At 39.1% G+C, this 115,343-nt stretch carries 118 protein-coding genes and 1 riboswitch (2 of these 119 running past the window's edge); of the genes, 95 read left to right on the top strand and 23 right to left on the bottom strand.

Features of this window, described 5'->3' with window-relative positions:
• From RCG21_RS20340 to RCG21_RS20250, 19 genes are all read left to right on the top strand, one after another.
• Positions 1-273 carry the final stretch of a protein adenylyltransferase SelO gene (locus tag RCG21_RS20340; protein WP_133334953.1) on the top strand. 1,194 nt of this gene lie to the left of the window's left edge, so the window shows 273 of its 1,467 coding nt (coding positions 1,195-1,467); the start codon falls outside the window, past its left edge; it ends in the stop codon at positions 271-273.
• A gap of 737 nt (positions 274-1,010) precedes the next feature.
• Positions 1,011-1,604: a class I SAM-dependent methyltransferase gene (locus RCG21_RS20335; RefSeq protein ID WP_165976267.1), complete on the top strand. Its 594-nt coding sequence runs from the start codon at positions 1,011-1,013 to the stop codon at positions 1,602-1,604.
• Between the two features lie 68 nt (positions 1,605-1,672).
• Entirely contained in the window at positions 1,673-2,416 is a 744-nt protein-coding gene (locus RCG21_RS20330) for a hypothetical protein (RefSeq protein WP_133334957.1), read from the top strand.
• Between the two features lie 261 nt (positions 2,417-2,677).
• Positions 2,678-2,859, top strand: a riboswitch (cobalamin riboswitch).
• Positions 2,860-2,989: 130 nt separating this feature from the next.
• Positions 2,990-3,376, top strand: a complete 387-nt coding sequence (locus RCG21_RS20325; RefSeq protein ID WP_133334960.1) for a (2Fe-2S) ferredoxin domain-containing protein — start codon at positions 2,990-2,992, stop codon at positions 3,374-3,376.
• Positions 3,377-3,428: 52 nt separating this feature from the next.
• Entirely contained in the window at positions 3,429-5,045 is a 1,617-nt protein-coding gene (gene cobJ, locus RCG21_RS20320) for a precorrin-3B C(17)-methyltransferase (RefSeq protein WP_133334962.1), read from the top strand.
• A 48-nt stretch (positions 5,046-5,093) separates the two neighbouring features.
• A complete protein-coding gene (locus RCG21_RS20315) occupies positions 5,094-5,999 on the top strand; it encodes a sirohydrochlorin chelatase (protein ID WP_133334964.1) in 906 nt (301 codons plus the stop codon).
• A complete protein-coding gene (gene cobK, locus RCG21_RS20310) occupies positions 5,996-6,775 on the top strand; it encodes a precorrin-6A reductase (protein ID WP_133334966.1) in 780 nt (259 codons plus the stop codon). Before RCG21_RS20315 ends, cobK begins: the two co-directional genes overlap by 4 nt.
• Positions 6,776-6,801: 26 nt before the next feature.
• Positions 6,802-7,449, top strand: coding sequence for a precorrin-8X methylmutase (locus RCG21_RS20305; RefSeq protein WP_133334968.1), 648 nt, complete (start codon positions 6,802-6,804; stop codon positions 7,447-7,449).
• Between the two features lie 3 nt (positions 7,450-7,452).
• Positions 7,453-8,556 (top strand): cobalt-precorrin-5B (C(1))-methyltransferase, encoded by a 1,104-nt coding sequence (locus RCG21_RS20300; protein WP_133334970.1) that lies wholly within the window; start codon positions 7,453-7,455, stop codon positions 8,554-8,556.
• Entirely contained in the window at positions 8,543-9,748 is a 1,206-nt protein-coding gene (gene cbiE, locus RCG21_RS20295) for a precorrin-6y C5,15-methyltransferase (decarboxylating) subunit CbiE (protein WP_133334972.1), read from the top strand. The genes RCG21_RS20300 and cbiE overlap by 14 nt, the downstream gene beginning before the upstream one ends.
• Positions 9,749-9,750: 2 nt before the next feature.
• Positions 9,751-10,452: a precorrin-2 C(20)-methyltransferase gene (cobI, locus tag RCG21_RS20290; protein ID WP_133334974.1), complete on the top strand. Its 702-nt coding sequence runs from the start codon at positions 9,751-9,753 to the stop codon at positions 10,450-10,452.
• Positions 10,449-11,222: a precorrin-4 C(11)-methyltransferase gene (cobM, locus tag RCG21_RS20285; protein WP_308913714.1), complete on the top strand. Its 774-nt coding sequence runs from the start codon at positions 10,449-10,451 to the stop codon at positions 11,220-11,222. The genes cobI and cobM overlap by 4 nt, the downstream gene beginning before the upstream one ends.
• A complete protein-coding gene (locus RCG21_RS20280; protein ID WP_133334978.1) occupies positions 11,219-12,340 on the top strand; it encodes a cobalt-precorrin 5A hydrolase in 1,122 nt (373 codons plus the stop codon). The genes cobM and RCG21_RS20280 overlap by 4 nt, the downstream gene beginning before the upstream one ends.
• A gap of 17 nt (positions 12,341-12,357) precedes the next feature.
• Positions 12,358-13,737, top strand: coding sequence for a cobyrinic acid a,c-diamide synthase CobB (locus RCG21_RS20275; RefSeq protein WP_133334980.1), 1,380 nt, complete (start codon positions 12,358-12,360; stop codon positions 13,735-13,737).
• Positions 13,734-14,774 carry a nicotinate-nucleotide--dimethylbenzimidazole phosphoribosyltransferase gene (gene cobT / locus RCG21_RS20270; protein WP_133334982.1) on the top strand — a complete coding sequence of 347 codons (1,041 nt, stop codon included), beginning with the start codon at positions 13,734-13,736 and terminating at the stop codon, positions 14,772-14,774. Before RCG21_RS20275 ends, cobT begins: the two co-directional genes overlap by 4 nt.
• Positions 14,775-14,788: 14 nt before the next feature.
• Positions 14,789-15,574, top strand: coding sequence for a uroporphyrinogen-III C-methyltransferase (gene cobA / locus RCG21_RS20265; RefSeq protein ID WP_308913713.1), 786 nt, complete (start codon positions 14,789-14,791; stop codon positions 15,572-15,574).
• Between the two features lies 1 nt (position 15,575).
• The gene (locus RCG21_RS20260) at positions 15,576-16,145 is read left to right on the top strand and encodes a nitroreductase family protein (protein ID WP_308913712.1); all 570 of its coding nucleotides are present in this window, start codon (positions 15,576-15,578) and stop codon (positions 16,143-16,145) included.
• 41 nt (positions 16,146-16,186) lie between these two features.
• On the top strand, positions 16,187-17,032 hold the full coding sequence (locus RCG21_RS20255; protein WP_308913711.1) for a GHMP family kinase ATP-binding protein: 846 nt from the start codon (positions 16,187-16,189) through the stop codon (positions 17,030-17,032).
• A 23-nt stretch (positions 17,033-17,055) separates the two neighbouring features.
• Positions 17,056-17,856, top strand: coding sequence for a HoxN/HupN/NixA family nickel/cobalt transporter (locus RCG21_RS20250; protein ID WP_133334990.1), 801 nt, complete (start codon positions 17,056-17,058; stop codon positions 17,854-17,856).
• 87 nt (positions 17,857-17,943) lie between these two features.
• On the opposite strand, the gene RCG21_RS20245 is transcribed toward RCG21_RS20250, so the two are convergent.
• Both RCG21_RS20245 and fdhF read right to left on the bottom strand, forming a co-directional pair.
• Positions 17,944-18,426, bottom strand: a complete 483-nt coding sequence (locus RCG21_RS20245) for a helical membrane plugin domain-containing protein (RefSeq protein ID WP_308913710.1) — start codon at positions 18,424-18,426, stop codon at positions 17,944-17,946.
• A gap of 18 nt (positions 18,427-18,444) precedes the next feature.
• Positions 18,445-21,381, bottom strand: coding sequence for a formate dehydrogenase subunit alpha (gene fdhF, locus RCG21_RS20240; protein WP_308913709.1), 2,937 nt, complete (start codon positions 21,379-21,381; stop codon positions 18,445-18,447).
• 312 nt (positions 21,382-21,693) lie between these two features.
• On the opposite strand from fdhF, the gene RCG21_RS20235 reads away from it, so the two are divergent.
• A complete protein-coding gene (locus RCG21_RS20235; protein ID WP_026576231.1) occupies positions 21,694-22,041 on the top strand; it encodes a Na-translocating system protein MpsC family protein in 348 nt (115 codons plus the stop codon).
• Between the two features lie 12 nt (positions 22,042-22,053).
• Positions 22,054-22,854 (top strand): formate dehydrogenase accessory sulfurtransferase FdhD, encoded by an 801-nt coding sequence (gene fdhD / locus RCG21_RS20230; RefSeq protein ID WP_308913708.1) that lies wholly within the window; start codon positions 22,054-22,056, stop codon positions 22,852-22,854.
• 78 nt (positions 22,855-22,932) lie between these two features.
• Here the strand turns inward: fdhD and RCG21_RS20225 are convergent, their stop codons facing one another.
• Complete coding sequence (locus tag RCG21_RS20225) at positions 22,933-23,769, bottom strand: SDR family oxidoreductase (protein ID WP_308913707.1); 837 nt, start codon at positions 23,767-23,769, stop codon at positions 22,933-22,935.
• Between the two features lie 134 nt (positions 23,770-23,903).
• Here RCG21_RS20225 and RCG21_RS20220 point away from each other — a divergent pair, with 134 nt between their 5' ends.
• Positions 23,904-25,148, top strand: a complete 1,245-nt coding sequence (locus RCG21_RS20220) for an aminopeptidase P family protein (RefSeq protein ID WP_308913706.1) — start codon at positions 23,904-23,906, stop codon at positions 25,146-25,148.
• A 71-nt stretch (positions 25,149-25,219) separates the two neighbouring features.
• Entirely contained in the window at positions 25,220-25,696 is a 477-nt protein-coding gene (locus RCG21_RS20215; RefSeq protein WP_133335002.1) for a hypothetical protein, read from the top strand.
• Between the two features lie 213 nt (positions 25,697-25,909).
• On the opposite strand, the gene RCG21_RS20210 is transcribed toward RCG21_RS20215, so the two are convergent.
• Both RCG21_RS20210 and RCG21_RS20205 read right to left on the bottom strand, forming a co-directional pair.
• Positions 25,910-26,224, bottom strand: a complete 315-nt coding sequence (locus tag RCG21_RS20210) for a DMT family transporter (protein WP_133335004.1) — start codon at positions 26,222-26,224, stop codon at positions 25,910-25,912.
• 1 nt (position 26,225) lies between these two features.
• A complete protein-coding gene (locus RCG21_RS20205; RefSeq protein ID WP_308913705.1) occupies positions 26,226-26,594 on the bottom strand; it encodes a DMT family transporter in 369 nt (122 codons plus the stop codon).
• A 295-nt stretch (positions 26,595-26,889) separates the two neighbouring features.
• On the opposite strand from RCG21_RS20205, the gene RCG21_RS20200 reads away from it, so the two are divergent.
• Entirely contained in the window at positions 26,890-27,378 is a 489-nt protein-coding gene (locus tag RCG21_RS20200) for a class I SAM-dependent methyltransferase (RefSeq protein ID WP_308914288.1), read from the top strand.
• Between the two features lie 78 nt (positions 27,379-27,456).
• Here RCG21_RS20200 and RCG21_RS20195 read toward each other — a convergent pair whose 3' ends face one another.
• Positions 27,457-27,654, bottom strand: a complete 198-nt coding sequence (locus RCG21_RS20195; RefSeq protein ID WP_308913704.1) for a cysteine-rich CWC family protein — start codon at positions 27,652-27,654, stop codon at positions 27,457-27,459.
• A gap of 154 nt (positions 27,655-27,808) precedes the next feature.
• A complete protein-coding gene (locus tag RCG21_RS20190; protein WP_308913703.1) occupies positions 27,809-29,254 on the bottom strand; it encodes a DEAD/DEAH box helicase in 1,446 nt (481 codons plus the stop codon).
• Between the two features lie 455 nt (positions 29,255-29,709).
• Here RCG21_RS20190 and desA point away from each other — a divergent pair, with 455 nt between their 5' ends.
• From desA to RCG21_RS20155, 7 genes are all read left to right on the top strand, one after another.
• Positions 29,710-30,741: a Delta(5) desaturase DesA gene (gene desA / locus RCG21_RS20185; protein ID WP_133335014.1), complete on the top strand. Its 1,032-nt coding sequence runs from the start codon at positions 29,710-29,712 to the stop codon at positions 30,739-30,741.
• 70 nt (positions 30,742-30,811) lie between these two features.
• Complete coding sequence (locus tag RCG21_RS20180; RefSeq protein ID WP_308913702.1) at positions 30,812-31,324, top strand: response regulator; 513 nt, start codon at positions 30,812-30,814, stop codon at positions 31,322-31,324.
• A 150-nt stretch (positions 31,325-31,474) separates the two neighbouring features.
• Positions 31,475-32,806 (top strand): hypothetical protein, encoded by a 1,332-nt coding sequence (locus tag RCG21_RS20175; RefSeq protein WP_308913701.1) that lies wholly within the window; start codon positions 31,475-31,477, stop codon positions 32,804-32,806.
• Between the two features lie 97 nt (positions 32,807-32,903).
• Complete coding sequence (locus tag RCG21_RS20170) at positions 32,904-34,019, top strand: mandelate racemase/muconate lactonizing enzyme family protein (RefSeq protein ID WP_133335020.1); 1,116 nt, start codon at positions 32,904-32,906, stop codon at positions 34,017-34,019.
• Positions 34,020-34,032: 13 nt separating this feature from the next.
• Complete coding sequence (locus RCG21_RS20165) at positions 34,033-35,157, top strand: M20 peptidase aminoacylase family protein (RefSeq protein ID WP_133335022.1); 1,125 nt, start codon at positions 34,033-34,035, stop codon at positions 35,155-35,157.
• 33 nt (positions 35,158-35,190) lie between these two features.
• Entirely contained in the window at positions 35,191-36,669 is a 1,479-nt protein-coding gene (locus RCG21_RS20160; protein WP_133335024.1) for an amino acid permease, read from the top strand.
• A 37-nt stretch (positions 36,670-36,706) separates the two neighbouring features.
• Positions 36,707-37,516 carry a GNAT family N-acetyltransferase gene (locus tag RCG21_RS20155; RefSeq protein WP_133335026.1) on the top strand — a complete coding sequence of 270 codons (810 nt, stop codon included), beginning with the start codon at positions 36,707-36,709 and terminating at the stop codon, positions 37,514-37,516.
• A gap of 51 nt (positions 37,517-37,567) precedes the next feature.
• Here RCG21_RS20155 and RCG21_RS20150 read toward each other — a convergent pair whose 3' ends face one another.
• Complete coding sequence (locus RCG21_RS20150) at positions 37,568-37,762, bottom strand: alpha/beta-type small acid-soluble spore protein (RefSeq protein ID WP_308913700.1); 195 nt, start codon at positions 37,760-37,762, stop codon at positions 37,568-37,570.
• 140 nt (positions 37,763-37,902) lie between these two features.
• Here RCG21_RS20150 and RCG21_RS20145 point away from each other — a divergent pair, with 140 nt between their 5' ends.
• The 5 genes from RCG21_RS20145 to RCG21_RS20125 all read left to right on the top strand — a co-directional run bounded on the left by RCG21_RS20145 (position 37,903) and on the right by RCG21_RS20125 (position 42,819).
• Positions 37,903-39,018 (top strand): NAD(P)/FAD-dependent oxidoreductase, encoded by a 1,116-nt coding sequence (locus RCG21_RS20145; protein ID WP_308914287.1) that lies wholly within the window; start codon positions 37,903-37,905, stop codon positions 39,016-39,018.
• Positions 39,019-39,152: 134 nt separating this feature from the next.
• Positions 39,153-39,407, top strand: a complete 255-nt coding sequence (locus RCG21_RS20140; protein ID WP_133335028.1) for a FeoA family protein — start codon at positions 39,153-39,155, stop codon at positions 39,405-39,407.
• A complete protein-coding gene (locus RCG21_RS20135) occupies positions 39,397-40,116 on the top strand; it encodes a FeoB small GTPase domain-containing protein (protein WP_308913699.1) in 720 nt (239 codons plus the stop codon). Before RCG21_RS20140 ends, RCG21_RS20135 begins: the two co-directional genes overlap by 11 nt.
• Positions 40,091-41,467, top strand: coding sequence for a nucleoside recognition domain-containing protein (locus tag RCG21_RS20130; RefSeq protein WP_133335032.1), 1,377 nt, complete (start codon positions 40,091-40,093; stop codon positions 41,465-41,467). The genes RCG21_RS20135 and RCG21_RS20130 overlap by 26 nt, the downstream gene beginning before the upstream one ends.
• A gap of 161 nt (positions 41,468-41,628) precedes the next feature.
• A complete protein-coding gene (locus RCG21_RS20125) occupies positions 41,629-42,819 on the top strand; it encodes a MalY/PatB family protein (RefSeq protein WP_133335034.1) in 1,191 nt (396 codons plus the stop codon).
• A gap of 109 nt (positions 42,820-42,928) precedes the next feature.
• Here RCG21_RS20125 and RCG21_RS20120 read toward each other — a convergent pair whose 3' ends face one another.
• Together RCG21_RS20120 and RCG21_RS20115 are read right to left on the bottom strand one after the other, a co-directional pair.
• Positions 42,929-43,600 carry a YdeI/OmpD-associated family protein gene (locus RCG21_RS20120; RefSeq protein WP_308913698.1) on the bottom strand — a complete coding sequence of 224 codons (672 nt, stop codon included), beginning with the start codon at positions 43,598-43,600 and terminating at the stop codon, positions 42,929-42,931.
• 186 nt (positions 43,601-43,786) lie between these two features.
• Positions 43,787-44,929, bottom strand: coding sequence for an SLC13 family permease (locus RCG21_RS20115; RefSeq protein WP_133335036.1), 1,143 nt, complete (start codon positions 44,927-44,929; stop codon positions 43,787-43,789).
• Between the two features lie 307 nt (positions 44,930-45,236).
• Between RCG21_RS20115 and RCG21_RS20110 the strand changes: the two genes are divergently transcribed.
• The gene (locus tag RCG21_RS20110) at positions 45,237-45,401 is read left to right on the top strand and encodes an aspartyl-phosphate phosphatase Spo0E family protein (protein WP_133335038.1); all 165 of its coding nucleotides are present in this window, start codon (positions 45,237-45,239) and stop codon (positions 45,399-45,401) included.
• Positions 45,402-45,479: 78 nt separating this feature from the next.
• Here RCG21_RS20110 and RCG21_RS20105 read toward each other — a convergent pair whose 3' ends face one another.
• On the bottom strand, positions 45,480-45,890 hold the full coding sequence (locus tag RCG21_RS20105) for a hypothetical protein (RefSeq protein WP_133335040.1): 411 nt from the start codon (positions 45,888-45,890) through the stop codon (positions 45,480-45,482).
• Between the two features lie 264 nt (positions 45,891-46,154).
• The gene (locus RCG21_RS20100; protein ID WP_165976268.1) at positions 46,155-46,295 is read right to left on the bottom strand and encodes a hypothetical protein; all 141 of its coding nucleotides are present in this window, start codon (positions 46,293-46,295) and stop codon (positions 46,155-46,157) included.
• Between the two features lie 175 nt (positions 46,296-46,470).
• Between RCG21_RS20100 and RCG21_RS20095 the strand changes: the two genes are divergently transcribed.
• The 3 genes from RCG21_RS20095 to RCG21_RS20085 all read left to right on the top strand — a co-directional run bounded on the left by RCG21_RS20095 (position 46,471) and on the right by RCG21_RS20085 (position 48,618).
• Positions 46,471-46,974 (top strand): DinB family protein, encoded by a 504-nt coding sequence (locus tag RCG21_RS20095; RefSeq protein WP_308913697.1) that lies wholly within the window; start codon positions 46,471-46,473, stop codon positions 46,972-46,974.
• 122 nt (positions 46,975-47,096) lie between these two features.
• Positions 47,097-47,870: an NAD-dependent protein deacylase gene (locus RCG21_RS20090; RefSeq protein ID WP_165976269.1), complete on the top strand. Its 774-nt coding sequence runs from the start codon at positions 47,097-47,099 to the stop codon at positions 47,868-47,870.
• 13 nt (positions 47,871-47,883) lie between these two features.
• Complete coding sequence (locus RCG21_RS20085) at positions 47,884-48,618, top strand: SIS domain-containing protein (protein WP_133335046.1); 735 nt, start codon at positions 47,884-47,886, stop codon at positions 48,616-48,618.
• 252 nt (positions 48,619-48,870) lie between these two features.
• Here the strand turns inward: RCG21_RS20085 and RCG21_RS20080 are convergent, their stop codons facing one another.
• The 3 genes from RCG21_RS20080 to RCG21_RS20070 all read right to left on the bottom strand — a co-directional run bounded on the left by RCG21_RS20080 (position 48,871) and on the right by RCG21_RS20070 (position 51,152).
• A complete protein-coding gene (locus RCG21_RS20080) occupies positions 48,871-49,650 on the bottom strand; it encodes a cytochrome c oxidase assembly protein (RefSeq protein WP_133335048.1) in 780 nt (259 codons plus the stop codon).
• On the bottom strand, positions 49,637-50,131 hold the full coding sequence (locus RCG21_RS20075; RefSeq protein ID WP_133335050.1) for a DUF2243 domain-containing protein: 495 nt from the start codon (positions 50,129-50,131) through the stop codon (positions 49,637-49,639). Before RCG21_RS20075 ends, RCG21_RS20080 begins: the two co-directional genes overlap by 14 nt.
• 121 nt (positions 50,132-50,252) lie before the next feature.
• Entirely contained in the window at positions 50,253-51,152 is a 900-nt protein-coding gene (locus RCG21_RS20070) for a DMT family transporter (RefSeq protein ID WP_165976270.1), read from the bottom strand.
• Positions 51,153-51,448: 296 nt separating this feature from the next.
• Between RCG21_RS20070 and RCG21_RS20065 the strand changes: the two genes are divergently transcribed.
• The 6 genes from RCG21_RS20065 to RCG21_RS20040 all read left to right on the top strand — a co-directional run bounded on the left by RCG21_RS20065 (position 51,449) and on the right by RCG21_RS20040 (position 57,692).
• Positions 51,449-52,120, top strand: coding sequence for a hypothetical protein (locus RCG21_RS20065; RefSeq protein ID WP_133335054.1), 672 nt, complete (start codon positions 51,449-51,451; stop codon positions 52,118-52,120).
• Positions 52,121-52,302: 182 nt separating this feature from the next.
• Positions 52,303-53,526 (top strand): cell division protein FtsZ, encoded by a 1,224-nt coding sequence (gene ftsZ, locus RCG21_RS20060; protein WP_308913696.1) that lies wholly within the window; start codon positions 52,303-52,305, stop codon positions 53,524-53,526.
• 177 nt (positions 53,527-53,703) lie between these two features.
• Complete coding sequence (locus tag RCG21_RS20055) at positions 53,704-54,954, top strand: flavin-dependent oxidoreductase (protein WP_308913695.1); 1,251 nt, start codon at positions 53,704-53,706, stop codon at positions 54,952-54,954.
• A gap of 11 nt (positions 54,955-54,965) precedes the next feature.
• Positions 54,966-55,259: a Dabb family protein gene (locus RCG21_RS20050; protein WP_133335060.1), complete on the top strand. Its 294-nt coding sequence runs from the start codon at positions 54,966-54,968 to the stop codon at positions 55,257-55,259.
• A 111-nt stretch (positions 55,260-55,370) separates the two neighbouring features.
• Complete coding sequence (locus RCG21_RS20045) at positions 55,371-55,877, top strand: hypothetical protein (RefSeq protein ID WP_308913694.1); 507 nt, start codon at positions 55,371-55,373, stop codon at positions 55,875-55,877.
• A gap of 342 nt (positions 55,878-56,219) precedes the next feature.
• On the top strand, positions 56,220-57,692 hold the full coding sequence (locus tag RCG21_RS20040) for a DHA2 family efflux MFS transporter permease subunit (protein WP_235824818.1): 1,473 nt from the start codon (positions 56,220-56,222) through the stop codon (positions 57,690-57,692).
• 47 nt (positions 57,693-57,739) lie between these two features.
• Here the strand turns inward: RCG21_RS20040 and RCG21_RS20035 are convergent, their stop codons facing one another.
• Positions 57,740-58,159 carry a hypothetical protein gene (locus RCG21_RS20035; protein WP_133335066.1) on the bottom strand — a complete coding sequence of 140 codons (420 nt, stop codon included), beginning with the start codon at positions 58,157-58,159 and terminating at the stop codon, positions 57,740-57,742.
• A 23-nt stretch (positions 58,160-58,182) separates the two neighbouring features.
• Positions 58,183-58,755: a helix-turn-helix domain-containing protein gene (locus RCG21_RS20030; RefSeq protein ID WP_133335068.1), complete on the bottom strand. Its 573-nt coding sequence runs from the start codon at positions 58,753-58,755 to the stop codon at positions 58,183-58,185.
• 224 nt (positions 58,756-58,979) lie between these two features.
• On the opposite strand from RCG21_RS20030, the gene RCG21_RS20025 reads away from it, so the two are divergent.
• From RCG21_RS20025 to RCG21_RS20010, 4 genes are all read left to right on the top strand, one after another.
• Positions 58,980-60,179: an aminotransferase-like domain-containing protein gene (locus tag RCG21_RS20025; RefSeq protein ID WP_308913693.1), complete on the top strand. Its 1,200-nt coding sequence runs from the start codon at positions 58,980-58,982 to the stop codon at positions 60,177-60,179.
• Between the two features lie 524 nt (positions 60,180-60,703).
• The gene (locus tag RCG21_RS20020) at positions 60,704-62,239 is read left to right on the top strand and encodes an NCS1 family nucleobase:cation symporter-1 (RefSeq protein ID WP_133335072.1); all 1,536 of its coding nucleotides are present in this window, start codon (positions 60,704-60,706) and stop codon (positions 62,237-62,239) included.
• A 198-nt stretch (positions 62,240-62,437) separates the two neighbouring features.
• Entirely contained in the window at positions 62,438-63,013 is a 576-nt protein-coding gene (yyaC, locus tag RCG21_RS20015) for a spore protease YyaC (RefSeq protein ID WP_133335074.1), read from the top strand.
• Between the two features lie 150 nt (positions 63,014-63,163).
• Entirely contained in the window at positions 63,164-63,841 is a 678-nt protein-coding gene (locus RCG21_RS20010; protein WP_133335076.1) for a GntR family transcriptional regulator, read from the top strand.
• Positions 63,842-63,910: 69 nt separating this feature from the next.
• Here the strand turns inward: RCG21_RS20010 and nadX are convergent, their stop codons facing one another.
• On the bottom strand, positions 63,911-64,717 hold the full coding sequence (gene nadX, locus RCG21_RS20005) for an aspartate dehydrogenase (protein ID WP_308913692.1): 807 nt from the start codon (positions 64,715-64,717) through the stop codon (positions 63,911-63,913).
• Between the two features lie 610 nt (positions 64,718-65,327).
• On the opposite strand from nadX, the gene RCG21_RS20000 reads away from it, so the two are divergent.
• Positions 65,328-66,776 carry a hypothetical protein gene (locus RCG21_RS20000; protein ID WP_133335080.1) on the top strand — a complete coding sequence of 483 codons (1,449 nt, stop codon included), beginning with the start codon at positions 65,328-65,330 and terminating at the stop codon, positions 66,774-66,776.
• 129 nt (positions 66,777-66,905) lie between these two features.
• On the top strand, positions 66,906-67,601 hold the full coding sequence (locus RCG21_RS19995; RefSeq protein ID WP_133335082.1) for an NAD(P)-binding domain-containing protein: 696 nt from the start codon (positions 66,906-66,908) through the stop codon (positions 67,599-67,601).
• A gap of 228 nt (positions 67,602-67,829) precedes the next feature.
• Here RCG21_RS19995 and RCG21_RS19990 read toward each other — a convergent pair whose 3' ends face one another.
• The gene (locus tag RCG21_RS19990) at positions 67,830-69,212 is read right to left on the bottom strand and encodes a hypothetical protein (RefSeq protein ID WP_308913691.1); all 1,383 of its coding nucleotides are present in this window, start codon (positions 69,210-69,212) and stop codon (positions 67,830-67,832) included.
• A 434-nt stretch (positions 69,213-69,646) separates the two neighbouring features.
• Positions 69,647-69,991, bottom strand: a complete 345-nt coding sequence (locus RCG21_RS19985) for a hypothetical protein (RefSeq protein WP_308913690.1) — start codon at positions 69,989-69,991, stop codon at positions 69,647-69,649.
• Positions 69,992-70,315: 324 nt separating this feature from the next.
• On the opposite strand from RCG21_RS19985, the gene RCG21_RS19980 reads away from it, so the two are divergent.
• The 14 genes from RCG21_RS19980 (at position 70,316) to RCG21_RS19915 (ending at position 81,214) form a co-directional block, all read left to right on the top strand.
• A complete protein-coding gene (locus RCG21_RS19980; protein ID WP_133335086.1) occupies positions 70,316-70,651 on the top strand; it encodes a 2Fe-2S iron-sulfur cluster-binding protein in 336 nt (111 codons plus the stop codon).
• Positions 70,652-70,711: 60 nt separating this feature from the next.
• Entirely contained in the window at positions 70,712-71,482 is a 771-nt protein-coding gene (locus RCG21_RS19975) for a creatininase family protein (RefSeq protein ID WP_133335088.1), read from the top strand.
• A 239-nt stretch (positions 71,483-71,721) separates the two neighbouring features.
• The gene (locus RCG21_RS19970; RefSeq protein WP_133335090.1) at positions 71,722-72,453 is read left to right on the top strand and encodes an iron-containing redox enzyme family protein; all 732 of its coding nucleotides are present in this window, start codon (positions 71,722-71,724) and stop codon (positions 72,451-72,453) included.
• A 137-nt stretch (positions 72,454-72,590) separates the two neighbouring features.
• Positions 72,591-74,054, top strand: a complete 1,464-nt coding sequence (locus RCG21_RS19965) for an aldehyde dehydrogenase family protein (RefSeq protein WP_308913689.1) — start codon at positions 72,591-72,593, stop codon at positions 74,052-74,054.
• A 23-nt stretch (positions 74,055-74,077) separates the two neighbouring features.
• On the top strand, positions 74,078-74,557 hold the full coding sequence (locus tag RCG21_RS19960) for a GlcG/HbpS family heme-binding protein (RefSeq protein ID WP_133335094.1): 480 nt from the start codon (positions 74,078-74,080) through the stop codon (positions 74,555-74,557).
• Positions 74,558-74,596: 39 nt separating this feature from the next.
• Entirely contained in the window at positions 74,597-75,262 is a 666-nt protein-coding gene (locus tag RCG21_RS19955; RefSeq protein WP_308913688.1) for a chromate transporter, read from the top strand.
• Positions 75,259-75,789 (top strand): chromate transporter, encoded by a 531-nt coding sequence (locus tag RCG21_RS19950; RefSeq protein ID WP_133335097.1) that lies wholly within the window; start codon positions 75,259-75,261, stop codon positions 75,787-75,789. The genes RCG21_RS19955 and RCG21_RS19950 overlap by 4 nt, the downstream gene beginning before the upstream one ends.
• A 49-nt stretch (positions 75,790-75,838) precedes the next feature.
• The gene (locus RCG21_RS19945; protein ID WP_133335099.1) at positions 75,839-76,543 is read left to right on the top strand and encodes a GntR family transcriptional regulator; all 705 of its coding nucleotides are present in this window, start codon (positions 75,839-75,841) and stop codon (positions 76,541-76,543) included.
• A 38-nt stretch (positions 76,544-76,581) separates the two neighbouring features.
• Positions 76,582-76,929, top strand: coding sequence for a 2Fe-2S iron-sulfur cluster-binding protein (locus RCG21_RS19940; RefSeq protein WP_133335101.1), 348 nt, complete (start codon positions 76,582-76,584; stop codon positions 76,927-76,929).
• 622 nt (positions 76,930-77,551) lie between these two features.
• Entirely contained in the window at positions 77,552-77,929 is a 378-nt protein-coding gene (locus tag RCG21_RS19935) for a CidA/LrgA family protein (RefSeq protein ID WP_235824819.1), read from the top strand.
• Positions 77,913-78,605 carry an LrgB family protein gene (locus tag RCG21_RS19930; RefSeq protein ID WP_165976271.1) on the top strand — a complete coding sequence of 231 codons (693 nt, stop codon included), beginning with the start codon at positions 77,913-77,915 and terminating at the stop codon, positions 78,603-78,605. Before RCG21_RS19935 ends, RCG21_RS19930 begins: the two co-directional genes overlap by 17 nt.
• A gap of 69 nt (positions 78,606-78,674) precedes the next feature.
• Positions 78,675-79,148 (top strand): DinB family protein, encoded by a 474-nt coding sequence (locus tag RCG21_RS19925; protein ID WP_133335107.1) that lies wholly within the window; start codon positions 78,675-78,677, stop codon positions 79,146-79,148.
• Between the two features lie 314 nt (positions 79,149-79,462).
• A complete protein-coding gene (gene gabP / locus RCG21_RS19920; RefSeq protein ID WP_133335109.1) occupies positions 79,463-80,872 on the top strand; it encodes a GABA permease in 1,410 nt (469 codons plus the stop codon).
• A gap of 174 nt (positions 80,873-81,046) precedes the next feature.
• Positions 81,047-81,214: a hypothetical protein gene (locus RCG21_RS19915; protein WP_165976272.1), complete on the top strand. Its 168-nt coding sequence runs from the start codon at positions 81,047-81,049 to the stop codon at positions 81,212-81,214.
• A gap of 126 nt (positions 81,215-81,340) precedes the next feature.
• Here the strand turns inward: RCG21_RS19915 and RCG21_RS19910 are convergent, their stop codons facing one another.
• Complete coding sequence (locus RCG21_RS19910; protein WP_133335111.1) at positions 81,341-81,682, bottom strand: hypothetical protein; 342 nt, start codon at positions 81,680-81,682, stop codon at positions 81,341-81,343.
• A gap of 254 nt (positions 81,683-81,936) precedes the next feature.
• On the opposite strand from RCG21_RS19910, the gene RCG21_RS19905 reads away from it, so the two are divergent.
• Positions 81,937-82,125 carry a hypothetical protein gene (locus tag RCG21_RS19905; protein WP_133335113.1) on the top strand — a complete coding sequence of 63 codons (189 nt, stop codon included), beginning with the start codon at positions 81,937-81,939 and terminating at the stop codon, positions 82,123-82,125.
• A gap of 152 nt (positions 82,126-82,277) precedes the next feature.
• Here the strand turns inward: RCG21_RS19905 and RCG21_RS19900 are convergent, their stop codons facing one another.
• Positions 82,278-83,150: a hypothetical protein gene (locus tag RCG21_RS19900; RefSeq protein ID WP_308913687.1), complete on the bottom strand. Its 873-nt coding sequence runs from the start codon at positions 83,148-83,150 to the stop codon at positions 82,278-82,280.
• Between the two features lie 197 nt (positions 83,151-83,347).
• On the opposite strand from RCG21_RS19900, the gene RCG21_RS19895 reads away from it, so the two are divergent.
• On the top strand, positions 83,348-84,235 hold the full coding sequence (locus RCG21_RS19895; protein WP_133335115.1) for a glycosyltransferase: 888 nt from the start codon (positions 83,348-83,350) through the stop codon (positions 84,233-84,235).
• A gap of 144 nt (positions 84,236-84,379) precedes the next feature.
• Here RCG21_RS19895 and RCG21_RS19890 read toward each other — a convergent pair whose 3' ends face one another.
• On the bottom strand, positions 84,380-85,225 hold the full coding sequence (locus RCG21_RS19890) for a DUF7164 domain-containing protein (RefSeq protein WP_133335117.1): 846 nt from the start codon (positions 85,223-85,225) through the stop codon (positions 84,380-84,382).
• A 320-nt stretch (positions 85,226-85,545) separates the two neighbouring features.
• Here RCG21_RS19890 and RCG21_RS19885 point away from each other — a divergent pair, with 320 nt between their 5' ends.
• The 27 genes from RCG21_RS19885 to RCG21_RS19755 all read left to right on the top strand — a co-directional run.
• Positions 85,546-86,757: a glycosyltransferase gene (locus RCG21_RS19885; protein WP_308913686.1), complete on the top strand. Its 1,212-nt coding sequence runs from the start codon at positions 85,546-85,548 to the stop codon at positions 86,755-86,757.
• 96 nt (positions 86,758-86,853) lie between these two features.
• Entirely contained in the window at positions 86,854-87,633 is a 780-nt protein-coding gene (locus RCG21_RS19880) for a hypothetical protein (RefSeq protein WP_133335121.1), read from the top strand.
• A 40-nt stretch (positions 87,634-87,673) separates the two neighbouring features.
• On the top strand, positions 87,674-89,002 hold the full coding sequence (gene rfbH / locus RCG21_RS19875; protein WP_133335123.1) for a lipopolysaccharide biosynthesis protein RfbH: 1,329 nt from the start codon (positions 87,674-87,676) through the stop codon (positions 89,000-89,002).
• Positions 88,999-89,775 carry a glucose-1-phosphate cytidylyltransferase gene (gene rfbF, locus RCG21_RS19870; RefSeq protein ID WP_133335125.1) on the top strand — a complete coding sequence of 259 codons (777 nt, stop codon included), beginning with the start codon at positions 88,999-89,001 and terminating at the stop codon, positions 89,773-89,775. Before rfbH ends, rfbF begins: the two co-directional genes overlap by 4 nt.
• Before the next feature lie 14 nt (positions 89,776-89,789).
• The gene (gene rfbG / locus RCG21_RS19865) at positions 89,790-90,893 is read left to right on the top strand and encodes a CDP-glucose 4,6-dehydratase (protein ID WP_133335127.1); all 1,104 of its coding nucleotides are present in this window, start codon (positions 89,790-89,792) and stop codon (positions 90,891-90,893) included.
• The gene (gene rfbC / locus RCG21_RS19860; protein WP_133335129.1) at positions 90,883-91,449 is read left to right on the top strand and encodes a dTDP-4-dehydrorhamnose 3,5-epimerase; all 567 of its coding nucleotides are present in this window, start codon (positions 90,883-90,885) and stop codon (positions 91,447-91,449) included. The genes rfbG and rfbC overlap by 11 nt, the downstream gene beginning before the upstream one ends.
• The gene (locus tag RCG21_RS19855) at positions 91,439-92,341 is read left to right on the top strand and encodes an NAD-dependent epimerase/dehydratase family protein (RefSeq protein ID WP_308913685.1); all 903 of its coding nucleotides are present in this window, start codon (positions 91,439-91,441) and stop codon (positions 92,339-92,341) included. Before rfbC ends, RCG21_RS19855 begins: the two co-directional genes overlap by 11 nt.
• Before the next feature lie 203 nt (positions 92,342-92,544).
• Positions 92,545-93,645, top strand: a complete 1,101-nt coding sequence (locus RCG21_RS19850) for an ABC transporter substrate-binding protein (RefSeq protein ID WP_308913684.1) — start codon at positions 92,545-92,547, stop codon at positions 93,643-93,645.
• Positions 93,635-94,468, top strand: a complete 834-nt coding sequence (locus RCG21_RS19845) for an alkaline phosphatase family protein (RefSeq protein WP_133335135.1) — start codon at positions 93,635-93,637, stop codon at positions 94,466-94,468. The genes RCG21_RS19850 and RCG21_RS19845 overlap by 11 nt, the downstream gene beginning before the upstream one ends.
• A gap of 73 nt (positions 94,469-94,541) precedes the next feature.
• Positions 94,542-95,387: an ABC transporter permease gene (locus RCG21_RS19840; RefSeq protein WP_372512719.1), complete on the top strand. Its 846-nt coding sequence runs from the start codon at positions 94,542-94,544 to the stop codon at positions 95,385-95,387.
• Complete coding sequence (locus RCG21_RS19835) at positions 95,384-96,163, top strand: ABC transporter permease (RefSeq protein WP_308913683.1); 780 nt, start codon at positions 95,384-95,386, stop codon at positions 96,161-96,163. The genes RCG21_RS19840 and RCG21_RS19835 overlap by 4 nt, the downstream gene beginning before the upstream one ends.
• Position 96,164: 1 nt before the next feature.
• The gene (locus tag RCG21_RS19830; RefSeq protein ID WP_308913682.1) at positions 96,165-97,169 is read left to right on the top strand and encodes an ABC transporter ATP-binding protein; all 1,005 of its coding nucleotides are present in this window, start codon (positions 96,165-96,167) and stop codon (positions 97,167-97,169) included.
• Positions 97,166-97,969, top strand: coding sequence for a DeoR/GlpR family DNA-binding transcription regulator (locus RCG21_RS19825; RefSeq protein WP_308913681.1), 804 nt, complete (start codon positions 97,166-97,168; stop codon positions 97,967-97,969). Before RCG21_RS19830 ends, RCG21_RS19825 begins: the two co-directional genes overlap by 4 nt.
• Positions 97,959-98,957, top strand: a complete 999-nt coding sequence (locus RCG21_RS19820) for a histidinol phosphate phosphatase domain-containing protein (protein WP_308913680.1) — start codon at positions 97,959-97,961, stop codon at positions 98,955-98,957. Before RCG21_RS19825 ends, RCG21_RS19820 begins: the two co-directional genes overlap by 11 nt.
• 249 nt (positions 98,958-99,206) lie before the next feature.
• Positions 99,207-100,220, top strand: a complete 1,014-nt coding sequence (locus tag RCG21_RS19815) for a LacI family DNA-binding transcriptional regulator (protein WP_308913679.1) — start codon at positions 99,207-99,209, stop codon at positions 100,218-100,220.
• A gap of 10 nt (positions 100,221-100,230) precedes the next feature.
• On the top strand, positions 100,231-101,547 hold the full coding sequence (locus RCG21_RS19810) for an ABC transporter substrate-binding protein (protein WP_133335147.1): 1,317 nt from the start codon (positions 100,231-100,233) through the stop codon (positions 101,545-101,547).
• A 149-nt stretch (positions 101,548-101,696) separates the two neighbouring features.
• The gene (locus RCG21_RS19805; protein ID WP_133335573.1) at positions 101,697-102,971 is read left to right on the top strand and encodes an ABC transporter permease subunit; all 1,275 of its coding nucleotides are present in this window, start codon (positions 101,697-101,699) and stop codon (positions 102,969-102,971) included.
• Between the two features lie 44 nt (positions 102,972-103,015).
• A complete protein-coding gene (locus RCG21_RS19800) occupies positions 103,016-103,843 on the top strand; it encodes a carbohydrate ABC transporter permease (protein ID WP_308913678.1) in 828 nt (275 codons plus the stop codon).
• 20 nt (positions 103,844-103,863) lie between these two features.
• Positions 103,864-104,586, top strand: a complete 723-nt coding sequence (locus RCG21_RS19795) for a ThuA domain-containing protein (protein ID WP_133335151.1) — start codon at positions 103,864-103,866, stop codon at positions 104,584-104,586.
• 19 nt (positions 104,587-104,605) lie between these two features.
• Positions 104,606-105,652, top strand: coding sequence for a Gfo/Idh/MocA family protein (locus RCG21_RS19790; RefSeq protein WP_308913677.1), 1,047 nt, complete (start codon positions 104,606-104,608; stop codon positions 105,650-105,652).
• A gap of 10 nt (positions 105,653-105,662) precedes the next feature.
• Positions 105,663-106,685 (top strand): Gfo/Idh/MocA family protein, encoded by a 1,023-nt coding sequence (locus RCG21_RS19785; RefSeq protein ID WP_308913676.1) that lies wholly within the window; start codon positions 105,663-105,665, stop codon positions 106,683-106,685.
• Between the two features lie 39 nt (positions 106,686-106,724).
• Complete coding sequence (locus tag RCG21_RS19780) at positions 106,725-107,693, top strand: sugar phosphate isomerase/epimerase family protein (protein WP_308913675.1); 969 nt, start codon at positions 106,725-106,727, stop codon at positions 107,691-107,693.
• A 60-nt stretch (positions 107,694-107,753) separates the two neighbouring features.
• Positions 107,754-108,509 (top strand): SDR family oxidoreductase, encoded by a 756-nt coding sequence (locus RCG21_RS19775; protein ID WP_308913674.1) that lies wholly within the window; start codon positions 107,754-107,756, stop codon positions 108,507-108,509.
• Between the two features lie 690 nt (positions 108,510-109,199).
• Positions 109,200-110,249: a putative 2-aminoethylphosphonate ABC transporter substrate-binding protein gene (locus RCG21_RS19770; protein WP_308913673.1), complete on the top strand. Its 1,050-nt coding sequence runs from the start codon at positions 109,200-109,202 to the stop codon at positions 110,247-110,249.
• A 117-nt stretch (positions 110,250-110,366) separates the two neighbouring features.
• A complete protein-coding gene (locus RCG21_RS19765; RefSeq protein WP_308913672.1) occupies positions 110,367-111,365 on the top strand; it encodes an ATP-binding cassette domain-containing protein in 999 nt (332 codons plus the stop codon).
• Positions 111,366-111,444: 79 nt separating this feature from the next.
• Complete coding sequence (locus tag RCG21_RS19760) at positions 111,445-113,226, top strand: putative 2-aminoethylphosphonate ABC transporter permease subunit (protein ID WP_235824821.1); 1,782 nt, start codon at positions 111,445-111,447, stop codon at positions 113,224-113,226.
• Positions 113,227-114,308: 1,082 nt separating this feature from the next.
• Positions 114,309-115,343 carry the 5' portion of an MFS transporter gene (locus tag RCG21_RS19755; protein ID WP_133335163.1) on the top strand. Its footprint extends 300 nt past the window's final position, so the window shows 1,035 of its 1,335 coding nt (coding positions 1-1,035); it begins with the start codon at positions 114,309-114,311; its stop codon lies beyond the right edge, outside the window.

The raw sequence follows: 115,343 nt of genomic DNA, 5'->3' as shown, positions 1-115,343 counted from the left end.
TGGCATGAAAAATGGCAGGCAAGACGAGGGAGACAGGAGGAATCCAGAGAATCTTCCCTAGAGTTAATGCGTAACAGCAATCCTGCAGTTATTCCGCGGAATCATCGGGTAGAAGAGGCGCTCGAGGCAGCGGTAAATGAGGGGGACCTAAGTGTGATGGGAAAACTGCTTAACGTTCTGTCAAGACCTTACGAATACAGTACTGATCAAGAAGAATTCTGCTCATTGCCAGCACCATCAAACCTCCCTTACCGAACTTTTTGTGGTACTTGATGGTGTTAGTTAAAAAAACTAGTAGCATTTCAGCCATCTTGATTAACTTTAATTCATTAAACTAGAATTGCCTTCCGCTTTAAGCTTGGGTTTGACCCAGTAGCCGCCAGTCAACAGGGAGCTGTACTTTTGAAATCATGTGATTTCTATAGTATCGCTCCTTTTTTTATTTTTCTTTTAGGCTGTTTCGTAAACCCTGTTGTTGTTTCTTACCAATATTACTCACATAAATACAATTGTAAGCAGCTGATGATTTCAAAGATGAATGAGTCTGAATGGAGTCCGAATGGAGTCCTGATTCAGACAGGGTTGTTGATTTCAAAGAAGGTGGAGTCCGAATGGAGCCCTGATTCAGACAGGGTTGTTAATTTCAAAGATGAATGAGTCCGAATGGAGTCCTAATACAGACAGGGTTGTTATCAAAGACGATACTCCGAATCAACAGGCCCTTTAATCTATTCTATAAACAACAATCTTTGTGAAAACATCTTTCTTTTTTTATCAAGTTGTTTTAATTAGTATGGGACAGAATCTTAACAAGGATTATATTACAATTTTGTGAAGGCATTAAATGACTTGAACATTCTATAAAATGGGATGTTATAATTAACCAGTAATCTTTTTAAATTTTATTCGTATAACCTTCCATTGATTTCCCTCGAATTTGTATTAATGCCCTAATGTTTATTCCTATTTCCATCATCTATTCTGAATTCAGTTATAAGGAGCTTTTTTTTATGGACACCAGAACAAAATGGAATACGAAACATAAAAATCGTCTTAAACAAATTGAATTTCCTGTGGCAAACCCGAGATTAAAAAATCTATCTCTTTATCTTCATGGGGGTACTGTTCTTGACCTTGCCTGTGGACTTGGTGGCAACAGTTTACTTCTTGCACGAATGAATTATCAAGTCCAAGCCGTTGACATTTCTGAGGTTGCTATTAACTTTCTTCGGGAACAGGCAGTAAGGACCCAACTCAACATCATGCCACAAGAATGTGATTTGAAGGATTTGAACAATCTTAGTTGGAAGGAAAACTCCTTTGATTTAGCGGTGATTACCTATTATCTAGATAGAGAGCTTTTTCCTTTTTTGAAGAACATTATAAAAGAGGATGGTTATGTGTTTTTTGAAACCTATTATCTCAATTCGCAAAACGAGAATCAGGGAATATCTAAACAATATAAACTAGAGCCTCAAGAGCTGCTAAAAGAATTTCGAGACTGGAATGTGCTCTTTTTTGAGGAAAATGAACAAGAGGGAAGGCAAACCATCTTTGCAAGGAAAGTAAAAGGAAAGGCAAATCATGACCCTATATCGGAATGATCTATATCTGTAGAGGATTATTTTCGTGTCGATTTAAAAGATTTATTTTATTGAAAGGATTGGTTTACATGATAGAGATGAAGGAAACTATAGAGAAGGTTATTGAGTTTGCCCAGTCAGGAACAAATACAAAAAGTTTTCGGCCGGATTATCCTGTTTCTGAAGAGTTTAGGGAAAGGATGATGGATACCTTTAGCGATTTTATGGACTTTACGCTAGATGCCTATTTTCACGAGGTAGTTCCCTTTTTAGAGGAATATGTAGACGAACTTAAAACAAGGGAAGAGAAAAAAGATATCTTGCTGCATAATTTATTTTGGTGGCGAATTCTGTATGATGCCAACTACAATTATAGTGAAAGCTGCATTGCGGAATATTTAGCCGAAAAGGACCGAGGGTTGGATAAGGGACCTGTGATTGAATCGTGGTTAAGGGAATCTTGGAAGGCAATCCCTAAATTCTATTATGTTGGCTATAAATATAATGACCGTTTCTTTGTTGTGGTTGATATTTTAACAGAAAAAACAATTGATGTATTAGTGTGTGACCCGCTTGCAATCCCGCCTGAAAATGGGGAAATTGTTATGGGGACGCTCATACCGTTAGGAGCCGGTTTACATGCTCCAATCGTTGATTTTTACCACTTTGATTATGAAGCAAGAATCGATATAGCTAGGCATGTACACTACTATTATGATAGATTTTCAAAAAGTTCGACTCCGCATGAAACATTTCTTCACGTACTATCCGCTATGCTGCAAATCGAAAGACTTATCTTCATAGAAACTCATGAAAAAAAACCTCCCAAATAATTCTTCTATTCCATAAAACTTTTTTGTTTTTTTTGTGAAAATATATCCATCCAATTATAATCATCGGAAATTTATTGATGTTTTTTTAGGATAATATATCTATTTTGAGAAAATTTTGCAAAAAAAATCCTTGGAAAACTTGATATAGGGTGATTGATAGTCTATTATAAAAAATGTCCTTAAACAATCAAAATAAAAATTAATATCTTTTTTATTACAACCTCTTTTGTGAAATAAAGGGAAAAAGTTTTTTATAAAAATTGAATAGTAATAGGAAAAGGTGCGCTAAAACAGCGCTTAAAAGGGAAGTACGGTTAGAATCCGTCACGGTACCCGCCACTGTTATGAGGAGTTTCATTGCAAATGTCACTGAAGTTTTTTCGGGAAGACGTAATGAAATGATGAACCTGAGTCAGGAGACCTGCCTTGTCCTATTTGCTTCATGAAACCTACGGGAATATAGGTAGTAGTGCTGAAAAATACCAACATTATACTTTATTGTGTGTATTTAATCTGCACCCCTATATTCATAGGGGTGCTTTTTTGTCTTAAAAATCAAAGGGAGAGTGTTTTATGACGACCTGGAATTTAAATGGAACGAAACACCATGTACTTATTTGTAACGGAAGCAGCTGCATGAGAAAAGGCGGAGAGGAGGCAACACAAGCTATTCGCAACGAGATTAGCAATCTGGATTTGGACGCATTCATACATACAACAAGAACAAGATGCAATGGTAGATGCAAGGATGCTCCAGTTGCCATTGTTTATCCGGATGGAACCTGGTACAAGGATGTTACACCGGAAGTAGGCAGTAGAATTGTTAAGCAACATCTATTAGGTGGAGCCTTAATGCAAGATCATATCATTTATCAATTTGATGGGGAAGGATTTAAACAACCGGAGAATTCAGAATGCATTGAAGGAATCGTAAAGCCTGTAAAAAAGACAGTGTCATGAATTAGATTGAACGATTTCTAGGTCTTGAATTATGGAAAGGAGGAAGATCAGGATGAAAGGGAAATTGTTGGTCATCGGTTTTGGCCCGGGAGATTACAAACATATAACCGAACGAGCACGAGAAGCAATACAAGAAAGCGATATCATCATTGGATATAAAACATATGTGGATTTAATCAAGGGGTTATTAACAGGGCAACAACTTATTAGTACAGGAATGACAGAAGAAGTAAGCAGGGCTCAAGAAGCGGTCAAACAAGCAGAACAGGGAAAGAAAGTAGCCGTGATTTCGAGTGGTGATGCCGGTGTTTATGGAATGGCAGGACTCGTTTATGAAGTATTGATTGAAAAAGGGTGGAAAAAGGATTCAGGGGTGGAAGTCGAAGTCATACCAGGAATTTCCGCCATTAACTCCTGTGCGGCTTTACTAGGAGCTCCAATCATGCATGATGCTTGCACCATTAGTTTAAGTGACCATTTAACACCGTGGAAATTAATTGAGAAAAGAATTGAAGCAGCTGCACAAGCGGATTTTGTAATTGCTCTTTACAATCCAAAAAGCGGGAGAAGAACAAGACAAATCGTTGAAGCGCAAAGGATTCTATTAAAATATCGATTGCCGGAAACCCCGGTAGGATTAGTGAAAAGTGCATACCGAGACAATCAAAATATTGTAATGACCAATTTACAAGACATGCTTGACCATGAAATTGGGATGTTAACCACTGTGATCATTGGAAACTCTTCTACTTTTTTCTATGATGACTTAATGGTTACCCCGCGCGGTTATCAACGGAAATATACATTAAATCAGGCTATTCAGCCATTAAAACCGCATCAGCGTTTACAAAAAGAAGCTGAACCATGGGCGCTGGAACAAACTGATAATGTAAAACTAAAAAAGAAGGATCCCGTATTACTGTCTGACATAGAAACCTCGAGAGCATTGGCAGAAGAAGCACTACAATTGATTACTGGCGTGGGTGAAAACATTTCTCCTATTGTTAATCAGCCCATCCAGTCTATTTTTGAATTGGCAGTAAGTCCTGGTGTCGCAAATAAAAAATTCACACCAAAACAGATGCTTACTCTAGCTGAAATCACGGGGGAAGAAGGTGTGATGGAATACACGCCGGATCATTCTATTAAACTGCAGATTCTAACCTCCCAGCCAGATGAAATTGTGCAGAAATTAAAAGATGCAAACTTTTTGATTTCTCCGATTGGCGATGTTTTAAGTGTAAAAGCCTGCGATTTTTGTGATGGCGAAAAGAAGGACTCGATTCCATATGCCGAGGAACTGCATGAAAGGCTTGGAGGAATGGAACTTCCTAAGGAATTAAAACTCGGGGTAAACGGCTGTGGCATGGCATGTTACGGAGCGGTAAAAGAAGATATCGGTCTTGTATACCGTAATGGTGCCTTTGATTTATTTTTAGGGGCAAAAACAGTCGGAAGAAGTGCCCACCCAGGTCAAATCGTCGCGGAAGGAATTGGACCTGATGAAATAGTCGGCTTGGTTGAAAGGATTGTTCAAGAATACAAGCAAAAGGCTCATCCAAATGAGCGCTTCTATAAATTCTTTAAACGTGTAAAGCAGGTTCAAGGCTTCACCTATCAAGATATTACACCGAAAATCAAAATTGAAGAAGCGGTATGCGGAGAATAGATTTGGAAATCTAGGGGTCCATTCTTTAAACAAAGGGGAGAAAATATTTTGAAAGCAATTTTATTTGTAGGTCATGGAAGTAAGGATCGCGAAGGAAATGATCAAGTTCGTCAGTTTATAGAATCAATGAGAAGTTATTGGGACAAGAGCATCCTCGTTCAGACGAGTTTTTTGGAATTTGAAAAACCTACAGTAAATCAGGGAATTGATGTATGTGTCGAAAAAGGGGCCGACCATATTGTGGTCATTCCGATTATGCTTTTGCAAGCGGGACATTCGAAAATTCATATTCCAGCTGCTATCGATGAGGCAAAGAAAAAATATCCGGTAGTACAGTTTACCTATGGCCGACCTATTGGTGTGCATGAGGAAACGTTTGAAATCTTAAAAACGAGATTAATCGAAATTGGCGAGAATCTGGATCATCCTGATCCCGATACGGCTGTACTACTGTTAGGACGTGGCGGAAGCGACCCGGATGCTAATAGCGATTTATACAAGATTTCTAGATTACTGTGGGAAAAAACCAACTACCAAATTGTTGAACCGGCTTTCATGGGGGTAACCAATCCTCTTGTAGATGAAGGAATTGGGAGGTGCTTAAAGCTTGGTGCGAAGAAAGTTATTATTTTGCCATACTTTTTGTTCACGGGAATTTTAATCAAACGATTAGAAGAGATGGTGGTGCCATTCCAACAACAATATCCAGATGTTGAATTTAAATTGGCAGGGTATTTTGGCTATCACCCTAAATTGCAGAATATTCTAGTTGACCGTGTAGAAGAAGCTCTTCAGGACGAAGTGAAAATGAACTGTGATACCTGCCAATATCGTGTGAATGCAATGGAGTATGTTCATCATCACCATCATCATGACCATGACCATGATCACCATCATCACGATCATGACCATCATCATGAACACGAAGTACAAAAGGCAGGAGAACGAAGATGATTTTAGTATTAGCTGGTACAAGTGATGCCCGAGCACTGGCTTTAGAAATCATGAAAGATGGCTATGATCTCCTTGCTACCGTTGTAACCGACAATGCTGCACATGAACTTGGGGAATCAGGTATTTCTGTCCAAACAGGAAGATTAACGGACGATGAAATGGTGAGCTTGATTGAATCAAAGGGAATTCAAGCGGTCGTCGATGCGAGTCACCCTTTTGCAGAAGAGGCATCCAAAAATGCGATAAGCGCGGCAAAACAAGCGGGTGTCCCTTACATTCGTTATGAGCGTGAATCCCAAACCTTTCAATACGAGAAGATGACGGTTGTAGAAAGTTACGACGAAGCAGCCGAAATTGCTGCAAGCAAAAAAGGAGTGGTGATGCTGACTACGGGAAGCAAAACACTCCAGATTTTTACGGAGAAATTATTAGGAAAACCGGATATTCGGCTAATCGCTCGTATGCTGCCACGGGTTGATAATATGGAAAAATGCGAACAGCTCGGGCTGCCGCAAAAAAATATTGTCGCGATTCAAGGCCCGTTTACTAAGGAGTTTGACCAAGCGCTTTATAAACAATATGGTGTAACCTTAATGATTACTAAGGAGAGCGGCAAGGTCGGGTCGGTTGATGAAAAAGTTGAAGCGGCAAAGGATCTTGGGATAGAAGTTATCATGATTGGACGTCCAAAAATCAATTACGGAACGGTATATTCTAATTTTTCAGATGTGGTTCAAGAACTACATAAAAAGATTGTTCCACAATTGGCCAATTAAAATACATTTTAAAAGGAGTGAAGGAAATGGATTTTCGTACCGAATTTAAACCATTAACGATTCAGCCAGAGCAAATTGAAGGAAGAAGTTTTGAAATGATTACTGAAGAAATTGGTGAGCATCCCTTTACTGCGGAGCAATATCCGATTGTTCAGCGGATTATTCATGCATCCGCCGACTTTGAATTGGGAAAAAGCGTACTTTTTCATCCGGATGCCATCCAGGCTGGAATACGTTCAATTCGCAGCGGAAAAAAAGTAGTTGCCGATGTTCAAATGATTCAAAGCGGGGCAAATAAAGCCAGAATTGAAAAATACGGGGGAGAAATTAAAGTTTATATTTCTGATCCGGATGTTGTACAAGAGGCGAAACGATTAAATACAACAAGAGCGATCATTTCGATGAGAAAAGCGGTTAAAGAAGCGGAAGGCGGAATCTATGCGATTGGTAACGCCCCGACAGCATTACTTGAACTCATCCGCCTGATTAAAGAGGGGGAAGCGAAACCGGATCTTGTGATTGGGCTGCCGGTTGGCTTTGTATCAGCGGCTGAATCGAAAGAAGAATTAGCCAAACTGGACATCCCCTTTATCACGAATATAGGCAGAAAGGGCGGCAGTACGGTAACCGTCGCGGCGCTAAATGCCATTTCTATTCTTGCAGACCGGGTGTAGAACATGCAGGAAGTACCTAAAGGTAAGTTGCGTGAAGGATATACGACTGGGGCTTGCGCAACTGCAGCAACATGTGCTGCACTAACAGCATTAATTACGGGTGAACCCCAAACAGAGTCAACCATCTTTTTGCCGGTTAAAAGATTTGCAACGTTTCAAACCGAAAGCTGTGAAGTCACTGGGAACATGGCAACCGCAAGTATCATTAAAGATGCCGGAGATGACCCGGATGCAACCCATGGGGCATTGATCATTTCTTCAGTTTCCTGGTCTGAAGAGCCGGGGATCATTCTCGACGGAGGTGTCGGGGTTGGCCGGGTTACAAAGGAAGGATTGCCCGTTCCAGTGGGGGAAGCTGCCATCAACCCGGTCCCTCGAAAGATGATCCGAAAGACAGCGGAAGGGATTTTAAGCGAGTTTGGCATCGAAAAAGGGATAAAAATCGTGATATCAGTACCAGCCGGTGAAGAAATAGCCAAAAAAACGCTGAACGGACGCTTGGGTATTATTGGAGGGATCTCAATCCTTGGTACGCGTGGTATTGTTGTTCCTTTTTCAACAGCAGCCTATAAAGCCAGTATTATTCAGGCCATCAGTGTAGCACGTGCAAGCGGGTGCGAGCATCTTGTCATAACCACTGGCGGCCGAAGTGAAAAATGTGCCATCAAACAATTTCCGGAACTTCCCGAGGAAGCCTTTGTCGAGATGGGCGACTTTGTGGGTTTTACACTGAAACAATCCAAAAAGCAAGGTATGAAAAGAGTTTCAATGGTCGGAATGATGGGGAAATTTTCAAAAGTTGCGATGGGGACGATGATGGTTCATTCAAAAAGTGCCCCTGTTAATTTTGAGTTTTTAGCGGAAGTAGCAGGCAGTGCGGGCGCAGATGCTGTTTTGATCGAGGAAATTAAACAGGCAAATACCGCTTCCCAGGTAGGTGACATGATGGCTGCCCGTGGTTATACTTCATTTTTTGAACAGCTGAGTCGTAATTGCTGTCTCGCCGCGCTTAAGGAAGTGGATGGCGGGATTATGGTAGACACCTCCTTATATACGATGAAGGGGGAGTTTTTAGGAAAGGCGGAAGTAATGGATGGCATCGGTTAAAATGATTGGCATTGGGGATGAAGGGAAGTTAAGTCTGCTTCCCATGTATGAAAAGTGGATTGATGAGAGTGATATTTTAATAGGAGGAAAGCGTCAACTTGGCTTTTTTCCGGAATACCAAGGCGAAAAAATCGTAATTGAGGGCGGCCTTTCTTCGCTTGTTGACCGTTTGAAAACTGAGATGAAAAATGTTGTCCTTCTGGCATCTGGAGATCCGTTATTTTTTGGAATCGGCGGCTACTTATCTTCAAAAATCGATTTGGAAATTTATCCTCATTTAAGCTCTGTCCAGCTTGCGTTTGCCAAAATGGGAGAAAGATGGCAAGACGCATACTTTACGAGTGTTCATGGAAGAAGCATGAAAGGGCTGGCACAACGGATTGATGGAAAAGAAAAAGTCGCCATTTTAACCGATATGGAAAATTCACCGAATAAAATCGCACAGTATTTGCTATCTTTTGTGATGGATGAATATAAAGCATTTGTGGGGGAGAACCTAGGCGGCCAAAATGAAAGATGCCGTTGGTTTAGCTTGGAGGAAATGCAGGATGCCGAGTTTTCACCGCTAAATGTCGTAGTTCTAAAGAAAACAGGTAAAACTCCACAATGGTCCATCGGTATAAACGATGAAGAGTTTTTTCAACGAAAGCCGGATAAAGGCTTAATCACGAAAAAAGAGATTCGGACTTTAAGCATCAGTGCCCTTCATTTAAAAGAAGACAGTATTGTTTGGGATATTGGTACCTGTACTGGTTCAGTTGCGATTGAAGCAGCTAAAATCGCAAGGGAAGGACAAATCTTTGCGATTGAGAAAAACGAAGGCGATTTGGAAAACTGCAAACAAAATCTAGTTAAGTTTCGTGTTGATGCAACGCTCATCCATTCGAAGGCCCCCGAAGGTTTGGACACGTTTCCAGATCCGGATGCCGTATTTATCGGTGGAACCGCAGGAGGGATGGAAGAAATCCTTGATATTTGCTGCAGCCGACTTCGAGCGGACGGGCGCATCGTCCTGAATGCCGTGACAATTGAAAATCTATCAGAAGCCATGCATGCATTCAAGAAGCAGGGATTTGATACAGCGATAACTCTTGCACAAATTTCAAGAAGTAAGCCAATCTTGAATCTTACTAGATTTGATGCGTTAAATCCAATTTATATCATAGAAGCATGGCGAAAGGAAGGGGAATAAAGATGCTTGGTACATTATACGGCTTAGGAGTTGGCCCGGGGGACCCGGAGCTCATCACCGTGAAAGCATTTCGAAAATTAAAAGAATCACCTGTTATTGCCTATCCAAAAAAACAAAAAGGCAGTAAAAGCTATGCACATCGCATAATCGATGTTTATTTTCAGCCTCATGAAAAAGAAATGCTGGGACTTGTGTTCCCGATGACAAAAGATTCAGCTACATTGGAAAGAAAATGGACTGAAACCGTGGAAAGTGTTTGGGAGAAGCTTCGGGAAGGAAAAGATGTAGCCTTTGTAACGGAAGGAGATCCACTTTTATACAGTACCTTTATACATATGATGCGGTTAATGCAAGAGACACATCCGGAAGTACCCATTGAAGTTGTCCCGGGAATCTCTTCGATAAATGGAGCGGCTTCAAGGCTGGGAATTCCTTTAGCCGACGGTGACGAGCATGTGGCAATCGTTCCGGCTCGTGATGACTATGAAACCATGAAAAAAGTAATTGAGGACAATGATTGTGTTATTTTTATTAAAGTAGCAAAAGTAATCGATCGAATGCTTGAGGTATTACGAGATTTGGACTTAGTTCACAAAGCCTCCGTTGTCACAAAGGTAACATCAAATGAAGAGATTATTTGGAGGGCTGACGAGCTTGAAGGAGCAGAGCTTGAATACTTAACATTAATGGTGGTGAGAAAATGAAGCTATACATCGTTGGGGCAGGCCCCGGAGACCCGGATTTAATCACAGTTAAAGGACTTCAACACCTTCAGGAAGCAGATGTGGTTCTGTATGCAGATTCATTAGTTAACGAAGAATTAATTGCCAAAGCAAAACCTTCTGCAGAAGTAATGAAAACGGCAGGTATGCATTTGGAGGAAATGGTTGATATCATGGTGAGTCGAATTCATCAAGGGAAAAAGGTGGTTCGTGTTCACACCGGGGACCCGGCTGTATATGGTGCCATAATGGAGCAAATGGTGCTTTTGAAAAAGAAAGGAATTGAAGTTGAGATTGTTCCCGGTGTCAGCTCCGTGTTTGCAGCAGCGGCAGCGGCGCAGGCCGAATTGACGATTCCTGATTTAACGCAAACCCTCATTTTAACAAGGGCCGAAGGCAGGACTCCTGTACCGGAACGTGAAAAGCTTGCCGATTTAGCAAAACATCATTGTACAATCGCTCTTTTCTTAAGTGCGACCTTAACAAAAAAGCTGGTAAAGGAATTGACAGAGGCAGGTTGGAGCAAGGATACTCCGGTTGCTGTCGTTTATAAGGCATCTTGGCCGGATGAAAAAATTGTCAGGTCCACCTTGGAACATTTAGATGAAGATATGCGGGCAAACGGGATTCGAAAACAGGCAATGATTTTAGCGGGTTGGGCACTTGATGAAAACATCCATGACCAAAATTACCGTTCGAAGCTCTACGATAAAACCTTTACGCACGGATTCCGCCGGGGGGAGTCTAAATGATTGAGCTTCAAGAAGAAAAAGTGTCTGCAATTGAGCAGAAGGGTAATTATGCGATAGTTGCCATCACCAAGCATGGTGTTGAACTGGCACGAAAGCTTGGGTCTTCTTTTCAAAATGCAGATGTCTACTATATGGGCAAATTTGAAAAAGGGGATGAAGCGGCGAAGGGCATTCAAATGTTTACCGGAAGTGTCCGCCTGCTGCTTCCATCCCTTTTCCAAGCTTATCAGGGACTTATTATTATTATTTCGCTGGGTGCAGTTGTCCGAATGATTGCGCCACTATTAAAGGATAAGAAAACCGACCCCGGTGTGGTTGTCATTGACGATAAAGGGGAACATGTAATCAGCGTCTTGTCAGGGCACATTGGCGGTGCCAATGAATTAACCAAAGAGGTAGCTGCTGCTTTAAAAGCACGTCCGATTATAACCACCGCTTCTGATGTACAGGGAACGATTCCAGTTGATTTGTTTGGGAAACGGTTTGGCTGGGTATGGGACTCCTCAGAAAAGCTGACCCCTGTTAGTGCTGCAGTCGTGAATGAAGAAAAGATTGCAGTCGTCCAAGAGTCAGGGGAGAAAGAATGGTGGCATTATGGACCTTCCATTCCGGAAAATATTAAGGTTTACGATTCAATTGATGGAGCCTTGAAAGCGGGACTGGATGCCGCTCTGGTCATTACACATCGGAAGCTCTCGGAAGAAGAAAATTTAATCTTACATAATGGAGTGTTATATCGCCCTAAAGTAATTGTCCTTGGTATCGGCTGTAACCGCGGGACAACAACAGAGGAAATAGAAGCTGTTATTGAAGAAACATTGAAGGAATTACAGTTTTCGAAAAAAAGCGTTAAAGCCGTTTGCACGATAGATATAAAAAAAGATGAATCCGGGTTGCTTGAAGTTGCGAGTAAAAACAATTGGGAGTTTATCTATTTTACACCTGCAGAACTAAATTCAGTTAAAATGGAAATGCCATCAGAAACTGTTTTTAAATATACAGGTGCATATGGGGTGAGTGAACCCGCCGCATTATTGTATAGCGGTGCAGAAAAATTAGAGCTGGTCAAAAAGAAATCAGGAAATGTAACGATTTCCGTTGCAATCATTCCATATTAAGTTAGGGAGGGGATTTCATGTCTAGTCGCAGACTTGTCATTGCCGGAACAGGCAGCGGGGTTGGAAAAACAACCTTAACAATCGGGCTGATGTCGGCATTAAGAAAAAAGGGTTATATCGTTCAAGGGTTTAAATGTGGACCAGATTATATTGACCCGACATACCATACGGCAGTTACAGGGAGAATATCCAGAAATATTGACAGCTGGATGCTGGAACACGAGATGGTAAAAGAGATTGTGATCCGGGCAAGTTATGGAGCGGATATTTCGATTATTGAAGGTGTAATGGGCTTTTATGACGGTAAAAACCCAATGAATAATCGTGGTTCTACTGCAGAAATCAGTATCATTTCGGAAAGTCCAGTAGTCCTTGTCGTCAATTGTTCCAGTATGGCCCGAAGTGCTGCCGCCATTGTAAAAGGATTTCAAGTATTTTTAGAAGAAGCTAATATTGTCGGTGTGATCGCCAATCGGGTTGGCAGTGAGGGGCATTACAAAATCGTTAAAACAGCCATTGAACAAGAATGTGGCATACCGGTCCTTGGGTATTTACAAAAGGACTCCCATTTTGCTATCCCTGAGCGGCATCTTGGCTTAATCCCATCAGTGGAACGGGGAGAACTAGATTCGTTTTTTAATCAACTTGGTGACTTGGTTCTTGAAACAATCGATGTGGAAGCCCTCTATGAAGTAGCAAAAGCTTCTCCTTTGGAAATAAAGGAATCGCAGTTTAAGAGAAGGGAAAAGAATAAAATACGAATCGCCGTTGCTAGAGATGCTGCATTCAATTTTTATTATCAGGAAAACTTTGAATTGTTAGAGGCATTTGGGGCAGAGTTAATAGAATTTTCTCCGTTAAAGGGTGAAACGATTCCGGACAATATGGACGGTTTATACATAGGCGGCGGATTTCCAGAAGAATTTGCTGCCGATCTTCAAGAGAAAACAGAGGTCAAACAATCGATTCGGACAGCCATTGAAAAGGGCATACCAACATTGGCTGAGTGCGGCGGCTTCATGTATTTAACCGAGTCGATTGAAACTACGGATGAAAAAACCTATGAAATGGTTGGAGTCATCCCGGGCAAGGTGAAAATGCAATCAAGGTTGGCAGCCTTAGGATATCGTGAAATTACACCGGAAGAAGGAAATTTCCTTTTAGAGGGGAATTTGACAGCAAGGGGACATGAGTTTCATTATTCAACCTTTCAGCCAACCAAGGAAATTCAGCATGCCTATCAAACAAAGGCAATGCGCGGCTTCAAACAAGAGGGGTATATGCACGGGAATTTAATTGCGGGTTATACTCACTTCCATTTTGGATCTTGTCCTCGCTTGGTAGAAAACTGGATTAAGAAATGTAAGGAGTTTCAAAACAGGAGGATATCACAATGATTGATACCATTTCCAAGGCCCAGCCGTTAGATCAAGAAGCGGGTCAAAGGGTTCGTGAATATATTGATACCTTAACGAAACCACCGGGGAGTTTAGGGAGATTAGAAGAATTGGCCGTTCTGCTGGCAGAAATGACCTCAGAACCATTTCCTAGTGTAACACCGCCTGGGGTGATTGTGTTTGCGGCGGACCACGGTGTAATTGAAGAAGGGGTATCCGCTTTTCCGCAGGAAGTTACTGTACAAATGGTTATGAACTTTTTAAACAGCGGTGCGGCCATCAATGTCTTTAGCAAACAAATCGGCGCTGCCTTTGAAGTGGTGGATATCGGAGTTGCAGCAGATATTGAAGCAGATGGTGTAGTAAATCGGAAAGTAAGGTATGGCACAGCGAATTTTTGCAAACAGGATGCCCTGACAAAAATAGAGGTAGAAAAAGCGATTGCGGTTGGTTTTGAAAGAGCCGAAAACATGATTCAACAAGGAAGCAAATGCTTAATTCTAGGTGAAATGGGGATCGGTAATACGACTCCAAGCAGTGCGATTTTAGCGGTATTAAGCGGTGAAGAGGTCAAAGAGCTTGTCGGCAGGGGTACTGGAATTGCTCCAGAAAAGGTTATCCATAAGCAAGAAGTGATTGAACAAGCATTAGAAGAAAGACAACCTGACCGGAACGATCCCATTGATATTTTGGCAAAATTGGGTGGATTGGAAATCGCAGGAATGACGGGGGCGATGTTAGCAGCAGCGGCAAACCGAGTTCCGATTCTTTTAGATGGGTTTATTTGTACGATATCAGCACTATTGGCAAAAGAAATTTGCAGCACAGCGAGTGATTATATGATTGCTGGGCATCGTTCAGTTGAACCAGGACACAAAAAAGCCCTACAGTTACTGGGAAAAGAGCCTATTCTTGATCTTGATTTACGTTTAGGCGAAGGAAGCGGTGCAGCTGTAGCCTTTCCAATTTTACAATCAGCCACATTAATGCTGAAAGAAATGGCCACTTTTAGATCTGCAGGAATATCAAAGGAATAATGAGGTGATCGGACATGAAAAAAGGAAAAGTGTATCTTGTAGGTGCAGGACCAGGAGACCCGAAGCTCATTACTGTTTATGGGGTGGAGTGCATCCAAAAAGCGGATGTAATTTTATATGATCGTTTAGTGAATGAGGCCCTGTTGCAATATGCAAAAGAGGGGGCAGAGCTTATTTTTTGCGGAAAGCTTCCAGGAAAACATCAAATCATTCAAGACCAAATTCATGAGCTCTTGATTGAAAAAGCATCTGAAGGAAAGATTGTTGTCAGATTAAAAGGTGGCGACCCATGCATATTTGGCCGTGTTGGGGAAGAAGCGGAAGTGTTAGCTAGTCATGAAATACAATACGAAATTGTGCCAGGAATTACTTCTGGAATCGCTGCCCCTGCCTATGCAGGAATTCCCGTTACGCATCGCGATTATGCATCTTCGTTTGCAATCGTTACCGGACACGGACGGGCAGAGAAGGAAGAAGATCATTTGAATTGGTCAGCACTTGCCAAAGGGATTGATACCATCGCCTTTTATATGGGAATCGGGAACATAAATTATATTTGCACTCAATTAATCGAACATGGGAAAAACCCTCTTACTCCAGCAGCCATTATTCAATGGGGTACAACAGCACTCCAGAGGACACTTACCGGAAACTTAGAAAATATAGAAGAACTTGCTTCTAAGGCTGGTATAACACATCCTGCCATTGTGTTAGTTGGTGAAGTTGTTGGGGTTCGTGAAAAAATAAAATGGTTTCAAGAACGGGAAGAAAAAATCGAAGTGATTGCTGGGAGAGAGTAGAATGTCGATAATTGCAGAAATTAAAAATCGGAGAGCTATTCGGGATTATGCACAAAGAGAAGTAGAAGATGAAAAAATTAACACATTATTAGAAGCGGCTACATGGGCTCCAAATGATCGAATGAGAGAACCGTGGAGCTTTTACGTAATAAAAGGAGAAGCAAAAAAGCGCTATGAAATTTTGGCATCTGAATATTTGCAAGAGCGTTTTCCAACTAAACCCCATTTAGTAGAGAGTTCCTTAAAGGTATTGAAAACGACCCCGGTTCACATAGTTGTTACAGCCGACATTGTACCGGGGGATGAGGAGGCATCACGGGACAATGAATACGCGGTTTGTTGTGCGATTCATTCCATGTGGCTTGCCGCAAGAGAATTGGGATTGGGTTTTGTTTGGAGAACAAGGGGTGTAGGACTAGTAGGTGATAACCGGATGTATAGCTTTATTGGTTCACGGAAAAACAAAAAAATAATCGGTAATCTTTTTATTGGGTACCCAGATGATGAAGCCGTAAAAAAAATCAAGGTACCAGCTCGAACATCCTATCAAGAAAAAACAGTTTGGTTGTAAAAAAAAAGAATTAGTAGATTAGGTGTATGGGAGCTTTCTAAATGAGAATAGGAAAGGGAAGTTGTCACGGAACATTTGGAGAACTCGTTCAGGGAATAATCGATGAAAAACACTTTTTAATCACGTTTCCCATCCCGAATTTGAAAAGTGAGGCTGTTTTTATCCCGAATCCCAGAGCTTCTGAAATGACAATGGGGGATCCAAAAGTAAAGGCATTGAAAGCAGGAAAAATACTGATGCAACAGTTTGATTTGCCTCTCGGCGGCAGCCTAGATATTCGGTCCAATATTCCTTCCGGTAAAGGAATGGCGAGCAGTTCCGCTGATATTGTCGCGGCTATAAGGGCTATTGCTGATAGTTACTCACTCCCTATAACAAAAGAAATGATCTCAAGCATAGCGGCACAAGTCGAGCCAACCGATGGAGTCATGTATGATGAGGTCGTTGCTTATGACTATATTCATGGAGAACTGATTGAAGGCTTTGGGACGCTTCCTTCATTTCATCTCGTTGGATTCGATTTTGGGGGAGAAGTTGATACAGTTCAATTTAATCATATAGAAAAAGAATATAAACAACAAGATCATGCGATTTTTATACAAGCATACGAATTGATTCGGGAAGGGTTTGGGAGACGGGATTTTTCCTTGATTAGTAAAGCAACTACTCTGAGCGCACGTGTGAATCAAAAAATCTTACCAAAACCATTTTTTTATGAATTTGAAAAACTAGCCCAAGACTATCAGGGTGGGATTGTTGTTGCCCATAGTGGAACAGTTATGGGAATTTTACTAGATGGAAATCTACCAAATCAAAACGAGGTAATTTCAGATTTATCGAGGCAAATGTCTGATATAGTTAAAAATCCGATTCTAACATTATTTTAATAAGTAACATAAGGAGATTATCAATGGAAACTGTTTCATTAATTTTACTTGTATTTGTTCTGGGGCTTCGGCATGGACTGGATGCCGACCATCTGGCCTGTATTGATGGGTTAACACGGTATAATCTGCGTATGAATAGTCCGATTGCCCGCTGGGTAGGGACACTCTTTTCTTTTGGACATGGATTTGTTGTGGCAAGTGTTGCCGTAATTCTAGGTATTTTTATAAAGGATTTTAAGATCCCGGCTTATGTTGATACATTTGTGACCTGGATATCGGTATTGTCACTTTTTAGTATTGGTACATTAAATGTCTATAATCTATTGTCAAACACAAAATCGGATAAAAATTTTCAGGTTAGTGGAATAAAAGGGAAGTTCCTCCCGCGTGCTGTAAAGGAAACGACCAATCCCTTTATCGTTATCCTAATTGGCGGATTATTTGCAATGGCTGCGGATACGGTAAGCCAAACATCCATGTGGGCCATCGCAGCTGGAAATTCAGGAAAATATATGCCTTTTATCCTCGGAATCGTCTTTATGGTTGGCATGATGGTTACGGATACAATTGACTCATTCGTTGCCTTCCGTATGGTCAATCAATCGAATCGGTTGGGGCAGTCGGCTTCTCGAGTGATGGGATGGATAATTGTTGCTCTGGCCTATGGTGTTTCCTTTTATGAAGCCTTTACGTTTTTCTTCCCAATGGTGGAACTGGATTTTGAAATTGTAGGGATCATCATCTTTGTTTCAATGGTTCTGTGTCTTGGGGTGATTACCATTAAAGTAAGAAGAAATGTAAACCTTACAATAAAAAATCCATGATTGAAAAAGAAAAAACTTGCAGCATAAAGTCATTTTGGACAGTTGCAGCAAGTTTTTTCATTAAAACATAAGCTGAATTCTATTATTTTACGATTCCTTTAAACTCTTTCCCATGCCTTTTAAAAAGTGAATCCCAAATCCCACTGCACGATTGATATCCGGGTCATTCAAGGCCTTCATGAGATCGAAAACCCCAATTTTTTTATTAGTCTGAACAAACTCCGTTCCTTCATCAATCCCTGCTGCTAAACCGCTAATCAGCTTCTTAGTCTGTTCTGGTTGAAAATCGGTAAACGCCATCGATGCGCTCATGAAGTTATTGATAAAATTCGTAACGGGCTCTCGGTTCACTTGATGGAGTGCAATTTCAGCGATCTTTTCTTTTGCCTGAAGCATAGCATTAGCCGAATCTAGCATTCCACTCTCATTAAGTTCCCCAACTAAATCCATAAGCTTTTTCAAAGCTTCATCTTTTTCAGCTAACTGCGCTTGCAAGTTTGCTAATTTTTCACTTTCAAGCTCTTCCTTCGTTGGAATTTCTTTTTTTATCATCGTAATGGGCTGTGCCACCTAAAAACTACCTCCTTGTTAATCTGTTAAATGAACATACCCTGGGCGATTCCATTTACGCTGAACCTCTACCCCAGCTTGCGGATTCCGTTGTTTATTTCGCGGGTTTGTATTTGGAAGTGGATTTTTTCCCTCTTCACGAATCAGCTCCATCCGCACCTTCATTTGTTTATAAGCAGGTGTATTCGTTCGTAAATCAGTTGTTGTACCGATTAAAAAGTTTATGGCAGAGTCCTTTTCCGTTGAATTCATCGGCAAATATAATTCATTTGCTTTCACCCGGTCCGTAACAAGTGCCGGTAATTTTAGTGCACCAAAAGGTGAAACAAGGCGGACAATGGAACCGTCCTGAACCCCTCGGTCTTTCGCAAGCTCCGGTGACACCTCTACAAAAATTTGAGGGACTTTTGCCTGGATTCCAAAAGATTTATTTGTTAAATTCCCCTCATGGAAATGCTCAAGCATCCGGCCATTGTTGATATGAAGATCATATTCATCCGGAAACTCCTCAGGAGCAACCCAATCAGACAGCGAGAAACGAGCTTTTTTATCTGGAAAATTAAAACCATCTACATACAGAAGCGGTGTGCTAACCCCATCATTGCTTCCCCAAAGGAAACTGTTCCAGCCATCAAGGTCAGTATAATTTGCTTGACTGAAAAGAGGGGAGAGGCTGGCCATTTCGGCAAAAATTTCACTTGGATGACTGTAGTTCCAATGTGCTCCTAAGCGATTGGCAATTTCTTGGATAATCCACCAATCTGGCTTTGATTCGCCAAGTGTTGGTAATACTTGGTATAAACGTTGAACACGCCGTTCGGTATTCGTGAAGGTTCCTTCTTTTTCAAGAGAAGGCGCCGCTGGCAAAATAACATCCGCATATTGAGCCGTTCTGGAGAAAAATAGATCTTGCACTACAAAGAAATCAAGGCTTGCTAACGCGTCGTGAACATGATTCGCATTTGCATCTACGAGCGCCATATCTTCACCAACCAAGTACATGGCTTTCATTCTACCTTGTTTAACGGCTTTCAACATTTGAATGCTGTCAAGGCCAGGTAATCCATCAATCATGACACCGTAGGCTTTTTCAAATTTCGTCCGAGAAGCCTCATCGGTTACATGCTGATATCCTGGAAGCCATCCCGGTAGTGTTCCCATATCACATGCTCCTTGAACATTGTTGTGTCCGCGGAGAGGGTAGGCCCCGGCGCCAGGACGGCGATAGTTTCCTGTTGCAAGCAGCAAATTAGAAATTGCAGCGGAAGTTTCAGAACCGCCTTTGTTTTGGGTAACACCCATGCCCCAAAGAATACAGGTTCCGTCCGAATCGCGGATCATTTCCGCCACTCTAATCAGTGTTTTCTTTGAAATTCCAGTGGTTTCTTCGGCATATTCCAGCGTGTATTTTTCAAGTACGATTTTAAAATCATCAAAGAAATTAACGTTTTCCTCAATAAATTGTTGGTCATGCCAGCCTTGGTCAATAAGATATTTGGTTACAGCCATTAGCCATACTTGGTCTGTCCCTTGTTTCGGGCTGATAAAAATATCCGAGCGCTCGGCCATTTCGTTTTTACGCAGATCGGCCACGATTAATTTTTGACCGTGAAGTTTATGGGCACGCTTTATTCGGGTTGCCAAGACTGGATGGCCTTCTGCTGGATTAGCGCCGACAATGATGACCAAACCAGCTTTTGCAATATCCTGAATTGTTCCGGCATCACCGCCCATCCCAACAGTCCGGAATAAACCGTCCGTTGCAGGAGACTGGCAATAGCGCGAGCAGTTGTCGACATTGTTTGTCTTAAATACTTGCCTTGCCAGCTTTTGCATTAAATAATTTTCTTCGTTGGTTATTTTGGAAGAGGAGACAAAACCAATGGAACCTGGCCCATTTTCTTCTTGAATGGATGCTAGCTTGTTTGCCACGAGGGCGAGTGCTTCTTCCCAGGTAGATTCAACAAATTCGCCATTTTTACGAATTAATGGTTTTGTAATCCGTTCGTTGCTATTGACAAAATCCCAGCCGAATTTCCCTTTAATGCAGGTTGAAATGGCGTTAACGGGTGCATCATGAGAAGGCTGGATTTTAAGAATCTTTCTGTCTTTTGTCCAGACCTCAAACGTACAGCCCACCCCGCAAAAGGTACAAACGGTTTTGGTCTTTTTTGTACGTGTATCGCGCATGGCAGCTTCTGCTTCTGAGACAGCTAGAATACCAGAGTAACCAGGTTCTACCTCTTTGACTAAATCAATCATCGATGTCAGCAGGCCTTGGTTCATTCCGCTCATAAAACCTGCCTCACCGAGCATCGATTTTTCCATTAAGGCATTACAAGGACAAATGGTGACGCATTGTCCACAGCTGACACAGGAGGAGTCATTGATATTGACGCCATTGTCCCAAAGAACCCGAGGCCGCTCTGCCTCCCAATCAATGGAAAGGGTTTCATTTACTTGGAGGTTTTGACAAACCTCAACACATTGTCCGCAGGCAATACATTGATTCGGGTCATAGCGATAAAATGGATGGGACATATCAACGGCATTCTTATCTGCCTTTGGAGTGTAGGGATACTTTTGGTGCTCGATTTCCATTAAATCAACGGTGTTATGTACTTTACAGTTACCATTATTGTTATCGCAAACGGTACAGTAGAGCAAGTGGTTTTCTAACAGCCGATCCATTGCCTCCGTTTGCGCATTCTTCGCACGCGGGGAAGAAAGTGAAATGTCCATCCCATTTGAAATTGTAGTCGAACAAGAGCGAACTAGCATTCCATCCACTTCGACGATACAGGTATCGCAGGTTTGAATCGGATCTACCTCTGGAACATAGCAAACTTGCGGATGGGGAATTTCATTTTGATTGATGATTTCTAGAATGGTTGAACCTTGCTTTGCTGTATAGCTTTGATTATTTATTTTGACGGTAATCAATTTGTCGTTCATGTTTGACCTCCTTATAAAGAAAAATAAAAAACTCCACCACGAACACAGCTGCCTGTTCGTTCCGGGCAGTATGTTTGCATGGTGGAGTAGTTTAATAGCAGTTCTTGCGATATTAGACCAATCCAATTTTTAAATAAAAATAGAAAGACTCCATACAATCAATATATCGAGTCCATCAATGACACTATAATTATAGTGGTAATCATAAAAAATCGCAATATTTTAATTTCTCTCCAGTAAGTTTCTCTTTATTTTTAAAAACGAATCAATTAATATTTTAATAAATGTTTGGAAGCACCGGAGGATTGTAAAATGTCAAAAGTAATTCATGAGTTTAATGATATTATTCGCAAGCTTCGTAAAGATTTGTTTGGAAAAGGCCCGGAAAGAATTCATACGGTATTTACAGAAAACATGGCAATTTCTACACTCTATGGCAATTTGACTCCAACCGAAAAGTTTATATGCCAATCACCGGATGGGACGGAAATGGTGCATATGGCTAGAACAAAAATGATTCAAAAGGTTTATTCAGAGAATCTTCCAGAAGGCTTAGAAGAGGTCGTTGGCGCTAAATTAGTTCATCTTTTTTCAGATATTAAGGTTAAAGAAGATATTGCCGTATCTGTTTTTGTGTTTGATAAAAACATATCTTCATAGGGGGAAGTGCGTATGAATCTAGTTAAAAATCAACGAGAGATTCTCCAGTTTAAGAATGGGCGTTTCACGAATGTATCGGACAGCATCGTAACGGAATTTCCCGTAACGGTAAAAATTAATGGCGAGGAATTTGTAACACTTGTGTGTACTCCGGAGTACATCGAGGATATGGTCGTTGGTTTTCTCGCAGCTGAAGGGGTTATTCGCCAATATAAAGAGATTGACAACATGTGGATTCAGGAAAAAGAGGGAATCGTCCACATCGAAACCACAAAAATAAATCCTTATTATCAAAAGTTTCAAGGAAAGCGCTTTATTACTTCCTGTTGCGGGAATAGCCGGCAGGGGTTTGTTTTCGTGAATGATGCGATGACTGCAAAGAAAATGGATGACCATTATCATGTAAGTGTATCCGTTCACGATTGTTTCCGGTTTATTGAGGAATTGGAGAATGCTGCCGTTATTTTTCAAGAAACTGGTGGGGCACACACGGCTGCATTATGTGATGATGATGGCATTGTTTTGAGTAGAACGGACATTGGAAGACATAATGCTCTGGATAAAATTTACGGATATTGTTTGAAAAATAATATTTCTGTTGCTGATAAAATCATTGTTTTTAGCGGCAGGATATCTTCGGAAATTTTATTAAAGGTTGCAAAAATTGGCTGTGAAGTAATTCTGTCAAAATCAGCTCCAACAGAACTCGCCCTCCAGCTGGCAGAGGATTTGGGCATTACCACAATCGGATTTATCCGCAATGAGTCTTTGAATGTGTATACGCATCCGGGACGGATTGTTGGAGGAAGATGATTTTTTAGAGGGACAAAATAAAATGGGATTCCTTTTATTTTGTCCCTCACAAATTTTGTCCTAGAAAAAGGAAAGTTTCTACTGTTTAAGTTTCTTGACAATAAACGTTTCAAGTTTTTCCCACGGAAGTATATTCTTTAAAAACAAATTTGATTTTACACCTTTCCCAATTGGGTATCTTAGTTTAGGCGACTTGACTTGGGTAGCAATTTCCGCAACTAGTTTTGCAACTTCCATCGGATCTCCATAATCCGCTTTTCCACTTTCAATTTCTTTCAAGATACTTTTCATATAAGTAGCATAAGGGGAATCAGTATCGACCATCAAGTCATCCACACTTGTCCAAATATTCGTTTGATAGGAACCAGGTTCTATTAGCGACACATCAATTCCTAAAGGTTTAAGCTCGAGCCTCAAGCTCTCACTATACCCTTCAAGCGCATGTTTTGAGGCTGAATAGGCAGATAATCCCGGAAATCCAAACCTACCACTAATGCTGCTCATATTGATAATTCTTCCTCGACCATTTGCCCTCATAAACGGAAGAACGGCATTTGTCACGGCAATTACACCAAAGAAATTGGTTTCAAATTGCTTCCGGTAGTCTTCGATTGAGAGTTCCTCACTAAATCCCCCGACAGCAAAACCTGCATTGTTAACTAACACATCGATAGATGGCCACTCAGACAGAAAACTTTTAAACGCATTAATTGATTCAGGTAAAGTCACATCAAGGAGATGGACATGAATGAAATCCACTACCTGCTTTTCTTTTGCTAATTCTAAAAGTTGCTTAGATTTAGTCATATCCCTCATCGTTGCAATCACTGTAAAACCCTTTAAGGCTAATTCGATCACAGACAACAAACCAAAGCCGCTCGAGGAACCTGTTACGATTGCTGTTTTCTTCTTCATACATTTCTCCTTTTATTAACCTTTTTCATTTATTAAAACGTATTGTAACGAGGGTTGCATAGAAAAAAGTATGAATTATTTCATAGTATAGTATATTTAACTATATACATACCTTTTAGAAGAGAGGGAATTTCATGAACAAAGATTTCTATGTGAAAAATCGCAATCTGTTATATGAAAAGCTTGAAGAACGTTCACTGCTTGTTTTGTTTGCCGGGAAAGCCCCACAAAAATCCGCTGATGAAGACTATACGTTCACTCCCAACCGCAATTTTCTTTATTTAACAGGTATTGATGAGCAAAATATTATTTTTTTCGCACATAAAACAAATGACGCCATACAAGAATATCTTTTTATCGAAAAATCAGATCCTGTATGGGAAAAATGGATCGGAAAAACTATTACCAAAGAAGAGGCTGCAAATGTCTCGGGAATCGGCAATATCCAATTCATTGAACAATTTGAATCCTTTCTGTCGCGAACACTTTTAACGAATGTATTTTCATCTATTTATTTAGACCTGGAAAGAAGAGAGCTAGATAAGGTTATGACACAAGCGCAGCAATTTGCTCAGAAAATCCAGGCGAATTACCCTTACCTGCAAATAAAAAATGTTTATCCTGATATTTGCGAACTACGTGTTTACAAAACACCGGAAGAAATCGCAGAAATTAAAAAAGCGATTGAAATTACGAATGAAGGAATTAAAAACTTAATGAGCCACGCAAAGCCCGGTATGAAGGAATACCAGCTTGAAGCCTATTTTGATTTTACGCTTAAGTCGGAGGGGGTACGGGATTATGCTTTCCCAACGATTGTTGCTAGTGGGAAGAATGGTACGATCCTTCACTATGTAAAAAATAATGCAACGGTTGAGGACGGGAGCCTTGTCCTGCTTGATTTAGGTGCTCAATATCATTTTTATAACGGGGATATCAGCTATACTTTTCCGGTGAACGGTAAATTCACGGAAAAGCAAAAGACCTTTTACAATATTGTTTTAAAAGCATTAAGAGAAACTACTGCACTGATCAAACCAGGTGTTCCACATGCAAAATTGAATGAACATACAAAGAAAGTTTTAGCCGAAGAGTGCATAAAAGTAGGGCTGATTAAAGAAGAAAGTGAAATCACCAAATATTATTATCACGGTGTGAGTCATTTTCTTGGACTAGACACCCATGATGTGGGCGATTATAAGGATTTGATCTTAAAACCGGGAATGGTGTTAACCGTTGAGCCGGGTTTATATATTGAGGAAGAAGAAATTGGAATTCGCATCGAAGACGATGTTTTAGTAACAGAGGACGGTTGCGAAGTGCTTTCAAAAGATATTTTTCGTTCGGTAGAAGAAATAGAAGCATTTATGAGGAAATAATTTGAAGAGCTGCCTATGTTTTTTATAACATTATGATAAAATAATGTTTATCTAAACATATGGAGGCAACTATGCTAACTTTTGAAGAAAAACTTGCGATTATTGAGACATACCCTGAATTGGAGAGGGTGAATGTATCCCTTGGACGAGTAAATTTCCAATTTAATGAAAGTGTGTATGACAAGAAAAATGTCGTTTATCACCTGCATCCAAATGGAAATGGCTTTGTCTATGCTGGTCGTATTCCCAATTACAAAACCGATGATAAAGGGATGGTCAATATTCGTGACTATTCTGCTGAGGACTTAAAACAAATAATTAGGGATTCAATCACCAGCCTATCTGCTGTTGAAAAACCAATCGCTGAAGCAGCGATTATTGGCGACCTAGAAGAAGAACGATGGGTGAATAAAGAGAATGAAACTCTTCTTTTAATCAATGAAGATGAAACCTGGAATATATATTTCGGCCTAAATCTAGAGGAAACCTTCAGTACCTATGAAGAGGCAGAAGTGTTTTTAGTAGAGGAAGGCTTTAGAAGGGCTTAATTTTTAGGCTGTGTTAAGTTGATTGGAGTGGAAAGCACGAAGACTCCTGCGGGAGTACGGGGCAGGGGAGACCCCGCAGGCGCGTAGCGACGAGGAGGCTCCCCGGCACGCCCGCGAACCGCTTGTGCCTGGAACGGAAATCAACAGACAAGTTTAACACAGCCAATTTTTAAAACAACTCCGAACGGAAAATTGTTCGGAGTTGTTTATTTATTACGACAAGACCCGAAGCCCGATGACTCCAATGATAATTAAAATTACACTTAGCATTCGCCCGACGTTTTTCGATTCACCAAATAAATACATGTTGATGGTCACAGCGCCTGCTGTCCCAATTCCAACCCAAACGATATAGGCAATACTCAGTTGCAAAAAATGGAAGGAGGTATATAAAAAAGCAAAGGAAGTACAAAAACCGCCGATGTATAATACTCCATTTTTTAAAGATTTCTGTTGGCTATACATTTTTAACCCCGCTGCACCTGTAACCTCGCATGCAGCAGCTAAAAAAACAAACAACCATCCCATGTCAGGCAGCTCCTTTCGCAGATTCTTTTTCCTCTGATTTGTTATCTGCCAGATTGAGCCCGATGACCCCGATAATGATTAGAAGGATAAACAAAATCATACCTGTATTAAAGATTCCCCCAAAAAGGAAGACATCCATTAATACGGTTCCAATTGCCCCGACCCCAGAAAAGATGGCATAAACCGTGCCTGTCGGAAGGGTAGCACAGGCATTCGGGAGAAAATGGAAGTCAGTAAAAATCACTGCGATAACAAGAGCCCATTCCCACCAAGTATCGGCTGTATTAAATCCATAAACCCATATTAATTCAAACAAACAAGTCAAACCCACATAAAGCCAGGCTTTATTCAAATTACTCACCTCTAGCATGCCCGTTTTCTATTTTATATTGCCCGATATGTACTACTCACATTAACATAGAATACCACTTTGAGGTGCCTGTCACCACCCGGTTTTTGTGGTTTTTTGTCGAATTAAAAGAGAAACAATGATGAATTTAATTTTTTTCATATATAATGTAAGGGGAGAATTTTGAGTTTTATTGTTTGGAGTGGAGGATTTTGAGTCGATCTTTTGCAAAATGGTACGATTTTTTTATGAGTCCATTAGAAAATAAAAAATTTAATGGGATTCGCAAGGAACTTCTCTCAAAGGCAGGGGGAGTATTCTTGAATTAGGTTCAGGAACAGGGATTAATTTTCCTTTATATACGGAATGTGAAAAAGTAACTGCCATTGAACCGAGTCCATATATGATTGAGAAATCCTTAGAAAAGAAAAAACAATCGGTTGTCCCGATTGAACTGGTCCAGGCAAGTGCCGAAGAATTACCATTTGCAGATAATACCTTTGATACGGTTGTAGCCACTCTTGTATTTTGCACGATTCCCAACCCGGAAAGAGCCATGTTAGAAATGAAACGGGTATCAAAGCCGGATGGGAAAATCCTTTTATTTGAACATGTGAAAATGGAAAATCGTGTTCTTGCTGCGCTACAGGAGGGCTTAACACCTGTTTGGAAAAAAATTTGTGATGGATGCTGTTTAGATCGGGACACCTTGGAGTTATTAATCGCCCATGGCTTTGATGTAACAGAGGTACATAAGTATTACCGTGATTTATTTATTTTTGCTGAGGCAATCAATAGAAAGTAATTGGTGGATTCAGAAAAGGTATTAGTATTTATAAAATATCGATAACATGAAAAAACGCAAGGATGACCCTCGCGTTTTTTAGATTATTTTATGATCTTCCTTATAAGTATCTAAACAATTTTTGCAGATACAATGTTTTCTTAAACTTTCTGCAGGAACCAGCTCTAAGATTTCATTCGGAAATGTTTCTGAGTCACACCAACAGTTTCCATGTTCTCCAGACCCTGTCATACATAGGTTTTCTTCTCCACATATAGGACAATATTTATTAGACATTTACAACTCCTCCTCAACCCTTGGTGCAACATGCGGTAATTGCACTCTTTTTCTCTAATTTTAACTCATCTGAAGTTGTTTTGTTGAAAAATTATTGCGATTAATTTTACATGAGGGAAACTAAGCACCGACCGTCGTAATCTTCCAAATTCCATTATTTAAGCGCCTTGCTCACTTTCAGCGTTTTTCCTTTAATCGTTGTATTCTCCATGGCTTGAAGCACGAGCGAGCCCTTTCCGTTAAGAATATCAACATAAGACAAATGATCCTGAATCGTAATAATGCCGATATCTTCTGCTGTTACCCCGGGAATTTTTGCAATCGTCCCAACAAAATCAATCGCGCGAAGCTTCTTCTTTTTTCCTCCGCTAAAATGGAGTTTCATAATGCCTTGGTTGATCCGGGCCGATTTGTTATTTCTCACGACACGGCGACCGCTAATTTTTTCATCAAAAGCAGCTTTTCCGGCTTCAACCTCCTGTGATGAGGGGGCTTCCATTGCCGGAATCTCAAAGCCAATGTATTTTTCAATTGCCTTAACGAATTTTCCCTCGAAAGGGGTGGCAAACGTAATCGCTTTTCCCTTATTGCCGGCACGGCCGGTTCGTCCTGTTCGGTGTACATAGCTCTCTTTTTCCATGGGAACATCATAGTTAATGACAAGTCTCACTTGATCAATATCAATTCCTCGTGCTGCCACATCTGTAGCTACAAGATAACGGAAATTCCCCATTTTAAAACCGTCCATAACTGCAAAGCGATCCTGTTGTTCTAATCCTCCATGAAGTCTTTCACAAGAATAATTGGCCTCGTCCAATTCAGTATAAACGTTATCAACGTGCTCTTTTGTTCTGCAAAAAATAAGACAGCTATCTGGATTTTCAAGAACTGTAACGTCTTTTAGAAGGGAAATCTTGTCGCCTTCCTTTACCTCGATTAACCGGTGCTCTATTGTATCCGTGGTAATTCCTGAAGCCGCAATATCGATATTCACGGGATCCTTCATATACTTATGGCAGAGATTTTCAACATCTTTAGGCAATGTAGCAGAAAATACCATGGTTACCCTGTTTGAAGGAAGTTCATTTATGATGTCTTCAACCTCGTCAATGAACCCCATATTTAGCATTTCATCCGCTTCATCGATGATTAGATATTTTATTTTTTCTAAAGTTAAAGTACCTCTTTCAATATGGTCTATGACACGTCCAGGTGTCCCGACGACGACATGCGTTTTTTGATTTAATTCTTCTTTTTGTTTTGTAAAAGGTTCTTTTCCATAAACGGCTAATGCTTTAATCCGTTTAAATCTTCCAATATTCGTAACATCCTCTCGAACTTGAACCGCAAGCTCTCTAGTTGGTGTCAGAATTAATGCTTGTGGCTTTTTTTCTTCCCATTCTATTCTCTCGCAAAGAGGGATCGAAAAGGATGCAGTCTTGCCGCTGCCGGTTTGGGATTTTACAACCAGGTCCTGATTTTTCATTGCTAATGGGATAACTTTACTCTGAACCTCTGTAGGAGTATCATATTTTAAAATAGTAAGTGCTCGTGTTATTTCTTTGCTTAACTGGAAATCGGCAAAATTTTTATCACTCATGTGGTAACCTCGTTTTTTTATATTATCCGATCGTTATTTAGGATTTCTCGTAAAGAAATTTCATATGCAAATCGAATATGTTTCATTATACTTGAAACCCATTCAAATCACCCATTATTTTAAAATAATCTACTTTAACATGACACCTGCAACTCCTGCAACTCCAGCTACTAACAAGTCTAATTTTCTTCCTATATACCTTATATAATGACAAAACAAGAAGGGAATTACAAAATGCAGTAATTTCATTCTTTTCTCGTATTGTAACTCATAAGAAGTTGTTTTGTTGAAAAAAATAAAATCGGAAATTATCGCGATTGAACATTGGAAAGTATGAAAAAAATCAGCTTGTACATGACATTTGTCATATCGTGTACATGACACCTGCTACTAACAAGTCTAATTTTCTTCCTATATACTTTATATAACGACAGAACAAGAAGGGAATTACAAAAATGACCTTAGAAAATACGAAAAATCTCAAAAAACAAGTTGCTCCCTTTGAACAATCATCGACAAAAGAAAGCGTCTGGCAGCTCATCAACACAGTCGTACCATTTTTTCTTTTATGGTACCTTGCCTATATCAGCCTTTCCGTTTCTTATTGGTTAGCATTGGTTCCCATTTTGTTAGCCTCTGGCTTTTTGACACGAATTTTCATTATTTTTCATGATTGTACCCATCATTCCTTTTTCAAAAACCGCCGTGTCAACCGGATCATTGGCACTTCAATGGGTGTATTAACCCTATTCCCGTTTGATCAATGGGGACACGAGCATTCTGTTCATCATGCGACAAGCGGGAACTTGGATAAGCGCGGCACTGGAGATATATGGACGCTTACGGTTGAAGAGTATTTGGCAGCACCACTTAGACTTCGTTTAGCCTATCGTTTTTATCGTAATCCATTCGTTATGTTTGGATTAGGACCGATTTATGTTTTTCTACTTAAAAATAGATTTAACCGTAAAGGTGCTAAAAAGAAGGAACGTATGAACACGTATTTAACCAATGTTTTAATCGTTGCTCTAATGGGATTGCTTATTTGGGCAATCGGCTGGCAGTCGTTTCTCTTGGTTGAAGGTTCTATTTTCTTAATTTCAGGTGCCATTGGTATATGGCTGTTTTATGTACAGCACACTTTTGAGGATTCTTATTTTGAAGAAGACAAAGAGTGGGAATATGTAAAGGCAGCGGTTGAAGGAAGTTCTTATTATAAGCTTCCGAAGGTTATCCAATTCCTTACAGGTAATATTGGTTATCACCACGTTCACCATTTAAGTCCAAGGGTTCCAAATTATAAACTTGAAGAAGCACATAATCAGACGCATCCATTACAAAACGTACCAACCATCACCCTTGCTACAAGTTTGCGCTCTCTAAAGTTCCGCCTATGGGATGAGGAAAGCAAGAATTTTGTAAGCTTTCGGGAGATTAAATATTTACCAAAACGCAATATTACAGTCCAAGTAAAACCTGAACATTAATTTTTAGAGACTCTCCTTCATATAAGGGGAGTCTCCTTAATTAGACACGCCAGATAAGGAGAGAACCTAGATGATTCGAATTGTCATTGCTGAGGATCAAGAACTGCTGTTAGGGGCAATTGGTTCCCTGCTTAATTTGGAAGAGGATATGGAAGTGGTTGGCCAAGCATGTGATGGGGAAGAGGCCCTTGCACTTGTAAAGCAACTACAACCGGATATTTGCCTGATGGATATCGAGATGCCTAAAAAGAGCGGACTTGAGGCAGCAGAAGCTTTGAGGTCAACTGGATGTAAAGTGATGATTTTTACAACCTTTGCGAAGACTGGATATTTTGAGCGAGCCTTAAAAGCGGATGTTAGAGGTTATTTATTAAAGGACAGCCCGAGCGAAGAGTTAGCTTGCTCGATCCGCCGCATTATGGCTGGAGAGCGGAGTTATTCCCCAGAGTTAATAGAAGATGATGATCTTGTTTTTGAACCTTTCTCCGCCAATCTACCATCAAGCCAAAGAAGTGATACGATTGGAACGGTTAGAAATTACATTTCAACTATAATGGAAAAAATGAAGTTACCGACTGGTTGAGAAATGACTATTTGAAAGATATTCGGGCTTGCCTAGATGGCAAGTCCATTTTGTTTTTAGGACGGGGAAAGAACGACCCAAAGATATACAAAACCATGATATACTAGAAATTGGTATAATTTATTTAAAATAACGGTGGGAGTTGTCATAATGGTCGCGATTGGTGTGTTAGGTTCAAACCTTTATATTGATGCTATATCTCCATATTATCATTTATTTCCGGAAATCTCGTTTATCAACTATACATATGATTCGCCGTGGGAAATTAACCATTTGATTGATCAGGCCGGGAAAGAGGTGGATTTTTTACTTTTCTCGGGTGCAATTGCGTATTATTTCGGGCAGAAAAAAATAAATGAAAACCAATTGATGGCTACCTATGTTCCATTTAATGAATTCGTTGTTTCGCTTTCATTGTTTTCAATTTACTTTCATGAAAAAATCCCGTTGGAAAAGATTTCGATTGATTTGCCTAAACAGGAATTTTTAGAGAATGTCTTAAAAGAAATCCATATAACGGATCCAACTTTATTTGTGAAAGACTACCCGTGGGTTTATCACGTAGAAGAAGAGAAGGCAGGCTTTGATATTACTCAATTCGTTCATTTCCATGCGGATTTATATAAAGAGAAAAAAACACAATTTGCTTTAACAAGTATACATGCAGTATATGAAGAGTTACAGAAATTGTCTATTCCTTCCATTTATATGGTTCAGCCGAAGCAATCCCTGAAAGAAGGATTGGAAAGGGCAGTGACGTTAACGAGATTAAAGAAAACAAAGGATTCACAGATCGCTGTCATCTCGATAAAAATAGCAAATTATCCAATCCAACAGGAAGAACAAGTTTTTCGCCTGCAGATCCTGCAGCATTTAAACCAAATGGCAAGGCAATTAAATGCAAGAGTATCACTGGACCAACATCAGCCATTTACTATTTATACGAATCGCGGTTCAATGGAGGTTGCTCTAAAAGAACAAAATCTGCAAAAAATTCTTGAGCTTGAAGGAAAAATAAATTCGCCTTTACAGATTGGAATCGGTTATGGATATACGATGAATGAGGCCGAAAACCATGCGACAGAAGCCTTATATTTTACAGAAAAACAGGCAACAGAAAAAACAACTATTTTTATATTAGATGAAGACAAAAAACTGATTGGTCCTTTGTTTGAAAATGAAAAACAATATGTCTTAAAAAATGAAAATCAACATATCCAATCTTTAGCGGATCAACTTAAAATGACGGCGAAAAATCTAATCCGCTTTTTTGATTTTGTTCGGCTACATCAATTTCGTTCATTCTCGGCACAGGAATTGGCAGATTATTTAACGGTAAGTAGGCGTTCTGCTGAGAGGTTAATTAAAAGATTTCTTGAAAAAGAATTACTTACAATTACGGGGGAAGAGCAGCCATATGACCAAGGACGCCCGCGGGCACTTTATAATATCTCGGAAAAGCTAAAAAAATATTTCTCCTAAAAGGATTGTTTTTTGAAAATTTACAGTATATTATAAAAATGACCGATTAGCGACAATAAAACGACGGTGTCGCAAATATAGAGGAGGAAAAATCATCATGAAAATTATTAAAGCTGATATTATTGGAATCCATTTACCATTACAATCCCCATTTATTATTTCCTATGAAACATATGATTATATGCCATCGATTATTGTGAAACTCGAAACGGAAGATGGTCTTGTCGGATATGGAGAAGCCGTTCCGGATGAACATGTAACAGGGGAATCCTTTTTTAGCGGAATTGAAATTTTAAAACATCAGTTACTGCCTTTTATCATGGGAGAAAGTCCATTTGCCATTGAAAAAATTCACCATATTATGGATAGCCGAATTCATGGCAACCCGGCAGCAAAAGCTGCGATTGATATCGCATGCTATGACCTGATGGGTAAATATGCAGGCAAGCCAGTCTACGATTTAATTGGCGGAAAATTTCATAATGAACTTACCTTTGCAAAGGTATTAAGTATTGAAGAACCGGAAGTGATGGCTGAGAAGGCAAAACAGGCGCTTGCTCTCGGATACAGTTCCTTGAAACTAAAGGTTGGATTTGATCTTTTTAAAGATTTAGAACGTGTAAAAGCCGTTCGAGAGGCAGTTGGCTATGGGGTGCCGATTCGAGTCGATGTTAACCAAGGCTGGAAGGATTATTCGACTGCAGCCCAGGCACTTCCATTACTAGAACCGCTCAGAATTTCCTGGCTGGAACAACCGATCAAGATGGGAGATATTGACGGACTTGCAGAGCTTCGAAAGAAAACGGTGATACCGATTATGGCAGATGAAAGTGTTCATGACGGCTCCGACCTAAATGAAATTATCAAGAAAAATGCCGCTGACAAAATCAATATTAAATTAATGAAATCAGCGGGGATTTATCCTGCGATTCATATGGCTAAAACAGCTGAATATGCAGGTCTTTCCTGCCAAGTCGGGTCAATGGTCGAATCCTCGATTGGCTCTGCAGCTGGATATCATACTGCGATGGCAAGAAAAAATATCACCAGCACAGAATTAACCGGGCCGTTGTTGTTCAGTAAAGATATTGGTGACCTTGAGTATCAAATTCCTTTTGTGGTACTAAGCGAAAAACCTGGTTTAGGTGTTGAAGTGAATGAGGAAACGCTTCAAGAATTAACGATTAAAAAAGAAACTGTTCATTCCAAGTAATGAGGGAATACAGATGAAAAAAACATTAGAAAAATTAAGCCCAATCATTTTTGAACTATTTGAGCATTTACATCAAAATCCGGAGGTCAGCTGGAAAGAAGTTAACACCACGAGCTTCATAGCAAATTTCTTAAAGAGCAATGGGTGTGAGGTTAGAACGTTTCCTGACCATACAGGAGTGATAGGGGAACTAGGAAATGGTCCCCTAACGGTTGGGGTTCGCGCGGATATGGATTCTTTATGGCAGGAAGTGAATGGGAGATTTCAAGCCAATCACTCCTGCGGCCATGATGCGCATATGACGATGGTGTTAGGTACGCTGCTTCTTTTAAAAGAAATGCAATTAGAACTGCCGGGACGGCTAAAATTAATTTTCCAACCGGCAGAGGAAGTGGGAGATGGCGCCTTAAAAATGATTGAAAAACAAGTAATCGATGATATTGACTTTTTGTATGGTGTTCATTTACGGCCTATTCAGGAACTTACGATGGGGACGGCATCACCAGGTATTATTCACGGGGCCGCTGAAACCGTTTCCGCTAAAATTATTGGCTTTGATGCGCATGGTGCTCGCCCTGATTTAGGGGTGAATGCCATAGAAGTGATTTCCGCGATTGTCGAGCAATTAAAAGGGATCCGTTTGAACCCGTTTGATTCTTTCTCTGTAAAAATGACTCAAGTCAGTGCAGGAGGGGATAACACGAATGTTATTCCCGGATCTGCCCAATTTCATTTAGACTTACGGGCGCAAAAAAATGAAACGATGGATAGGCTAGTTCAAAAAGTTGACCATATTTTACAGCAAGTTGCCTCACTTTTTGAGGTGAAGATTGAATTTGAACATAAGGAAAAGGTTTATGCTGCTGTGGTAAATCCCAAGGCACAGAAAATTATGGCGAAGGCGATTGCAGAAGTCATTGGTGCTGAAAATGTTATGCCTGCAGTCATCACACCCGGTGCGGAGGATTTTCATTTTTACACAAAAGAACGCCCGCATTTGAAGGCGGCGATGCTGGGTTTAGGCTGCGACTTAGCCCCTGGTTTGCATCACCCGTATATGTCGTTTAATCGAGATGCCCTTTTAAATGGAATTGAAATTTTAACTCGAACTGTTCTTGCGACTTTTAAACAAAACTAATCAGTTTTTATTAATGATAAAAGAGGTGCATATATGAGTAATACGGCATTACAAACAGAAAAAGAAACGGATTTTTCCGAACACCACCATCTGAAACGGAATCTTCAGGCGAGACATCTCACCATGATTGCCATCGGTGGTACGATTGGTACCGGGTTATTTCTGGCAAGCGGGGGAACAATCAGTCAAGCGGGCCCGGGAGGAGCAATCGTTGCTTATATCTTAAGTGGTTTAATGATGTTATTTCTAATGACAAGCTTAGGAGAAATGGCCACGCTTATGCCGATTTCCGGGACCTTTAGCACCTATTCCTCTAAATTTGTCGATCCTGCCTTCGGTTTTGCTCAAGGCTGGAATTATTGGTATTATTCAGCCATGATTATCGCTCTTGAATTATCGGCTGCTGGTTTAATCATGAAGTTTTGGCTGCCAAATGTTCCGTCTATTTTCTGGAGCGTTCCTTCCCTCGCTATTATCTTTTTATTAAATTTTTTATCTGTAAGAGGTTATGGGGAAGCAGAATATTGGTTTTCAATTATTAAAGTTGCTACAATCATTCTCTTTTTGGTGATTGGGGTCTTGATTATCTTAGGTATTATGGGTGGTCACTCTGTCGGATTTAAAAATTTTACCGCAGGAGAAGCACCTTTTAAGGGTGGTTTTGCTTCTATTATTAGCGTTTTCATGATTGTTGGTTTTTCGTTTCAAGGTACGGAAATGGTTGGTTTTTCTGCAGGGGAAAGTGAAAATCCTAGGGAGAATATGCCCAAAGCCATTCGACAGATTTTTTGGAGAATCTTGCTATTTTTTATCTTTTCCATCATCATCATTGGATTCCTTGTACCTTATAATGATCCAAGACTATTAAACTCTGATAATGTTTCAGAAAGTCCGTTTACATTAGTTTTTGAAAGAGCAGGGCTGGCTTTTGCTGCTTCCGTAATGAATGCAGTTGTTCTTACGGCTGTACTCTCCACCGCAAATTCCCAAATGTATGCCGGCTCACGGCTTTTATGGACAATGGCAAAGGAAGGAAATGCTCCAAAATTTTTAACAAAAGTAAATTCACGCGGAATTCCTGCAAATGCACTTTATGTAACAACAGCTGTCGGGATGCTTGCATTTTTAACATCAATCTTTGGTGATGGAAAGGTCTTTTTCTGGCTGTTAAATGCCTGCAGCTTATCGGGATTTCTTGCCTGGATTGGAATCGCTGTCAGCCATTACCGTTTCCGTAAAGGCTATGTGGCTCAAGGAAGAGATTTAAACGAATTACCTTTTAAAGCAAAATGGTTTCCATTTGGTCCTTTCCTGACATTGGCTTTATGTATGGTGGCAATCCTTGGACAAGACTATAAGGCATTTTTAGGAGATAAAATTGACTGGAATGGGTTGCTTGTTACCTATTTGGGGATTCCAATCTTTTTAACGGCTTGGTTGAGCTATAAATTTATTAAAAAAACAAAGGTTGTCACATTGAAAGATATGGATTTCGAGCATGAAGATGTATAATCATTTTTAGGACAATTTCAAAAAGGAGGTATGATGAATGAGTGAAAAAAATATCGTTATTCGTACTCTCGAAACAATTGATGAGCTTGAAGAGTTGAGAAAATTGGAATCGCTGATTTGGAGTGAATACGAGTCCATACCAAGCAGTCAAACTATTACGGCCATTAAAAACGGTGGAATGGCATTGGGCGCTTTTTTGGATGACGAACTGATTGGTTTTCAATATAGTTTTCCGGGCTTTAAAAATAATAAGATTTATCTCTGTTCTCATACACTAGGAATTCATCCCGAATATCGTAAACTGGGGATTGGCGAAAAACTAAAGCTTGCCCAAAAGGAAGAGTCATTAAAAATGGGATATGATTTAGTTACATGGACATATGATCCTCTTGAAACAGTAAATGGCTATTTGAATCTACATAAGCTTGGAGCAAGATGCTCGACATATGTAGAGAATTGTTATGGGGAAATGCAGGACGATTTAAATCAGGGCATGCCGTCCGACCGGTTTACAGTTGAATGGTGGGTTATGGAGGATTTGGTTGAAAGGCCAAGCGAGTATGAAATAGAGGGCCGTTTGTTACTTAAGGTTTACCGTGATTCAGAAGAAAATTTGAACCCGAATGAAACGGATCTTGAGCTGGATACTGCGGAAGGCTTCCTCTTTGTTCCGGTACCGAGTAATTTTCAAACACTGAAGAAAAGGAATCCTGAGCTTGCGATAGCATGGAGACTCAAAACTCGTGAAGTATTTATTCATTATTTTAAAAATGGCTGGACTGCAATTGATTTGTTAAGAACAAAGTCTGATCCTGATTTGTGTTACTATGTATTGAAAAAATTGTAAATTCTTTGTGGAGGCTGCCCCGATTTGGGACAGCCTTTTTGAAATCAAAAGTTATTGGCCTTGTTGATTTCGTAAGGATTGTTCAGCGTATGCAACGAGACGCTTCGTCATTTCGCCGCCCACTGAACCATTTGCTCGCGCGGTCGTATCAGCACCAAGTTGAACTCCAAACTCGTTGGCGATTTCCACCTTCATTTGATCCAGAACATTTCCTGCACCAGGAACCAAAAGTTTGTTTCTAGCCATGATTCATCACTCCCGCCGAAGTTTTTGAGCAAAAGAACATGCTCGTATATAATGTAACCTATATACAAATCCTGATTCTGATTGAATGGGATATATGAGTGGATAAATTTGTAATTAATATTGAAAGAAAAGGTGTCATGATGCAAAAAATTATTGTAATCGGAGCTGGTATTCTCGGTGCTTCTACCGCGTACCACCTGACCAAATTAGGTGCACAAGTTACTATGGTTGACCGGGAAGATCCTGGCCAAGCAACCGATGCCGCAGCCGGAATAGTGTGTCCATGGCTATCACAGCGGAGGAACAAAATATGGTATCAATTAGCCAAAGGCGGCGCGCGTTACTATCCACAATTAATCGCAAAATTAGAAGCAGACGGTGAAACAGATACCGGATATAAACGGGTGGGGGCTTTAAGTTTACACAAAGACCCAAATAAACTCGAACAGATGGCAGAACGGGCACGAAAACGGAGAGAAGACGCTCCGGAAATCGGTGAAATCAAGATTCTGTCACCAGCAGAAACAAAAAAACTTTTTCCACCTTTATCAGAGGAATTCGGATCTGTTTATGTCAGCGGGGGAGCCCGCGTCAATGGCCGGGAACTTCGGAATGCATTAACACGTGCAGCGATTAAGAATGGAGCGACTTTTTTAAAAGGGGATGCATCAATCCTAATAAATGAAAATCGGGTAATGGGGATTACCTTGGAAGAAAAAACTTTACTTGCTGACAAAGTAATTGTTACTTCAGGAGCATGGGCAAAAGAGCTTTTGCAGTCTTTAGGCCTTGAGTTCTCCGTAAAACCGCAAAAAGCACAAATCATTCATTTACAGCTGCCTGAAACTGACACAAGTTCATGGCCGGTTGTCATGCCGCCACACACCCAATATATCCTTACTTTTGAAAATGGACTTGTTGTTGTGGGCTCTACGCATGAAAATGATAAAGGGTTTGATACCCGTGTTACAGCAGGCGGAATCAATGAAATCTTAAGTCAAGCCTTAGAAACGGCACCAGGATTAGCAAACAGCACTGTCCTCGAAACAAGAGTTGGTTTTCGCCCTTTTACTCCAGGGTTTTTACCAGTAGCCGGACCTTTGCCTGATTGGAATGGAATTTATGTTGCAAATGGGTTAGGTTCATCAGGGTTAACCAGCGGTCCATATCTCGGAGCAGAACTCGCTAAATTAGTCACAGGACAGGAAACAGAGATTGACTTAAATAATTATTGTGTTGACAATGCAATTTTGTAGAAGAGCACGTTTGCCGTATAGGCAGACGTTCTTTTTTTAATTTCTTTGCAAAATTAGGTGACAAATTTATGACCTCAACATATAATTAGTAAAAAGTTGCACTCGGTAAAAATTTTAAGGGGTGTGAAAAAATAATGGGGACAACTAATATTATTAAGCTTGAGGACGGAAAAAAAGGCGATATTATTAAAATAACTTCGATTCAACTGGAAGGTGTAATGAGAAGAAGATTATTAGATTTAGGCTTTGTTAAAGATGCATTAGTTGAGGTAGTACGGAAAAGCCCGTTGGGAGACCCTATCGCTTTTCGTGTAAGTCAAACAACCATTGCATTAAGAAAAGAGGAGAGTTCAAAAATTGAAGGGGAGCTGGTGAACGATGGGAAATGAATATCGGATTGCTTTAGCGGGAAATCCCAACACAGGTAAAAGTACATTGTTTAATGCTTTAACTGGTTTAAAGCAGCATACGGGTAATTGGGCTGGAAAAACAGTTTCACTTGCAAAGGGAAGCATTGCATTTAAAGATACTCGATTTCAATTGATCGATCTCCCAGGTACCTATTCTCTTTTTTCAAATTCCAAGGATGAAGAGGTGGCACGAAACTACATTGTATTCGAAAAACCTGATGTAACAATCGTTGTCCTTGATGCCACTTCCTTAGAACGGAATTTTAATCTTGCCTTGCAGGTTTTGGAAATGACAAAGAATGTAATCATTTGTATAAATTTAATCGATGTTGCAGAAGAACAAGGAATAAACATTAACGAGCATCTGCTAACAAATCGGCTTGGGGTGCCCGTTATAAAAATTTCTGCAAGAAACAAAAAAGGGTTTTCCAAGCTCCTTGATACCATTCATCGTATTGTAACTGGGGAAATAGCTTGCCATCCTATTCCAGTGAAATATCCGCAAGAGATCGAAGAAAAAATTGAAAAAATCGAACCGAAAGTACGTGAGATTGTGGGCGACCATGTATCTTCCCGCTGGGTTTCCCTCCGTTTATTAGATGGAGATGAGTCTTTACTAGGTGAAATTAATCGTTACTTAAGCCTTAAAGGAGGGGACGTAAATGAATATCGAACAGCTTTACAATGAAGCTCAAAAGATGTCGACAGCGAAGTTAAGAGATGAAATTGTACAGAATTTGTATGACCGGAGTCATCAACTTTGCAAGGCGGGTGTCACCTATACAAAATCAAAAAGGGATACTCGGACAGAAAAACTAGATGCGATTTTCACTTCTCCCATTTTCGGCTTTCCAATTATGTTAATCATGTTAGGAACGGTCTTCTATATCACCATAGCTGGAGCCAACATCCCTTCTTCCTTAATAGCGGACTTTTTTGGATGGTTAGAGCAGTATATCACAGCCGCTTTTACTTTTTTACACGCACCCGATTGGCTTCATGGGATGTTAGTTCTTGGCTTATATCGAGGAACAACCTGGGTAATTGCGGTAATGCTGCCGCCAATGGCCATCTTTTTTCCGACTTTTGCTCTTTTAGAAAACTACGGATATCTTCCCCGGGTTGCTTTTAATATGGACCGTTTGTTTAAAAAAGTCGGTGCCCACGGGAAGCAGTCACTAACGATGGCAATGGGGTTTGGCTGTAATGCAGCTGCTGTAATTTCGACTAGAATTATAGAATCACCTCGCGAAAGGATGCTGGCGATTCTGACCAATAATTTTGTCCCTTGTAATGGTCGTTGGGGTACTCTAATTGTCTTTTCTTCATTATTTATGGCTGCTGGATTTACCGGTGGAATGAAATTATTTGTTTCGACTGCATCTCTCGTCGGGATTGTCTTATTTGGAATCCTTGTTACCTTCTTCGTTTCATGGGTACTTTCCAAAACAGCCCTTAAAGGGGTCCCAACACATTATACGTTAGAACTGCCGCCATACCGAAAACCTAAAATCCTGGATACGGTCATTCGCTCATCCTTGACAAAATCCTGGTCCGTCTTAATGCGAGCAGTGAAAGTTGCAGCACCTGCAGCTATCTTAACCTGGGTATTTGCAAATCTCTATATTGGTGATACAAGTATTTTAATGTATGCCGTTCAGTTTTTGGACCCATTTGGAAAATTACTTGGCTTAGACGGTTACATTATGATGGCTTTTATCTTGGGGTTGCCAGCGAATGAAATTGTCCTGCCAATCTTGTTAATGGGATATTTATCAACGGGTTCTTTAACTGAAGTCGATAGTCTTGTTGATTTAAAAGCCATTCTTATTGAGCACGGCTGGACTTGGTTGACTGCATTAAATATGATGTTATTTTCATTGTTGCATTATCCATGTGGTACAACATTACTCAATATCTATAAGGAAACCAAAAGTAAAAAGTGGACATTTATGGCATTCCTGATCCCAACCGTCATTGCCATTCTAGTTCCGCTTGTCATTACACAGTCTGTGAAATGGTTTGGCTGGGTTATATAATATGATTTTTAGAGAGGGTCCTCAGAAATGAGGACCTTTATTGCTAGAAAAAGCAATTTCTTTCGGTTTAAAATATGTAGTATAATGGGCTTGAAACTAAAAATGATAATTTTACCAAATTGGTTGGTTAATTCGGCTTTTTTTTAAAAGGAGTGTTGTTCATGAAATACAACTTCGATGAAGTAGTGAATCGCCGTGGTACATATTCATTAAAATGGGATGGGGGAAAACTGATAAAAGAGATAGGCCTCACATCTAGATATGATGAAGAAACGATACCTTTGTTTACAGCGGATATGGATCTTCCTGTACCCCAGCCCTTGATTGATGCCTTACATAAAACAGTTGACCATCGAATCTTTGGTTACTCCGTTTTTCCGGACGAGTATTTTACGGCTATCCAGCATTGGTTTAAAAAGCGACATGATTGGGATATTCAAAAGGAAGAAATTATCTATAGTCCTGGAACAGTCCATGCGTTGAACATTGCAGTAAGAGCTTTTACAGATCCAGGAGACGGGATTATCATCCAACGCCCAGTTTATCCTCCATTTACAGCAGCGATTGAAGCTAACCATCGAGTGGTACAGAATAATGCGCTAAATATTGATTCAGACGGGTATTATCAGATTGATTTTGAGGATTTTGAAGAGAAGGCAAAACAAGAGAAGACGAAGATGTTTATTTTATGCAACCCGCATAATCCTACAGGAAGAATTTTTAACCAGGAAGAATTACAAAGATTAGCCGATATTTGCGGAAGACATAATGTTCTGATTGTTGCAGATGAGATTCACGGGGACCTCATCCGGAGTAATCAAACATTTATTCCCATTGCCAAAGCCGTTGACAATGTGGACCATATTATCACTTTTACTGCGATTAACAAAACCTTTAATGTAGCAGGGCTTCATTGTACGAATGTAATAATTTCAAATCCTGAGCTCAGGAAAACCATGAATAAGGTAATGGGGATGCATTTGCCGTCACCGTTTACTGTTTCTGCGCTAATCGCTGTTTATACAGAAGGGGAAGATTGGTTAGAACAGCTAAAGGAATATATTGATGGCACGATGGATTGGGTTGTGAAGTTTTTAGCCGAAAAAATGCCGAAAGTAAAGGTGAAAATCCCAGAAGGAACCTATATTATGTGGATGGACTTCAGTGGATATGGGCTGACAGCAGAAGAAGTCCATGAACGGATCTATAATAAAGCAAATGTTATTCTCGAAGATGGTAAAATGTTTGGGGAAGAAGGACTTGCCTTTCAAAGGATTTGCATCCCGTCACCAAGGCCGCTTATAAAAGAAGCATTTGAAAGAATTGCAAGAGAATTTGAAGATATCATTTAAATTTTAGTTAGTAACACATAACGATATTATGTAAACTGGAAATCAATCTCATCATAATTAAATACTAAATATGGTCACGATAGAAAATCGTGGCCATATATCTGAAAATCTATTTTTTACTCTGGCGGTACAATTCCATTGATTTAAATCCTTCGCCCAATACCGTTTCCATTTCCAGAAGGCGTTTTTCCTGGGTTTCTTTCCTTTTTGCACTGTAAACATACCGGGCCCAATCCTTTTGATAGCCAAAGGTTAATTGATTATATTTTTCGAGTAAATCCCCATTTTTGGACAAATATTGCTTGATATCCTCGACATTTCCTATGTAGTCATCAACGCATTGGCTGTTTTTCTTACTGGCAGCTTTTTTCGGTGCTGATTTTAAACCCACAATAGTAAAAATATCATTTAAGCTAACCATTCTTGCAAACTTAATATTACTTCCCAAGACATATCCTTCTTCATCAGAAGGAAGCGCCTGAATTAAACGATCACGGTCAATATAGTCTTCATACTTCGGATTGTTCTTTTTAGGGTAGGCAAAAAATAAGTAGCCATTGTCTTCAAGTAAATTTAGATTAATTACTGATTGAAGTTGTTCTGCAAATTCCTCTAATCCAAATACAAAGGTAACGATTAAATCATATTTATCTTTTTGAATCGAAGAATCAAATTCTAATTCATCAAAATCCTCCAAATCATTTGGCTTATGAAGAATTAATTTATTTGAATATTTATTAAGATTAAGTTTTTCAACAATCGTTTTTGTCGAATTTGCCATATTACACTCCCTCTTTTTTCTTATATTCTATTATCGAAATGGAATAATTTCAATTTGTTTTACATGCGAAAAAACGCTGTAGTTCATTGAACCAACAGCGTATTATAATATTTTTAGGATAGCTCTGTTAAACCTAGTTGTTGATTACCGCTCCAATCAACGTTTTCCCAAAATCAAAATTGACTTTTAAAGCAGCCTTAGGATAAAAAACTGAATCAATGATAAAAAAATCAAGAACAAAAAGTTATAAAGGCTGAATTGGATTAAATACCTTTTGCTCTTACCAGGGTTTGATTGAATATATAGTTTATAAGAAATTACACTGGCAAGTGACGCAATAATGGTACCAAGACCGCCAATATTGACTCCTAATAATAAGGACTTCCAATCCATCGTAAAGTTTGATAAAAGGATGGAGGCAGGGACATTGCTGATCAATTGGCTGGCTAAGATGGAACTAAAATAGACAGAAGTGGAGTTTTTCAAGCATTCACTAGCAAAATCCCGGAGTGCTTCGATATTTGCAATATTTCCTATAAAAATAAAAAAGCAGATAAATGTAATAAGTAAGAGATAATCGATTTTTGCTAATAATTTATAATCTAAAATACAGGCTGCAAGAAATGTAATAATCGCAGCAAGCTGATAACTCATTCCTCCAAAAATGGAAACAATAATAATACAAAAAATAATTCCCCAAACCGCTGCTTTTTTTCGACTTTTTATTGGAATTGGGTCTAGTGCGATATTTAGTTTTTTGCCCTTAAGTCGGTAAATGGAAATATAGAGCGAACTTCCTCCTAGAAATGCCAACAATAGGATTGTTGTAAAAAATTGAGCCGGACTTATCCCATAATGGGAAAATATAAATAAATTTTGCGGATTTCCCATCGGGGTTAAACTGCTGCCGATATTCGCCGCAATGGTTTGAAGGACTATGGTTTCCATCATGTTAATTTTAGCCTTTTTACTGATGATAAGGGTTAATGGCACAAACGTGATAAGTGCGACATCGTTCGTTACCAACATCGAGGTAAAAAAGCATAATAAAATTAGAATAGCAGAAACCTGCTTGCTAGATTTGCATTTATTCACTATCCCAATCGCGAATCTGTCTAATAGTTTTAGTTCTTCAAAGGCCTTAATCGCTAGCATCAGGTTAAATAAGCTTACTAACACCTTAAAATTTATATATTCCAGTCTTGGCGGATGTATGAGGCTGCTCGCCATTGCTAAGATAAGGGAGATTGTAAATACCAGGTCCTTTTTTAAAAAAGCCAATTTTAGCTTGGAATTTTTAGCATTTTGCGTTAAAACATATTCTTTCATGAACATCTCCAGAAATTTTAGTAGGTTTAATAATTAGTAGAACATAGATTAAGATAAAATCAATTACATAGAATGTCAATCATTTTTCAAACGTTTCACTGAGTCAATTTTGGGGGAAGAGAACAGTTTTTGGTGAATTTTGAAAGGATGTTCTATCAATTTAATTCGAGAAACTTATGGAAAAATGTGGCATAAAATAGGTAGTTAACAGATTATGTCGATATTTGATGATAAATACTGTTTCTCTGAATGCGTTTTCAATTGGTAAACTTAATTTTGTAGTTGTAAATAGAAGGAGTTACTGGAAATGACAAATGATGACTTAATTTACCAAATTGAAATGGTACGAAATACTATGATAACTGTCGGAATGTCCAAAGGATTAACCTCGTCAGAAACGATTTTATTAAGTAAAAAACTTGACCGACTATTGAATTTGCAATTTCACAGACAGAAAGTAAGGTCGGCCTAATTGACAGGGGAGTATATCTATTTTGAATGTATTAATAGTATAAAAAAATCCCCAAGGCTGGGGATTTTTTTATTAAATCTATTTTTTAAATAAGGATTTTAATAGTCTTCTAGTCATAAAGAACGCAAATGCAATCACAACAAATACTAGGAAAAACGCGAAAAAACCTAAAAGCCCTACGAGTGCATCCTCAAATTCCATATTTCCTCGATTGGTCAGTGCCTGTTGAATTTCGATTGCAAAAACTAATACAAACATAAAAGTTGTTGTATATAAGAAAGATAGAATCGTAATTCCAAAAGGCATTTTTACAATAATTTTGGAGATGACCAGCACGAAAAGAAAAACAACGATTCCGATAAATCCCATGATCCAAAAATGCAGGTCCTTATCCGTTAATGAAAGATTCAACGAGCTGCTCACATATATTTGTATGAAATCATGAAGATTATTGACAATGTCCGCTAATAACTGAATAGTTTCTTTCAAATCATCACTTCCTTATCAGTTAAGATTATAACAGATTTTAATAATAGAGTCTTAAAGTCCATACATAACTTAGCGGATTGTTTTAGAACCGTTGCCAATACGGTGCTTTCATTTGAAAAAATGTTGTCGGGGGGGGGTTTTGAAAAGAATAAGTGCCAGTAATCTTTTTATGGAAGTGTACTGCACCCCAAAAGTTAGAGTGAAATTTATAACTTAGGGGTGCATTTTTAAACAAAATTGATTAGTGCGGAAGGTGCGATACTCTTAGAAAAATGACTTAACAATCTCCAGTTGATTATTACATTCCTTACAGGTATATTCAATCTCTAATGCATCTTCTCTCACCTTGTGTTCTGTCTCTTTTTTACAATGTTCACAATAGAGGCTTTTTGGTAATTCAATCATTGCCCCAATCACCACCTATTTTCATTTTTTGTTGTAATATACCCCCAATAGAATATTCCATTCAATCTTTCCAGAAGAGGAAAAAATTAAAATGTAAATTTTGAAATGGGTTCTCTAATGCTATACTTTAAATCGCCATATTTTAGTGTGAGAAATTAAACGGAGGAATGTAAAAATGTATACTTCTATTAATGAATTTATTGGGGAATGGAACCAGGAAATGGAATCCACTCAAAAGGTTTTGGATGCATTAACTGATAGCTCACTTCAACAAGCGGTATCGCAAGAAGATCGTACATTAGGCAGAATTGCCTGGCATATTGTAACAAGTACTCCTGAAATGCTTAATGAATTCGGAATTCAGGTTGCTGCTGTGGAAAACGCAACGACCGTACCGACTTCTGCAAAAGTAATTGCAGATATTTTTCGAAAGGTTACAACTGATACAAACAACGCGGTAAAAGAGCAGTGGACAGACCAATCCTTAACGGAAATGATAAATGTATTTGGTATGGATATGCCCAAAGCAGTGACGCTTTCACTCCTCATTAAGCATATTATCCATCACCGTGGGCAGCTGACAGTTCTTATGCGCCAAGCTGGCTTGAAGGTTCCTGGTGTTTATGGACCAGCTCGCGAAGAGTGGGGTCTGATAGGGATGGAAGCGCCGGAACTATAAATGGTACACTTTCGAACACATTGGATACAGTGTGTTCTTTTTTAATTGGTAAGTTTGAGAAAGAATGGATGCTTGATGCTCGTAGGAATTATTTAGTAAAATACAATTTTAGGAGGTTTAAAATGGAGAAACACACTATTCAAACCTGCGCCGGCGTTTTAAGGGAAGCTAATAATATTGTTGTTCTCACAGGTGCGGGAATTAGTACAGAATCCGGAATAAAGGATTTTCGCTCAAGATCTGGAATTTACAAACTGGCACCTGAATACATACTATCACTCGATTATTTTTATAAGCACCCAAAGGAATTTTATCAATTTGCGATGGGGAATCTATACCATCCACATGCTGCCCCAAATAAAGGGCATGAAATTCTTGCGAAATGGGAAAAGGAAGGAAAAGTTTCACAAATTATCACGCAAAATATTGATGGGCTGCATCAAAAAGCCGGAAGTAACAGGGTAATAGAGTTTCACGGAACAATGAAGAAGGCTTCCTGTTTAAATTGTGGAAAAAGCTATCCGACAGAAGAAATGGTCCACAGGCTCGAAACGATGGTTGAGTTTTACGTTTGTAATCATTGTGAAACGAAAAATAAAGAGAATCGTTATATTAAACCAGATGTGGTTTTGTTCGGTGATTCCGGGGAATGGTTTTCGGCAGATGGTTTTCATACGATCTTGAACCTCATCGCTCAAGCAGATTGCATTTTGGTATTAGGCACAAGCTTGAAGGTAACACCGTTTTCTACCTTTCCTCAATATAGAAGACCGGGTATCCCCCTGTTGATTGTAAATCAAGGCGATACTCCTTTTGATTTTGCTCAAGATACACATGTCATTCGAGATTCTATTGGGAAAACATTGTCACAAATAGATGTAATGATAGGAAATTAGGGGGCAGTTAATTGTGTTAAACCAATACTTTGAAAAAGCAAAAGAAAAGATTCAACTAGTTGAAAAGTATGAAATGAAAAAGCTTAAGAAGGCAGCGGAAAAGGTTGCTGAAGCAATTCAAAACGGTGGGGTGGTCCAGCTGTTTGGCTGCGGCCATTCACATATTTTAGCAGAAGAGGTTTTTTACCGCGCCGGAGGACTTGTTCCCATTAAACCGATACTAGTGGAACCTCTGATGCTCCACGAAGGGGCATTAAGATCCTCACAGCTAGAACGGCAAAACGATTATGCTCAGGAATTTTTAAAAGACCAGGAAATCCTTCCGGAAGACGTTTTCTTTGTTTTATCGACATCCGGACGCAATCCCGTACCAGTTGACGTGGCACAGGAAGCCAAGAAAAAGGGAGCTTTTGTAATTGGACTTACTTCATTGGAATATTCGAAGAGTCAGCCTTCCAAACATAAGAGTGGAAAACACCTCTTTAATTCAGTTGATCTAGTGATTGATAACCACTCCACAAAAGGTGATGCCGCTCTTACCTATGAAAAAGTGGCTGTACCTTTTGGCTCAACTTCCACGGTGGTGGGGGCGGTTATTTTAAATGCGATTTTCGCAGAGGCGATTAAAATGATGGCGGATAACGGATATGAACCGCCGGTATTCTTAAGCGGTAATATCGATGGAGCAGATGAACACAACCATCGCTTAGTAGAGAGGTATCGAGACAGAATTCCGTTGTTGTCTTAATTTGTTTTAGGCTTTGTTAAAGGACAATGTTGATTTATTAACTCTGTTGATTGGAGTGGAAGGCACGAAGACTCCTGCGGGAGTACGGGGCAATGGAGACGCCGCAGGAGTGAAGCGACGAGGAGGCTCCCCGGCACGCGCGCGAACCGCTTGAGCCTGGAACGGAAATCAACATACTAGTTTAACACAGCCTTGTTTTATTAAAAATACTGGAATGCAAAAAGCCGCAACCACGTGCTGCGGCTTTTCAAATTAATAAAAGTCGGTATTCATATTGACTCGGGGCCGGGCAGCTTTGAACCATTGAAAACAAAAGATGGTTATTAAAAGAAGGTCAATGATATCTCCGCCGTAATACATCAACATGCTGCCCATTTCGGCCTGTCTAACGGGAACATTGGCTGGTGGGTGCGCGTAGAGATATTTTGCAAGGAAATCATGTCCGGCTATTGTAATAACTAAAACCATCGCACGGTAAAAGTAACTTTTTCGGTGCGGCGTAGGATCCATATAAATAATGGCCGCAGTAAAAAGATACCCAGCAAGAAACACATGGATATGAACTAGCATATGCAGAAGAATATTATGCCTCATAGCGGAATAAAGAGTGCTTGTATAGAGAATCCAAAGCCCTCCGATGTTGAGGATCGAAGCAATGATTGGGTTACTTAAAATTGAAAAAAACTTCCATCTTAAAATTTTTGTTAGAGAACGAGCGGCCTCTACCTTAAGAGTTCGTAAGAGTAACGTTAGTGGGCTAGCCAGTACCACTAGTAGCGGAGCAAGCATTCCAAGGAGCAAATGAACAAGCATATGGGCAGTAAAATCCATATGTGCCAGGGAGGCTAATGGTCCGATGGAGGCGGCAATGATACAACAAATCCCTAAAACCAAAAAAATACATCGGTAGAGTGGGTACGAAAGGTTACGTTGTTTAAAAAATAACCCCAAGGTAAGAGACAGGATTAAAAGCAAAAGTGGAACCTCTGGGACAGGTAATCTGCTTTCAAATTCAGGGTTATTCAAGTGCATTTTTTTGATTTACCCCCGCCTGATTAAATTCCCTTCCGTTTTGAATAAGAAGGGCAATACCGATAATGATAAAGATTATGGCAATGATATTCCATGCCATGTCATATGGAAGGATATCCACATTATAGCGAATCTGATGCAATCTCATGAGTTTGTGCTGAACGGTGCCATCATAAAAATTGAAAACACCAGCCCCTAGCAATACGCTGCCAAGCCACCTTTTAAAAATAAAAGCCCTTCTGCGGCGTAGGTCTGCCACCATAAACAATGCCCCAACAGTAGCAAACCAGCTGAATGCATGAAAAATTCCATCTGATACCAAACCAACAGTGGTTGTGGATTTGTCATAAAAATGATGCCAATGCATTAGTTGATGAAAAACAGCCTCATCCAAAAAAGCAGCCAGCCCTACACCAAACATTATTCCCGACCATAAATTACGATTTTTATACAATGCCACCTGTTTTGTATTCCCAATCATCTAATATTTCTCCTAATCTTTCAGTTCCCTTATACAAGGGTTTACTTTAACCATTATTCCCCATTTTAAGCATATTAGTCGTGTGAATGGGTGGCCTTTTGTGATCTACTTGAAAACCTTTTTATGATGCTTTGGCATGGTTTTTCATCTTCTTATTCTCTGGTCGTCTATATGTTGCCAATATAGCTCCAATAATCGTAATCACCCCTCCTACAAGTGTTAATATCGAGAAGCGCTCATGTAAAAGCAGGACACCAAAAACAACGGTCCAAACCGGAAGCAGGTTGATAAATGGTGCAGACAGAGCAGGGCCGACAATTTTTACCCCTGCATTCCAAGCGAAGAAGGCTAAAACTGATGCTAGTGTACTTACAAATGCCACGGCAAACCATGCGGTAGCAGTCATATGAATCATGTCCGGATGAACAGTACCGATACAACTAATGGCACTAAGAATGGTACCGTAAAAGGATGCCCCTGCGGTCATTGTTAATGGATCTATCTTACTCCCATACTTTTTCCCAAGGACTGTATAAACTCCCCAAGCTAAACACGATAGAAGAATTTCTACAATACCAATCATCGAAGCGTAGGTAGTTCCTCCTTGTTTCCCCTGAACCAAAAGAATAACACCAACAATGGAAACGAGAGCACCGAACCAGGATTTTGCTTTTATTTGTTCTTTTAAAAAAAGCGGTGTAAAAAATAAGATGGCGATTGGAATCCCCGCAGAAATCATGCCCGCATAAGAAGCACTAAGAGAACGTAACCCTAAATAATTCAATGTTGAAAATGCAAAAATCCCCAAAAAGCCAAGAATCAATAACTCTTTCCACTTTGAAAAAATAGGAAATTTCTTTTTATTTAACGCTAATAGCGCCCAAAGTATAAACGTAGAAATAGCCCAGCGAATCGTATTTAGTAATGTTGCTGGTAAAGCAGGTGCTAAGTATCGCCCGCAAATATAGTTGCCGCCCCAAAGGATTGTAGCAAGTACAAGAAGTAAAACTCCTTTTTTCATAAAAATTCCTCCATCATTGAGATATGGCCCATCGTCTGGAAGGCACATAATCCCTAATTCCTATTTCAGTTCCGTTGTTTCCGATAGAAAGATGATCCGGAAAACTTCGATTTAATCTGTACAAAATGCTTTCGTGCTTTATTTAGCTAAAAGGAACTATTTCTATCATATCTAATTTTGTTTGTATCCTACAAGTTTTTGAAAAATCTACTAGAATGGATTGTATATTAATTAGAAAATTGAGATAATAGAATTGTAACTCTTTCACAATTTTATTCATAAAAGAATGAATTTTTATGGTAAAATATTCAAAGGAAAGATTTTTAAAAGATAAGGGGAAATTAAGAATTCTAACTAATTTTGTATTTACCGTTATTTTTCTGCTTAGTGTCATTTATTTAATCCGGTATCGATTAAATTTAAAGAAAGCTGCTGAAATTTCACAAGATGCCCTTTATCCATTAAAAGAGAGTGAGTTTGCTAGTCTTTTGGTACCGGTTGAATGGAAAGAGATGACCCCACTTACGAAACATACGAGATCGTATCAGTATGTTAAATGGGGAACTGTGTTTGCCCTTTTGATTTTAGTGGTAATATTAGCAATAGTGATTACAACTGAATTCCTAGGTTCTTCATTTTTTAGTTTGGCCTATTTGTTCTATTTAATCATTAGCCTTGTTCGTCATCAAGGCAATTTGTATATCCTGCCAAATGGGATTATTATAAATGGAAAATACTATTCGGCAAGCCAAATTCATCATTATGAAACCGAACAAATAGTTCGTTGGCATGAGTTGTATGGTTATCATTCCCGTGTCGACAACGGCTTTAAATTGACTTTTGATATTAAAAAGAAGACATTTCAACCAGATTATATGATTGTAGAGGACTCTTCCCATCTTCGACAGATTACTGACTTACTTGACCAACAAGGGATCAAAGGAGTCCAAAAAACAGAAAAAAATTAGTCTTGGTTTATTCCAGTCGTATAGGTGAGGAATACCTATCGTGTTTGAGTGACCACAGGACTATATAAAAAATCACATTATCTTGATAAAATATTAGATAACTATAAAATACATATAAAATACTCTTGAAAATAGATACACGCCATTTTCATTACTAGAGTGGTTCAATAGGAGGAACAAACATGTGGGATTTCGATTTAAATATAGATCAGGTAGCAAGAATTAAAGTAATTGGTGTCGGCGGCGGCGGTAATAACGCTGTTAACCGAATGATTGAGGATGGAGTTCAAGGTGTCGAATTTATTGCAGTCAATACAGATGCACAAGCTCTTAAACTCTCAAAAGCGGAAATTAAAATGCAAATAGGCGGCTCTTTAACAAGAGGACTTGGTGCAGGAGCGAATCCAGAGGTAGGCAGAAAAGCCGTTGAAGAAAGCCGTCAGCAGCTTGAAGAGGTTTTAAAAGGAGCGGACATGGTGTTCGTTACCTGTGGAATGGGCGGAGGAACCGGAACAGGTGCCGCACCGGCGATTGCGCAAATCGCACACCGGTTGGGCGCCCTGACAATTGGCGTAGTCACACGCCCATTCGGTTTTGAAGGCCATAAACGAGCAAAAAATGCAGCAAGCGGGATTGAGCAAATGAGGGAAGCAGTGGATACCCTGATTATTGTTCCAAACGATCGCTTATTACAAATTGTTGATAAAAAAACACCAATGGTACAGGCATTCCGTGAAGCTGATAATGTCCTTCGCCAAGGGGTTCAAGGGATTTCGGATCTCATTGCCGTTCCGGGACTTATCAACCTAGATTTTGCTGACGTGAAAACGATTATGACCAATCAGGGAACAGCTCTGATGGGAATTGGTGTGGCTAAGGGGGATGGCCGTGCAGTTGAAGCTGCCAAAAAGGCGATTTCGAGTCCATTATTAGAAACCTCAATTGATGGTGCTCAGGGGATTTTAATGAATATTACCGGAGGCACTGATTTAAGTTTATATGAGGTACAAGAGGCAGCTGATATCGTTGCTTCCGCGGCAGACCAGGAATTGAATATGATTTTTGGTTCGATTATAAATGAACATCTTAAGGATGAAATCATGATTACCGTGATTGCAACAGGCTTTGATGATAAAGAAGCGGCGCCGTCTGCTCAAGCCTCCAACCAATCGAGAGAAGTCCATTCCCTTCGGCCTGCCCCAACCCAGCACAGACGGGAACATGTAATCCGTGAGGACCGGGTTCAAGATTACAATCGAAAACAAGAGGAAGAGGCTCCTGTTCGAAACAGGAATCGGCAGCAAAAAGAAGAAACAGGATATGGACATAATCGAGAAAGTCGACAATCTGAAGATACACTAGATATCCCAGCGTTTTTACGAAATAGGAATAACAGGAATCGATAACGAGGTGCCTGTCACCACCCGAATTTTGTTGAAAAATGTTGAAAATATAAAAACTACGGAGTGTATTTTACTTCGTAGTTTTTTACTATAACTCTGATACTTTATGCATTTTTGTTGATAAATTTATACATTATGGAATAATTAAGAATAATTTAAAGAGTCTGCGAGGGGATTCAGATGGCTAGCAGAAAAACAGCAATTATTGTTGGCGGAGGTATTGGTGGGCTTGTTACTGCCCTAAAACTTCATCGCGCAAACGCGTCAGTGCGTGTATTTGAAAGTGTCGAAAACATTCAGGCTTTAGGAGTAGGAATTAACCTCTTGCCACATGCAGTTCGTGTCCTTACTGAATTAGGATTAATGGATAAATTAAATAAAATAGGCTTGCCAACGGCTGAACTTATTTATGTAAATCAATTTGGCCAGAAAATTTGGGAGGAAGCAAGAGGGATCGATGCGGGATATCGCTGGCCGCAATATTCAATTCACCGCGGGCGCTTGCAAATGCTTTTATTAGAAGCAGTGAAGGAGCAACTAGGGGAGGAGGCCGTAATCACAGGTCACCATCTTTCTTCGTTTGAAACAGTAGGTGATGAGGTGGTTGCTCATTTTGTCAATCGAAAAACAAGAGAGTCACTTGGCTCCTATCGTGCAGATATGATGGTAGCGGCAGACGGAATACATTCCGTTGTCCGGAAACATTTTTATCCAAATGAAGGATTACCTAAATTTAGTGGTCGGATATTATGGAGGGGTATTTCTGAATTTACTCCATTTCTAACGGGTAAAACGATGATTATGGCAGGGTATCAGGATCAGAAATTTGTTGCGTATCCTGTTTGTCCAAAAACAGCGGCAAAAGGAAGTTCCTTAGTGAACTGGATTGCTGAACTTACAGTTGGCGGAGATTTACCATCACGTGCTGATTGGAACAAGAAAATTAGTAAAGATATTTTTGCGCCTGCATTTGCTTCATGGGATTTCGGCTGGTTAAATGTACCAAAGTTAATTGAGCAAACAGATGCCGTTTACGAATTTCCAATGGTTGATCGTGACCCACTGCCGCAATGGACATTCGGAAGAGTCACGCTCCTAGGGGATGCAGCCCATCCGATGTATCCGATTGGTTCAAATGGTGCTTCCCAAGCCATTTTGGATGCCGATGCATTAGGACAAGTTCTTATGGAACAGTCCGATATTGAGCTTGCTTTAAAAGCTTATGAAACAGCACGGTTAGCTCCAACTGCAAACATTGTTTTAAGTAATCGGAAAAATGGGCCGGAAGTCGTCATGCAAATTGTAAAAGAACGGGCACCGAATGGGTTTGAGCATTTACATGACGTAATTTCTCGTCAGGAACTCGAAAATATTGCCAATCGATATAAGCGAATCGCAGGGTTTGACAAGGAAACTTTAAATACAAAATAGGAGCGGGAACCATGGTTGAACACATCGTATTACTTAAATTTTCAGAATTAACAACAAGGGAACAAAAAGATATTGCCATCCGCATGACATTAGCACTAAAGGATGAAATTCCGGGAATTATTGATATCCAACAGGGCTATAATTTTTCGGAGCGGAATAAAGGGTATGAAGTAGGTTTGACAGTCCGCTTTGATCATCGTCATTCTTTAGAGAATTATGGTCCCCATCCAAAACATCAGGAAGTCTTTTCTTTTTTAAAAGAAATCGGCTTGGAGGATTTGATTGCAGTTGATTTTGACTTTTAGAAAAGGATATGATTTGTATTTGTTTGCACATAATAAAAGGACTGACTGTAGAAATCTTTTTAAACTATTGCACCATATCTATTCGTATTAAAAGAAGGAAGGAAAAAGAATATGTCCTTTATTGGCATTGTCATTATTATCGTGTTAATTTATTTTCTTATTATTCGCCCGCTAACCCGGCGGAATCGCCCGCAAATTTACGAGCCAAGAAGGGATCAATATGACCAAAGGGGCTATAATGGTCCAAGAAACTACTATGGTGCTACGCCAGGCCGAGGCTTTGGAGGATTCGGAGGAATTGCAGGAGGAATGGCAGCTGGAGCCTTGCTAACCTATCTATTTGAGCAGGGACGAATTGGCTTCGATCAATACCATTCCCTGCAAAATCTAGAGGATCATGAAATCATGAGAGAATTAATGGACCAAAATATTCTCCAAGAACATGAAATTGATCAACTACAAGAACAGTTAGGGCACCAAGACGATAATGGTGATTGGGATGGAGAACGAAATGGCGATGGTCCAAATAACGTCGACGATAATGACCAGGATAACCAACAAGACAACAATGACAATGACTTTAGTGACTGGGATAACGGTGACGACAATTGGGTTTAAAAATTGAAAGAAGTTCCAAATACAAGCCTGCTTCCTTTAACAAATAAAGAAGGCAGGCTTTTTTTGATTCGACAAAGTTCGGGCGGTGACAGGCACCGCCCGAACTTTGTCGAATTATACTCCTTGTATAAAAATCTAAATTGCATGATTTTTTTGTATTGGTAAATCCTATTTGTAGACTGAATTTTTTTTGGTTGCAATTTTTGAACTGATGGTATATGATGGTTTTTATGCATATTAGGGATGCAGGAAAATATATACAAATCAACTAAGGGGGATACAATTTTGGATCATACGTTAAATAAGGCCGCTTCTCCGCCGTATGGTGTCATCGCAGTATTGATGGTCGGGGCCTTTATTGCTTTTTTAAATAATACGTTATTAAATATAGCCCTTCCATCGATCATGAAGGATTTAGATGTAGAGGCCTCAACGGTTCAGTGGCTGACTACAGGGTTTATGCTCGTAAACGGGATATTAATCCCAACCACCGCCTACTTAATCCAAAAATATACAGTTCGCAGACTATTCTTAGTCGCAATGGGGCTATTCACCGTTGGGACAATTCTTGCTGGATTTGCACATTTTTTTATTATGTTATTAGCTGGCCGTATGATACAAGCTTCTGGCTCGGCCATCTTAATGCCATTATTAATGAATGTTATGCTAGTAAGCTTCCCAGTGGAAAAAAGGGGAACTGCGATGGGGGTATTCGGGTTAATTTTAATGTTTGCCCCGGCAATTGGTCCGACTTTATCCGGCTGGATTATTGAACATTACGATTGGAGAATGCTTTTTCATTTTGTTACTCCCATTGCCATTATCGTTCTTTTGATTGGCTTTTTCATGCTTAAGGATAAAAAAGAGAAAATGGATATGCGCTTGGATTTCATTGCACTTCTTCTATCAAGCATGGGATTTGGTGGAATTCTTTATGGGTTTAGTTCAGCAGGAAAAAAGGGCTGGGATAGCCCTGAGGTTTATGGAACCATTATTGTCGGAGTTATTTCATTAACTGTTTTTATCATCCGTCAATTAAAGCAGGAACGACCAATGCTGAACTTCAAGGTCTATCAGTACCCAATGTTCTCGCTATCATCGGCTATTTCAATGGTTTTGTATATGGCATTATTTTCAGGGATGCTGCTTCTTCCAATATATGTTCAAACCTTGAGGGGAATTACTCCGATGGATGCCGGGCTTTTACTACTGCCAGGGGCACTTCTAATGTCCATCATGTCTCCGATTACAGGGAAATTATTTGATAAGATCGGTGGACGCATCCTAGCCATCATCGGATTAAGCATTGTTACAGTTACCACTTATGGATTTAGCCAATTAACCTTGCATACAACTTATACACATCTCATTCTTTTATATTCCATTCGAAGTCTTGGGATTTCTATGGTGATGATGCCGGTTTCGACTAATGGTTTGAACCAATTACCGAAATCACTTTATCCGCATGGAACAGCAATGAATAATACATTGAACCAAGTAGCAGGAGCCATTGGGACGGCATTACTAGTAACGATTATGACAAACCGCACAGCATCACAGGCCAAAGAAATTGGTGCTGAGGCGATGAAGCATCTTACATCGAAGCCAACACCGGCAGCACTTGCTGAGATGAAGCAGCAGGTTATGATGAAGGCGATGTTAAATGGAATCAACTATTCCTTCCTTGTCGCTACTTTTATTGCAGCTTTGGCACTTTTTCTAGCCTTCTTTATCAAACGGGCCAAACAAGCCGAAGAACCCATTGAAGGAAACTCACGAAGTAAAAAAGTTAGAACCAAATTAGCGGAAAATTAGAATAGAAAAAGGGTGGCTCCATGAGTCACCCTTTTTCATCAGGTATTTTATGCACTTGTTTTTAAATCATAAGAAAAATCGCTGTCATTCCATTCGAAAATGCCTTCCTGTAAACGAATGGTGGGATTAAACGGACATGGAATTGAAACTACTTCTTCTGAGTAACTCTTTATTTCCTCCCGACATTTTTCAACCAATTGTGTTTTCAACAGAAGGAGTTCGTCTTTTGAGGCTACACGGATTAGTCTGTTAATCGAAATTTTACTCTCATTTATCCCATACTTTTCGCAAATACTATCATGAAAACCTTTATTAAACTGAATCATCATGGGAAGGTCTTGGATAGATGCCACACCATATACTTCTTTAATTACATCCTCATATCTAATTTGACTGCCAGTAGCAAATCTGGTTATTTTCTTTTCTGGGTTTTCCAATATATAAACTGTTTCAATTGAATTATTCATAAAAAATCTGCCTCTCCTCATAATTAAAGTTGGATGTTTGGACTGGAATAGTAAATAACCACACTAATTTCACAAATTTCTTTATCTCTATTTTCAAAAATCTGATAAACATCAGTTGAAAAGGAGACGGAATCTCCTTGGTCCAATGAATACTGATCTTCATCACCAATGGTAATTGAGAATGTACCGGAATGGACTGTGATTGATTTAATCGCACCAATTCCGTTTGGTTCAGTATAGTGATTGCAGCCTGGATGAAGACGGGCCCGGTAACTTTCAATCGGTATACCTGGTGAAGCAAATGTATTATAAACCTCATACAAGTCATTATCCTCCTTGAAAAAAGGCTGGTCAGCCATTCGAATCATTTTAACAGAAGGATTCATTGCTAAAAAGGAAGCGAAAGGAATTTGCAGGCCAGCAGCAATTTTCCAAAGAATGGAGACGGTTGGATTAGAGGCTCCGCGCTCAATTTGACCAAGCATTGGCTTACTAACCCCAGTCAAGTCAGCCAGCTCGTCCAAAGTTAATTTCCGTTGTTGCCGGAAGTACCGCAACCGCTGGCCTATTTGAGCCGTTAAGATATCCTTATCCATTAAATAACCCCTTTGTTGGATACAGTATATTACTTTATAAAAATATTATAACATATTTCTATAATGCTTTAGGGCTATAACGTATAAACAAATTAAGGCGAAAAATTTTTCTAAATATTTTGCAAAATGAAATTTATTATCTTATAATGTACTATAAATCTAATATATTATATTTTTTACATCAAAAGGTTGAATACAATATAAATAAAAGGAAGCGACATTATATGAATTATCCATTTGCACCCCAAACCAAAAACTATGAATCATCTGCCGTAAGGGATATCTTAAAGGTTACACAGCAAGGGCATGTTATTTCTTTCGCAGGGGGTCTGCCAGCAGAAGACATTTTTCCAATCGAACAGGTTCAAATTGCCTATGAGAAAGTATTTGCTTCAGGGAAATCTTCATTGCAATATGGACTAACAGAAGGATTTATTCCCCTTCGCGAAGCGGTTCAAGCAAAAATGGAAAAGAGAGGTATTTTTTCACATCCCGATAACATTCTGCTTACAACTGGATCACAGCAAGTAATCGACTTGTTTTCACGAATTATGCTTGCACCGGGGGATGTTGTCCTCACAGAGGATCCTACATATTTAGCAGCATTACAGGTCTTTAGATCGTATGGAGCGAATGTTGTGGCTGTAAAGAGTGATGATCAGGGAATGATCACGGAGGATCTAAAAGAAAAAATTGAAAAATACCAGCCGAAATTTGTCTATACCATCCCAACTTTTGCAAACCCAGATGGAAAAGTGTGGAGTCAGGAACGACGTCAGGAGCTATTCAATCTTTGCTCCGAAAAGAATGTTCTAATTCTTGAAGATGATCCGTATGGCGATATTCAATTCCATCAAGACGAGGTCTATCAGCCGGTGGCTGCTTTAGATACAGATAAAAGGATTGTTTTGTATACCAGCACTTTTTCTAAGTCCGTTGTCCCAGCTTTAAGAACCGGTTGGGTAACCGGACCAGCTGAAGTTATTAAACTAATGACCCAAGCCAAGCAAATGAATGATTTACACTCAAGTTCACTCGATCAACAGGCACTCTATTATTTATTGCGCGATTTTAACCTGGATTCACATATTGCTTTAATTAGAAGCGTTTATTATGAGCGGATGAAATTGATGAAGGAATATTTTGATAAAGTGGGGTCAGGATTGTTCACATGTAGGGAGCCAAAAGGTGGAATGTTCATGTGGGTAGAAGGAAATGAGGAGTTAAACACAACTGCCTTGCTTGGCGAAGCCGTTAAAAAGGGAGTTGCATTTGTTCCAGGTGCACCATTCTATGTCAACGAGCCAAAGCACAATACCTTCCGTGTAAACTATAGCCATTCTACTCCTGAAAAAATTAAGCTTGGAATGGAGCGACTGGTGGATGTGTTAACGTCAGTTCCAGTTGCAACGAAAACAATTTAATAAAATAGTTCATTCAAAAGAGTACTGTGTTTAACACAGTACTCTTTTGAATGAAAGTGTAGTTTTTTGTTTGAAATTGAGGACAGGTTCTCATTGAATAGAGAACTAGAAATGTTACGTTAATGATAGTTTATCAATGACCGGTTTTTTACAAAACATAAAAAATACAGTCTAAATTATTTTACCTTTTGTCCAATGACAGCCTAATTTGGTGATATATAATATAAGTTAGGCAGTTGTGGTTTGCTCCAAAATTGGTTTCTCTTGTATTTGGGGCGATTTTTAGATTGATTGGAAGGTGATGCGATGAACGAAGTTGTAGCATTATTTTAAAGCGCTTACATTCGTGAAAAGCTAAAAGGTAATAGAAGTTTAAAAAATCGTAAAATAGGAAATCAAAATATTCTCATTAATTATAAAGAAACGGCAATAATATCATGGTGATCATAAATATTCTCTAGCGAATGCACAGCATTGGTTTTACTCGGAAAGTTCTTTGAAAAACCAAACAAGGGGGAATTTTATTGAAAACGCAAATTGAGCAAAATGGTATTGTCATTTTGACACAAGAAGCGGCGGACAGCTTAAGCAATAGCGAGATGTGGAATGACGATCTCCGTCCGACCACTATGAAGGAACATTCTTGGAAAGGTCTAAATTTTGCTACTCTTTGGATTGGAATGTGTTTATGCATCCCAGCCTATACGATGGCAAGCGGGATGATCTCATTAGGAATGAACTGGTGGCAGGCAATTGGAACCATCTTTATTGGAAATGTTATTGTTCTTATTCCTATTTTATTGAACTCGCATGCTGGGACAAAATTCGGTATTCCGTACCCAGTGTTTGCACGACTTTGGTTTGGCTCAAAGGGTGCACACATCCCAGCTTTAGCAAGAGCACTTGTTGCAGCGGGATGGTTTGGGATTAACACCTGGATTGGAACAGGTGCCATTGATACATTGTTATCAGCTTCTTTCTCTTTCTGGAGCTTCCCAGGACATACAGCGATTGTTTTTGCTCTTTTTTGGATCTTAAACGTAGCTGTTGCCTATAAGGGCCCGCAAGCCATGAAGTATTTAAGTTTGATTGCAACTCCTGTTGTTGGGGTCTCTGCAATTATTCTCCTAATCTGGGCATTCACCAATTCCGGCGGTTGGGGGCCAATTTTATCGACTCCATCTAAATTCCAAACCACTGGTGAATTTTTAAAAGTATTTTTTCCTGCCGTTACTGGAGTAATTGCTTTCTGGGCTACTCTTGCCTTAAACATCCCGGATTTCTGCCGATATGCAAAAAGTCAAAAATCTCAAATGATCGCACAAAGCTTTTCACTACCACTAACCATGACCATTTTCTCTTTTATTGGAATTGCTGTAACCTCTGCAACAGTAGTCATTTTCGGGCAGGCCCTTTGGGATCCGGTAGCCTTGCTTGCAAAATTCCCGCCATTTGTTATTTTTCTAGGTACTTTAGTCATTGTTCTTTCTTCATTAACCATTAATGTAGGAGCAAACGTAGTCGCGCCTGCACGTGCGATTGAGAATTTAAATCCAAGACGGATTACGTTTGGAATCGGAGCTCTTGTTACCGGTTTATTTGCCATCCTAATTCAGCCATGGTATATCATGGAGAACTTTGGAAACTATATTTTTGGCTGGCTGGGAACATACGGTGCCTTACTCGGCCCAATTGATGGAATTGCAATCGCCGATTACTGGCTTGTCCGTAAACGGAAAATGGCTCTCCACGAATTGTATGATGTAAACGGCCGCTACAGTTATACAGGCGGATTTAATAAAAATGGTGTATATTCGCTCATCATTGGGGTTGCAATCCCGGTTCTTGGCCTCTTGATTCCAGGACTTCGCTTCATATGGGATAATGCCTGGACATTTGGATTATTTATCTCCATTATTGCCTACACCTATTTAATGAAAGGTGATAAGAGCGTTCTACAAAAAGGAGAGTATGAAAAAATTACAAGCTTCAAAACTGGCATTCCTGGACAAATCTCTGACTCGGTTGATGGCAGTAGCCCAAATGTGGATTTGTTTTAAAGTCATTAAATGAAAGCTGCTCAAAATCATTGGGCAGCTTTTTTGTTACCATTTTACGAACTTTATTGGGTGCAAATTAAAATTCTAAATAATTTTATGGTGAAGTTAACACTATCTATAATAAAATAAAAGAAATGGGCAATGAAAAGTGCCAAAGAAGGTCAGCACATAAAACACCGGTAGGGGGAGGTAAAGGTGATGTGGCCTTTTAAGAAAAAGTTCTTAGAAAAAGGTGAAAGGCCAGGTTTACTTTCCGTACAAGAAACGATTGAGGAAAGAGAAATTGAGAAAATGGCAAAAAAATTAAAACAAGTTCTAGATAGTACGAAAGATGAAATCATTTTTTTATGTATAGGATCAGATCGTTCCACAGGGGACTCTTTTGGTCCAATGGTGGGAACAATGTTAAAGGATAGAAAGGTTCCTTTTCCTGTATATGGTACATTAGAAGAACCAGTTCATGCACTGAATTTTAAGAAGATTCTGAAACAGGTTAAACAAACGCATAATGGACCGTTTATTGTAGCAATCGATGCTGCTTTAGGGGAAGAAAGTCAAATTGGATTAATTGTTTTGAAAGAAGGGGCTATTTTTCCTGGAAAGGCACTTAATAAAGGATTGCCAAGTGTTGGTGACTATCACCTGAAGGCTATTGTCAATTATCTTGATCCATATAAACCAATAGAGTCCTTGAACACCACAAGATTAAATACGGTTATGAAGCTGGCAGATATCGTAACCAGGATTATTTCTCGCGCTATCGAAGATTATTAGATTACGAGGATATATTGCATAATTCCATTTATTTGTAAATGGAAAATTCGAAAATTTTAGTGGAAATTTGAACCATATCATTTGATGTTTTTTTATCCGGTACGATATAATTGGTTTAATGTATACAAAAAGTTGAAGGGAGGAGATCTAATGAGTACTAATTGGGCGGCGGAGGATTTAATTTCCTTAAGAGAAAGGGTTTATTTACACATAAAAGACCTCATCTTAGAAGGTGAATTTAAAACCGGTGATCGGCTTGTGGAAAGGGAGCTTGCTGACAGATTAAATATTAGTAGAACGCCGATTCGTGAGGCTTTATTTCGGTTGGAATCACAAGGGTTTGTAAAAACCGTGCCGAGAAAAGGGGTAATTGTTGCGGACATTTCTGAGAAGGAAATTATTGAAGTTTTTACGATCCTATCTTCTCTTGAAGTTTTAGCAGCAAAATTGGCTGTTCAAAAGTTAGACGAAGAAACAAAAAGCAATATTGATACCTATATAAAAAAGGTTGAAGAATGCTTAGATAATGAAGAGGCTTTTTCTGATTTACATGGGGAATACAATCAACTCTTATATAGTGCTGCTAAAAATTCTAAACTTCAAGAAATACTGAGCGGATTATCTGATTATATTCGTGCTTTCGCCAAAATTGGTTATAAGAACCCAGGAAGAGCCGTACAATCTATGGAAGAACATGTTAAAATTATGGATGCCATTATGAATCAAGAGAGCGAGATGGCAGAATATTTGACAAAAATTCATATGGAAAATTCAAAAAAGGCGTATATTGAAGCGGTTAATCAAAGCAAGGAAAAAAGGAAAGGGTAAAAGGTTGTCCAAAAAGTCCATGATAAAAAAGACTTTTGGACAACCTTTTTTATAGGGTCAACGCACAGATTAAAGGCCAACCATAACGGATTCTGTTAGGTTTCTTAACACTTTTGCTACACTCATTGCTACAATAGGACTAGATTTAGGATTTTCTTTAAAAGGCGTATTTTGTACTTTAATTTCAATCTGACCAAAAAAGCCCCTTGCTAATATGGTGTGGAAATTTGCCTGAATGGTTGGGTCCACAAATACTTGAACTTTTGTTTTTTCGAAACCAACCCCGGCAATACTTAATGCGGCTGATACATTCACGTTTTCAGGGAATAATTTTGCAGCATTCCTGGCATTGCCTTCATATATACAATAAGGCTCAGAGATAGTCTCTAAATTTACTTTTTCCTCAGCAATCGTCCCATACCAGCTTTTTGGTTGTTTCCTCGTGATAAGCGTTATTTCTTCTATTTCTCCTAATACCCCTGCAGCTATTCGGTCTAATCCAGCAATGGCGGCAGAAGGAAGTATGATTTGTTTATTGTATTTTTTTGCAACAACTTTCAGTGTTTCATAAAATTCATAATCTGCGAAAGCCCCGACAGAGAGTACGATTAAATTACTCCCAGTGGAAAGGGTCTTTTCCCCATATTGCTGTAGCGCTTTATGACCCGCTGCTTCAATAATAATATCCAAATCTTGATCAAAAAACAGGTTTTCGTCGGTCGTGACAACGCAATTTTGCGGAATAGATTCGTTTATACCAGGCTTCTTTCTAACAAGAATGGATTTGACTTCAACCTCGCCTGCTTGATTGGCAACGATCAAATCGCTAATCGCTTTGCCAAGAGTACCATAACCTATGATCCCAGCTTTAAGCATTTTTTTATCACCTCAATAACTTTATTAATTTTTCTCGATCTTTTTATGGTATACCGTATACCTGGAAGCTTTGTTTTATTTTATCGAATAAGCTTTTTAAAAGCAAGAGATAATTACGAAAATAAAAAAACATCTAAATTTTCAAAATTATTTGCTATTTAACCTCTTTTAATGGTATATTAAATTCATTCTATATAGTTTACAATCTCTATATAGTGAAAAATGTGAAAGGAGGGTACATAAATAGGCTCACTGGGTTTAATCTTGTCTCCGTTGTATTATTGAAAGGGCTTACAATAAGAGAGGTATGAGGATCTTATTGTAAAAACTCAGCAGGAATTGAAACATCACCAAAAAATGGGCTTTTCATTTTTATTTTTAAAACATCTTGGTATACAATCCACAATCCACAAAGTGCAAAAAACCCTTAGAACTTCAGGATAACAATTTTGGACTCATGAAAAAAACTGAATAGTTAAGTTAAGCAAAGAAAATTTGATTGAATATTCTTTTGGTTGAAAATCTATATGTCTTCGCTTAAAAGCCAAATGCTATGAAAACCTTGCAAGATTAATTCGATTAATATCTTATAAAGCAACGGAGGAAAGATATGGAATTAACATTAGCTCACTGGGTTTATCTAGTTGTAACTGCAGCTGTCATTGTGATTATGCTTTTTAGAAAAGGTGTTGTTTTACCTCTTATAATTGGGACCTTTTTAGTCGCAGCAGTATATAAAGGGAGTCTTATTGCAGGGTTTCAAGCGGTCTTTAATGCAAATCTAGTTGCCGCAAAGGAGCTATTCAGTATTTTCCTGATTATTTCCATCATGATTGGTCTGCTTAATTCGTTGAAGGATCTTGGGGCGGATAAAAGGATGGTTGTACCGATACAAAAAATAATGGTAAACGGTCATATCTCTTTTATCGTTTTAATGGTCACTACTTATGTAATTTCTCTCTTTTTCTGGCCAACCCCCGCAGTTCCATTAATATGTGCATTATTGGTTCCAGCAGCCGTGAGTGCAGGGTTGCCTGTTATGACATCCGCAATGGTCATTGTCATTGCTGGACAAGGTATGGCTCTTTCTTCAGATTATATTATGCAAGTAGCACCAATGCTTAGTGCAAAAGCAGCAGGAATTGATAAATCCGCAGTTTCAGATAAGGCATTCATTCTTTCTCTTATTACAGGGGTAACCTCCTTAGCCATTGTCTATGTGAGATCTCGAAAAGCAATTAGGAAAAAATCCGGGTCTGTCAATAACTTAAATAATGAAGAAAAAGCTTTCTTTGATGTGGCCAATGAACTTGCTGCTACGGCAGAAGAGAGTCCTGATCTTATCAAAAGAAAAGAAACATGGGGAAGATTATTTGCCATTATTGTTCCTTTGGCAATGCTAGGTGTTATGATTTTTATGTTCCAAACTAAAATTGGCGGCGGTTCAGGATTTGAAGGGGGCGACGGAGCAGCTTTTATTGGCGGTGTTGCAACTATTCTATTAGTGCTAGCGACCATTGCCTTCAATCGAATTCATGCCCTTGATAAAATTAGCGAACATATCACTGAAGGATTTGTTTTTGCCTTTAAGGCAATGGCACCGGTAATTCCAATTGCTGGATACTTTTTCATGGGAAGCGGGGATTTTTCAGGTTCTATCCTATCATTAGGTGATACCGCAGCAAAGCCTGCCTTTCTATTTGATTTAATCCAAGCAGGGCAAAATTATATTCCACATAGTCCATTTTTTGCAGCAATCAGTATATTAATTGTTGGTATTATTACGGGATTGGATGGTTCAGGGTTTGCAGGGCTACCATTAACGGGTGCGTTGTCTGGAGCCATTGCGCCAGGAAGTCACATTGATCCTGCTGTTATGGCGGCAATTGGACAAATGGGTTCAGTTTGGAGCGGTGGTGGAACACTGATTGCATGGTCATCTCTTGTAGCAGTTGCTGGGTTCTTGCAAGTTTCTCCGTTGGAATTGGCTAGGAAAAACTTCATCCCAGTCGTTTCAGGGCTTCTGCTGGCAACCATACTTGCCGTGTTTATATGGTAAAAGAGTGTTCTAGTTTACGAATTTCTTAGTAAAATATAAAATATAATTTTAGAATAAAGGGGTTTTCCAAAGTGTTATAACCTTTGGAAACTCCTTTTTTCATTATGGTTTGAAGAGGGGGTTCGATTGATGGAACAATGTAAGGTGGGGCTAGTAGGGATTGGTAAATTAGGGACCGCGATGATGACGCAATGGAATAAAATGAATAGGAAGATTGGGATTTACCATCCATTAAAAACAAAGGCTGAAAAGTTTGTGGAGCAGTTTCCAAACGGGTTTATCCTAATAGAACAAGAATTAAAGGAATTAGATGTGTTAATTTTAGCTTTACCTGCTGCAACTATTATTCCATTTATTACAAATTTAAAGCTTGAAAGTAATTTACCTGTTTCAACCACGATCGTTAATATGGCAACGACTTTAGATACGAAAGAGCTAAAAGAAAAGTATCCTTCATTAAATATTGAAGGGGTTAAATTTATGGGACATTGGAAAGATTTATTGGAGCATGGCAACGGTTTATTTATTACCGAAAATGTTCTGCAGAAGCCTATTGAAGAACTCTATCATTTCCTTGGGAAGGTAAAAATAGAAAAGGAAAGCTGTTTGACTGAAATTAACAAATTAGCAACCTATTATGCTGTAAAAACAGCCGTTGAATTGGAAAGTGAGTTTGAAAGAAGGGGATTTCCGCCGGAATATGTACAAAGAGCACTAATGTCCCTTGCCCCGGAAGTAATAAGGGGATATTGTGAAGGGAACCTCGGGCATTTCGCCAAGGAAATCGTTAAAGAAATTAAACAGAAGACTACGAAGGATCTATAAAAAAAGTGCCAAGATTGGTCGCCTCTGGCTTTCGAAAAACTTTCGATAGCCTTTATTCATTTATTTTTTTAACCAAATCTATATTGTTAATATATAGGCTTCTCAACAGGCCCATTAGCAGGGACAATCAATAAGAATTCCTGTTTAGGATCTAATAGAGTAAAAAAATGCCGAGAAGAATACCCTTTCTCGACAATCTGAGGTACCAGGTTGGCACCTTTTCTTTATTTAGTTTAGTAGTAATTCAAGTAAGAACAAATATGCCATCACGATGCCGATGTAGAGGGCTGCGAAGGAAAGATTCCAATTTGATACTTTATAAGAGCTTTCCTTTACGATGTTGGACATCAGGCCTAATGTAGCATTATACGGACCCACTAAAAAGGAAGAAACAGCCCCCGCTAACATCGCTACCGTTAAGATGTAAGGGGAAATTCCCATTGCTTGTGGATTTAACCCTTCAATCATTAAAGCAAGTGAAACAGCAGGGTGCAGACCAAGAAAAGCTAAGGCTAAAGGAATAAAGGGAAGTAAGATCAAGAAAACTTCCACACCTGCCAGGTGAATAAACTTCAAAACCCAGCGATATAGCAGCTCATTTGTATGCGAAACATTGATGGCCGAGATGAAAAAGCCTGCCGATAAATAAATAAAGAATTGATCTTTCATACTAACGGAAAAAGATTGGAAATGCTCCAAAAGGTGTACACCAAACTCTTTTCCTTGCTTCAAGAATAAAGACCAGGTAAGGGCAAATGGAATCACCAATAAAGAAATGAGAATCAAAAACGGATAAGGAAACCTTGTTTCAACCAGCGAAATCACGACATTGAAAATGATAATGGCCAATAAGATTTGAAAGACTCTTCCAGAACGGTTGATTTGACCAGATTCAACCGTTGCTGCTAATTCATTCACTGTCAAATTCTTTTGAGTTTGAAGCATTCTTTTTGATTTCCTTGCCCCTATAAACCAATCAAGTCCCATTCCGATAATGCTTAATGGTATAACATATGGAAGTATGGATACCCAAGTAACTCCCGTCATCGTAATTACAATTCCGACAATCGGTGTTACCGGTGCCCAAATTAATGGCATCGCAAAGCCCCTTGTAATCGCCCTGCTCATGAAGCGCTCTTTGTTATTCACCGTATACAGTCCGAGTGCAGGTCTAATCGAGAAATAAGTCATTGGCAATGTTGCAAGATTCATAAAAATACTAAAAAAGTACGAAATTCCGGAGGTAATCATATACAATTGTCCGGAGGTTTTTACTTTTTTTTGAATAATGCTTTGAATCCCCCCGCTGTAGCCGCCAATTTTAATCGGAATTCCTAAAATCGGAATCAGGGTAAACATGGTGAGTAAATCCAGCATTGGGCCGAAGGAAAGGATATATTGCTTCCAATGCGCTCCGCTTGAAGCAAGTAAAAAAACACCAAGGAGTAAAAACGTACCTCCTAATATTTGCACAAAACGTTTTGCTTGAAAAAACGTGCTGACTACAATAATAAGGCACAAGCTGGAAAGAAGAAAGCCAATATGCAATTGGGGCAGAAGCACAGAAAATAAGTATAATACGATTACAAAGAAAAGCAGATATCTTAGCATACCAACACCCTAACTATAAGGAAATGTAATACATCAATACTTGAGTTACAATTAAAATCTGTTTAATTGTATACCAAAACATCCTAATTCAAGGAAGATTAGTCACAAATCTGCCATATTTACTTAAAATTTTGGTATTTGGTATACAAAATCCTTGAGTTTATTTAAAGCTCATTGTAAAATAAAAATAACAAATAGCAAACAAAACAGGGGGATACTGACATGCTAAATTTTTTATTTAATTCTAAAAAAGCTGCTGAAAAAGCGGAGAAAAAATTAGCATCATTGAGAAAAACACTTAAGTTTTAATGTTTGGATTTTAATTGGTTAACCGTCACAAAGCAGCTGTGGCGGTTTTTTTACGTTTATACCATTTAATATGCAAAAACCGGAGAGACGTTGCCATCTCTCCGGCCGTAAGCCTCTATTAATATCTATACAGCAACCTCACTTGATTTTACAAGTTTACTGTTTACCGAATCTACACTGTTACCGGAGGCTTTTACGATCTCATTTAATTCCTCGCGCGCGGCTTCAATTGTTTCAAACCTTTCAAAAAACTTTACACCGATATGGTTTACATATTCTTTTCCTTCAAATTCTTCGAACAACTTAATCTTAATTTTTTCATCCAACACTTTGGCAATCGTATACTTCGCCTTTAATTTATCAAAGAAATAGAAATGGTAGGTTTCGACAGGTTCTAGGCCATCGTTCTCGAGACTTGTTTGAAAGGTATCTTTATTCGTTAATACTATATATTTTCCCAATTTCTTCACTCCTTTAAATTAATTCAATAGTTTTAAACGCTTACAAATTGGAGAGTAGTAATATGTCCAAACACCTCCTCGGAACATTGTATACCAAAACTACTTAATTTGTATTTTATATCAAGGAGACAAAATATTCAACATTATATTCTAAATATTTAAATAATTACTTTTTAAAAAGCTATGGTAGATAGATTTTCAGCGGAAAATTTGGATAAAAATTTTATAAAGCGAGTTAAAAATAAAAAATTTTTAGTTTACTTATCTACCAAAAAGATTGTATACTTCAGAAAAGTATCAAAATTTTTAGAAAAAACAGAAAGGGGCTATTTTATGCCGAAAGTTATCCTGCACGTTGATGGAACTACAGTGGAGCAAGAAGTAAAAGACAATGCAAACTTAGTAGTATTAGCAGCAACACGTCTATTACCAAAGTTAAAATATGGCTGTGGAATGGGGCGTTGTACAAAGTGTACATGTCAGGTGATTAACGGTGCAGAAGATTTAGCAGCGCCGAATTGGAAAGAAGTAAAAATGCTTGGAGATAAAGTGAATGAGGGGTACCGATTAACGTGCCAATTAACGATCCAGCGGGATATTGAAATTTCGCAAGAAAATATTTCAGTCCAGGTTCCTAAAAAGCAATCACCGATTCAAATTAATGGATGATTATTTTTTTAACTTATTTATTGGTATACAAAATACATTGATTTTCAAAGGAGATTTGTGATGGAGGGTTATGATTTAACCAGGATGACATGGAAAGAGGTTGAAGGAGCATTAAAAAGTGTTCAGGTTGCAATTATCCCGGTTGGCGCACATGAACAGCATGGTCCCCATATGGTGGAAAGCTGTGATGCTGTTCTGGCTGAAAGGATGGCCAAGCGGCTTGGGGAGAGAATGTTTCCCTATGCGGTAGTTACGCCAACGGTGAATATGGGTGTTTCGGAACACCATATGAATTTTCCTGGAACCATTTCACTGAATCCATCTACACTCATTGCGATTTTACATGATATGATTTCCTCTTTGAAGCATCATGGAATTAAGAAATTTTTATTATTAAACTCACATGGCGGGAATCAATCTACACTCAATGTTGCTTCACTGACTTTAACAAAAGAACTGGATGTAGAAGTTTACTATGCAAAAACAACTGCATCTGCAAAAAAATCGATTCAGAACTATATTGGTTCAAGCTTATTTGGCCATAGCTGTGAACGTGAAGTTTCGGAAGCTTTATATTTAGCACCAGAGATTGTCCGAATGGACCAACTAGAAAAAGGGGATATTCAAGAAGAAGGTAGATGGAAACAGCTAAGACCTGGGAAAGCAATACAAGGATTTTATCGTTACGAGGAAATGACCCAAAATGGTTGTATTGGTGACGCAACAAAAGCCAGTTTTGCAATAGGCCGTGAGATCGTAGAGGAGTCCCTGGATAATCTTTCAGCAGAGCTCTTTAAATTATTAAATATACATGTGGATGTCCATTCCTAAATCGAAAATAGAGAAAATTAAGTATTTTTCAATAATCTTTAAAAAATTCTAAAAATTGTGTTTACAAGTAGTCATTTATCGGTTACTATTAAATCAAGGTATACCAAATACACTATTAACACAGTGGAAACGGTAAAAAACTAGTAAACTTTATTTTTTTATCGAAGTTTGGTATACAAAATATCAAATGCCAATAGCAGCATTGAAAATCTACATAAAAACTAAGGAGGAGATTTAAAATGGCAGAATTATTATCAAAAGATGAGTTTCGCAAGGAATTAGAGGAAGCAATTAAAGGAAATCATAGCCAAAAGGCACCGTTTACATTAGCTTGGGCTGAAGGTAAATTGGAAAGAAAACACTTTGCTAGATGGGCAGAAAACCATTACCACTACGTTGGCCCATTCGCTGATTACTTAGCGTATATTTATCACAATACTCCAACCAATCCAAAATTCGAAGCTGCTAAAGATTTCACCTTACAAAACATGTATGAAGAAGAAATCGCTGCTGACCGCCACACGGATCTCCTTATTCGTTTTGCTGAGGCATGTGGAACTACTCGTGAACGAGTAATGAATCCTGAAAATATGGCTCCAACTACATTAGGATTACAGAGCTGGTGTTTCGCGGTTGCAGCACGTGAGAATTTCGTTGTTGCCACTGCAGCATTAGTAGTTGGACTTGAGTCGCAGGTTCCAGATATTTACCGTAAACAAACTCCAGCGTTACGTGAGCAATACAACTTTACAGATGAAGAAATTGAATTCTTCGATCTACACATTGTTTCAGATGAAATCCATGGTGAGCGCGGTTATAAAATTGTGCTTGACCACGCAGACACACCAGAATTACAACAGCGCTGCCTAGAAATTGTACGTACTGGAGCAAAAATGCGTCGTATGTACATGGATGGCTTATGGAAGGAATACTTAGAACAAGATTTAGGCGCATTAGTAGAAACAAAATAATATCAGTATATGAAAATATAAATAAGTCATTACTTTCCTAATTTGTAGGCCGTCAGAATAATCTTGTAGTTAAAGGTTTAATTGACGGCCGCTTTTATTAGAAAGTTTTACTTAAATAAACGAAAAAGGTGATCGTAGTGATAACTACAAAAGTAGAAACATTTAATAACTATATAGATGGGATTTGGCAGGAATCGGTAAGCAAAAAAACGTTTAATAGTTTAAATCCTGCCAATAAAGAAGAAGTTGTCGGGGTTTTCCAAGCGTCTAATGAAGACGACGTAAATTTAGCCATTGAAGCTGCCCAAAAGGCGTTCCCAGGTTGGGCTAAAACAGCGCCATCCAAACGAGAAGCCATTTTAAATCAAGCAGCAAATATTCTGGAGCAAAAAGCTGATCAGTTAGCCGAAGAGTTAACACGTGAAGAAGGTAAGCATGTTAATGATGCTAAGAATGAAGTGTTACGCTCTGCCCAAACACTTCGATACTATGCTGTTGAGGGGCAAAGTTTTACAGGTGAAACATTTCCAAACGATGATCCAAACATGAAGGTATCCACGGAAAGAGAACCGCTTGGAGTGGTGAGTGTCATAACTCCTTGGAACTTTCCTCTATCGATTCCTGCCCGAAAAATCGCTCCCGCTTTAATCACAGGTAATACGGTGGTTTTTAAGCCCTCTTCTGATACACCACTCATTGCCGTACGCCTTGTTGAAGCACTTTACGAAGCAGGCATTCCAAATGGTGTTATTAATTTCGTAACGGGCAAGGCAAGTGACATTGGTGACCGATTGGTAACCCATCCGTCCGTCAGGGCTGTCACGTTTACAGGCTCAACTGCAGCCGGTGAAGATATTCATCGAAAAGCTTCTATGACAACTCGAACGCAGATGGAACTGGGCGGAAAAAACCCATTAATTGTCATGGATGATGCTGACCTCGATTTAGCCGCAACCCTGACAGTAAATGGTGGATTCTCCTTAACAGGGCAAGCTTGCACCGGAACGAGCCGGGTCATTGTATTGAAGGAAGTAAAAGAAGCATTTATTCAAAAGCTTGTTGATAAAACTAGCGTCCTAAAAATAGGAAATGGTTTTGAGGCGGGGGTGAAAATTGGACCGCTTGCAAACGAAAAACAAATGAAAAATGTTTTAAATTATATCGAATTTGGTAAAGAAGATGGCGCCGAATTAGTCTATGGCGGCGAGCCATTAACAACAGGGGAATTCGAAAAGGGCTACTTTGTAAGACCTGCCATTTTTACAAATGTAAAGCCGAATCATCGAATTGCAAAAGAAGAAATTTTTGGACCTGTCGTGGCCGTTATTGAAGTGGATACATATGAAGAGGCCATCGCTGTTGCCAATGATGTTGAGTACGGATTATCTGCTTCTATCGTGACCAATAATTTGAAGATTGCCAACCAATTTACAAAAGATATTCAGGCCGGAACGGTCAAAGTCAATCGGACGACGACTGGTAATTTAATGAATGCACCTTTTGGCGGTTTGAAAAAATCAAGTACTTCAACATTCCGTGAATCTGGAAGAGTGGGTCTTGAATTCTTTTCACAATTGAAAACAGTATATATCGGTTATTAAAAAAATGAAAAGGAGAACATAAAATGAAAACAGCATTGAAATTAGAATTAGAAGAAGCAAAATTAATGATTGAGGCGGCCAAGAAAAAATCAGAAGAAATTAATGTTCTCGAAACCATTGCAATTGTGGATGACGGAGGAAATCTCATTGCACTTGAGCGAATGAATGGAGCACGAATTACCGGTCCGGAAATTTCCATCGCCAAAGCCTACACTGCAGCAGGACATAAGCGATCTACTCACCTCTTTAATAAAGAACCAAATGGTCCTGCACTGCCGGGAAATGAGGCATTTGGTATCAACCAAATGCTTCCAGGGAAATTTGCAATTTTTGTAGGTGGATTCCCGATTGTGGTAAACGGTGAAGTGATTGGCGGCATTGGGGTAAGCGGTGGAAACGGTGAACAAGATACAGCAGTTGGAACGGCAGCTCTTCAAGCATTACAACACTATGTAGAAAAAGATGGATTTGAAGTCATCACTACAGCAGATATTAAAAAATAGTGAGCTCATTCAATTAAAAGCTTGGACAGAATGAGGCCCATGTTCATTCAACCGGAAGGGATTGTTATCAAAGAAATAGATGATTGGTTGAAGAAAGGGGATACACATTTGAAACCGTATGTTGATTTAGCGATTGGGTTTGCCCGCACTGGTATAACAGGCTACGGGGGCGGGCCCTCAACAATTCCGTTGATTGAATATGAAGCGGTCAAAAAATATCATTGGACATCTGAAGAAGAATTTTCCGAGATTTTGGCGATGGCCAATACATTGCCAGGGCCAATTGCGACAAAAATGGCGGCCTATATTGGATTTAAAGTGAAGGGTACATTAGGAGCAACCGTGGCCATTCTTGCTCATATCCTGCCATCGATCATTGCAATGTTTGCCTTATTAACTGCACTTTATTCGTTTCGGAATTCCCCGATTGTGAGTGGAATGGTGCAAGGGGTTACGCCTGTAATTGGATTTATGCTCGCGGAAATGGCTTACCGGTTTTTCCAAAATGGTCGAAAAGGACTTGGTTTATCGAAAATGATTAGCCTATCTGTCCTATCATTAATTGTAGTCCAGTTCCTAGGATTACATCCAGGAATCTTAATCGCTATTTTTCTAATTACTGCCTTTATTATTGCAGACCGTAAAGAAAAAGCTGCCGCCAAACAGGCCGAAGTTGTTGTTAAAAGAGAGGAAAAAAGTTCATGATCTATTTGCATATTTTTTGGGCATTTTTAATTTCGAATTTACTGGGCTACGGGGGCGGTCCTGCTACAATTCCATTATACCAAAATGAAGTCGTTAATCATTATCATTGGATGTCAGCATCTGAATTTGGGAATATATTAGCGATTGCGAATGCCCTGCCTGGTCCGATTGCAACCAAAATTGGCGGGTTTATCGGCTATCAAGTGGGTGGTCCGATTGGCGCAATTGTTGGGCTGGCAGCTACAATCCTTCCCTCTGCCATAGCTGTAATAATATTGTTTAAATTTGTAAATTTATTTAAAGATAACGCAAGAGTCAAGCTCATGACCAAGTCTGTACAGCCCATTATCGCTATCTTGCTGGGCGTAATGGCTTATCAATTTTTCTTAACGGCTTTTGAAAAAAGCGGTGTCTTTCATTTAGTTTTGTTAGCTGTAGTGAGTTATTTCGCTTTAATTAAAATCAAGCTCCATCCATCATTACTGATTCTTGGAGCGCTAATCTATGGCGGGGTATTTTTATCATAATTTTGATAAAAGGGAATGAAAATACTTAAGAAATAAGAGGGTGTGATGAATGGATATTAGGTGGGAGGAAAACAATCTTTTATCAGTACGAGAACATGCATATTTATACTTAAAAGATATGATTCTTGAAGGTGAATATAAAGCCGGTGATCGGTTGATTGAAAGAGAACTCGCAGGGAAACTGAATATTAGTCGCACCCCAATCCGAGAGGCTCTGTTCCGTTTGGAATCTCAAGGATTTGTAAAAACCGTACCCAGAAAAGGGGTAGTAGTTTCCAATATATCAGAAACTGAAGTTATCGAAGTGTTTACGATTCTTTCTTCTTTAGAAGTTCTCGCTGTCAAATTAGCCGCAGAAAAAATGGATGAGGATATCAAAGTAGAACTTGATCAAAAAATCCAAGAACTGATGGAACTCGAAGCAGGAGCGGAAGAAAATTATAATCTTGAACATATTCAAATGAACCGTCTTATCAACAAAGCATCGAAAAGCCCAAAATTGTTTGAAATTCTTTCCAGTTTGATTGATTTTATTCATATGGCTGCCAATATGGGATACGAAACACCAGGGAGACGTAAAGATTCTCTAAGGGAACATATTGAAATCATGAAAGCATTGCGTAATCAAGAAACAGAATTAGCAGAGTATTTTATGAGAATTCATATCGAAAACTCAAAAAAAGCGTATATCACCTATATACAGAACCGGAAAGAGAAGCTAAATAAAAAGAAAATGGAAATCCCCTCTAAATGAATTACTAATAAGAAGATAAAAAAGGGAGGACTTGGGAGATGCCGAAAATTCATTTTGTTAACAATGATAAACAATTAGATGTGCCGGAAAATTCGAATATTTTAAGAATGTCCCTTCGCTATGACGGAGAGCTTCCAAACCGGTGCGGCGGAGGAATTTGCGGAACATGTGTTTTTAAAGCGATTGAAGGAGCAGAATACCTGGATAAAGTAAAAATTCAAGAAAAAAGAAAATTAGGGGAAGAATGGCTTGAAAAAGGCTACCGCCTTGGCTGTCAAACCTTTGTAACCAACGGAGATGTTTCCCTTTCTTGGGATGAAGAGGTAACAAAACAGGTAATCAAAAGAAAACCTGATAAACTGCAAAAGGAAGTAACATCGGTTTAATATTTCTCTAAAATTAGTATTGTAGCAGATTCATATTAAGAAGGATTGGCGGGTGATCTTATGTGGGTATGTAACAGTCATATGAAGGAGATCATTGCATTAATGGATACTCCCCATATTAGTAAAGCATCATATCAAATAAAATGCTCGGCTTGTGATAACCGTGCTATTGCAAAGGTGTATTTTGCGCATAAACCATTCCGTCTTCAAAAAAATCAGAAGGAACTTGTAAAATGATTCATAAATGAAAACAAGGCGCATAATGCGCCTTTTTATTATTTTAGCTCTGTTAAAGGAAAATGTGGATTTTTGAACAACGTTGATTGGAGCGGAGGGCACGAAGACTCCTGTGGGAGTACGGGACAGGGGAGACCCCGCAGGAGCGAAGCGACGAGGAGGCTCCCCGAACCGCCCACGGAAAGCGAAGTGCCTGGAGCGGAAATCAACATCCAAGTGTAACAGAGCCATTATTTTAAGAAGGTTATCTTACATACTTTTGCTTAGATATGAAATTTCTATGTTATGAAAGCTTACATAATTTAAGATTCACTTCCTCTAATATGGCATACTTAAATCATATAAATCAGATTTATTCACGTAGCTATCAGGAGGTGTTGGGTTGATGCTTCGTTATTTTGTTCAATTTTTCACAATACTGCTGTTCTATTCAATCGGGAATGGAATGGTATCATGGTTACAGCTTTCGATACCTGGAAGCATTGCTGGATTATTTCTTTTATTTATTGCACTGAACTTTAGAGTTTGCCAACTCAAGTGGGTAGAAACAATTGCCCAATTGCATATTAAGCATATTACGCTGTTATTTATTCCTTTTACTGTCGGTATATGGAATAATATTGGGATTTTCCAATTGGAGGGAGCAAAGCTTGCGATCGTTCTGGCTATAAGCAGTTTGGTCGTCCTGCTGGCAACTGCAGTTATTGCAGAAACAATTGAAACAAGAACACAAAGGAGGAAACAAGGTGGAAAAATGGATTGAAAGTTTATTCATATGTACAGGGATCACATTACTAAGCTACATTGCAGGTGTTCGTGTTTTTCAAAAATTTAATAAGCCTTGGCTAAATCCAATGTATACTGTGTCTGTTTTTATTGTTAGTGTACTGTCTTTGCTTCACATGAATATGAAGATTTATACTTCCGGGACGGGGATTTTTTCACTTCTATTAGGAACTGCCACTGTTTCTCTTGCCATACCTTTATATAAGCAGATTCTTCTCATAAAAAAATATCTACCTGTGATTCTTTCGAGTGTATTTCCTGGAACGGTATTGGGCGTTGCTTCAATTGTTGTTTTAACAAAAGCACTCCATTTAAACCAAAAAATCATGGTTTCCTTACTACCCAAATCAGTTACCGCTCCTATTGCTCTGTCGATTTCCAACTCACTTGGAGGGATTCCTTCACTAACAGTCCTTTTTGTTTTCACCTCAGCCATTTTTTCACTGATCATCGGTCCACTCCTTTTAAAACATGCCCGGATCAAAAGTGGTGTTGCAAAAGGACTTGCATTAGGAACATCAGCACAGGCAATAGGAGCCAACCGTGCCTTTGAGTGGGGAGAATTTGAGGGTGCGATGGGAAGTATTGCGATGATCATTGCAGGTGTGGTGATGTCACTATTAACACCGCTTCTTATAATGCTATATCTTTAATGATTGCATAAACCATGATTTCCCATATACAATTAGGTTAGTTTATTTCCTGATGAAGGAGGGGAAACGATGCTATTATCAATGGAAACAAAACTCCAATATCACCACTGGGCCAACCGTACATTATTAGAACATATTAATCAATTAGATGAGGAGCTTTTTATTAAAGAAGTTAACAGCATTTTTCCATCGCTTGCAGCTATATTTGAACATATTTATTCAGTCGATTCTATGTGGCGGAAACGAATCTCCGGAGAAAAAGCACCCGTTTTAGAGACAATAAAATTTGATTCACCGACCATGGCCATTCAATCATTTGATCAACTTTACCAACTCTACAAACAGCTATATATAATAGAAGGAAAAATTTCATACCAAAATTCAAAAGGCGAAATGTTTCAAAATGAGCTTTACGAAATCATTGAACACCTCAGCAATCATGGGACCTACCATCGCGGGAATGCCTCAGCAGTGCTCCATCAACTCGGACATAATAGTGTTTCCACCGATTTAATCTTTTTCCTTAGAATGGTTACCAAATGATTAAGATTAAATACTATTCAATTAATAATAAATTACAAACAAAAGGGCATCAGGCGTTGTTGCCCTTTTTTCATTTTGTCATATCTTCTTGCAGAATTATTTTACAATTTGTCTAATGAATGCGCTTTCTCACTTGGATATAATATTTAAAAAGAATAACAATTTGGAATGTTGGGATATTGGTCGCATTCCAAATGACTTCACCGTTGGTAAAATAATATTGTAGTAGAAAGTAGGTGATACTTCCCGATTTATATTTGTCGAAATAAAGGAAACATAAAAGTTTTAAATTTCGGACAAAGGGTGTGTTGAATTTGAGTCAAAACCAAGAGAATTTAAAAAAAGAGTTAAAAATTCGCCATATTACGATGATTTCCATCGGGGGAGTAATCGGTGCTGGCCTTTTTATGGGAAGTGGTGCTGTTATCCACTCTGCTGGCCCTGGTTCGATTATCTCTTATGGACTAGCCGGGCTGCTTGTCATTTTCATCATGAGAATGCTTGGGGAAATGGCTACTGTTAATCCGACGAGTGGATCTTTTTCTACATATGCACGTGAAGCAATCGGCCCATGGGCCGGATATACCATAGGTTGGCTTTATTGGTTCTTCTGGGTGATCGTAATTGCGATCGAAGCAACAGCAGGAGCAGCCAATATACAGTACTGGTTCCCCAATATCCCGGCATGGCTATTAAGCTTAGTTTTAACGATTTTATTAACCCTCACCAATGTTTACTCTGTAAAATCTTTTGGTGAATTTGAATATTGGTTTTCTTTCATCAAAGTTGCAACCATCACTTTGTTTCTAATTGTCGGTCTCGCGGTTATATCTGGTCTTATGCCAGGCGTGACAGCTCCAGGGGCTTCTAACTTAACCGGGTTAGGCGGATTTATGCCGCACGGGATCAGTTCCATTCTTCTTGGAATTACCGTTGTCATTTTCTCGTTTATGGGTACCGAGATTGTTGCTGTCGCCGCAGGGGAATCCGCAGAACCTGCAAAAGCCGTTCGAATTGCCACAAACAGTGTTATTTGGCGGATTCTTATTTTTTATATCGGATCGATTGCCGTTGTTGTTACCTTGCTTCCTTGGAATTCTGCTAATCTTTTAAAAAGTCCATTCGTTGCCGTCCTTGAGCATGTTGGAATTCCTGCGGCAGCACAAATAATGAATTTCGTCGTGCTAACAGCCGTCCTTTCCTGTTTGAATTCAGGTCTTTATACGAATTCCCGGATGTTATATGGTATGGCAAAAACGGGGGATGCTCCAAAAGCATTCTTAAAGCTTAGTAAGAAAGGGGTTCCGGCAAATGCTGTGCTTTTTGGAACAGTCTTTGCCTATATAGGAGTCATCTTCAATTATTTTTCACCTGATAAAGTCTTCCTCTTCCTAGTCAATGCTTCAGGGGGAATTGCGCTATTAGTATACCTTGTAATTGCCGTTTCTCATTTGAAAATGCGTCGTAATGTACAGCGTGAGAATCCAGAACTGCTTAAGGTAAAAATGTGGTTATTTCCTTACTTAACCTATGTGACCATCGCAGGGATTGTCGCCATTTTAGTCGCAATGGTCTTTATTGATTCCATGCGATCACAAGTATTTTTAACCTTACTCATTGCTGTACTTGTAGTGGCATCTTATTTCTTTATTCGACGCAAGAAAGGCGATTCGGCTGAAATCGATGACAGCGATCTTACAACTTCAAAAATCATCAAAACATAGTTCAATTTTGATAAAGTTTAAGACTCAGGTGTTTGGGCACCTGAGTCTTTTTCCATTGCTTTATTTAATGCTAGTCTTATTAACTACACATTTCAAAAGGTCTTTACATAGATTGTTATAATAACAGGGTTTGATTCAAACCTTGTTTCTTTATAAATGAAGGAGGGGATTTACTTGGGATGTAATTGTGGTGGTAATAAAAAAATAGTTGCTCAACCAACTACCGTTTATAAATCAACACCAATTTATAAAACAACATCCATTTATAAGGCGGCACAAGACGCAGTAAATAAAAAAATGCAAAGTATTTCTAACCAAAACCAAGAAGATTCTCGGAAATAACATATCCGTAAAATAAACAATGATAAAGGGTGAGGATTCATAAAGAATGTACCTCCCCTTTTTCAATAAAAAAAGCATCAGTTAATAAAACACTAATTGTTAATAGAAAATTTGGTTTGAAAAAATTTATTTCTTTCCATGATGTTCATGACATTCCGATTGTTCACAGGCCTTAATTGCATCTTGAATTAACAGTTCGAGAATAATTTCTTTTTTGATTGCCAATCGAATTAGTTCTTCCAATTTTTCTGTGAGAAAAGATACTTGACCTGGAGAAAGGTGTTCTCTTCTAAGAAGTTCTGTTTCAGCATTTATTGCATTAGCCAATGCTTTTTCAATCTCAGCAACTGAAGAGAGAATTTCATTTATTTTTTTCTGACACTTTCTTTGTGAGCATTTACGAGACTTGTGATGTTCATCCTTTGCATGATGATCATGAGGCTCATGATGTTCATGATGGGGGGGCATAAGCACACCTCTTTTCATTTGTTACTTTAAATTTATGTTCATTTTTATTAAATGTTTGTACGTTTGCCCAGTTTCAGATTAGTTATAGACGGATATGTAAAGTAAACGCTATGGATTAATTTAGGTTTGTGAAAAGATAAGACACTTTGTTTATGAAAAGTATTTTTTTCAATTTTTAAGAACTTAGACATTTGCTTAGGCAATTATATTCACCCAACATATGATAAAGCAGTAAACAGAAAGGGGTGGTAAGCTTGGCATCACCACAGGATGATTTTAGAACTGCAGCCGCTGCAATGGAGCAGGCATTAGCAGATGCTTTGAATGCAGCAGTAAAAGTTCAGAACCCTGACACAGGCTTTATCGAGAGGTTATTAAAGCTTATAATTAAAAAGGAGATCGTTCTTGAATTACTATTAGAGGAATTTAATAACGCAGGTTAATAGTTTTTTAAATTTGAGGAGGAGCTCGTTCATTTGGTTAATGAATGAGCTTCTTAATTTATAACATTTTTATAAAGTCAGCTTTTAATTGATTTTCTTATGCAGAAAAAGCCCTTCGCAAAAGCGATGGGCCTTTTCTAAACTAACTTGTCTTAATCATCTTCAAAACCAGGACATTCTTCAAGTAACAATTCTAACAGAATTTCTTTTTTAATGATTAGCTTTAAGATTTGCTCAATTTCCTCTACAGTTCCATTTTGGTTAAAAACGTGTAAAGTTTCTGCAAGTGCAGCTTCCATATTTGCTATAGGCTGAAGAAGCGGACATGCAGTCGTCGTTGGCGGTGGTGTAGTAGTCGGAGCCGCAGTAGTAGTCGGAGCCGCAGTAGTAGTCGGAGCCGCAGTAGTAGTCGGAGCCGCAGTAGTAGTCGGAGCCGCAGTAGTAGTCGGAGCCGCAGTAGTAGTCGGAGCCGCAGTAGTAGTCGGAGCCGCAGTAGTAGTTGGAGCCGCAGTAGTAGTCGGTGCGGCAGTAGTAGTCGGAGCTGCGGTCGTAGTTGCTGGCGGAAGACAGGAAGGACCTGGAATTGTGACCCCTGGTGGGGTTTGGGAAAGACTTCCACCCGCAAATGTAGCTGCTTGAACACACCCTAAAGAAACGGTTACACTGTTGGAAAATGTGACGCAAAAAGTTGCTGAATTACCTACAGTAAGCCCGGAAACATCTGCGAAGCTGATTCCTACAAATGGATTTGGACCATTAGGATTTGTAATGATAGAGCATTGAGCTGTTACAGGCATTAAAGGGTTTGTAGGTGTTACAGAAATGAACACATTTGAACCACACATTAAACCATTAACAAAGTTCTGAGCATCAGGGCAATCTACTCCAATATTAAAGTGACTTAATTGGTTTTGAGAACTTACATTTGTTACGAGGTAACAAAATTGTTGGGGGTTAGTTTGTGGAAGAAAAGTTATTTGGAACCCGCCAAGGTTAACCGTGTCATTTGAACAAGGCAACGGCATAGATTTTTTCACTCCTTTATAATGATTAATTCAGGAAGTTACCAACCTGTCCATATACAATATGATGTGTTATAAAATTTGCTTAGACGATTATGGAAAAACGAATAATTTGGTAACTATCCCTATGTCCATTTTTCACACCTACATAATTTCTTGTACATATACATATTCAAGAAGATAATTAAAGGAGTGTTTACATGGATGCCGAAGGAAGAAAGCCTTTCGTTTCTATCATAATTCCAGTTAAAAATGAAGGGGAACACATAAAAAATACGCTGGAATCATTATTTAATGTTAAAACAGATGCCGATTATGAGATTATTGTTGTAGATGATTATTCAGAGGATGGATGCTGTACTTTTCTGGACAACACCCCAAATGAAAAAATCAGAATGATTCGTACAGAAGGACTTGGTCTTGCAAATGCAAAAAATGCGGGAGCTGACATCGCTAAAGGGGATATTTTTATTTTTTGCGATGCTCATCTTTTCTTTGAAGATTATTGGATTGAACGTTTAATAGATCCGATAAAAAATGGAAAAGCAGCTGCCGCCAATCCTGGTATTGCTGATGCGGCCAATCCCAGCAACATTGGTTATGGATATACTTGGAGTAAGGATTTAGAACCAAAATGGAATACGGATAGAAAAAAGGATCCTTATCCTGTCCCATTATTGGCTGGAGGCTGTATGGCGATTTCAAAAGAGGCATACTTGGATGTTGATGGGTTTGATAGGGGATTTGTTGTCTGGGGACATGAGGATGAAGAAATTTCATTTAAGTTGTGGCTGTTTGGCTATCAATGCTACATTGTTCCAGAGGTTACAATTTTACATGTATTTCGACCGTCGGCACCATTTGAATTAAAATGGGATTTTATTAATTATAACTTAATGAGAATGGCTTTGTTACATTTGAATTTAGTACGAGTTGCAAAGCTTTCTAGTTTAATAAAATATAGCGATAAAGAAAAAATATTGGATGATGTCCTTTCAGGCAATGTACTAGAGAAGCGAGCCTTATATTTTAAAAAGAGAAAACATGATGATAACTGGTTTATGGAGAAGTTTAATATATCATTTTAAATAGCAATTAATTCTCACATATTGATTTATCTAGAACTCTCTTTTATTTTTATCAATTCAAAGAAAAGGGAACATGGTTTAAATTTGACCATGTTCCTTTTTTTAGGTTGCATAATAATTTTCTGGCTAATACAGGAATTGGTTTTAAAGACCAATCCGTTCTTGCTTAGCCTTTAAGGCAATAAAAAGACAATAATCTTTTACAATTGATTGATCAAGTTCCTCCAATTTAATGTGGTCATAGTAACCAAGTTCGAAAGCAAACTTTGAGAACATTTCAGCTGTGTGCCAGCAGTGTATGTGTGGGTGGTCTAAAGTAGATTCAGATGATGTAGAAAAATAATCTAACTTATTTCCGTCGATAATCACTTTGTCTACAAGATGGTTAACCGCAATTTCATTGCTATACATGGATACAACTCCCTTGTACCATCCTGGCCATATACCATATCCGTTGCTAAATTCATTATTGATAATATATTTCGCTGCTGCTAATGAATGTATGCAAACGTTCCTGACTAATGGAGCCCAGCCGTAATGGGTAGAGCCAATATTATGATGTCCCTGGTGTCGATATCCAAGTTTTTGAGCGATCGTTTTTAAATTTCCACTTACTTCAGAATCGTTAACATACCCTCCGCCACCCACCGTATAATAATCTGGAAAAAAATCTTTCCAAGCAGGTGTCAGGAATGTATCAACATCCGTCCGAAGAAGCAGATCATATTGATTAAGAAATGCCGCACTATCATCGGCCACACAAGCAATTGAATTGATGTAGTGATAATTTTGCCATTCCTTATTATAACTAATGGGGCTTTGTTCAATTTTAATACAATCATCAGGAATCTTTTTTAAAGCATTTTTTGTTCCAAAAACCACTAAATCTGTATCATCCGCTTCAATATATTTTAAAGAAGTATAAAGCCAGCCAAACTGCATTAATAAACTGGGCTTATCCTCAACATAAACGACCAATGCCCTTTTCATTTAATCACCTCAACTTATAAAAATATTACTTGATAAAGTATGCCTTTGTTATAATATGGCACTTAAAAACTTTACGTACTGTATGTTTTAAAATTCACATATAAATGGGTTTTTTCAATAAAAATTTAAGATTCATTGGATACAATTACTAATGTTAATTATAACGCTTACAATCTTTTTATTTTTCACCTAATGAAAAAGTTTAGCCAAGCATAAAAGCAGAGCATACATTATTAGTACTTTTCAAAGCGATTGCAATTATATTCCGATTTATTTCTTTCATACTAGAAGAATAGTTTAATAAAAGGAGGTAGATCGTTTTGCCTTATTATAGTTTTGTTATTTTATGCTTTAACAATTGGGGTCTAAGTAAGCAGGCGATTACATCGTTAATAGAATCTTTAGATGTTTCTTATTTTCAAAAGGGGATTGAATTAATAATAATAAATAATGGATCAGAGGATTACACCACACTAGGGATCTTGGAAATGGAAAGGCAATATCAAGGTCAAATTCATATTATACCAGTGCATAGACATGAAAACATGGGGTATCCCGTAGGCATAAATTGTGGATTAGAGCATTGCAGTGGAGAAATAATTAGTATCTTAAGTAATGATTTAGTTTTTCCAGAGAATTGGTTTGATGGTATCAGAAAAACAATGGAAGAAGACCCTGCTATTGGGGTTGCTGTTCCCTATCTTTCCTATGGGTCTGGTCCCCAACACTTGGGAGTCACCTTTCATTCCTTAGATGCAATGAAGGAATTTGCCAAAAATTTCATGGAAAGCCATAAAGAAAATACGATTTACCTTGATAGAGTTATAGGCGCTTGTATGGTTTTTAAAAAAAATGTAATTGAATTAATAGGGGGAAATGACTTTTGGTATGGAATTGGAAACTATGATGATGATGATTGGTCACTAAGAGTAAGGATTGCAGGCTTTAAACTTGCACTTGTTGGTGGCTCATTCGTACACCATATTGGTTGTATTACCTTTAATCAAGACCCACAATCATTAAACTCTGCTTTAACATCTAACTACTATAAATTTCAAAATAAGTGGAAGCTTCATACCCACGATGAAAAAGTTAGAGAACAACTTATTACTACAACCCGTTTTAATAAAGACCTTCACTTTTATCCGGTAAAAATTGGACAATTTCGGGAACCCATTATAAATAGAAACCCTCAATCGGGCCAATTAAATATTCTTGTTATTGCTGACTGGTCAAGTCAAATATCGAACTGGAAAGAGAAAATAGGTGAGATTGCATCTAATAATCAAGAAAATTCCAGATTTACCTTTTGGATACCTTCTAAATACTATGGGTTTTGGAACTATGAATTGGAAATAAAACAAGGATTAGGAAAACAAGAATTAGATGTCACTTTTCTAAATGATGACATTCCACATATTAATTTATTACAATTTTTATCTCAATTTGATAAGTTTGTAACTTTTGAAAAGGATCATGTAAATAGGTATTTGAAATCTTTAGCTCAACATTGTTTATTAGATTTAATTTAGAATTATTAAGTAGAGCGAAAAAACGCCTATAAAATTTTCCTGAGTTATTTTCTTACAGTGAAATTGTTATTGTTGAAAAATGAAAGGTGGAAAATGATGAAGAATATTTGCATAGCAATTCCAGTCCATGAAAATAGGGACGTGATAATTCAATTGTTAGAAAATATTAAGTATTTCTGCCCAAATTCGTCCGTTGTTTTATTTCAAAGCGGCCAAGATCCTAATCTCTGTAAAAATCTTGGCGTGCCGATATGTCCAACCTCATTTCCATTAACATGGGGACAAGACCTTTCTTGGTTTTTGTTAAATGTGATGGAATGGCTTGAGAAAATCCAATATCCGTATGATTATTTAGTAAATTTGGATTCCGATGCATTATTTGTTAAAAAAGGATTTGAGGAGTTTGTTATTGCAGAAATGCAAGGGGTTGATTATATGGCTGCCCGCTTCTCGGAACCGGAAGATTGGTGGCAGCCAGGACAAACTATGATGAAGGTGTGGCCGCTTTGGCAGCCAATATTTAATAGGAATCATTTTCTTGCAGGTTTTATGGGGGGGCAAGTTTTTAGTAAGAATTACGTAAAGGCTATAATGGATTTTGATAAATTGGATGAGATAAAAAAATTAATGAAACAACACGAGAAAGACATTTTTGCCCTCGAAGAAATGCTATTTGCCACTTTAACTCATACGCTCGGGATGAAAGCAAAACGTTACCCTAAGGATATAGACCTCTGGAATAGAGCGTACCCTCAAATCACTTTGGAAGAAGTAGAATCGATTATGAGTAGTAATGAAGAAACTTATTTTATTCATCCAGTTTATAGGGATATAAATAATCCAGTCAGGAAATACGTAAAGACACTTCAAATCTAATTCCAAGCCATATGGGAATCGTAAAGAAGGGATGTTATAAATGGAAAAAAGTCCTCAGGACCTTCGAAAAGAGATCGTTGACTTAACAAAACTGTACTATAAAGCCAAGTGGCAGAAAAAGGACTTTGAACCCGGTATTGATTATATTCCTGTGAGCGGAAAGGTTTTTGATGAGCAAGAATTAGCTTTTTTAATAGATTCTTCATTAGATTTTTGGTTAACTGCAGGACGATATTCGAATGAATTCGAAAAAAAATTCGCAAAATATATGAATAATCGTTATGCCGTTTTAACAAATTCCGGTTCAAGTGCGAATTTATTAGCTCTTTCCGCTTTGACATCTGAACAATTAGGTGATCGTCGTATCGTATCAGGTGATGAAGTAATAACTGTAGCGGCCGGGTTTCCGACTACGGTTAACCCAATTATCCAAAATGGACTAATCCCGGTATTCGTGGATGTCGATATTCCAACCTATAATATTCAAGTGAAGTCACTAGAAGCTGCTGTTTCGGATAAAACGAAAGCGATCATGATTGCCCATACTCTTGGGAACCCATTCGACTTAAGCGAAGTAAAACGAATTGCAGAAAAATATAATCTTTGGTTAATTGAAGATACCTGTGATGCTGTTGGATCTGAATATAATGGAAAAAAGGTCGGCACATGTGGCGACTTGGCAACTGTAAGCTTCTATCCAGCACATCATATTACAATGGGGGAGGGCGGCGCAGTATTAACTTCTAATCCACTTTTAAAAAAGATTGTCGAATCCTTTAGAGATTGGGGGCGTGATTGTTGGTGCGGACCTGGTAAGGACAACACATGCAAGAAAAGGTTCGGTTGGAACCTGGGGACACTTCCAAATGGATACGACCATAAATACACCTACAGCCATATCGGTTATAACTTAAAGGTTACAGATATGCAGGCAGCCGTGGGACTTGCACAGTTAGAGAAACTGGATGCATTTATTGAATCCCGCCGTGAAAATTATGCTTATTTAAAAAAAGGGTTATCAGATCTTCAGGATTTCCTCATCCTACCAGAAGATACACCAAATAGCCGTCCAAGCTACTTCGGTTTTCCAATAACCGTTCATGAAAAATCCCCAAAAACACGCAATGAAATCACTCAGTTCCTGGAAAAAAATATGATTGGTACTCGATTATTGTTTGCAGGAAATCTTTTAAGGCAACCTGCCTATCAAAATATTAATCACAAAGTAATAGGCAGCCTCAAGAATACTGACATCATCATGAACCAAACCTTTTGGATTGGGGTTTATCCGGGTTTAACGAGCGAAATGCTGGATTATATGATAGAAACATTACATCGTGCATTTGAATCAGAGGTGGAAGAAAATTGAAGGTCGTTATACTAGCAGGAGGTTACGGAACTAGAATAAGTGAAGAATCTCACCTAAAACCTAAACCAATGATTGAAATTGGAGAGTACCCAATTCTTTGGCATATCATGAAAATTTATTCCAGTTATGGATTTAATGATTTTATTATTTGTTTGGGTTATAAAGGCTATAAGATTAAAGATTATTTTTTAAACTACTATCTCTACAAATCTGACGTGACACTGGATTTTACCCATGGAAACCAAAGTATTATGCATAACCAAAAGGCTGAGCCATGGAAGATCACCCTGGCAGAAACAGGATTAGAAACGATGACAGCAGGCCGCATTAAACAGATTCAAAAATATGTTGGCAATGAGCCATTTTTATTAACCTATGGGGACGGATTGGGAGATATCAATATCAAAGAACTCGTAGAATTCCATGAATCACATGGAAAAATTGCCACTCTTACTACAGTACAGCCTGCTGGCAGATTTGGGTCTTTAGAGCTTTCAAATAATAATGAAGTAATGGCTTTCAAGGAAAAGGTAAAAGGTGATGGTGGGTGGATTAACGGTGGATTTTTTGTTTTTCAACCAGAATTTTTTGATTTTATTGATGGTGAGACTACGGTTCTAGAGAAAGAACCGCTCGAAAAGCTTGCGGGATTGGGCCAACTTATGGCGTACAAGCATGACGGCTTTTGGCATCCTATGGATACACTTAGAGATAAAAATTATTTAGAACAGTATTGGAAATCAGGTAAAGCACCTTGGAAAATTTGGAGTTGAAATGAGGTTTCTTAATGATTCAGCAGTCATTTTGGAAAGGAAAGAAAGTATTTATTACTGGTCATACAGGATTTAAAGGATCGTGGCTTTGTTTATGGTTACATTCTTTAGGAGCGGAAATTACCGGTTATTCTTTAGAGCCACCTACTATTCCAAGTTTATTTGAGCAATGTAAAGTAAATGAATTAGTATATTCCATTATCGGTGATATAAGAGACTACAATTTTCTTAGTTCGGTAATTAAAGATTTTGACCCTGACATCATTTTTCATTTGGCTGCCCAGCCTCTTGTTAGACAATCTTACTCTAATCCAATTGAAACCTATGAAACAAATGTTATAGGTACTGTTAATTTGTTAGACGCTGTACGAAAATTAACGAATACTTCATCAAAAAAGAGGGCGCTTGTGAATATTACTTCTGATAAATGCTATGAAAACAAAGAATGGTTATGGGGATATCGTGAACCGGACACTTTAGGAGGATATGATCCTTATTCAAATAGCAAAGCATGCGCTGAACTAGCAACCTCCTGTTATACCCATTCATTTTTTAATCCAAATAATTATTCAAGGCATCTATTAGCTCTGGCTTCAGCGAGAGCGGGCAACGTAATAGGAGGTGGAGATTGGGCGAGTGATCGGTTAGTCCCAGATTGTTTGAGTGCAATATTGAATAAAAAAGAAATAAGAATAAGAAATCCGCAATCCATTCGTCCTTGGCAACATGTTCTAGAGCCCTTAAATGGTTATATCTCCCTAGCAGAAAAATTATATAGGGATGGAGTGCGGTATAACGGTCCGTGGAATTTTGGTCCAAATGATGAAGATGTAATTTCTGTTGAAGGGATTGTTCACTTACTTTATGAAACTTGGGGAGAAAAGGAAAAACTTCAAATTTTAAACGAGGAGCAACCGCATGAAGCAAATCTATTAAAGTTGGACTGTTCTAAAGCTAAAAGTATACTAAATTGGAAACCACGTTGGAACATTGCTCAATCCATCTTAAAAGTGGTGGAGTGGACAAAAGCATATCAAAACCAAAAGGATCTGAGGGAACTATGTTTAGTCCAAATTACTGAATATGAAAATGCAGGGGTATCGGTATATGAAGGTTGAAGAGACAAAGCTCAAAGGATGTTATGAGATTATATCTAACGTATATCCGGATGAAAGAGGAGTATTTGTAAAAACATTTCATAATGAAATATTTAAAAAATTTAATCTCCAAACAGAATATAAAGAAGAGTATTTTTCATTATCACATAAAGGGGTCTTGAGAGGTCTGCATTTTCAGTTACCCCCTTATGATCACGATAAATTGGTTTATTGTACTTATGGAAGTGTTATTGACGCTGTAGTGGATTTACGAAAAGGGTCAGCTACGTATGGAAAATTTGAATTGTTTTACTTAAATTCTCAAAATGGTAAGAGCATTCTTATTCCAAAAGGAATGGCACATGGTTTTTATGTACTAAGTGAGAAGGCGATAATGGTTTATAACGTATCAGAAGTTTATTCCCCTGCTCACGACAGTGGTATCAGATGGGATTCGGTTGGAATTCCATGGCCCGATCAACATCCAATTCTTTCAGATAGAGATAGACAACTTGCCTCATTTTCAGATTTCATTACCCCATTTGAATATAGAGAAGAAGAAAATAATGAAAAATAAAAAAACAATTATAGTTACTGGTGCAACGGGGTTTATCGGGTCACATCTCACAAACCAACTTGTATCAGCAGGTTGGAATACGCATATAATTATACGTCCAAACTCTAACACTTCCCTTTTAAAAGATGTACTCACAAAGGTAACAATACATGTTCATGACGGAACAACTGAAAACTTAATTGAAATTATGAGTAAGACTAAGCCGGATGTTGTCATTCATTTAGCTTCTTTGTTTTTAGCAAATCATTCACCGCATGATATTGATCCAATGATTAAAAGTAACATTTTATATTCAACCCAATTAGTTGAAGCTATGGTAAAGAGCAATATTTATCATTTAATTAATACTGGGACTTCATGGCAGCATTTCAACAATCAGCCATATAATCCTGTTTGCTTGTATGCAGCTACTAAGGAAGCGTTTAATGCAATATTGACCTATTATACGGAAGTTACATCTCTAAATGTAACAACATTAAAATTATTTGATACGTATGGTCCAAATGATTCTAGATCAAAGTTGATTTCCCTACTCCAAAAAACAATGAAAGAAGAGAAACAATTAGCAATGTCAAATGGTGAGCAATTAATTGACCTTGTTTACATTGATGATGTGGTAAATGCTTATATGGTCACAATTGACCGTCATTTAGACGGGATATGTGCAAAAAAGGAAGAATTTGCAATAAGTTCAAATAATCCAATGTCATTAAGAGAAATTGTAAAAATTTACGAAAAAGTGATTGGGAAATCTCTGCCGATAGAATGGGGGAAACGACCCTATCGAATACGTGAAGTGATGGTTCCTTGGAATCAAGGTATCATTCTACCCAATTGGTACCCAAAATTCGATTTAGAAACTGGAATTAAGAAGATAGCATTTGAACATTAATGATAGTTGCTTTTTAAATCACTTTCAATATTAATTGGAAAGTGATTTTTATTTTTAACAATTTGAATATTCCTTACAATCTCTTAATAAAGTAATACAAAATATTCATGTTTGTTTCATATCGGCTTTACTTTGTTTCGGTACGATTTAAAGTTTAAAACAAATCTAAAAAGGCATGAAAAAAACACGAAGGGGGATTGATTATGGGGAAAAGGTCACTGTTTAAGATGGCCGCGGTTGGATTACTATCCGTTTCACTTATTGCAGGATGTTCTAGTTCATCATCATCGGGGACAAAAAAGGATGACAGCAGCAAGAATCTTTCCATTGAGGAGATTACGAAAAAGGCACAAAAAGAAGGAGAAGTAAATTCAGTTGGAATGCCGGATGCATGGGCAAACTGGAAACAAACTTGGGACGATTTAAAATCGAAATACAATATTAAACACACCGATACCGATATGTCGAGCGCAGAGGAACTTGCGAAATTTGAATCAGAAAAGGATAATGCGACTGCTGATATTGGCGATGTAGGGATTAACTTTGGTCCGCTTGCAAAAGAAAAAGGCTTGACGCTTCCATATAAAACCTCTTATTGGAATGATGTCCCAGATTGGGCAAAGGATGATGATGGTCACTGGATGGTGGGTTATACCGGTACCATCGCTTTCATTACAGATAAAACAAATGTAAAAAACCCACCAAAAACCTGGAAGGATTTAGTGGATGGTGATTATAAAGTAACGGTTGGGGATGTATTGAAAGCAAGCCAAGCCCAATTTGCTGTATTGGCTGCTGCCTTTGCTAATGGGGGAGATGAAAAAAACATCCAGCCAGGTGTAGACTTCTTTAAAGATTTAGCTAAAAAGGGCCGTTTAGTCACAACAGATCCTAAGTTAACCGCTTTAGAAAAAGGAGAAGTCGACGTTGCTTTAGTTTGGGACTTTAATGGTCTTGGTTACCGTGACCAAATTGATCCGAATCGTTTTGATGTAGTCATTCCTGAAGAAACATCGGTCATGTCAGGCTATGCTTCTGTTATTAATAAATATGCCAAACATCCTAATGCCGCCAAACTTGCTAGAGAATATATTTTCTCAGATGCAGGGCAGGCAAACCTTGCACGAGGCTACGCTCGGCCAATTCGTCAAAATGTAAAACTTCCGGAGGATGCCAAAGCAAAGCTTCTGCCGGATGACATGTACAAAAATGTCAGACCGGTAAAAGATATGAAGGCGTGGGAACAAACGGTTCAACAATTATTAGATTTATGGCAAAGTCAGGTGCTTGTTAATGTCAAATAAGCTTATTTTTATCATGTTGGATGGGTTACGCTATGATACTGCTAGCAGCCAGATGGGCTATATGCATCATCTGATAGAAAAAGGAAACGCTTCACGGTTTAAGGTGAAGTCGGAGTTACCGAGTCTATCACGCCCGTTATATGAGGTGTTACTAACCGGGACTCCTGTCGTTAAAAATGGAATTACCACCAATCAAACAGTCAGGTTGTCACATGAAGAAAGTTTATTCCACTTAACAAAGAAAAATGGACTGAAAAATGCAACGGCATCTTATTATTGGGTAAGTGAACTTTATAATTCAGCTCCGTTTAATCCAGGTACTGATCGGATTCAATTAGATGGCCAGAAAACGATTGAAAGAGGAATTTTCTACTGGGAGGACCATTATCCTGATTCGCATTTATTTGCCGATGCTAATTATCTTCTTCAATCATATGGACCAGATTTCCTCTATGTTCATTCGATGAATATTGATGATGATGGCCATAAATATACGGCAGATTCTGCGCAGTATCGAAATCGCGCGATTGCCGTTGATATGATTCTAGCAAGTGTGCTGCCAAAATGGCTGGAGGCCGGCTACCAAATCATTGTTACTGCCGATCATGGGATGAATGATGATGGCCAGCATGGTGGTACGACTGCGGCCGAGCGCGAGGTTCCTTTGTTTATTGTTAGTCCCCGGGTAAAAGCCGGAATATACAAAGAGGAAATACCACAATTGCAGATCGCGCCTTTAGCATGTGAATTATTGTCGATTCAACCTTCTGCGGCGATGCAAAAGCTATCCATACCTATCCTAAAAGGGGCGCCTTCTTTGTAAGAAGGCGTTTCTTACTAAAAATGGTTTTCCTTAAAACCACCGTGCTTGCGGTTTTCAGAAAGGAGTTTTCCGATTGAAACGTCTTAATGGCATGTTGATTGCCAGTATCATTCCTTTTTTTCTCATCATTCTTCTCTTCTTATTTATTCCGCTATTTTTTATGATTGTAAGCAGCTTTCAGGGGAATGGGGGAACAGGTTTTACCTTTGATCAATATAAAGAAATTATTAAAAATGTTTATTATCATCAAGCCTTTAAAAATAGTATTTTAATATCCCTTTTTTCAAGTCTAATAGCCATTATTCTAGCCGTGTTCGCAACCTATTCGATCACTCTTTTTTCTAAAAGAATTCAGGATCGTATTTTAGTATTTGCCAATATGACCGCTAATTTTGCCGGGATTCCGCTCGCATTTGCATTTATTGTTTTATTAGGAAACAGCGGATTATTTACCCTGTTATTTAAATATTTTGGCTGGGACATGTTGAGTCGCTTTAATTTATATTCTTGGTCGGGAATGGTCCTTATTTATGTTTATTTCCAGTTGCCACTAGCGGTTATGATGCTTTATCCCATCTATCAAGGAATTCAGGCACAGTGGAAGGAAGCCGCCTTCCTTCTGGGCGCCTCGCCTGCACAATTTTGGCTGAAAATCGGGGTTCCAATTATCAGCCCAAGTATCGCCGGAACTTTTAGTATTCTATTTGCAAATGCCATGGGCGCCTATGCTTCAGCGTATGCCCTGGCTGGAAGTACGTATAATCTCGTTACCATCAGGATTGGTGCTCTAACGACCGGTGATATTTTTGCTAAACCGGAGCTGGGAAGTGCCGTTGCCTGTATTTTAGGAATTACATTAGTGATTGCCTTGCTAATTAATGAATGGTTAACCAGAAAAATACGGAGGGATTTATCATGAAAAAACCATTCTATCATTATATTACAATTACAATCGTCCTCCTGTATTTATTGGTCCCGTTATTAGGAACGTTTCTCTATTCATTTGCTACTTCCTGGCACAAAACAATTCTTCCTGAAGGACTTACTTTTAAATGGTATCTCGATCTATTTGGCGATGTTCGCTTTTTAAGCTCATTAGGCCGGTCCCTAATCATGTCTTTAGGTTCAACGATTATTACACTAGTGATTATGGTTCCTGCGATATTTTCGATTGTTCTATATGCGCCAAAATTAGAAAAATTAATTCAGTCACTGATTGTAATGACCTACGCGATGCCGGGAATTATTTTGGCGGTAGGTTTAATCCGCGCTTACACAAATAGTGGCATTTCGATGGTAGTTGTGACCATGGGGGCCTATTTTGTAGGGATTCTTCCTTATATGTACCAAGGGACGCGGAATTCCTTGCGAAACATTCACGCTGAATCTTTAATGGAAGCAGCAGAAATGCTGGGAGCAAGCCGCTTAATTGCATTTTTAAAAGTAATTATACCAAATATCATGTCTGGAATACTTGTATCCGCTTTGCTTTCGTTTTCCATCCTGTTCGGGGAATTCGTCCTGGTAAATCTATTAGTGGGAGGAAGCTTTGAAACAGTTCAAGTCTATTTATATCAAAAATTAAACCAAAGCGGGCATATCGCAAGTGCTATAGTCGTTTGTTACTTTGTGTTAATTTGTATTCTTTCTGCGATTATGGTGAAAGTGACTCGTACGAAAAAGGAGACTGTCTAATATGAGTTTTGTAACGATCGAAAATCTAAAAAAATCGTTTCATCAAGAAACTGTGTTACATTCGATCAACCTTTCGATTAAGAAAGGGGAATTCGTTACCTTGCTAGGTCCGAGCGGCTGCGGAAAAAGTACACTATTACGCTCGATTGCCGGGCTGTTAACGCCTGAAGAAGGATTGATTTATATTGACGGTAAGAATGTGACAAATGTGAAACCTAAAGACCGGCAAGTGGGGATGGTTTTTCAATCGTATGCATTGTTTCCTAATATGACAGTTCAAGAGAATATCGAATTTGGCTTAAAAATGAAGAAGCATGATCAGCAAACGATCAAAAGGAAAGTGGCGCGTATTGTTGAATTAGTAGAATTGGGTGGGAAGGAAGCGTCCTATCCCCGTGAGTTGTCAGGGGGACAGCAGCAGCGGGTTGCACTCGCACGTTCCCTTGTGACTGAGCCGAAAGTTTTGTTACTAGATGAGCCGCTAAGTGCCCTTGATGCACAAATTCGAAAAAATTTACAAAAACAGCTGCGGGCAATTCAGCAGGAGCTCAATATGACCACTGTTCTTGTCACCCATGACCAGGAGGAAGCGATGGCAGTAAGTGATTATATTTATATTTTAAATAATGGAGTAATTGCTCAAAGCGGTACTCCTCATGAAATTTATACCCGTCCGGCAAACGAATTTGTTGCAAGATTTATTGGAAATTACAATGTTCTAACAGGTGAGCAATTATCAAAATTATTTGGGAACAAGGAGACTTTTTCAAATAATTTGTATGCGATTAGACCGGAAGCATTCAGTACAGACCCTTTGCACGAGGCCTATGAAATTTCCGGTGATATTCAAGCTGCCATGATGCTTGGAAATATAACACGTTACGAACTTGATGCCAATGGAGTAACGGTTACGGCCGATCATTTACACAAAAATGATGCGAGTCTGCAAAGAAACCAATTCCAAAAACTCTATCTTCATCGGAAGGATGTGATTCCATTATCATGAGCGTAGTGTTAAATGAACGGCAGCAATACATTTTGGAGCAGCTGGACCGTGAAAAAAAGGTTCTTGTAGCTTCGCTTGCAGAGAAATTGGGAGTTGCTCCTGAGACCATTCGACGGGATTTGGATACCTTAGAGAAAGAGAAAAAATTAAAACGGGTGCACGGTGGTGCAGTAAAATTTCATCATGCTAATCATGAGCCGCATTTTGTGAAAAAAATGAATGTAAAAACAAAGGCGAAAGAGGCGATTGGAAAAAAAGCCGCAGCGTTCATTGAAGACGGGGACACGATTATGATCGATGTCGGTACAACCACGATTCATGTTGCCAAGGCAATTTCTGGGGTGAAAGACGTCACGATAGTGACAAATTCCTTGGCGGCGGCAGAAGAGTTAAATACCCGTTTAGAGAACCAAGATTTTGATGGGAAAATTATTGTTCTTGGTGGTATTACCAATCCAACCCAAAAATCAATTGTTGGAGCTATGACCTGTAAAATGTTGAAAGGCTTCCGATTTGACAAATTATTTTTATCGTGTGGCGGCATTACGATGGAAGATGTGAGTGATTTTGATTTTGAAGAATGTTTGGTTTCATCGACGATGATTGAGCGGGCGAATCAAGTATTTCTTCTACTAGATTCCTCAAAAGTTGGTCATGAATCTTTTTATAAAATTTGTTCATTATCATCGGTCGATTGTATTATTTGTGATGCAGAGATGCCCGCAGCATGGAAACAAATCAAATTCGATCAAATGATAAAATGGGTCCGTGTAGAAGGTGGGGAAGAGGATGAAGGTTGATTATCATTTGCATTTAGAAGAGGGGCCATATTCATTACGCTGGCTTGAACGGACAAAAAGGGCCATGGACCATTTCTCCCCCATTAATGAGAAGGCTCACACAATTGAGTGGATGTATCAAAGTATGACACGTTTAATAGAGCGTGTCCAAAAGGGAGCATACGACTCCTCTTGGATTGATTTATATTTAAAAGAAGCAAAAAGAAAAGGATTGCGGGAAGTAGGGATTGTCGATCATTTGTATCGTTTTAAAGAAACAAGGGCGTATTTTGAAAAGTATTTGGATTTAAGGGAAACCGACCTTGGAAAGATGCAGCGAAAATGGCTGGACCAAGTGATGACAGTATCAATGGGGGATTTTGTTCGGGTGATTGCGGAAGCGAAACAACGCTGGGAAGCAGAAGGGATTACTCTTCGTTTAGGAATTGAGGCGGATTATTTTCCGGGGGAGAGGAATGGCTGGCAGGAACTGCTTGGGTCTTACGAATGGGATTATGTGATTGGTTCCGTTCATTATCTGTATGGCTGGGGCTTCGACAATCCAGAAACGCAGCAGCGATTTTCTGAGTTTCAATTAGAGGCCCTTTATGAGGATTTTTTCAATGTAGTAGAGAAGGCAATCCGCAGTAAGCTTTTTTCCTTTGTCGCTCATTTGGATAACTTAAAAGTGTTCAATTATCGTCCGGAGGAAAGCCTTCTATTAGCTCATTACGAAAAAATCGCCAAAGCTCTGGTGGAAACGGATACAGCAACAGAAATAAATGCCGGTCTATATTACCGCTATCCTGTTAAGGAAATGTGTCCTAGTCGAACCTTTTTAGATGTATTAATTCAAAAAGGTGTTCGCTTTACCACCTCATCCGATTCCCATTTTCCAGATGATATCGGAGCCTATATCGATTTGAACACAAAAACACTTTTGGAGAAAGGGATAAAAGAAATTGCAACCTTTGAAAAAGGGAAAAGAATTATGAAGCCACTAGGCTGATCAACGCAGTGCCTGGCACCATGTGAAAAATTCACATTGGTGCCAGGCACTGTGTTCAACTTTTCACTAAGTAAGTTTCCGATATAATGAATTATTTTGGATTACGAAACAATTATGAATTTAATAACTTTTCTGAAAAATATATTGAAATCGATTTCAAAATGAATTAAAGTGGAGTTGTATCGATTGATTGAAATCGATTTCAACGCTCAAACCAACTTGAATAAAGGGGGAGAAGGGGGGATTTGTTTGGCAACAATTGCCGATGTAGCAAAGAGAGCAGGGCTTTCACGAGCGACCGTTTCAAGGGTGCTCAACAATCATCCAAATGTAACGGAGGATAAAAAGAGATTGGTTCGTGAGGCAATGGAGGCATTAAATTATGTCCCCAACACAACTGCTCAGCGGCTGCGAAATCAAAAAACAGATACCATTGCCATTTTAGTTCCAGTTCTGACAAATCCGTTTTTTGCGTACCTGCTGGAAGCGATGGATATGGTCGCAACTCAGAATCATCTTCAGTTACTGATTTGCCAAACGAGATACAGCAAACAGAAGGAACTAGATTTTCTCGAGTTATTACGAACAAAACAGGTGGATGGATTAATCCTAACCTCGTACGAAAATGAATGGAAAAAAATTGAGCCATATGCAGAACTTGGTCCTATGGTGTTATGCAATGAATATGAAAGACAAACAAAGGTGCCGGTTGTCCGAATGGATCAAGTGGAGGCAAGCTACATAGGGACAAGGCATTTGATTGAGCAAGGTCATGAACGAATTGCTTGTACAAATGGTGATAAAAGTAATCTTGGAAAGGATCGCCAAGCGGGTTATCGGCGAGCATTGGAGGAATATGATCTTCCGATCCACCAAGAATGGGTATTTTCCAATGTTTACGATATTGAGGATGGAAAAAGGACCTTGAGAACCATCATGAATATGAAGGACAGGCCAACAGCCGTATTTACTGGCAGTGATCAGGTAGCAGCAGGAATGATCATGGCAGCGAAGGCTCTTGGAAAAAAGGTTCCGGACGATATCGCAATAATTGGTTTTGATGATCAACCCATTGCTCGTGTTGTCGAACCCGCTTTGACAACCATTCGACAGCCCATTGAAGAGATGGGAAAAACAGCAATGGATGTGATGATAGATGCCATTGCCCATAAAAATCAAGATAGCCACCTAGAGATTCTATTACCTTTTGATTTGGTAATCAGAGATTCAACCATGTCAAAATTGAAATCGATTTCAAAATAGGGGGAAAAACATGAAAAAGTCGAAAAAAGCGAAACTGTTAGCTGTATTTGCCACATTATCACTGGCACTAGCTGCCTGTAGTTCAGACTCTGCATCAACCACAAAGGAAAAGCCAGCTAATGACAAAAATAAACCGGCTTCTGAGCAAAAAGTGAAACTGATCTATGCTCGTGGAAAGGATGTTACACAGGGAACAGCCAAAATGGTGGAAGCCTTTGAAGCATCCCATCCTAATATTGATGTAGAATTCCGGGAAATGCCTTCCGATACCGGTCAGCAACATGATGCATATATTACGGCTTTTAACGCAAAATCTTCTGAAATTGATGTCATTGATATGGACGTTATTTGGCCTGCCGAATTCGCCCAGGCAGGATATGTACTTCCGCTCGACCGCTTTATCCAGCAGGATGGAATTGATTTAAATGAATACAATCAGGGTGCTTTAGGTGCTGCCCAGTTTAATGGGAAGCAATGGGCCTTGCCAAAATTTGTCGATGCTGGCCTATTATTCTATCGGAAAGATCTTGTAAAACCAAATGAAGTCCCAAAAACATGGGATGATTTATTGAAACAAGCAAAGGCCAAAAAAGGTCAAGGGAACACGAAATTTGGTTACGTGTTTCAATCCAAGCAATACGAGGGACTTGTTTGTAATGCTGTAGAATTTGTTGGAGCATACGGCGGTGCCTTCATTGATAAAGACGGTAAAGTTGCCGTAAATAGCCCTCAAGCCATTAAAGGATTGAAAAAACTAGTTGAGATTGCTAAATCAGATGCTGTACCTGGAAACGTAACGACTTTTACTGAAATTGAGTCTGACCAAGCCTTTATCGAAGGTCAAACCGTATTTTTACGCAACTGGCCATATGAATATGCCAGTGCAAACGATAAAACAAAATCTAAAATTGCGGGTAAAGTTGGCGTAGCGCCGCTTCCGGCAGGTGACAAAGGCTCTGCAGCAGCATTAGGCGGCTGGATGGCTGGGATTAACAAGTATTCGAAGCATCCGAAAGAAGCATGGGAATTCTTGAAGTTTATGGCAGGTGCGGAAGGACAAAAAATTGACGCAATTTACGGAGGGCATGCTCCAACAATCACCAAGCTTTATCAAGATCCGGAAGTTCTGAAAGCGAACCCGACTTTTGCAGATAAAGGGTTTGTTGATGGTTTAAGTGCTGCGATTTCCCGTCCGGTTGCACCAAACTATCCTGAAATCTCTGAGATTATCCAAGTCAATGTTTCAAAAGCCATTGCCGGCGAGCAAACGGTCGAACAAGCAGTGAAGAATATGGAAAAAGAGATGAAGGAAAAGATGGGACAATAAGTTTTTTTAGAAGTAGGATTAGCCTTCAGAAGCGAAGGCTAATCCCTTTCCTCAAAAAGCCAAAGGAGGGATAGGCCCTGAGAATGAATCCTGAATCCCAAAATAAACCAGCGATAAAATCAGTTGCATCATCAAAGAAACGGAAAGGCATGTTTACAGAAAAAACAGCGGGCTATTATCTCGTTGCACCTGCTATGATTTTAATTTTTATAATCGCCATCTGGCCAGTAATCCAATCCTTTTATTTCAGCTTGTTTGATTTAAAATTAAACAATCCTGCTAAATCAGAAGTACATTTAAGTTATCAGGTGGATCTTGAACGATATCTAAATAACTTTCCATTTTTTATTGGGGCACTTAATACTGAAATTACGAAAGGAAATGCTTCCGATAAACTTACAGCCATTAAAGAAAACCTGCAAAAACTAGACCAAAAACTCCAAAGTGATTCCAACCTCAAAAAGCAATATAAAACTGTAAATGATAAACTCATGAATTTTGAGCAAGTTCCAAGCGAGCTTAGTTTAGCCAAGATTGACCAGAGAACGGCCGAAGAGTTGAATAAAACAGCTAAATCCGTCAGCAGTGAGCTACTCAAAATCTCAAAAACTGTAAATTTCACACAAGAGAAAAAACTCCTTGGTTTAGCCTCAGGGTATGGGGATGCAATCATTGAACCGAATTTTATCGGCTTAAAACATTATAAGGATGATTTAACAAGTCCACGCATGTGGAAGGCAATGGGAAATACAACTACCTTTACCGTCATTTCTGTTTTTGTGGAATTAGTCTTAGGACTTGCCATTGCCCTTTTGATTAATAAAGCGTTTTTTGGAAGAGGGCTCATTCGCGCTAGTATTTTGATCCCATGGGCGATTCCAACTGCGGTATCTGCTCTCATGTGGAAGTTTTTATATGATGGTCAAAATGGCATCGTTGCAAAACTTTTTGAAGCCTTCGGGTTGGTAGATAAAATGGAAAAGCTGCTTGTAACCGATACAGGAGCGATGTTTTCCGTGATTTTTTCAGATGTATGGAAGACCACTCCTTATATGGCTTTGCTGCTATTGGCAGGCTTACAGACAATTCCGTCATCCCTCTACGAAGCAGCTTCGATTGATGGGGCTGGAAGATGGAAGCAGTTTTTCAAAATTACTTTACCACTGTTAAAGTCTAGTATTCTTGTTGCTCTTTTGTTTAGAACGCTCGATGCATTCCGTGTTTTTGACTTAGTGTATGTTCTTACCGGCGGTGGGCCTGCTAACTCTACAGAAACGATTTCGATTCTCGCTTATAAAGTCATGTTCTCTCAAACGAATTTTGGTCACGGTTCAGCCCTCTCTGTCATTGTATTTATTTGCGTAGCGATTATTTCGATGGTTTATATCAAGTTTTTAGGCAGGGATTTATTAAATGACAGGTAAGGGAGATTTACTTGAACAGCAAATTTTAAGGGAGGAAGTTTAACATGGAGAAAAAAGCGAGTCCATTCTTTTATGTGTTTCTAATTGGGTTTGTATTTGTTGTCATGTTTCCATTTTTATGGATGCTGATCAGCTCCGTAAAACCGCCATCAGAGTTATTTGGCGACAAAGCATTTACTCCCTACACGACACACCCGACATTGGAGAATTACATATCTGTTTTTGCCAAGCACCCATTTTTACATTATTTATGGAACAGTACCGTTGTGGCAACCGTTACAACCGTTTATACCATTAGTGTGGCTTCATTTGCCGCCTATGCGATTGCCAGGCTGCAGTTTAAAGGAAAAACCGTAATCCTTGGAATTGTTTTGTCCGTATCCATGTTTCCGCAAATCGCAACCATTTCACCAATCTATATTTTTTTAAAAAACGTTGGTCTTACAAACTCTTATTTAGGGTTAATTATTCCGTATACTACATTTACACTTCCACTTTCCATTTGGATTCTGGTGACTTTTTTTAGAAAGATACCGCTGGATCTGGAGGAGGCAGCTAAAATTGACGGTGCTTCTTTAATGCAAACTTTTTGGAAAGTGATCATGCCGCTCGCGGTACCAGGAATCTTTACAACCGCCATCCTTGTCTTTATCGCAGCCTGGAATGAGTTTTTATTTGCGCTTACCATCAATACGGATGAAAAATACAAAACAGTCCCAATAGGAATTGCGATGTTCCAAGGGCAGTTTACGATTCCATGGGGAGAGATTGCCGCTGCAACAGTGATTGTAACCATTCCACTAGTCATCATGGTCCTTGTTTTCCAAAGGAGAATTGTTTCAGGGCTAACGAGTGGATCTGTGAAAGAATAGTAGATTAGGAGATGAATAGAATGGTGAATGTGACAGTTTGGAATGAAAATCGCCATGAGCAAAAAAATCCGGTTGTGAAGGAAATTTATCCACAAGGGATTCATGGGGCAATTGCCGGATTCTTAACTGGTGCTGGTTTTGATGTAAAAACCGCTACATTGGATGAACCAGAAAATGGTTTAACGGTTGAGGTTCTAGGGAGCACGGATGTCCTTGTTTGGTGGGGGCATCTTGCCCATCATGAAGTATCCGATGAAATTGTCGAAAAGGTGCATCAACGGGTTTTGGATGGAATGGGCTTAATTATCCTACATTCCGGTCATTTCTCAAAGATTTTCAAAAAATTAATGGGTACCTCCTGCGATTTAAAGTGGCGGGAAGCGGATGATAAGGAACGAATCTGGGTGGTCGACCCAAGCCATCCCATCGTAGATGGTCTAGGGGAAACAATCGAACTTGAAAAAGAAGAAATGTATGGGGAGCATTTTGATATCCCCGCGCCAGATCAATTAGTTTTCGTCAGCTGGTTCGAAGGCGGGGAGGTATTCCGCAGCGGCTGCACCTATCATCGAGGGAACGGCAGGATTTTTTATTTTCGACCTGGTCATGAAACCTACCCAACCTACCATCATCCTGATATTCAAAAAGTGATCACCAATGCGGTGAAATGGGCAGAGCCGATGAAACGAAATCGACCTGTTTATGGGAATGCCAAGCCATTAGAAACGATTTCAGTAAAATAACGAAAGAGGAGGAAAGCAAATGAGTAAATTAAGAATTGCCGTTATTGGTTGCGGAAGTATTGCCAGGCACCGTCATTTACCGGAATACGCTGCCAATTCAAAGGTTCAGATTGTTGCAGTGTGTGACATTGTCAAGGAAAGGGCAGAAGAAATAGGTGGCCAATTTGGGGCGAGGGTTTTTAGTAATTTTGAGGAATTGCTTTTAGAAGCGGAGATTGATGCTGTATCCGTTTGCACCCCCAATTACCTGCATGCTCCGATTTCAATCGCTGCATTAAATGCAGGCAAACATGTTCTTTGTGAAAAGCCAATGGCTACCTCACAAGCAGAAGCGTTAGCAATGATTGAAGCAGCAAAGTCTAACGGAAAAAAACTAATGATCGCTCATAATCAACGTTTTGTTCCTTCACATGTAAAGGCCAGAAAACTAATAGAGACCGGGGAAGTTGGAAAAATCTACAGCTTTAGAACGGCATTCGGCCATCCAGGTCCGGAAAAATGGAGTGCAGATGGAGCGCGCAGCTGGTTTTTCAAAAAAGAACAGGCATTTATTGGTGCGATGGGTGATCTCGGTGTCCATAAAACGGATTTAATCCGCTATTTACTTGGCGAGGAAATCGTTGAGGTCGCCTCATTTGTCGAAACCAGCGCAAAAACGAATAGTGATGTTGACGATAATGCGGTTTGTATTTTGAAAACAGAATCGGGAATCGTCGGTACACTCGCAGCAAGCTGGTCCTATGTGTCGAAGGAAGAAAATTCAACCATTATCTATGGAGAAAATGCGATTCTTAGATTGGAGGAGGATCCTATTTTCTCATTGATTGTTCAGTATAAGAATGGGGAAAACGTTAAATATGAACTTGGGAAAATCCAATCAAATGAGGAAGGTGGACAGGGTAGTTCACACGTAATCGAGAATTTTGTTACCAGTATAGTAAATGATACAGAGCCGGTGATCTCGGGTGAGGAAGGGATGAAATCTTTACAAGTCATTTTAGCTGCCCTTGAATCGAATGAAACGAAACAAATTGTGAAGCCTGGCACAAAGTCCGTGGCTAAATGAGGTGTTTTAGATGAGTAAACTACGAATTGGGATTGTCGGTACCGGTGGAATTGCGGTCACCCGCCATATCCCAACCTTCCTACAATTAAGTGAATCGACCACGATTGAGGGAGTCTATGATGTTGATCATGCACGAGCCGAACAGATTGCTTCGCAGTTTAATAGTTTTAAAGTGTATCCATCCTATCAAGAACTGTTTGACGATGTTGATGTTATTGTAATTTGTACACCAAATAAGTTCCATGCAGAAATTGCCATTGCAGCTCTTGAGGCTGGAAAGCACGTCCTATGTGAAAAACCAATGGCGCTGACCGTTACAGAATGCCAGCAAATGGAATCAGCAGCAAAAAAATCAGGAAAGGTTTTAGCTGTCGCCTATCATTACCGTTTTATGAAAGAAGCTCTCGCTGCTAAAAATATCATCGAAGCAGGTGAAATTGGCAACCCTCTTGTAGTTCGCGTTCAGGCATTACGCCGCCGTAAAGTGCCGGGCTGGGGTGTTTTTACCAATAAAGAATTACAGGGGGGCGGCAGCTTAATCGATTATGGCTGTCATCTCCTTGATTTAGCACTTTGGTTAATGGGGGATGTAGAACCGATAGAGGTTTCCGGGACTACATATAATGCTTTAAGTAAAACTGCTGGACAGGTAAACCAGTGGGGTTCTTTTGATCATCAAACCTTCAATGTCGATGATCATGTTTCTGCCTATATCAAATTTGCAAACGGAGCTTCAATGCTTTTTGAAACATCATGGTCGAATAATATTAAAGAAGATGTCGTTGAAAATATCAGCATATCAGGTGACAAAGGTGGCTTAGAAGTTTTTCCTCTTCGTTTGAACTATGCCAAACATGGTATGTTGTTTAATAGTCAAGCTGTTTGGATTCCTGGAGAAGATAAGCCAGATCTCCCTCAAGCAGAGAATTTTGTTGCGGCCTGCCTTGGGCACGCTGAGCTGGTGGTAAAACCTGAGCAAGCAGTTAGAGTATCCCAAGTAATAGAAGAGATTTATAGGAGCAGTCAGATTTAGGGCAGGATTCATTTTTAATCGAAAGGTAGTGAGTACAGTATGCAGCTTGGTGTATTTACGGTATTGTTTGCCGAAAAGAAATTTGAAGAAATGCTTGATTATGTGAAAGATTCTGGACTAAATGCAGTAGAAATTGGGACCGGGAACTATCCAGGTAACGCCCATTGCGACCTTGATGGGTTGCTTGAAAGCAAGGGGAAGCGTGAAGACTATCTGAAAGAGATTGATAAACGAGGCTTAACGATTAGTGCCTTTAGCTGTCACGGTAATCCGCTCTCGCCTGATAGGGAATTTGCTAAAACATCACATGAAACGTATGTAAAGACCGTACAACTAGCAGAATTAATGGGGGTTCCCGTTGTGAATTGTTTTTCTGGAACTGCCGGTGACCATGAAGGTGCAAAATATCCAAACTGGCCAGTTGCCCCGTGGCCAAATGAATATGGTGAAGTATTAAAATGGCAATGGGAAGAAAAGCTTATCCCCTATTGGAAGGAATGGGGGAAATTTGCTGAGGATCGGAAGGTGAAAATTGGTCTTGAGCTCCATGGCGGTTTTCTCGTCCATACCCCCTATACGCTGTTAAAGCTAAGGGAATACACCTGTGAAGCGATTGGTGCGAATTTGGATCCGAGTCATTTGTGGTGGCAGGGGATTGATCCGGTTGCCGCGATTAAAATCCTTGGCAAAGAAAAGGCCATTCATCATTTTCATGCAAAAGATACGTATATTGATCAGGAAAATGTCAATATGTACGGTCTTACTGATATGCAATCGTATGGAAGTGTGCAGACAAGGGCCTGGTCCTTCCGCTCAGTTGGCTGCGGTCACAGTCTGCAGGATTGGTCCGACTTGATGAGTTCACTAAGAACATTTGGTTATGATTATGTTGTCAGTATTGAACATGAAGATCCATTAATGTCCATTGAAGAGGGATTCAGGCGGGCTGTTCGCAACTTAAAAGCTGTTTTGATTGAAGAAAAACCATCTTCTATGTGGTGGGTATAAGATTGTTTTGGCTCGCTATAGTTAAAGCGGGCCTGTTATTTTTTAAAGAGGAGGTTTGTTATGTCAAAACTAAAAGGCCAAATTGCTATTGTTACGGGAGTAAGTCACGAATTGGGCATTGGTGCTGCGATTTGCCGTAAGCTTGCCACTGGCGGGGCCGATCTATTTTTTACTCATTGGAGAGCAGCCCGGGATTGGACAACTAGGTTTCAGGAAGAAATGCGTGGGTTGGGAGTCACCTGTAAACATAAGGAGATTGATTTAGCAAAATCAAATGCTGCTTGTGAAATGATGGACAGTGTCCTGGATGAACTAGGATGCCCGACCATTCTCGTTAATAATGCGGCGCATTCTGAGAGGGATGGGTATAAGAGCTTAACTGCAAAATGTCTTGATGAGCACTATGCAGTGAACATGAGAAGTACCTTCCTGCTTTGCTGCGAATTTGCCCGACATTTCGAACTGAATGATAAGTCTTTTGGCCGGATAATTAACATTACATCCGGTCAAGGATTAGGACCGATGCCCGGTGAGTTGGCTTATGCTGCGACGAAAGGTGCTATTTCTGCCTTTACAATCACCCTGTCTGCAGAGTTAGCACCAAAGGGAATTACCGTGAATGCCGTAAACCCTGGTCCAACTGATACGGGTTGGATGACAGAAGATTTAAAAGCGGAACTAGCAGGGAAATTTTTAATGGGACGGATTGGCCATCCCGAGGATGCGGCCCAAATAGTCGCCTTTCTGGCATCAAAAGAAGCAGAATGGATAACCGGCCAGGTCATCCATTCAGAAGGCGGTTTTTTGAGGAATTAATCATAATAGAGTAGAAAGTGCCAGGCGCTATGTGAAAAATTCACATGGTGCCTGGCACTTTGCTCATTATTAGCAGGAAGGACGTTTTTATAGGTATCAAGCGGATTTTGTCCCTCCGGTGTAGCAGGAAGGACATTTTTTTAGATTTCCAGTAGATTTTGTCCTTCCAGAGTTGCTGGAAGGACATTTTTATAGATATCAAGCGGATTTTGTCCCTCCGGTGTAGCAGGAAGGACATTTTTTTAGAATTCCAGTAGATTTTGTCCCTCCAAGGAGTTCACTTAGTATCTGGACAATACCTATTAAATTATTAATAGAGCAGAAAAAGTATGACAGAACAAAAAGAAAAAAGGAAAAACAAATAAAATGTGTTGCAATTACTTGTTTTTCGTTTTATATTTATTTTAAATATTAAGAATATTTAAACATCTATTAATAGAAAGAGGGATGAACGTGTTTAGCAAACTAACAAAAATTAGGCAATTTGACGCACCAGGTTAAGATTTTAGTAGGAATTTGTAAACGCTCACACCTTCTGTCTACCTGAAGAAATCAAGTAATTCCAACCACTGCATGAATCCCAATCACGAAACCATTCATCTAAAAAACTCATTTCTTCCAGATCCTTCATTTTCCCAATAATGGGTGCACTTCTCTTGGAAACAAAAAAATTAAAAAGGGGTTGTATCAATGAAAAAATTGGCCTTACTTATGACTGCTATTCTGATTTTCTCCATTTTTGCTGCCGGATGCAGTTCGAAAAGTTCGTCAGGAGGGAAAAAGGAGGTAATAACAGTTTACACGGCGATTGAAGATAATCAGATTCCTGCCTATATCGAGTTATTCAATAAGGTCCATCCAAATATTGAGGTAAAGCTGGTCAGGGACTCAACCGGTATTATTGCTGCGAAGCTGTTAGCGGAAAAAGATAATCCTGTTGCCGATGTGGTCTGGGGCCAAGGAATCACCAGCTTAATTCCACTCGATGAGGCTGGTTTGCTAGAAGCATATAACCCGAAAAATATCGACCAAATTATGCCGACCTTTAAGGATACAGCAAATCCTGTACACTGGGTCGGAATGGATGGATATATGGCTACTTTTGCAGTTAATACCGTTGAATTAAAGAAAAAAGGCTTGCCAATTCCACAATCCTATCAAGATCTGTTAGATCCAAAATATAAAGGACTCATTTCCATGCCAAATCCGGCTTCAAGTGGTACTGGATTTTTAACGGTCTCAGCACTATTACAGTTAATGGGTGAAGACCAAGCCTGGGATTATATGAATAAGCTCCATGAGAATATCGGTATTTATACCCATTCCGGTTCCAAGCCGGCGAAACAAGCAGGAGAGGGAGAATTTCCAATCGGGATTTCATTTGACTACCCAAGCTTTAAAGAAAAAGAGTCAGGTGCACCAGTCGAAGTGGTATTCCCTAAAGAAGGTTCAGGTTGGGAAATGGAAGCAACCGCACTCATCAAGAAGCCAAAAATCAAAAAGGCAGCTAAAACCTTTATGGATTGGGTAACAACAAAGGATTTCTTGCAGCTGGTGAATAAAAACTTTGCCGTTGTCTCAGAAGACTTAGGTAACCCGCTGCCAAATGGTTATCCTCAAGATCTACTATATAAACAATTAATTAAAAACGACTTCCAATGGGCTGGAAAACAACGTGAGGCTATTTTAGCAGAATGGACGAAACGTTACGATTCGAAGAGTGAACCAAAAGAAGAGTAAAGTGTAATAAACAATACCATCTAAAAAAGGAAAGAAAACTTTGCATGGTTGGATTTTTCATACACTTTGCGAAGTTTTCTTTTCCGATATGAACGTAATAGGGAAAGGGGACTTTTGATGGAACAGCTACTAGGTATTCAAAATGTAACGAAAACCTTCGGGAAATTTGTTGCGCTTGACCATGTTAATTTTTCCGTTAGCAAAAAGGAATTTGTCTGTTTATTAGGGCCGAGCGGCTGTGGGAAAACGACGTTACTGCGGATTATTGCCGGCCTCGAGGAACCAAATTTTGGTTCGAAAATTTTATTAGAGGGAAAGGATATTACTTCATCTCCTCCTTCAAAAAGAAATTTTGGAATTGTTTTTCAATCCTATGCCTTATTTCCCAATTTGACGGCCTATCAAAATATTGCCTATGGTTTAAAAAACAAGAAGTTATCGAAAAAAGTAATCGACGAAAAAGTTCGTGAAGCACTTTCTCTTGTTCATTTAGAGCATATTAAGGACCGTTATCCGGCGCAATTATCGGGGGGGCAGCAGCAGCGGATTGCCTTAGCAAGAGCGCTAGCGTTATCACCAACATTCCTGCTCTTAGATGAACCATTATCAGCACTTGATGCAAAGGTTCGACTAAAATTGCGAATTGAGATTCGTAAATTACAAGAAAAGCTGGGAATCACCACCATTATGGTAACGCATGATCAAGACGAAGCATTGACAATGGCGGATAAAATTGTCGTAATGAACAACGCAAGATTGGAGCAAATCGGAACACCGCAGGAAATCTATGAAAATCCGAAAACTCCATTTGTAGCGGATTTCATCGGGACAGTCAATATGCTGGCCCATGAAGGAACAACCGCTGCCATTCGGCCAGAACATATTCAAATTTCAGAAACTGTCTCAACAAATAGTATCCAAACGATTGTAAAAGCAATGGAATTTCGCGGGGCTTTTTATCGGTTATTCTTGGACATTACCGATCCGAACTATCTGGTTGCTGACGGATTACTAGCCGTCGATGTTCCCGCTTCAGTAATTAAAAAGCTAAATATTGATAAAGAAAGTGTTTTGAATGCGGAGCTGCCGCAAAACCATCTCGTTACATACGCCTGAACGGTACCGTTAATCTGACAATCGGGTAGAGGTGGAAAAGAATGTTGAGGTGATCTAGTTGATTAGTGAGGAACAGGTAATAAATCCAACAGAGGTTCCGGTACAATCTAATGTACATCGAAAGAAAATCCGTCAAAAGACCGGTAAGACGGAATGGTTTCATAAATCCTTAATTGTCTTGATGCTTTTAGGACTAATCATTGGAATTGTCCTGCCGTTAATTCAGTTATTTTTTGAAGCGCTAAAGGATAAAAACGGTGCCTATGCCGGGTTTGTCAATTTTGTCCATTATTTTCAAACCCCATCTCTCGTTCAGTCTATGTACAATACCTTATTTATTTCGATTATAACCGGAGTAATCTCGGTAGTGCTGGCGTTTTTTTATGCTTATGCATTAACTCGGACGCAAATCCGCTGGAAAGGATTTTTTAAATATATCGCTTTTCTCCCTTTGTTTGCCCCTACGATGATGCATGGGATTGCACTGATATATTTATTTGGGAATAAAGGGGCATTCACTACCGGTTTTTTTGGATTTTTTGAAAAAATATTTGGAACGGCTTTAGGAATTGATATCCATTTATATGGCCCTGTGGGAATTGTCATCTCTGAAGTCATCTATACATTCCCGCAAGCGTTTTTAATTTTGATGGTGGCGATATCTGTAACAGATTACAGACTATACGAGGCAGCCGAGACGCTTGGGTCCGGGAAAATGAAAAAGTTTTTTACGGTAACGATACCAAGTATTAAATATGGTTTGGTTAGTGCCTTTTTTGTAGCCTTTATTTTAAGCTTTACCGATTTTGGCGCGCCAAAGGTGGTCGGGGCCCAATACAATGTGCTTGCAACGGATATTTATAAGCAAGTGGTCGGACAGCAGAATTTAAGCATGGGTTCAACCGTTGGGATTATTTTAATCATTCCGGCATTGATCGCGTTTCTTGCTGACCGAATGATGCAAAGGAAACAAAGTGCTTCCTTTTCTTCAAAATCCGTTTCCTATAAAATTAAGAAAAATCCATGGCGTGACAGGACTTACTTTGTATATTGCCTTCTGATTTCCTTGGGTGTTTTATCCTTAATCGGTGCTATCATTGCTGCTTCCCTTGTGAAGGTCTGGCCATACAATTTTTCTTTGACGCTTGAGCATTTAACTTTTAAAAATGTCGCAGGGAATGGGCTTGAGCCTTATTTTAATAGCCTTTACGTATCGCTTATTACCGCTATTATTGGTACGATGGTCATTTTCTTTGGGGCATATCTCATTGAAAAAACGCGGTTTATGAAGGTAACGAGGCAGGTAAGTTACTTTTTATCGATTTTACCGCTGGCATTGCCTGGACTTGTTATTGGGTTAGCGTATATCTTTTTCTTTAATAAACCGGAATTTAATTTTTGGGGGTTGACGATTGTTAATCCGTTTCAATCCCTATATGGAACATTTATGATCATCATCATAGCGAATATTATCCATTTTTATTCGGTCAATCTCATTACGGCAACAACGGCTTTGAAAAAATTAGACAAGGAATTTGAGCCGGTTTCTGAATCAATGAATATTCCGTTTTATAAAACTTTTTTCAATGTAACGGTTCCTATGTCGATTCCTGCAATTTTGGAGATTGGAATTTATCTGTTTGTTAACTCAATGACTACAATCTCGGCGGTCATTTTCCTTTACACTGCAGATACGAAGCTTGCATCGATCTCAATTGTGAATATGACAGATGCGGGGGACACCGCTCCAGCCGCTGCCATGTCTTTCATCATTGTTCTCACGAATATTTTTGTTCGGGTCGCTTATGAATTTGCTACCAAGAAAATTAGAAAACGAACGCAAGCCTGGCAGCAGCGGTAATAAAAATCTTGTAGATGTAGAGAACCTCTACATCTAATTTTTTTATATTTTGCTTTGCTACCCATCTTTGTTGGTGCATAGTCAGGCATGAAGGCTAAAACTTTTAAAGATCTCGGTAGAAATGGTCTTCATAGTTGGGATGAAGACTAAAACTAAGGAGGCCCACAGAAGAAATGGTCTTCAAAGACGGGATGAAGACCAAAACTCAAGAGGTCCGCAGTGGAAATGGTCTTCAAAAGAGGGATGAAGACCAAAACTCATATTGTTCGCTGAAGAAATGGTCTTCAAAGACGGGATGAAGACCAAAACTCAAGAGGTCCGCAGTGGAAATGGTCTTCAAAAGAGGGATGAAGACCAAAACTCAAGAGGCCCGCAGTGGAAATGGTCTTCAAGAGAGGGATGAAGACCAAAACTCATATTGTTCGCTGAAGAAATGGTCTTCAAAAGAGGGATGAAGACCAAAACTCATAATGTTCGCGGAAGAAATGGTCTTCAAAGGAGGGATGAAGACCAAAGCTCAAGAGGCCCGCAGTGGAAATGGTCTTCAAAAGAGGGATGAGGACCAAAGCTCATAATGTTCGCTGAAGAAATGGTCTTCAAAGACGGGATGAAGACCAAAACTCAAGAGGTCCGCAGTGGAAATGGTCTTCAAAAGAGGGATGAAGACCAAAACTCATATTGTTCGCTGAAGAAATGGTCTTCAAAAGAGGGATGAAGACCAAAGCTTATAATGTTCGCTGAAGAAATGGTCTTCAAAGACGGGATGAAGACCAAAACTCAAGAGGCCCGCAGTGGAAATGGTCTTCAAAGGAGGGATGAAGACCAAAACTCATAATGTTCACTGAAGAAATGGTCTTCAAAGGATACGCCAAGTCCAAAACGCTTGAAGGCATAAAGAAAACCAAAAAAATTGAAATACTAGGGCCTATTTCTTAAAAAGTACCAATAAAAACAAATAAAAACAAACTAAATATCTAAAAAACTATTCACAATTATCTGAAAACATGGTATTCTTATTTACAAGATACGTAACGAAAGCGTTTGCAGACGTAGCTTAGTCCCAGAAAAACAGGAGGTTGTATATGACGACAAAAGTTCATTCAAAGAAGGTGAGGGTAAAAGCATTAGTTGCTAGTTTGATAGGGAGTTCAATCGAATATTATGATTACCTTCTCTATGGTACAGTAGCTGCACTTGTGTTTAACAAACTTTTTTTTCCAAACTTCGATCCGACGGTAGGGCTTCTGATTGCATTAGCATCGTTTGGAATTCCTTACTTCTTCCGACCGCTTGGAGGAGTAATCTTCAGTCATATCGGTGATCGGCTTGGGAGGAAAAAATCATTAGTTTTAACCCTTGGAATCATGGGAATAAGCACTGCGCTTATTGGAGTATTACCGGTCTATGAAAATATCGGTGCATGGGCTCCGATATTACTTGTTGCACTGAGGCTCATTCAAGGGATTGCCGTCGGCGGTGAATGGGGAGGCGCTGTCCTTTTAGCAGTGGAATATTCCGAGAAAAAGAAGCGCGGGTTTGCCGGCAGTGTACCAATGATGGGCGCAGCAGTCGGGATGATATTAGCCACGGCTACCATCTCTTTAATGAGATTACTGCCGGATGCACAGTTCCTGGCATGGGGCTGGAGAGTTCCGTTTGTCGCAAGCCTATTACTTGTTATTCTTGGCTTGTGGATTCGGAATGGTTTAGAAGAGACACCGGATTTCCAAAAGGCAAAAGATGAAGGAAACGTCTCCAAATTACCGATTGCGGATACCTTTAAAAATCACTGGAAAGAAGTGATCTTAACAACTGGTGCAAAGGCCATCGAGACCGCACCCTTTTATATCTTTGCAACCTTTGGAATTTCTTACGCCACCAATACACTGAAGATGCCTGAAGGCCCTGTTTTAAATGCTGTAACCATTGGCACACTGATTTCCTTGGTCATGATTCCCACCATGGGACATTTGTCTGACCGGTTTGGACGAAAAAAAATATTCGTTATCGGGACAATCAGTGTCATTTTATTTTCCATGCCTTACTTCTTTTTGCTTTCAAAAAAATCAATCCTCTTATTAACCATTGCCGTTATGATCGGATATGCCATCTGGTCG

The sequence above is a fragment of the Bacillus salipaludis genome (assembly GCF_030938565.1).
Classification (GTDB): domain Bacteria; phylum Bacillota; class Bacilli; order Bacillales; family Cytobacillaceae; genus Neobacillus; species Neobacillus salipaludis_A.
This window is presented reverse-complemented; position numbering and strand designations above follow the sequence as displayed.

Coding starts and splice junctions, on each gene's coding strand:
- RCG21_RS20335 (WP_165976267.1), top strand. CDS start 1,011: ATGGACACCAGAACAAAATGGAATACGAAACATAAAAATCGTCTTAAA.
- RCG21_RS20330 (WP_133334957.1), top strand. CDS start 1,673: ATGATAGAGATGAAGGAAACTATAGAGAAGGTTATTGAGTTTGCCCAG.
- RCG21_RS20325 (WP_133334960.1), top strand. CDS start 2,990: ATGACGACCTGGAATTTAAATGGAACGAAACACCATGTACTTATTTGT.
- cobJ (WP_133334962.1), top strand. CDS start 3,429: ATGAAAGGGAAATTGTTGGTCATCGGTTTTGGCCCGGGAGATTACAAA.
- cobK (WP_133334966.1), top strand. CDS start 5,996: ATGATTTTAGTATTAGCTGGTACAAGTGATGCCCGAGCACTGGCTTTA.
- RCG21_RS20305 (WP_133334968.1), top strand. CDS start 6,802: ATGGATTTTCGTACCGAATTTAAACCATTAACGATTCAGCCAGAGCAA.
- RCG21_RS20300 (WP_133334970.1), top strand. CDS start 7,453: ATGCAGGAAGTACCTAAAGGTAAGTTGCGTGAAGGATATACGACTGGG.
- cbiE (WP_133334972.1), top strand. CDS start 8,543: ATGGCATCGGTTAAAATGATTGGCATTGGGGATGAAGGGAAGTTAAGT.
- cobI (WP_133334974.1), top strand. CDS start 9,751: ATGCTTGGTACATTATACGGCTTAGGAGTTGGCCCGGGGGACCCGGAG.
- cobM (WP_308913714.1), top strand. CDS start 10,449: ATGAAGCTATACATCGTTGGGGCAGGCCCCGGAGACCCGGATTTAATC.
- RCG21_RS20280 (WP_133334978.1), top strand. CDS start 11,219: ATGATTGAGCTTCAAGAAGAAAAAGTGTCTGCAATTGAGCAGAAGGGT.
- RCG21_RS20275 (WP_133334980.1), top strand. CDS start 12,358: ATGTCTAGTCGCAGACTTGTCATTGCCGGAACAGGCAGCGGGGTTGGA.
- cobT (WP_133334982.1), top strand. CDS start 13,734: ATGATTGATACCATTTCCAAGGCCCAGCCGTTAGATCAAGAAGCGGGT.
- cobA (WP_308913713.1), top strand. CDS start 14,789: ATGAAAAAAGGAAAAGTGTATCTTGTAGGTGCAGGACCAGGAGACCCG.
- RCG21_RS20260 (WP_308913712.1), top strand. CDS start 15,576: ATGTCGATAATTGCAGAAATTAAAAATCGGAGAGCTATTCGGGATTAT.
- RCG21_RS20255 (WP_308913711.1), top strand. CDS start 16,187: ATGAGAATAGGAAAGGGAAGTTGTCACGGAACATTTGGAGAACTCGTT.
- RCG21_RS20250 (WP_133334990.1), top strand. CDS start 17,056: ATGGAAACTGTTTCATTAATTTTACTTGTATTTGTTCTGGGGCTTCGG.
- fdhF (WP_308913709.1), bottom strand. CDS start 21,381: ATGAACGACAAATTGATTACCGTCAAAATAAATAATCAAAGCTATACA.
- RCG21_RS20235 (WP_026576231.1), top strand. CDS start 21,694: ATGTCAAAAGTAATTCATGAGTTTAATGATATTATTCGCAAGCTTCGT.
- fdhD (WP_308913708.1), top strand. CDS start 22,054: ATGAATCTAGTTAAAAATCAACGAGAGATTCTCCAGTTTAAGAATGGG.
- RCG21_RS20225 (WP_308913707.1), bottom strand. CDS start 23,769: ATGAAGAAGAAAACAGCAATCGTAACAGGTTCCTCGAGCGGCTTTGGT.
- RCG21_RS20220 (WP_308913706.1), top strand. CDS start 23,904: ATGAACAAAGATTTCTATGTGAAAAATCGCAATCTGTTATATGAAAAG.
- RCG21_RS20215 (WP_133335002.1), top strand. CDS start 25,220: ATGCTAACTTTTGAAGAAAAACTTGCGATTATTGAGACATACCCTGAA.
- RCG21_RS20210 (WP_133335004.1), bottom strand. CDS start 26,224: ATGGGATGGTTGTTTGTTTTTTTAGCTGCTGCATGCGAGGTTACAGGT.
- RCG21_RS20205 (WP_308913705.1), bottom strand. CDS start 26,594: ATGCTAGAGGTGAGTAATTTGAATAAAGCCTGGCTTTATGTGGGTTTG.
- RCG21_RS20195 (WP_308913704.1), bottom strand. CDS start 27,654: ATGTCTAATAAATATTGTCCTATATGTGGAGAAGAAAACCTATGTATG.
- RCG21_RS20190 (WP_308913703.1), bottom strand. CDS start 29,254: ATGAGTGATAAAAATTTTGCCGATTTCCAGTTAAGCAAAGAAATAACA.
- desA (WP_133335014.1), top strand. CDS start 29,710: ATGACCTTAGAAAATACGAAAAATCTCAAAAAACAAGTTGCTCCCTTT.
- RCG21_RS20180 (WP_308913702.1), top strand. CDS start 30,812: ATGATTCGAATTGTCATTGCTGAGGATCAAGAACTGCTGTTAGGGGCA.
- RCG21_RS20175 (WP_308913701.1), top strand. CDS start 31,475: ATGGTCGCGATTGGTGTGTTAGGTTCAAACCTTTATATTGATGCTATA.
- RCG21_RS20170 (WP_133335020.1), top strand. CDS start 32,904: ATGAAAATTATTAAAGCTGATATTATTGGAATCCATTTACCATTACAA.
- RCG21_RS20165 (WP_133335022.1), top strand. CDS start 34,033: ATGAAAAAAACATTAGAAAAATTAAGCCCAATCATTTTTGAACTATTT.
- RCG21_RS20160 (WP_133335024.1), top strand. CDS start 35,191: ATGAGTAATACGGCATTACAAACAGAAAAAGAAACGGATTTTTCCGAA.
- RCG21_RS20155 (WP_133335026.1), top strand. CDS start 36,707: ATGAGTGAAAAAAATATCGTTATTCGTACTCTCGAAACAATTGATGAG.
- RCG21_RS20150 (WP_308913700.1), bottom strand. CDS start 37,762: ATGGCTAGAAACAAACTTTTGGTTCCTGGTGCAGGAAATGTTCTGGAT.
- RCG21_RS20145 (WP_308914287.1), top strand. CDS start 37,903: ATGCAAAAAATTATTGTAATCGGAGCTGGTATTCTCGGTGCTTCTACC.
- RCG21_RS20140 (WP_133335028.1), top strand. CDS start 39,153: ATGGGGACAACTAATATTATTAAGCTTGAGGACGGAAAAAAAGGCGAT.
- RCG21_RS20135 (WP_308913699.1), top strand. CDS start 39,397: ATGGGAAATGAATATCGGATTGCTTTAGCGGGAAATCCCAACACAGGT.
- RCG21_RS20130 (WP_133335032.1), top strand. CDS start 40,091: ATGAATATCGAACAGCTTTACAATGAAGCTCAAAAGATGTCGACAGCG.
- RCG21_RS20125 (WP_133335034.1), top strand. CDS start 41,629: ATGAAATACAACTTCGATGAAGTAGTGAATCGCCGTGGTACATATTCA.
- RCG21_RS20120 (WP_308913698.1), bottom strand. CDS start 43,600: ATGGCAAATTCGACAAAAACGATTGTTGAAAAACTTAATCTTAATAAA.
- RCG21_RS20115 (WP_133335036.1), bottom strand. CDS start 44,929: ATGAAAGAATATGTTTTAACGCAAAATGCTAAAAATTCCAAGCTAAAA.
- RCG21_RS20110 (WP_133335038.1), top strand. CDS start 45,237: ATGACAAATGATGACTTAATTTACCAAATTGAAATGGTACGAAATACT.
- RCG21_RS20100 (WP_165976268.1), bottom strand. CDS start 46,295: ATGATTGAATTACCAAAAAGCCTCTATTGTGAACATTGTAAAAAAGAG.
- RCG21_RS20095 (WP_308913697.1), top strand. CDS start 46,471: ATGTATACTTCTATTAATGAATTTATTGGGGAATGGAACCAGGAAATG.
- RCG21_RS20090 (WP_165976269.1), top strand. CDS start 47,097: ATGGAGAAACACACTATTCAAACCTGCGCCGGCGTTTTAAGGGAAGCT.
- RCG21_RS20080 (WP_133335048.1), bottom strand. CDS start 49,650: ATGCACTTGAATAACCCTGAATTTGAAAGCAGATTACCTGTCCCAGAG.
- RCG21_RS20075 (WP_133335050.1), bottom strand. CDS start 50,131: ATGATTGGGAATACAAAACAGGTGGCATTGTATAAAAATCGTAATTTA.
- RCG21_RS20070 (WP_165976270.1), bottom strand. CDS start 51,152: ATGAAAAAAGGAGTTTTACTTCTTGTACTTGCTACAATCCTTTGGGGC.
- RCG21_RS20065 (WP_133335054.1), top strand. CDS start 51,449: ATGGTAAAATATTCAAAGGAAAGATTTTTAAAAGATAAGGGGAAATTA.
- ftsZ (WP_308913696.1), top strand. CDS start 52,303: ATGTGGGATTTCGATTTAAATATAGATCAGGTAGCAAGAATTAAAGTA.
- RCG21_RS20055 (WP_308913695.1), top strand. CDS start 53,704: ATGGCTAGCAGAAAAACAGCAATTATTGTTGGCGGAGGTATTGGTGGG.
- RCG21_RS20050 (WP_133335060.1), top strand. CDS start 54,966: ATGGTTGAACACATCGTATTACTTAAATTTTCAGAATTAACAACAAGG.
- RCG21_RS20045 (WP_308913694.1), top strand. CDS start 55,371: ATGTCCTTTATTGGCATTGTCATTATTATCGTGTTAATTTATTTTCTT.
- RCG21_RS20040 (WP_235824818.1), top strand. CDS start 56,220: ATGGTCGGGGCCTTTATTGCTTTTTTAAATAATACGTTATTAAATATA.
- RCG21_RS20035 (WP_133335066.1), bottom strand. CDS start 58,159: ATGAATAATTCAATTGAAACAGTTTATATATTGGAAAACCCAGAAAAG.
- RCG21_RS20030 (WP_133335068.1), bottom strand. CDS start 58,755: ATGGATAAGGATATCTTAACGGCTCAAATAGGCCAGCGGTTGCGGTAC.
- RCG21_RS20025 (WP_308913693.1), top strand. CDS start 58,980: ATGAATTATCCATTTGCACCCCAAACCAAAAACTATGAATCATCTGCC.
- yyaC (WP_133335074.1), top strand. CDS start 62,438: ATGTGGCCTTTTAAGAAAAAGTTCTTAGAAAAAGGTGAAAGGCCAGGT.
- RCG21_RS20010 (WP_133335076.1), top strand. CDS start 63,164: ATGAGTACTAATTGGGCGGCGGAGGATTTAATTTCCTTAAGAGAAAGG.
- nadX (WP_308913692.1), bottom strand. CDS start 64,717: ATGCTTAAAGCTGGGATCATAGGTTATGGTACTCTTGGCAAAGCGATT.
- RCG21_RS20000 (WP_133335080.1), top strand. CDS start 65,328: ATGGAATTAACATTAGCTCACTGGGTTTATCTAGTTGTAACTGCAGCT.
- RCG21_RS19995 (WP_133335082.1), top strand. CDS start 66,906: ATGGAACAATGTAAGGTGGGGCTAGTAGGGATTGGTAAATTAGGGACC.
- RCG21_RS19990 (WP_308913691.1), bottom strand. CDS start 69,212: ATGCTAAGATATCTGCTTTTCTTTGTAATCGTATTATACTTATTTTCT.
- RCG21_RS19980 (WP_133335086.1), top strand. CDS start 70,316: ATGCCGAAAGTTATCCTGCACGTTGATGGAACTACAGTGGAGCAAGAA.
- RCG21_RS19975 (WP_133335088.1), top strand. CDS start 70,712: ATGGAGGGTTATGATTTAACCAGGATGACATGGAAAGAGGTTGAAGGA.
- RCG21_RS19970 (WP_133335090.1), top strand. CDS start 71,722: ATGGCAGAATTATTATCAAAAGATGAGTTTCGCAAGGAATTAGAGGAA.
- RCG21_RS19960 (WP_133335094.1), top strand. CDS start 74,078: ATGAAAACAGCATTGAAATTAGAATTAGAAGAAGCAAAATTAATGATT.
- RCG21_RS19955 (WP_308913688.1), top strand. CDS start 74,597: ATGTTCATTCAACCGGAAGGGATTGTTATCAAAGAAATAGATGATTGG.
- RCG21_RS19950 (WP_133335097.1), top strand. CDS start 75,259: ATGATCTATTTGCATATTTTTTGGGCATTTTTAATTTCGAATTTACTG.
- RCG21_RS19945 (WP_133335099.1), top strand. CDS start 75,839: ATGGATATTAGGTGGGAGGAAAACAATCTTTTATCAGTACGAGAACAT.
- RCG21_RS19940 (WP_133335101.1), top strand. CDS start 76,582: ATGCCGAAAATTCATTTTGTTAACAATGATAAACAATTAGATGTGCCG.
- RCG21_RS19935 (WP_235824819.1), top strand. CDS start 77,552: ATGCTTCGTTATTTTGTTCAATTTTTCACAATACTGCTGTTCTATTCA.
- RCG21_RS19925 (WP_133335107.1), top strand. CDS start 78,675: ATGCTATTATCAATGGAAACAAAACTCCAATATCACCACTGGGCCAAC.
- RCG21_RS19910 (WP_133335111.1), bottom strand. CDS start 81,682: ATGCCCCCCCATCATGAACATCATGAGCCTCATGATCATCATGCAAAG.
- RCG21_RS19900 (WP_308913687.1), bottom strand. CDS start 83,150: ATGCCGTTGCCTTGTTCAAATGACACGGTTAACCTTGGCGGGTTCCAA.
- RCG21_RS19895 (WP_133335115.1), top strand. CDS start 83,348: ATGGATGCCGAAGGAAGAAAGCCTTTCGTTTCTATCATAATTCCAGTT.
- RCG21_RS19890 (WP_133335117.1), bottom strand. CDS start 85,225: ATGAAAAGGGCATTGGTCGTTTATGTTGAGGATAAGCCCAGTTTATTA.
- RCG21_RS19880 (WP_133335121.1), top strand. CDS start 86,854: ATGAAGAATATTTGCATAGCAATTCCAGTCCATGAAAATAGGGACGTG.
- rfbH (WP_133335123.1), top strand. CDS start 87,674: ATGGAAAAAAGTCCTCAGGACCTTCGAAAAGAGATCGTTGACTTAACA.
- rfbG (WP_133335127.1), top strand. CDS start 89,790: ATGATTCAGCAGTCATTTTGGAAAGGAAAGAAAGTATTTATTACTGGT.
- rfbC (WP_133335129.1), top strand. CDS start 90,883: ATGAAGGTTGAAGAGACAAAGCTCAAAGGATGTTATGAGATTATATCT.
- RCG21_RS19855 (WP_308913685.1), top strand. CDS start 91,439: ATGAAAAATAAAAAAACAATTATAGTTACTGGTGCAACGGGGTTTATC.
- RCG21_RS19850 (WP_308913684.1), top strand. CDS start 92,545: ATGGGGAAAAGGTCACTGTTTAAGATGGCCGCGGTTGGATTACTATCC.
- RCG21_RS19845 (WP_133335135.1), top strand. CDS start 93,635: ATGTCAAATAAGCTTATTTTTATCATGTTGGATGGGTTACGCTATGAT.
- RCG21_RS19835 (WP_308913683.1), top strand. CDS start 95,384: ATGAAAAAACCATTCTATCATTATATTACAATTACAATCGTCCTCCTG.
- RCG21_RS19830 (WP_308913682.1), top strand. CDS start 96,165: ATGAGTTTTGTAACGATCGAAAATCTAAAAAAATCGTTTCATCAAGAA.
- RCG21_RS19825 (WP_308913681.1), top strand. CDS start 97,166: ATGAGCGTAGTGTTAAATGAACGGCAGCAATACATTTTGGAGCAGCTG.
- RCG21_RS19820 (WP_308913680.1), top strand. CDS start 97,959: ATGAAGGTTGATTATCATTTGCATTTAGAAGAGGGGCCATATTCATTA.
- RCG21_RS19810 (WP_133335147.1), top strand. CDS start 100,231: ATGAAAAAGTCGAAAAAAGCGAAACTGTTAGCTGTATTTGCCACATTA.
- RCG21_RS19805 (WP_133335573.1), top strand. CDS start 101,697: ATGTTTACAGAAAAAACAGCGGGCTATTATCTCGTTGCACCTGCTATG.
- RCG21_RS19800 (WP_308913678.1), top strand. CDS start 103,016: ATGGAGAAAAAAGCGAGTCCATTCTTTTATGTGTTTCTAATTGGGTTT.
- RCG21_RS19795 (WP_133335151.1), top strand. CDS start 103,864: ATGGTGAATGTGACAGTTTGGAATGAAAATCGCCATGAGCAAAAAAAT.
- RCG21_RS19790 (WP_308913677.1), top strand. CDS start 104,606: ATGAGTAAATTAAGAATTGCCGTTATTGGTTGCGGAAGTATTGCCAGG.
- RCG21_RS19785 (WP_308913676.1), top strand. CDS start 105,663: ATGAGTAAACTACGAATTGGGATTGTCGGTACCGGTGGAATTGCGGTC.
- RCG21_RS19780 (WP_308913675.1), top strand. CDS start 106,725: ATGCAGCTTGGTGTATTTACGGTATTGTTTGCCGAAAAGAAATTTGAA.
- RCG21_RS19775 (WP_308913674.1), top strand. CDS start 107,754: ATGTCAAAACTAAAAGGCCAAATTGCTATTGTTACGGGAGTAAGTCAC.
- RCG21_RS19770 (WP_308913673.1), top strand. CDS start 109,200: ATGAAAAAATTGGCCTTACTTATGACTGCTATTCTGATTTTCTCCATT.
- RCG21_RS19765 (WP_308913672.1), top strand. CDS start 110,367: ATGGAACAGCTACTAGGTATTCAAAATGTAACGAAAACCTTCGGGAAA.